The sequence below is a fragment of the Ensifer sp. Root278 genome, assembly GCF_001429285.1.
Taxonomy (GTDB): Bacteria; Pseudomonadota; Alphaproteobacteria; order Rhizobiales; family Rhizobiaceae; genus Ensifer.
Genome location: NZ_LMJJ01000040.1, coordinates 452950 through 562459 on the forward strand (window position 1 = coordinate 452950; position 109510 = coordinate 562459).

Below are 109510 nucleotides of genomic sequence, written 5' to 3' on the forward strand. Positions count from 1 at the left end.
CCGGCTGTTCATTAGTTCGGTCGAGCCGAGCATGATGGAAAATTCTTGGCCGCGCTGCTTCAGGCGCAACTCGTCGCCGTCTCCGGGAATGGTGGCGCGGTCTAGCTGGATCCAGGGAAGCATCGGGATATCTCACTCATGTCGTTTCAGCGCCTCGTAACATGAGCGCGGCGTCGAAGACATCCCATTGTCGACGATCCCGGGAGAATCGCCGGCAAACCGGCGGTATGGCCGGCTACCGGACAGGCTTTGGCCGTGCCGCCTCCAGACGCGCTGACACGTCTCCAGCCGAAGACGAAAACCGCCGTAAGGTGCTTCGGTTACTCCGCCGAGATCATTCCGGCGAGTACGGCCTTGGCGATTGCCTGGAAGCGGTTGTTGGCGCCGAACTTGCGGATGATGCCGGCTTCGAGCGTGAGCGCCGCGGCGACGTCCATCTCCATCAGGCCGGCGATGCGCGGGGCCGGATAACCGTCGGCCATGAAGGTCAGACACTCGCTCTCGATCGGGGAAAGGTGGACATGGTCATCTTCATCGGTCGCGGTACCGCTGCCATCGCTGCTTTCGAGCAGTTCGGTGATGCGCTGCATCTGGCGGCGCAGGTTCGCCTGCTGGGCGGCAAGTTCCCGGCGCCGCGCCAGTAGCGCCTCGCGAAACAACTGGTCGGCGTCTGCCTGTTCTTCGGTGCCGGCAAGGCCGGTCAAAAGCTCCAGGATGGCGGCGATCGGCATGTCGATCTCGCGGCAGGCGTTGATGACAGCCATGCGGCGGATGTGTTCTTCGTTGTAAACCCGCATCGGCCCCATGCGCGCGGCGGTCAGAAGGCCTTTCTCCTCGTAGAAATGCAGGGTGCGGTGGGTGACGCCGAAGGCATCGGCCATGTCGGCGATCGCCAGCGGGGCCGTCGGATCATGATGGGGAAGGGGAAGGATGGGCAGGAAGCCGACGCGTTCGGGCGCGGCGAGCATGCCTTCGTATTTCCAGTGGTCTCGCGGCATATCGATTGTCCCCGGTCTACAGGCCGCGCCTATCCGGCGCGTTGTCTCTGTAACGTTTGATTTTCCGCATATTTGACCTGAATCGAGGCCGACCCAGGGTGTAACAGTCCGCGTCCGGAAGCGGCGGCGATCACCGGGTCTCATAGGTGCGGACCGCGTCCGCGTGCTGAGGCACTCGTTGATCGACAACGACAATGCCTGCTGCTCGGCTGGGGCATCCCGCGTGGACCACGCGGTTCTACTCAGGACTTCGATGCTTGCCTGACGAGCAACCAGGCATCCATTCCCAACGCATGCGTGCACCGTATACGCGAATCAAATATATGACCAGTCCTTAATATTGGTAGGCTGACGCCCGTTTTCCCCGACTGGAGGGGCCGCTGCCACTGCATGGTTTCCTACTGCCTGTCTCCTTGAATCGACCTCGATTTAAGGACCAAGACATGCAGAAAATCAAAGGGCTACAGCGACCTTTGCGCGTCTGATAAGACGCGCGGCGCTGTGGGCCGATCCAGGAAAACATGCAGTGATTCAAAGCGTTACGGTGAGCTTGCCGCGTCCTCGAAGATGCGGCGCACGCGGTCAGTGGCCGATGACCTTGAGCGGGCTGTTGGAGCTCAGGATGAACAGTGGTTCGTCCCCGCGCAACGGCGACAGCTTCTGCTGGCAGGACCAGGCTTCCTCGAAGGCACCCCGGGTCAGGTGCTTGCGATAGCGCTGGGTAGCGGCCATGCAGCCCATGAGGGGGCTTTCGATCTGCTCCTGGCGGGCGTGCTCGTAGATCTCGCCGTCGAGCGAAAACAGTTCCGACGCCAGCGACATGCTCTCGTAAAGCAGGTCCGGCTCGGACGCGAGCCGCTTCCAGGTAATGAAGTCCTGGCGCAGCGGCACGTTCTCGCCATCATGCGAGAGGGTGACGCGGATGCCCTGCGCCGGCGCATCGTACCAGGTCACCTGCACGGTGAACGACAGGGCGGAATTGCGCGAAACGGGTCGACCGGTGTCGCCGTCGGTGGCGCGGGCCAGCGTCTTGTGGCGCTGGGCCGCAAGGCGAAGCGCCGTGGCAAACGCTTTTGCATCTTCGTTTTCGGCGCCGGCCATCTTCACCTGAACCGAGGGCAGTACCCGCTCGGTCGCGTGGCGCGCGTTGAAGAGTTTTGCCTGCGCGTCGATGTCCAGCGTCATTTCCTGCGAGGGCATCGGCGCGAAAAGGAGCAGCGGCAGCACGGTCAGCACCGAGAGCGGCGACGAGAAGGGCGCCGGCGGCCAGGCGGGCCGGTGCCCGGCAAAACGCCGCTTCGTCAGTTTCGGCTGGCGGGGCGAGCTTGCGGCCTGATGCTCTTCCTCGTTGCGGGCGCGCTGGTACTCCGGAACATAGGTTCCCTTGGGAATGGCGATCCGCCATTCGTCGTCGGCACCGTCGGCCTCGTAGAAAGCCTTGAGCAGCTTGCGCAATTTGCCGGCGTGCACCCGCACGAGCGGGTCACTGTCGGCGTTGAAAGCCTGGGGCCGGTCGAAGACGTCGATCGCGATCGAGTAGCCCTTGAGCTGATAGCCTTCGCCGGCCATCTCCTTCTCGACCACATAGGTGAGGAAGGCCCTGAGGCGCTCTGAACGTGCGAAAGCCTTGCTTTCGAGGATACGGCGGAGGGCCCGTCGAATCGTCTCGTCGCAGGGTCTTTCGACCGTCGTCATCCGTTCTTGCTCCAGTGTCATGTGAATTAAAATCTATGAAATGCGATCGCGGCGCGGGCTGGGCCATTCGATCTGATTCGGAAAGTTAAGCCCTAAAAAGGTGGTTGTCAGGGGTGTAGACGCCAAATTTGAGTTTTTTCTGAAATAAACGTAAAAATTGCGCCGGTTCTCCCTGTGGCAGATGGTAGCGGAAGTCCAGTCGGCCATTTTCGCCGTCCGTGATTGAGCCTTCCCGCATATTAGAGACGTCGATTGTCAAGACTTGGTCAAGACAAGGCGGGCAAACGAACCGCGCGCAAACGTCGCATCGCTCCCCTGCGACCTCCTTGGAATTGCTGCATAATCGGACCTCAAACTGTTTTCGGTTTCAGCAATTATGCAGTAGAACATTGCAACCACATTGCCTGCGTCTGGGCCCGCCTTGGGCCCGCTTTCTGGAAAGTTCAGACATGCCTGCAAAACTGTCCGTGAATCTGAATGCCGTCGCAATGCTCCGCAACCGGCGCGATCTGCCGTGGCCTTCCGTCACCGCGCTTGGCCGCATCGCGCTCGAAGCGGGGGCTGCCGGTCTCACTGTGCATCCGCGACCCGACCAGCGCCACGTCCGCTTCAGCGATCTGCAGCCGATCCGCGACCTGATCGACCAGGCGTTTCCGGAGACGGAATTCAACATGGAAGGCTATCCGAACGAGGAATTCCTCGGCCTCGTGGAGATGCATCGGCCGGAGCAGGTGACACTGGTGCCCGACGATCCGGCGCAGGCGACCTCGGACCACGGCTGGGATTTCCGCAAGAACCACAACCTGCTCGGCAATGTCGTCGGCCGGCTGAAGAAGAAGGGTTTTCGCGTTTCGCTGTTTGCCGATGGCGACGAGGATACGGAGGCCTTGCGGATTGCCAAGGAAACCGGCGCCGATCGCATCGAACTCTACACCGGCCCCTATGGCGGTTGCTATGACGACCCGGACAAGGCCGAGAAGATCGCCGCCGAACTTGGCCGCACGGCTGCGATTGCCGCAAGCCTCGGGCTCGACGTCAATGCGGGCCACGACCTGACGGTGGCCAACCTGCCGTTGCTCGCCCGGCACATCCCCGATCTTGCCGAAGTCTCGATCGGTCACGGCCTGACGGCCGATGCGCTGGAATACGGTATGGCCGAGACGGTGCGCCGCTTCCGTCGCGCCTGCGGGCAGGAGGTCTGAGGCGACATTTGCGCCCTAGTTCTTGCGCGGCAGCAGCGCCTTGCGGAAACCCGAGCGATGCCATGAAGGATCTCTTCGTCGTCACCCACACGGAATCCGTCCATCACCTGGAAGGCAAGGTGGGTGGCTGGTACGACACGGATCTGACCGCCCGCGGCAGAGAGGATGCGGAGTTAACGGCCGAACGGCTGGTGGCTTTGGTTGGCGGAAGGGACGTGGAAATCCATAGCTCCGATCTGCGCCGCGCCACCCAGACGGCCGATGCGATAGCAAGGCGCTTTCAACGGCCGGTGATGGAAACCGCCGATCTCCGGGAAATCAGCTATGGCGTTGCCGGTGGCAGGCCTCAGGCCTGGCTCGATGCGCGCTACACCCCGGCGCCGGATGACAATCGGCTCGATGATCCCTGCGGGATCGATGGCGCAGAAACCCGGCGCGAGGTGGCGCTGCGCGTCTTCCCTTGCGTCGACGCCATCGTCGCGCGGCCCTGCCAAACGCAGATCATCGTCACCCACGGCTTCACGCTGACGCTGGTGCTTGCCGCCTGGATGAAGATCCCGATCGGCGCCACGGGATTCCTGAGTTTTCCGGCAAAATCGGGAAGCATCACGCATCTGCGCCAGGACGATTTCTTCCGAAACCGGGCGGTCGTCAATCTTGCGGATGCTTCGCACCTGCGCTTTGCGCCATCGTAAGATCTCGCCGATCAGAACAGTGCATGGTGATCGGCAACGCTTCTGTAGCCTACAACTTTGCCGTGGGTCTGCTATAGGTAGAGTCCATTCCTTCCCTCGTAAGCGGCCAATGACATTCCCCACCAGTTTCCGTGAGCGCATCGTTCTCTATGCGCTTTTGACCTCGCTGACCTCGATCAGCATCGATGCGCTCTTGCCCGGCCTGCGCCAGATCGGGGCCGATCTCGGCGTTCGGCCGCCACTTTCCACCCAGCACATCATCTCGCTTTTCATCCTCGGCATGGCGTTTGGCGAGCTGCTGCTGGGGCCGCTCTCCGATGCGATGGGGCGGAAGAGGGCGCTTGTTCTCGGGCTTGGCGTCTATGCGCTCGGAACGATCATCGCCATGGCGGCCGGCTCGCTCGAGATGGTGATTCTCGGCCGCTTCCTTCAGGGCGTCGGGGTCTCGGGGCCGAAGATTGCGACGCGGGCGATGATCCGCGACCAGTTCGAAGGTGACGCCATGGCGCGTGTGATGTCGTTCATGTTCACGCTGTTCATTCTCGTGCCGATGCTGGCCCCGACGCTCGCGCAAGGGATCATCACCGTCGGTGGCTGGCGTAGCGTCTTTGCGGTCTATCTAGCGGCGGCGGGACTTCTCGGCATGTGGCTGGTGGTGCGCCAGCCGGAAACGTTGCCGCTAGAGAAGCGCATTCCCTTTCGCCCGCGGCTTCTCGTGTCGAACGGGCGGCGTATCCTCTCAAATCGCCGCGTGACGCTGCTGATCCTGGCGACCGGGCTCGTCTTCGGCGCGCAGCTTCTTTATCTGAGCACCGCGGCGGATCTGTTCTTCGACGCCTACGGGATCGGGCAGACCTTCCCCTTGTATTTCGCCATGCTGGCGACCGGCATCGGGCTTGCCTCGTTCCTCAATGCCAAGCTCGTGCAGCGCTTTGGTTCGGAGGCGATGGCGCGTTATGGCTTCATTGGCCTGGCGGTGGCGGGGCTCGCCATGCTGGCGGCATCCACCCTTTGGGCCGGCCGGCCGCCTCTTGCCGTGCTGCTGGTGCTCGGCTTTGCGGCCTTCTTTGCGATCGGGGTGCTCTTCGGCAACCTGAACGCCATGGCCATGCGCTCGCTGGGGCAGGTGGCGGGCCTCGGGGCGTCGTTGATCGCCTCCGGCTCGAGCCTGATCGCGACCCTGTTCGCGATCGCATTCGGCGCCTTCTACGACGGCACGACGCTCAATCTTTCCGCCGGGTTCTTTGTCGCCGGAACCAGCGCGCTCGTGCTTGCGGAGATCGCGCTGCGGGCAGATGCCTCGCCGGTGGAGGCCGTACGCTAAGCCAGGCAAGATCCGAGCGGACCGTGCGGCAGGCGCGGCCCTGCGCACGGCCCGTCCAGCCCCCAGGGAAACAAGCCCAGGGGAACCCGCAAAGCATGGTCGCGATCCGTCCGTGCACGTCGTTTTCGCAAAGCTTGTCCGCTACGGCAACCCTAGCCGTTGTAGACGACTGAAATCTTGTTTCCGGATGGATCGCGCATGTAGGCGGAGTACCAGTCGGGCCCATAGTGTGGACGCGGCCCGGGTGCGCCTTCGTCCGCCCCGCCATTGATCATGGCGGCCTGGTAGAAAGCATCCACCTCCGCGGGCGACTTGGCCATGAACCCGACCATGGAGCCGTTTCCGGCGGTCGCCGGCTCACCGTCAAAAGGTTTGCAGACCCACAGGACAAAGCCTTTGCCGGCTCCGCCTTCGGAATAGGCGCGCCAGTCCGGAAACTCTATGTGCTTGCTCCATCCGATGGTCGCGAGAATTGCGTCATAGAAGGCATTCGAGCGGGCGCAGTCCAAGGCACCCACGGTCAAATAAGCGCTCATAATGTCCCCCTTTCTCCGGTGGTGAAGGTGGGGGGAATGCATAGCGCATCATACTGAACATAACAAGAACAAAATGTGGCGACGGCGACTGACAAGATCCTGCTGCCGGGGCGGAAGACGCAATTGGGCATCTCCCTCGTCGCAATCTGGGAGCCCGGCACGGATGGCCGGGCTCGCGTCGTTTCGGACCGGATTCCTTCCTCAGCCGGCAAGTCTCGCCTTGCTCGCTTCCAGGAAAGCGCCGAGCTTTACCGGCGTTGCACCCGTCAGAGACGTCACGTCGTTCGTGACCATGTTGATATGGCCTTCGCGGGTGTTGGCGTCGAAGGAGACGACGATCGGGATGAGGAAGTCCGGCAGGCCGGCGCCCTTCAGGCCGCCTGCGAGCGCCTCGTCCGAGATGTGCACGACATCGAGCCGCTTGCCGGTCGCCTTGGCGACGAGGGCCGCGATCTCGTCGGTCGAGCGCAGCTCGCCGCCGGTCAACGTATAGGTGCGGCTCTCGTTCACAGCTGAGGCAAGCGCAGCGGCGGCTGCCCTGGCGGCATCGGCGCGGGCGATGTGGGCGAGGCGGCCTTCGCCGGACGAGGAATACCATTGCCCGGTCTCAAGCGCGTGCGGCAGGGCCATGAACAGGTTCTCCATGTACCAGCCGTTTCGCAGGATGGTGTAGGGGATGCCGGTCGCCTTGATGGCGTTTTCGGTGCCGAGATGATCGGGCGCGAAGGGGATCACCGATGTCTCGGGGCTGGGCATGGAGGTGTAGAGGATATGCTTGGCGCCGGCCTTCTTCGCAGCTGCCACGGCGGCGAGGTGCTGCTTCAGGCGCTTGCCCGGCTGATCCAGCGCGTCGGTCGAGATGATCAGGATCCGGTCGGCGCCGGCAAAGGCCTTGTCGAGCGAGGCCGGGTCGTCGAAATCGGCGACGCGGGCCTGAACGCCCTTGGCCGTGTAGTCGGCAAGCTTCGCCGTGTCACGGCTGGTGGCGATGATCCTCGCCGGCTCGACGCCGGAGCCAAGAAGCTGGTCGAGCACGAGCTTGCCGAGCTGGCCGGTCGCGCCGGTGACGAGCAATGTATCGGACATGGTCTTTCCTTTTCCTCTAAACCTGAGACGGGATGGCCGCGGGAGATCGCCCGCACTTTCCTCGCTCGTCGTTGATGCCGGCGGCCTGGGAGGTCGCCGGCACATGGTCTCTTTTTGAGACTTGCTCTTATCTCGTAATCTCGGTACAGCTGTAAAGGAGGCAGTTTTTTCTGCTGTGGTTACAGGAAGGGTACCGCCTATGAACAAGCTGACCGGGGAAGTGAAGGGCAAGCGCGTGGCGATCGTCTGCGGCGTTCCGATGGACATGGAGAACTGCCCCGTGCGCGACGTCATGGACAATATCGGCGGCAAGTGGAACTCGCTGATGATCCTGTCGCTGGCCGACGGTCCCTTGCGTTTCTCGCAGCTTCGCCGGCTGATCCCCGACATTTCCCAGCGCATGCTGACCCAGACGCTGCGCGACCTGCAGCGCGACGGCTACATTCACCGCACCGTCTTTCCGACCCAGCCGCCGAGCGTGGAATATGCGCTGACCGATCTCGGCCGCTCGCTGCTTGGCCTGCTCAAGCATTTCGTCGACTGGTCACTGGAAAACCACGGAGCGATCCGCGCGGCACGCGAGGTGTACGACGCGGAGGCGTAGTGCGTTTCCCTGCCGGTGCGAAATTCGCCGTGGGGGCCAATTCATTGGTGCATGCGGCGCTTTCTCTCTCGTTCCGGGCTTTCGCTAGCGAAGTTTGCCCCTCACCCTAACCCTCTCCCCGCGGGCGGGGAGAGGGGACGTGGACGATGGCCGCCTTCCAACCAGGACTGCTGTCAGAGCATGCCGCAGTGGTGTGAAGCGAGCGGGTGCCGCGAGTCTCCTTCGCCCCGCTTGCGGGGAGAAGGTGGCCGGCAGGCCGGATGAGGGGCGGTTGCGAGGCGCGACCTCGTGTCCCGTCGTGCAGACTTGCCCTAGCGCCTTGATTTTCCCTATAGTTTCGTCGACTTCCACGTCACCTCGGGGACCCATGAAGACACTTGATATCGGCATTGCGGGCGCTGGCCCGGCGGGGCTCGCGGCGGCGCTGATGTTGTCGCGGCAGGGGCATCGGGTGGAAATCCTCGAACGCTTCGACGTGGCCTCGCCGGTCGGTTCCGGCCTGATGCTGCAGCCGACGGGACTGACGGTGCTGAACGCGCTCGATCTGCTGCCGTCCATGCTTGCCCTCGGCAGCCGGATCGACCGACTCTATGGCGCCGACGCAAAATCCGGCCGCACTGTTCTCGACGTGCGCTACGACGCAATTGCCGGTGGCCGCTTCGGGCTGGCGGTGCAGCGGGCGGCGCTTTTCAACACGCTGCATGATGCCGTGATCGCCGCCGGTTTGCCGGTTCGCACCGGCGTCACGCTCGCTGATGTTCGAATGGCCGGTGGCAAGGCCGTGCTTCTGGATGCAGAGCGGCGGGAGACGGGCGCCTATGATCTGGTGATCGACGCGAGCGGTGCGGGCTCGACGCTATCGGCCGGCTCCGCTGTCGCGCCCAAAGTGCGCGAGCTCACCTATGGTGCCTTCTGGGCTACGCTCGACAGCGACGGGCTCGTCCATGATCCCCACGCCCTGGTGCAGCGCTACGACCGGGCGCGGGTGATGATCGGTATCCTGCCGGCGGGCAGGGCGCAGGTCGGCGAGAAGGAGCGTGTCGCCTTCTTCTGGAGCCTGAGGGTCGCGGATGCGGACAGGGTACGGGAGGCTGGGCTCGACCGATGGAAGGCGCGTATCCTCGACTACTGGCCGGATTGTGCGCCCTTGCTCGATCAGGTCGCCGACTGGGAGCAACTGACGCTGGCGCGCTATGCGCATCGCACCATGCGCCCGCTCGCCTCCGGCCGTATCGCCTTCCTCGGCGACAGTGCACATTCGACGAGCCCGCAGCTCGGGCAGGGGGCGAACATGGCGCTTCTCGACGTGGCGGCGCTGGCGCATGCGCTGGAGACCACGCCGGATCTTAATTGCGCCCTTGCCACCTATGCTGCCGCGCGGCGCAATCATGTCGCGCTGTTCCAGCTTCTGTCGCTGGCCTTTACGCCGTTCTACCAGTCGGACTCGGCACTTCTCGCCTGGCTGCGCGACCGGCTGGTCGCGACGATCGCCCGCACGCCGCCGATGCAGGCGCTGCTCGCCTCGATCGTCTCGGGCACGCTGATCGATCCCTTCGCGCCGGCCGGGCTTGCCGAATGCGATTGGCAGGCGTTCGGCGCGCGCCCGGACGGCCTGCTGCGATCCGCCTCGGACGCGATTTCCGCCTGAGCAGTCGACGAATCCTGTATCGAGGGCAACGGGATGGCGGATGGAGGGATGGAGAAATTGCGATGACCGAAAGCGTGGCGGCCATACTGGTGCATGTTCCCGACACGGAAGCGGGGCTCGCCTGGTATCAGCGTGCTTTCCCAACGGCACAACGCCGGTGGCTTCAGGCGTTCGACTTCGCCTATCTCAAGGTCGGCACGGTGGATCTCGAAATCGTTCAGGCGGACGAGAAGGTGGCGAGTGGTGCCGCAGGTTCCGTCGTCTACTGGGCGGTCGAGGACTTCGACCGGGCGCTTGCCCATTTCGAAGCGCTCGGCGCACCTCTCTATCGTGGACCGATGGCGATCCAGGAGGGGCTCTGGATGTGCCAGGTGCGCGATCCCTGGGGCAATTGCATCGGCCTTCGCGGTCCGAGAACCGGATATAAGAGAGAGGAAGCCTGATGCCGGATAGTCCCGTCACCTGTGAAATCCGCTACCGGCTCGCGCAGGGCCGGATGACGGAGTTCGATGCCTATGCCCAAACCTGGATGACGCTCATCGAGCGGCACGGCGGAACGCACCACGGCTATTTTGTCCCGCGCGAAAAGCCCGAGGGCATCGGCACGAGCTTTCCCGGCCTTGGTGAAGAGGGCGCTGGCGATGTCGCCATCGCGCTCTTTACCTTTCCGGACGAGGCGGCTTACCGCCGCTATCGCCGTGACGTTGCCAGCGATCCGGACGGCATCGCGGCCAATGCGCGTTACGCGGACGATCCGCCGTTCATCAGCTACGAGCGCATCTTCCTGCAGCCGCTTCCAAGAAAATGACTGGACGCACAGCGGAGGGCGGATTTCCCGCCCTGCGTTTGCACCCGTTTCTCGGTCCCGTTCAGGCAGCCCGTGCCAGCAACGCGCCCTCGAGCGCAAACTCGACGGCAGCGTCCGCGTGGATCGCGGTGGAATCGAAGCCCGGCAGCGGCAGGGCCCTGGGGTCGAGGGTCAGGCAGATCTCGGTGCAGCCGAGGATGACGGCGTCCGCGCCTTCCGCCTCGGCCTTGTCGATCAGGTCGATCAACGCCCTGCGGGAAGAGCGCAGCACCTTGCCGGCGCAGAGTTCGTCAAAGATGACGTTGTGGACGAGCGTCCGGCCATCCGCGTCCGGCACCATGATGTCGATGCCGTGGCTCCGCATGCGCTCTGCGTAGAAGCCGTGCTCCATGGTATAGCGGGTGGCGAGCAGCAGCGGCTTGCGGCTGCCGGCGGCCTTGAGGCGGAGCGCCGTCTCGTCGATGATGTTGATCAGCGGGATGTTCACCGCCGCCTGCACCGCGTCTGCGATCAGGTGCATGGTGTTGGTGCAGATCAGCACGCAATCGGCGCCGGCCGCTTCCAGGCCACGGGCGACATCGGCAAGCCGCTTGGCGGCATCATCCCAGCGGCCAGCCTTCTGCAGGTCGACGATCGACTGGAAGTCGACGGAATGCAGCAGCACCTCGGCCGAGTGCAGCGCGCCCAGGCGCTCGCGAACCGCCTCGTTGACCATGCGATAATAGACCACCGAGCTTTCGAAGCTCATACCGCCGATCAGACCAATCTTGCGCATCGCCATTCCTCTTTCCCTTTATGGCGCGCCGGGCACGCCGTTGTTCGATGGCCAGAACTATGCGGCCGAAGCCGCCGGAATGGTTCGCTTTGTTCGCGAGAGGAATGCCGTTCGGCGCGAAAAATTTGCGCATAGAGGTAAATTTGTGCAAATATATACGGCATTGAATCGCATTGGGTGGAGGGATCGGCGTGCTTGACGAGAGAGACAGGAAGCTGCTTGGGCTGTTGCAGCAGGATGCCAGCGTCGCGGTCGGCGAATTGGCAGAGCGGGTCAATCTTTCGCTTTCCGCCTGTTCGCGCCGCATCCAGCGGCTGGAGGAGGCGGGTTACATCGCCAGGCGGATCGTCGTGCTCGACCGCGAGCGCATGGGCGTGCCGACCACCGTCTTCGCGCTGATCAAGACGGCGCATCATTCGGACGAGTGGATCGAGACGTTCCGCCGCGCGATCAGCGATATCCCTGAAATCGTCGAGGCACATCGATTGACGGGAAACCATGACTATATCGTCAAGGTCGTGCTGCCGCGCGTCGAGCACTACGACGTGGTCTACAAGCAGATCGTGCGAAAGGTGGAGCTCTTCGACGTTTCCGCCTCGATCTCGATGGAAATCCTGAAGAGCGGCACGGCGGTGCCGGTCGATTATGCGGAGTAAGAATCAATGACGGATGAGGCAAACGAGGCGAGCACCGCGAACGAAGGCGACGTTGCCGATGCGCTTGTGGTCGTCGATGTCCAGCGCGCTTTCATCTCCGGGCCGGAGGCGGTGCCCGGCCATGTCGGCCTTCAGCGCGCCGTCGGGGTTCTGTTGCGGCAGGCTCGTGCGGCAGGCGTGCCGGTGATCTTCCTGCAGAATGACGGACCCGAGGGTGCCTCCGACGAGCCGGAGACCGACGGCTGGCAGCTCTTCTTTTCGGCGGAGGCGGAAGAGGCGGTGGTGCGCAAACTGAAGGACGACGGTTTCGATGGCACCGACCTTGAGGATCTGTTGCGGGAGCGAGAGATCGAAACGATCGCAATTTGCGGCATGCTCTCGGAGATGTGCCTGGCGGCGACGGCCCGCACGGCGATCGCCAAGGGCTTCACCGTGATCCTCGCCAACGACGCCCATGCCACCTATGACGTGCCGCCCGGTCCCGGCCGCTCGCCGATGGTGCCGGCGCGTCTGGCCGCGCGCGCGGCCGAATGGTCGCTCGGTGACGAGATCGTGCTGGTGGACGCGGCCGACGAGATCACCTTCGCGACAAGGCCTTGATCGCCGGCCGTTCTTGACTTTTTGCAAGGGTGACATGAGGTGGCTGCGCTTGTCCTTGCTGACCACAACCCCAATCTTGTGGCATGTCCAATAGAAGGCCGGCTGGGAGCCAGCTGGAAGCAAACATGCAGGACAGGCATCATGTGGTCGTCGTTGGCGGCGGGTTCGGCGGATTGCAGCTCGTCAAAGGGCTCGCCGGCGCGCCGGTTCGCATCACCCTCATCGACCGGCGTAACCACCATCTTTTCCAGCCCTTGCTCTATCAGGTGGCAACGACGCTGATCGCCACCTCGGAAATCGCCTGGCCGATCCGCAGCCTTTGGCGCGACCGGCCGGAGGTGACGACGCTGCTCGGCGAGGTGACGGATGTGGACGCGGCCGAAAAGGCGGTCGTTCTCAGGGACGGCAAGCGCATCGGCTACGATACGCTGGTGTTGGCGACCGGGGCGACGCATGCCTATTTCGGCCATGACGAATGGGAGCCCTTCGCCCCCGGCCTGAAGACGCTGGAGGACGCGACGACGATCCGCCGCCGCGTGCTGCTCGCCTTCGAGCGCGCCGAGCTGGAAGAGGATCCGGATGCCCGCGCAGCGCTCCTGACCTTCACCGTCATCGGTGCCGGCCCGACGGGCGTCGAGCTTGCCGGCATCATCGCCGAGATGGCGCATCGCACGCTTCCAGACGAATTTCGCCGCATCGATACGCGGCAAACGCGCGTGCTCCTGGTCGAGGCGGGTCCGCGCATTCTCGCTGCGTTCAGCGAGGATCTCTCGGCCTATGCGGTCAAGGAACTGGAGCGCCTCGGCGTCGAGGTTCGCACCGGCACGCCGGTGACATCCTGCACCGAAGAGGGCGTGATGATCGGCGCGGAATTCGTCGCCAGCCGCACGCTCGTCTGGGCTGCGGGCGTCCAGGCGTCACCCGCCGCCCGCTGGCTTGATATCGCCGCCGACCGCGCCGGTCGGGCGATCGTCGGCGCCGATCTGACTGCACCCGATCATCCCGATGTCTTCGTCATCGGCGACACGGCTTCGGTTACCTATGACGGCGGCAAGCCGGTGCCGGGCATTGCGCCCGCCGCCAAGCAGCAGGGCGCCTATGTGGCCGATGTCATCCGCGCGCGGCTTGCAGGCGACAATCCGCCCGCCGATTTCCGCTACCGCCACCAGGGCAGCCTCGCCACCATCGGCCGCCGCGCCGCGATCATCGATTTCGGCCGGTTCAAGCTGAAGGGCGCGCTTGCATGGTGGATCTGGGGCATCGCCCACATCTACTTCCTGATCGGCACGCGCAGCCGCTTCGCGGTCGCCTGGAGCTGGTTCTGGACCTATCTCAGCGGCCAGCACAGCGCCCGGCTGATCACCCAGAAGGAGACGTTGAAGGAGAAGGGCTGAGGGGTTCTTTGCCGCATGATTCCAGCCGACCGGAGGGCAAACATGCGGCAACTCCGAAAGGGCGACAGCGCTGCGCGTCGGCAAAGGCGTGCAGTGCTGCAGAATTGCACTTTCTGGATGGTGCTCTGATCTCTATGTTCCCGTCTCATTTCAGGGAGTCGGGGATCCAGATGACGAGACATCAGCGCTTGGGCTGCCTTTATGCCATGGCCTTCACGCTTGCCGGTTTCAGTGCTCCGGCTGCCGAAGCCGCGCCGTCCTGCCCCAAGATCAGCTACTCGGCGGAACGGGCCCGGCTGCAAAAGGTGCTCTCGGCGAATGCGTTCCCACGGGACGAAACCGCCTTCCTGCTGAGGGGTGTGGATCAACAGCTGAAGGAAATGCCCCAAATCCGCCTGAACGCACACGGCGCTGAATGCGGCATTCAGGCGGTACGTGCGCTCGTCCTGGGGTGCGTGAACAAAACACTCCCTGAGATGTTGGAGACGACGTCCAGGCCGAGCGCCAAATCCGGACAGGCCTATTGGGACAAAGCGAATGTTTCTCGTCGCGAAGCGGCCCTGATCGGGGTCACCCATGCGTGCCGCAGCGCGGCGATGGAAACATTCCTCTCAGGCTCGTGACGCGAGGGTGGGCCAAAGTGGCTACCTACTTCTCAACCTTCACGATCAGGATCATCGGGCGATCGACTTCTTCGGCAAGGGCAGGGATCTCCGCGATCTGCTCTTCCGTCGGGCGCCACTCCTCTACGTGGCGGATGGCAAAGCCCGTTGATATCAGCGTGTTGAGCGTCGTGCCTGTCGTGCGGTGGTGCTTGATCACGCCCTTTGCCAGCCAGTCGGTGGTGCGTGGTCCCTCGGCCGAATAGTGATCGACCGGCCAGGTGCGCTCGCCGTTCTCAAGCCGCCAGCCGGGATTGAGCGACGCCATATAGATCGGGTGCTCGACGGTGAAGACGAAGTGGGCGCCGGGCACGAGCGCCCGGTGGATGGTGGTGACGAGCCGGCCGAAATCCTCGACATAGTGGAAGGCGAGCGAGCTATAGGCGAAGTCGAAGCTCTCTTCGGGGAGGTCGAGCTGGTCGAGGTCGGCGATCCGGTAGTCGATCGCCGGATCGGACGTGTCGGCCCTGGCGCGGGCGATCATTTTTTCCGAGAGATCAAGTCCGAGCACCTGGGCCGCACCAGCCTCGCGGGCAAAACGCGAGAACCAGCCGAAGCCGCAACCGAGATCGACGACGCGTTTTCCCGACAAATCCGGCAATTGGGCGCGAATCGCCGGCCATTCGGCAGCACCTGCAAGGCCATGCACCGAGCGTCCGAGCTGGCTGTAGCCTTCGAAGAATTCCGGCTTGTCGTAAATGTTCTGGGCCATATCGGTCTCCTTCGGGGCAATGGGCAAGAGCGCGGTCGTCTGCCGCGCGCGATAGGGCGAGCGGGCATCGTTTGCCGTTACCTTGGGAACAGCATGCCGGCAAGGATCCTGCTCGAAACCTCCGGCATTTCAAAGTGCTAGCGCGTTGATCTGATAGGGCGCCGAGCGCCGCAAGGTCAAGTTGCGGCTGAGGTGCAAGGTTTTACTTGTGTTTTTTGGGGGTGTGTTAATGTACGATTCTCTTGGTCCAGTCCGTTTTGTGGAGGCGTAATGTCCGAGGCCATCCATCCCACTGCAATCCATCATTTGCCGGCATTCATCACGGCGCCGGGACAAAGCGACGTCCTGTTCAACGTCGTCGTCGTCTTCATGATCCTGGCGATCTTCGCCCTCGGCACCTTCTATCTCAGGCTGCATTCGCTGCCCGAAACCATGGCGCACAAGAGCCACAAGGTGCAATACGAGCTGGTGGCGGTGCTGGGGCTGATCTCGCTGCTCACGCACAACAACATCTTCTGGATCGCGGCGCTGATCCTGGCGCTGATCGACCTGCCGGATTTTTCGTCGCCGCTCTCGTCGATCTCCCGCTCTCTGGAGAGGATCGCCGGCAAGGTGGATGCATCAACTGAACCGGTGCCGCCCGAGCTCGAGCCGGTGGCGAGCCATCCGGCCGCACCTGCAGATCAGCCGTCGATGGAAGGGAAGGCCTGAGCCATGTTCGAATTCATGCTTTGCTCGATGCTGACGATCCTTCCTGACTATCTCTTCCGCCGCTATGTCCAGGGCAAAAGGTTCGGGCGGGAGATCACCATCTATTCGGTGTGGTTCGAACTGCGCTGGGGCATCACCGCCTGCATCATCCTGACGATCTCGCTGATCACGCTGATCTTCTACTTCCACCCGTCGACGAAGAATGTCACCGCGGCGTTCCGCACGGTCGCCATCCTGCCGGAAGCCGGCGGGCGCGTTTCGGAAATCTATGCGACGCGCTTCGAGAAGGTGAAGGCCGGCCAGCCGTTGTTCAAGCTCGACAGCTCCGAACAGGAAGCCGCCGCCGAGGTTGCCCGCCGCCAGATCGCCGAAGTGGAAGCGGAGCTCGCCGTCGCTCGCACCGAGCTGGTCGCCGCCGATGGCGCGATCGTGGAAGCCCAGGCGGCCGTGCAACAGGCTCAGGACGAGTACGACACCCAGGTCGAACTCAACAAGCTGAACCCCAACGTCGTCGCACGGCGCGAGATCGAGCGTCGGCAGGTCAACCTCGAAGGGCGCAAGGGCGCACTCACCGCTGTCCTTTCCAACAAGCAGACACTGGAGACCAAGCTCGTTTCACTGCTGCCTTCGCAAAAGGCGAGCGCCGAAGCGGCCCTGAAGGAGGCGGAGGTCGATATTAGCAAGACCACCGTGCGCGCCGGCGTGTCCGGCCGGGTGCAGCAGTTCGCACTCCGGGTCGGCGAGGTCGTCAATCCGCTTCTGCGGCCAGCGGGCGTTCTCGTCCCTGAAGATGCCGGCCGGGCGCAGCTGGTCGCTGGCTTCGGGCAGATCGAGGCGCAGGTGATGAAGGTCGGCATGATCGGCGAGGCCACCTGCATCGGCAAGCCCTTCACCATCATTCCCTTGGTCGTCACCGACGTGCAGGACGTGATCGCCTCCGGCCAGGTGAGGGCGAGCGACCAGCTGATCGACGTCGCCCAGATCTCGCAGCCCGGCACGCTCACCGTGGTCATGGAGCCGCTCTATCCCGGCGTGCTCGAGGACATTCCGCCCGGCAGCAGCTGCATCGCCAATGCCTATACCAACAGCCATGACGAGCTCGAGTCGCCCGATATCAGCACCGCCCGCTGGGCCTATCTGCACGTGGTCGACGCCGTGGGCCTCGTCCATGCGATGATCCTGCGCATGCAGGCCCTGATGCTGCCGGTGCAGACGCTGGTGCTCGGCGGGCATTGAGGGGGCGGTGTAGCCTCTGCAGTGCCCCTGCGGCAGTCAATATAAGGGCCCCGACCGGAACTGGTCGGGGCCCTTTCTCTTTGCCTGTTCCTCAAATGAACTGAGCCTCCGCGGGGAACGGAGGCTCAGGCGCGCAATAAAAACAAATAAAGCAACTGCACGGCAATAAAAACGCAACCATACTACTCTTCCGGGGATTGTATGTTTGCGGTGTGCAATTACAGGTGCAGTGTGACAAAAGCGGGGTCTGAAATCAATCAAATTTATGTGGCATTTGAGTAGTCAATTCGAGCTAGGCAGGGCCGCGCGGCGGCCTGCCCAAGCGGATTAGAAAGGCTTTGCCGGGGTTAGACGTCATTTTTGCGGCCCATGGCCAGGCTGATCGCTAGCTTTCGCCGCCATCCGCGGTGATCTCCACCGGCATCGTCCAGGGTTCCCAGATCGCATCGTGGCTGCCGCCTTCGCGTCGGTAAAAACGCTTGGCGGCGTCGTTGGTCGCAAGCACGGTCCAGTTGATGCGCGGCGCGCCGATCCTGGCGGCGTGGCGCTTCAAAGCTGCGATCAATGCGGCCCCTGCGCCCGAGGAACGTGCTGTTTCATCAACGAAAAGTTCCTTCAGCACCAGCGTCGGCTTCAGATCGTAGGTCCACGGGATGACATAGTGTACGGCGATGCCGACTGCACGACCGCCGAGATCCGCGACGAGCACGCCGAAGCGCGGGTTATCGCCAAGCCCGTGTTCGATGAGATCCGCTTCGGTCACGAAAAATTTGTCGATGTAACCTTCGAAGATTGCAAGGCCGCGCATCAGCTCCAGCACATCAGTCACGTCGTGGCGTTCGAAGGGGCGGACGGTGAGGGGTGATGCGTTCATCTCGACATCTCGTGCAAGGGGGGTACCCGTTAGGTGTGGGTTACTGAAGGCCGGCGGGGACGCCGGCCTTGCTGCAGATTCCTTGGATAGCAACCCATTTAGGGACAATTATCCAGCGGTTCGAAGTGCCGTAGCGATCTTGAACAAGGCGCACGCCGCAGTGGTGCGCGCTGACCGGCGCTCAGGCGGCGAGCAGGGCCTGCGCTTCACCCGGTGCTGCGCCGGTGGCGAAGGCGAAGCCTTCGTCTTCCCAGCCGGTGATGCCGCCGATCATGATCTTCACGGGGCGGCCGAGGCGGGCGAGCTTGAGGGCCGCCTGATCGGCGCCGTTGCAATGCGGGCCGGCGCAGTAGGCGACGAAGATGGTATCTTCAGGCCACTCGGCCATGCGCTCGGCACTGATCTCGCGGTGGGGCAGGTGGATCGCGCCCGGCACGTGGCGGCGGGCATAGGCAGCGTCCGAGCCGACCACATGCAAGAGCACGAAATCCTGCTCGCCGCTCTTCAGCGCATGGGCGACGTCGGCGCAATCGGTTTCGACGCTGAGGCGCCCGGCGAAATGGGCAATGGCAATCTCGGGGGAAGCAGCGGGGGTTTCGGTGACGTAGCTCATCGGGGCTCTCCTTGGCTCGGTGCGTGTTGACGAAGAGATATGTAGCAGCACCCGATGAGGGCTGGCAGTTGGCAACATTGCCATATATGCTCAAGATCATGCCAAAGTCGTTTTCCGCTACCCGATCGCTCCAAAATCCGCTCGTCGTGGCGCTCGCCTATGACGGGCTGTGCACCTTCGAGTTCGGCGTCGCCGTCGAGATGTTCGGCCTGCCACGGCCGGAAATGGGCGAGGACTGGTATCGCTTCGCCGTCGCCTCGGTCGATCCCGGCGAGCTGAGGGCAACCGGCGGCGTGCGCTTTGTGGCCGATGGCGGCATCGAGCTTCTGGCCGAGGCGGGCACGATCATCGTGCCCGGTTGGCGCGGCGCGGACCAGCCGGTGCCGGAGGCAGTCTGCCAGGCACTGCGGGATGCGCATCAGCGCGGCGCGCGCGTCCTTTCCATCTGTTCCGGCGTCTTCGTGCTGGCGGCGGCAGGCCTGCTTTCGGGCCGGAGGGCGACGACCCACTGGCGCTATACCGACAAGCTTGGGGCGTTTTATCCTGACATCGAGGTGGTGCCCGATGTGCTCTATGTCGATAGCGGGCAGGTGCTGACGTCTGCCGGCAGTGCCGCCGGCATCGACCTCTGCCTGCATCTGATCCGCCGCGATTTCGGCAGCGAGGCGGCCAACCGCGTGGCCCGCCGCCTGGTCGTGCCGCCGCACCGCGACGGCGGGCAGGCGCAGTTCATCGAGCGGGCGGTGCCTGATGTGCACGAGAGCGCCCGGCTCGGGCCCTTGCTCGACCGTATGCGCGAACGGCTGGGTGAAGACTTCTCGATCGCCGTGCTGGCAAAGGCGGCGGGCATGAGCGAGCGCACATTCCTTCGCCGCTTCGAGGCCGCGACCGGCACGACGCCGGCGCGCTGGCTCTTGACCGAGCGGCTTTCCCGCGCCCGGCAATTGCTGGAGGAAACCGCACTTGGCATGGAGCAGGTGGCCGAAGCCTCCGGCTTCGGCTCGACCCAGACGCTGCGACACCACTTCCGCCAGCAGCTTTCGACGACACCTGCCGCCTACCGCGCGGCGTTTGGGCGAATCTTAGCGGCTACGAACCTGGCTGCGGAATGACCTTGGCGGTATACGTTGCGTCGGCGTGCGCGCTCCTTGCGATCTCCGAAGTTGACAAAATAGGGACAAATGGTGTGACGAGCTCAAAGCCAAAGAGGGTCAGGCGCAAGGTCGGCGATATCCTGCGCATCGACCTGGGGTCTGGCCAGCACGCCTATGCGCAGGTTGCGAGCGAGCCGTTGATTGTCTTTTTCGACGGCGTGTTCACAAAAGACGTCGCAATCGAGGAAATTCCTACGCTGCCCGTCGTGTTTACGCTTGGTGTGTTCAGGTATGCAGTGACCAAGGGTGTATGGCCTGTAATCGCTTCGCAGCCGTTGACGCCAGAAAATGCGCAGGAGCCCTTCTTCTTCAGACAGGACATCATCAACGGCCGCCTCTTTCTCTATCATTCCACCTTCGCCGATCAGAATTTTGAGCGTCCTGCCTCCCTTGCTGAATGTACAGGCCTCGAATGCGTCGCGGTATGGGAACCGGAGCACGTCGTTGACCGGCTACGCGATCATGCAGCGGGGCGGCCGAACCGATGGGCCGAGGCGCTGAAAATCGACACGGCCCTCCTGACATCACCAAGCCGAGCTTAGCCGCTGGCCGCTACGCCTCCGACAGCGCAGGTTCGGTACCGTCCTTGCGAAAGAAGGACCGGAAGAACACGGCGTCCGGCGCCGAGGCGATGACCCGGGCGACGATGGCTGTTGCCGCAATGGCAAAGACGAGACGCCCGAAGAACACGCTGGTGAAATCCGCGCCCAGCGCGACGACCACCAATGTGTCTTCTATCAGGCTGTGGCCAAAGCCCATGAAGACGCAGGCGAGGAAGACCTGGCGCGGCTCGACCTTGGCTTCGCGGGCCTCGCGGATCAGCAGTGCACCACCGTAGGAGATACCGAGGAGCACGCCGACGGCGGCGAAGGGCACCGTTTGCGACTGGATGCCCGCAAGGCGGAAGAGTGGCGCCATGCCCCGGTTCAGCCAGCCGAGGATGCCGACGAGCTTCAGAATCTCGATCGTCCAACTCAAGGCGAGCAGCACCACGAGCATGGTGGCGAGCGTCTTCAGCGTGCTCAAGCCGAAGGCGAGCCAGCCGGAGCCCTCGTTGACCGGTATCCATGTGGGATTCAGCGGCGTGGTGAGCCATCCGGTTACCGCGAAGACTTGGTGTAGCAATGCCGCGAAGACGAGGCCGCCGCCAATCCTGAATGCTCCGGTGACGAGGAAGCTCGGCCCGGCCTTTTGGATGATGCGCTGCTCGATCGGGATGGCATGCGCCACCAGCATCAATGCCGAAAAGACGGTCATGTCGGCAGTCGTCAGCTCCGAGACCGGGACCAGCGCGAAGACGACGACGACCGCCCCCCAGATGCCGACAAGCAGGCCGGTCAGCCAGGCGAAGGCAAGCTCTGGCGGCAGGCCGACGAGTGTCATCAGCGGCTCGAAGGCGGGTGCGACCGCGCGGATGACGCCGAGTTCCTGCAGCACATGGGTAACGATCGTAACCGGCACGATGATGCGGACCAGGTCAAGGTAGACTTCGAGTGTGGCGAGCGTCTTGCGGTAGAAAATCATGTGAACGGCCATGACGGTGTCTCCTTGAATGTGTTGTCCAAGGACTAGCGCGAGGCCCTTCGCAGTTGTGGTCAAAATATGCACTTTCATGCAATAAAATTGCAAATGGCTACAACAGGGGGACGGAGATGGACAAGATCGACAGCAAGCTTCTGAGGCTGCTGCAGGAGGATGCGTCGCGCACCAATGCCGATCTCGCGGCTGAAGTCGGCCTGTCGCCGTCAAGCTGCCTGCGCCGCATAAGGCGCCTTCACCAGACCGGCGTCATCGACCGGATTGTCGCTGTCCTCAATCCGGCAAAGGCCGGGCGAACGATGAAGGCGATCATTACCGTGGAGCTCGAGCGTCACGGCGAACAATTCGTCCGCCGCTTCCTCGACATGGCCGCCAAGGAGCCGGCGGTGATCCAGGCCTATAGCGTCAGCGGCGAGACCGATGCGCTCTTGATGCTGCGACTGAAAGACATGGACGAGCTCGACGCGCTGACCGAGCGGCTTTTCAAGGAAGAGAGCAACGTTGCGCGCTATTACACGTCGTTCGTGATCCGCACCGGCAAGGAGACGACGGAGATTCCGCTGGGGTAGGGTCGCATCGGGACACTCGGTATCGCCGCGCGCTTGGTTCGCGCCGGGGCAACGTGCCCCGGCGCACAAGACTGTCGCGACCGTCACTTCACCGCAGCATTGCCGCCATCGGCAAAGAGCGCCGCACCGGAGACGAAGCTTGCCATCGGGCCGGAGAGGAAGAGGGCGGCCTGGGCAATTTCTTCCGGCTGGGCGATGCGCTTCATCGCGTGCAGGCCGGCGGCCCATTCCTTCTGCTCCTTGCTGCCGCCCGCCGGCGTATCGACTCCACCCGGGAGCAGGGCGTTGGCGCGGATGCCCTTTGCGCCATAGTCGGCGGTGATGCCCTTTACGAGGCCCATCAGTCCGGCCTTCGCTGCGCCATAGGCGGCCATGCCGGGAATGCCGACGCTGGTGCCGACGAAGGTGGAGGTGAAGACCAGCGATCCGCCATCACGCGCAAGCATCGCCGGGATCTGGTGGCGGGCGCCGAGAAAGGCGGAGGTGAGGTTGGTGGCAAGCGATTGCTGCCATTCCGAAGCGGTGATCTCGGCGACCGGCTTCATGACGTTGACGACGCCAGCATTGTTGACGGCGATGTCGAGACCGCCGAACTGTTTCAGCGCCGCCTCCACCAGCCGGATATGGGTGGCTTCGTCGGTAACGTCGCCGCTGACGGCGATCGCTTCGCCGCCATCCTCGCGGATCGCCTCGACAACGGCCGTAAGCTGCGCCTTGCCGCGGGCATTGGCGACGATCTTCGCACCCTCGGCGGCGAAGAGCTTGGCGACTGCGCGGCCGATGCCCGAGGAGGCACCGGTGACGATAACGATCTTGTCTTGCAGCATGGTCATGGACTTTCTCCTCTTTGGTTGAGGCGCCTTGACTAATGCTGGGAGGGGGGAGCGCCCACCCGATTTCCGCCCACTCAATTCGGAAGACGGTTGAGGGACGACGATTTTCAATCGGCGGGGCCGGTGGCATAGTCCGAGCCGACAAGAGGGGCAGGGAGGAACGGGATGCTGAGGACCTATCGGGGGAGCTGCCATTGCGGCGCGGTGCGCATCGAGGCGGACATGGACATCAGCGCCGGCACCGGGAAATGCAATTGCACGATCTGCGTGAAGATGCGGCTCTGGTCGGTGGTGGTGAAGCCCGAGGCTTTCCGCCTGATCGCCGGCGAAGAGGCGTTGACGGACTATCGCGGGCGCAACCCGGTCGCCCATCATTTCTTCTGCAGCCAGTGCGGCGTCAGGCCATTCGAGCGGATCGACGCGCCGAACATGACCGACGAGACCTACTACAACATCAACGTCGCCTGCCTCGATGGCGTCGATATCGACGAGTTAGTCTCAGCCCCCGTGACCTATTGCGATGGGCTCAACAACAACTGGGGTTCGATGCCGGCCGAGGTGCGGCATTTGTAGGGCTGGAATTGATTGATGGTGGAAAAGACGTTTCCTGAGGCTTTCCCGATCGCACTTCGCTGTCAGTCCGTGAATGCTGTTTCGGCACTCAGGTTGAATTCCGACTATGTATCCGGCCAGTTTTCGGTCAACATTCTCGGCGAGACCTTGCGCATACCCAACCGAGTTCATCTATCGGCAAGGCCGGAGTTCCCGGGACTGAGCCTGTTCGAGCGGCAGATGGCCCTTTGCTTGCTCACGCGCAGCACGGACGGCTTCCAACGCCAGGCCGCTCTGCAAGAAGTCCTTCGCATCAATCAGCCCTGGTCCATTCCCTTCGTAATCGCGCTGATCGGCGAATACGTCGTCGAAATCATCCGGGATATCCACGCGGCTCTACTCGACCTGGAGCGGGACGTCGTCTCGGCATTTATCAGGGCGAACCCGGTGTTTTATATGCTCACGTGTGATCGGGTGATGAGCTATTGGGACTGCTACTACCGTTGGCAGTTTTCGCGCAGTGATTACGTGGGCTTCAAACTCTTGCGGGAACTGGGTGCAATGCGTGATCTCGAACAGTGCCGTCCCCGAGAGGCGGCGTCGATAGGGACTGGCGGTCTCCGTGACCTGTCCAACTCCCACTAGTCCTCGTCCAGGTTCTCCAGCGTCCTCAGGGCATTGAGCGTTTCGCGCAGCGCCCGGTCGAGCCGCTTGTCGCGGCGAAGCACGAGGGCGGAGCGGCGTGAGAAGGGCGGCGTAACCTGCCGCACCTCCAGCCGTTCGCGATCCCCGGCGCGCAGCGCGATCTCCGGAACGAGGGCAGCACCCAGGCCGGCGGCGACCATTTCCTTGATCGCATCGACGCTGCCGAACGACATCAGCGGTTTGACGTCGGTGCCGCCCGACGCCAGCCATTCATCGGTAATCCGGCGGGTGTTGGCGCCCGGTTCGTAGAGGATCATCGGGTACTTCGCCAGGGTTTTTGCGGTCACGCTCTCGGGGAGATCGGTTCCCAGAGGGGCGATTGCGACGAAGCGTTCGTCGAAGAGCGGCGCGACATCGAAGATGCGGCCGGTGACGGGCAGGGTGACCAGTCCGATATCGAGCAGGTTTTCATCGACCGCCCGGACGATGTCGGCGCTGTTGCCGGTCGTTACCGTGATATCGAGGTCGGGGAAGCGGCGCTTCAGATCGGCGAGCAGCGGCGGCAGCAGGAAGGCGCAAGGGGTAGCACCGGTGCCGAGCCGCACCCGGCCAAGCACGCCCTTGGCATGGCGCGCCACCGCTTCGATGGCCTGGCTGGTTGCAGCCTCGATGCGGCCGGCATGGGCAAGCAGTTCCTCGCCTGCCGCACTCGGCCTTGCCGTGCGGCCGACGCGCTCGACCAGGCGCACGCCAAGCTGTTTTTCCAGCGCACGCACCTGCAGGCTGATTGCCGGCTGCGTCAGCCCCAGTCGCTCGGCGGCCGCCGAGAAGCTGCCGAGTTCGGCCACCAGCGCGAAGGTTTTGAGATAATCGAGATCGAGGGTGCTCATATCAAAGTTTCTCTTATGCGTTAGATATGAAAGCTAAGCTTCTTTTATGGAATGTCGAGGCGCAGACTGTGCCCATGGTGAGAAACAAAACATGGGTGTTCGACATGTTCCGGGAAATCGGCCTTTATCTCGTCGCCTCGCCGCAGTCGCGGTACTGGCAGTTGCAGCAGTTGCGCGAACTGGACGCGGAGCGCCTTGCCGACATCGGGATCACAGCGGGAGAAGCGCAGCTTGGAAGGCGCAAGGCAGCCCCGATGCGGGCGCGAGAGAGCGCAATGCCCCCACGGCATGCCGAAGCTGTGCGGGCAGGGGCGATGTAGGCGCTGCAGGTATGGGCGACGATTTCGCCTCTTGAGGCGGTGGGGCGAGGGGCGCCGGCCAAACGCGTGAAAGCCTTGGCTCAATCCGACGCTAATCCCAGCTTTCGATCGTGAGGCCCGGCCAAAGGGCGCGCCAGCGATTGACCTTCCACTCGTATATCTCGCGCGTGATCTGGCTCTTGTTGGCCCGCACGATGGGGGCCAGCAGATCGCCAAGGCCGAAGGGTGCGCAAATGTCGAGCCCGTCGTCGGCCGGGCGAATGCCGACAGCGGTGGCTGTGGTCGGGAATGTCGCGATGGCCTCTTCCATCGAACTATAGGGCTTGATCGGGCTGCCGAATTTCTCCCGGTACCAGAGATGGACACGCGCCTCGTTCTTGACATCGATCCGGACGGACCAGTCAGTGAACAGGTTTCCGATCCGGGTGGCGTGCGCGGCCTCCGCCTCTTCGGAAAGGTCGTCAGCGTCGAAATAGACGACGTCGATGTCGCTGATCCCATGTGCGGGAGGCAAATCGAAGGCATGGTTCCAGACGGTTTGTGCGATTGCCCCGGCCACCAGCCAGCCAGCCGGCAGGGCAATCTTCTCCCAGTTTCCGAGGATCGGAGAAAGTAGCGGGCTCTTGAGGACGATGGCCCGCAGCTCCTCGTGCCCGCGCATCGGAATTTGCCTTCGGTCTGAGAGGATCTCAGCATCTGCCATGTCACGCCCTGGATATCGAGAATCCGTCGAGCCTGATATCGCCCGCTGTCTGCACGGTTCCAGCGGCGATCCACACGGGATCTCCAAAACATTCGACCCGCCTGCCTGTGACGACGATGCCGTCGCCGTCGTTGCAGGCGACGATCGGCTGTGCCGTATGCGTGCTGTAGCGCAAGAGCGCGGGCAGGTAAGTGTCGTCGTCGCTGAGATGCGGAAAGAACGCGAACGGCACGAGATCGAGCGCGTCGCCGTCTGCCATGTCCTCGGGTATCAGGCCAATGAAGAGCGCGTCCGTCGTGATCGTCGGGGCCATGAGGATGGCGCCGGCGCTGACGCCGATCAGGATGCCGCCGGCGAGGGCCCAGTCTCGGATCGGACCGAGCATGCGGCTTTGCTTCAGCCGTTCGAGAAATCCGCCGGTATGTCCGCCCGAAAGGTGAATGGCATCTGAGGCGAAGAGTGCTGCGATGTCTTCTGCCGAATGGGGCTCGTCGAGATCGTAGAACAGCGCGAGATCGAGGCCGTATCGGCCGTAATAGGACCGGGCAGCAAGGAAGAAGCTGCGGTCCGGCTCCGGGCCGGATGCGACATAGGCGATGCGGCGTCCCGGCCCAAGCGCCTCAAGCATTTCCACGAGCCTTCGATCGATCGCCGAACATTTCGGGAAAAGCTGATCGCTGTAGAGGACGAGGTTGACCATCTTGACCTCCTGCTTTCCCGCGCCTGCGACCGCACGGGATTGTCCAGTCTTCACACCGTTCCCGAACGTTCCGTTTTCTAGCTTGCCCGTGCAGGCTGCTGCGATACACGCCGCCCATAGCGCCAGACGCCGAGCCAGCTGAAATAGTTGAGCAGAAGCAAGAGCAGCAAACCCAAGAAACCTGATATCAAGCCTTCGTCTCCGGGTTGGGGTGAGGTGATGAGTGAGACGAGGTCCCAAACCTTGGCCAGCGAGGTGTAGAGGCACCAGCCAGCGAGAAACCAACTGAACGGCCGCCACAGCGGAAAGGGCGGGATCTTCAGGTCGAAGGCGTAGGCAAACAGCCCTATCGTGACCGCAAATTCCACGACCAGACCTACATAGAACAGCGCTCGGTCGGCGGACGACAGCTGGCGTGCTATTTCAGGTGGCAACGTGACAAAAGCCAATGACAGGAGAAAAATGAAAATCAGCCCGTAAAGTACTGCAAACGCTTTCTACATCGCGAATCATCCCGGTTGCCCGGTTGCTATCTTCGGTGGTGGCACTCGATTTGTCCACGGCCCCGCCGAGGGCCGCGCGCCGCTTAATCCGCACTCAGCGCCACCGCCGGCTGCAGGCGTGAGGCGTTGCGGGCGGGCAGGAAGCCGAAGGCGAGGCCGGTGAGGAAGGCGCAGGTAAACGCGAGCGCCACGGGTCCGAGCGTGAAGGAAACGGGCATGCCGAACTGGCCGGCAAGCGCGCCGGTGCCGAGCCCGAGCAGCACGCCGAGCGCGCCGCCGATCGCCGAGACGACCAGGGCCTCGATGATGAACTGCAGCAGGATGTCGCGCTGGCGGGCGCCGGTCGCCATGCGCACGCCGATCTCGCGGGTGCGCTCGCTGACCGAGACGAGCATGATGTTCATGACGCCGATGCCTCCGACCAAGAGCGAGATCGCGGCGACGGAACCCAGGAACAGCTTCAGCGTGTTGGAGGTCTCGGTGAAGGCCTCGCGCACCGAGGACATGTTGGTGATCTGCGTGTCCTGGCGCTTGTGGCGCTGGTCGAGCAGCGCCTGGATCGTCTGCTGGGTTATGTCGATCGCCGAGCCGTCCTTCACCTGCACGGTGATGGTTCTGATGTTGCGCTGGCCGAAGAGGCGGATGCTGCCCGTCGTCAGCGGCACCAGCACCACGTCGTCCTGGTCGTTGCCGAAAGACGTCGCGCCCATTTCCGCCATCACGCCGATCACCTGGAAGGGGATCTTGTTGACGAGCACATATTGGCCGATCGGATTGTCGCCATCGGGGAAGAGGGTTTTCACCACCGTCTGGCCGAGGACGGCGACAGGTGCGTAAGTGTCCATGTCGTTCTGGTTGATGAACTCGCCGCTCGCCATTTTCCAGGATTTTGCCGTCGTGAACTGGGGCACGGTGCCGTTGGCGGTCGTCTGGTAGTCGATGTTACCGTGGCGAAGCGTGACGGAGCTCGTCATCTCGGGCACGGCGAAGGCGACGTTCGGCACTTCGAGGATCGCATCGGCATCGGCCGGGACCAGCGTCACGTTGCTGCCGCCGGCGCTGCCGCGAAAATTCGCCATGCTGGGGCGTACCACCAGCAGGTCCGAGCCCATGGAAGAGATGCGGCTCAGCACCGAATCCTGCGCGCCGGTGCCGATCGCCAGCATTGCGACGACAGAACCGACGCCGATGACGATGCCGAGCAGCGTCAGGATGGTGCGGAAGAGATTGGCCTTCAGCGCCCGGAACGCCATCTTCACCGCTTCGGTGACATCGGCGATCGCCGCCGAACCCTCGCTGACATGGTGGGCAAGGGCTGCTGCGCCTTCGGCATTGCTGCGGCTCTTCTTGGCGCGGTCGGCGACGATGCGGCCGTCATGGATCTCGATCAGCCGGTCGGCCTGTTCAGCGACCTCGCGCGAGTGGGTGATGACGATGATCGTGTGGCCCTGGTTGTTCATGTCGCGCAAGAGCGCCATCACGTCCGAGCCGCTCTGGCTGTCGAGCGCGCCGGTCGGCTCGTCGGCGAGGATCACCCGGCCGCCGTTCATCAGGGCGCGGGCAATGGAGACGCGCTGCTGCTGGCCGCCGGAGAGCTGGTTCGGCCGATGGTCGAGCCGCTCGCCGAGCTTCAGCGCTTCGAGCAGCGCCTCGGCGCGGTCGTGCCGGTCGCGCGCCGACATGCCGGCATAGACGGCCGGCACCTGGACATTCTCCTTCGCGCTTGCCGTCGGGATGAGGTTGTAGCTCTGGAAGACGAAGCCGAAGGTGCGGCGGCGCAGGGCGGCCAACTCATCGGTATCGAGGTCGGCGACGCTCTCGCCGTCGATCAGATAGTCGCCGCCGGTCGGCTGATCGAGGCAGCCGAGAATGTTCATCAGCGTCGACTTGCCGGAGCCGGACTGGCCGACGATCGCCACGAACTCGCCCGCCTCGATATCGAGGGAGAGGCCGTGCAGGACCTCGACGGCGAGATCGCCGTTGAAATAGGTCTTGCTGACGTGCCTGAGCGAGATGAGCGGGGACATGGCCAACCTCAGAACATCGGCGGCATGCGCATGCCGCGCTGGCTGCGGCCGTCCCGGGCGTTGCCGCTACTGCCGGAGCCGGTGGTGACCACGATCTTCTCGCCCTCTTTAAGGCCGCTCCTGATCTCGGCGCTGACGCGGTTGCGGATACCCACTTCGACGTCTCGCGTTTCGAGCGCGCCGGAGGCGGCGACGACGGTGACCTGATCCTTGCGGCCTTCACCCCGTGCGCCGCCCGCCTGGCCATTGCCCTGGCCGTCGCGTCGGCCGTTGCCCTGGCCGGCCGCTTCGCCGGTACCCTTGGCGGGGTGGCTCAGCGCGGCACTCGGCACGATCAGCACGTCCTTGGCGGCGGCCTGCACGAAGAACACCTGCGCGCTCATCGACATCATCAACTCGCCGTCGGGATTGGGGACGTCGAAGAGGGCGTAATAGAGCACGACGTTGTTGGTGGTGTCGGGCATCGGCTGGATCTGCCGGAGCTTGCCGACGAAGCGTTTGCCCGGCTGGCCGAGCAGCGTGAAATAGGCATCCATGCCGACCTTCAGCCTGGTAACGTCGGCTTCCGAAACCTGTGCCTTCACCGTCATGGTCGAGAGGTCGGCAATGGTGACGATGGTCGGCGTCGTCTGGTTGGCGTTCAGCGTCTGGCCTTCTTTCGCCGGGTTGGCGACGATGGTGCCGGTCATCGGCGCATAGATCTTGGTGTAGCCGAGATCGACCTTGTCGCCGGCAAGCGTCGCCTGCTGCTTGCGGATCTGCGCCTCGATGGCGTTGACGTCGGCTTCAGCGGCAGCGAGATCGGCGATCGCCTGGTCGAGCGTCGATTGCGCCACGCTTTTGGTTTCGACGAGATTGCGCTGACGGTCGATATTGGCCTGTTTCAGCACCAGCTGCGCCTTCTTGGAAATCAGCTGCGCCTGGAGATTGGCGAGCTCCGCCTGGTCGATCTCGATGCGATTCTCGATCGTTGCCGGGTCGATTTCGGCGACCAGTTGATCTTGAGTGACCTTGTCGCCGATCTCGACATGCAGCGCCTTCAACTGGCCGGAGACCTGCGCGCCGGCATCGACGGATTTGACCGCATCGAGCGTGCCGACGGCTGTGACGCTGTTTTCGATGTCGCCGCGCGTCACCAAATCGGTCACCATGGCAGCCGTTGCCGGTTCCTCGCCGTAGCGCACCCAGCCGTAATAGCCGGCACCGGCAACGGCGAGCACGACCGGCAGCCACAGCCAGCGGCGCGTGCGGCGCTTGCGCTTCACCTTCTGCACCGCACCGGGAATGAAGGTGACGTTGGGGGTCGCGTCGTCGCGGGGCGTGGCGTCGGCTCGCGCCGTCTTGGCTGTCTTGTTCATCGCATGCGCCTAACCGGCATCGTCGATGCCAAAATGGATAGGTCAAAAATAGAAGCGAATGGACGCGGCGAAAAGCATTGAGATCATTATATTTTCGTAATCTTCGTCATCGGCCGTGCGGCAAAGGCGCCCATGACAGGTGGACGCCCTCGGGTTTCGATTGCGAAGGGCGGGTTTGTCAGCCGCACGGGCCAATCAATGCGGCGACATCCACGACGGCGCCGTGGTGATCGGCAAGGCCGGCGAGCTCGGCATCATGCAAGGCGCGCGCCGGGACGGTTCCGTTCGGCGAGGGCAGGTCGCGGGTGGTGCAGGCGTCGGCTGCAATGGTGATGCCGTAGCCCAGGTCCTTGGCGGCGCGGGCTGTCGAGGACACGCAATTGTGCGTCATGAAACCGGCGATGATAACAGGCGTGCCGGCCGGACCGACGATCTCGGCAAGGTCGGTACCCGAAAAGGCGTTGGGCCGCGGCTTCTCGACGACGGTTTCACCTGCAAGCGGCGCCAGCGCATCGACGATCGCGCCGCGATGCTGCGCCCGGTCGAACACGCCGCCGGCCGAACCCCGATGGGCGACATGGATGATCTTGGCGCCCGCGGCACGGGCTGCGAGCAAGAGCTCGCGCGCCTTCTCGACGGCGGCTTCCGGTTCGAAAAGCCGCAAGGGGCCGGCCAGGTATTCGTTCTGATAGTCGATCAGGATCAGCGTCGCATCACCCAGCGGCGGCGGGGTGAGCGTGACGCCGGCGAGCGTGAAGAGGGTTGCCGGGGCGGCGGGCGAAGAGGTGGCGGAATCGGACATGGGAAGGCTCCTTGGTTTGGTCGAAGTGGCCGTTGTGAACCGGGTCGTCAAAGCGGTCTGTCGATGGGCTTGATCTTAGCGACTGCATTGATGCAGAGTGACCCGAAGTTTTCGGAGGATGATCTGCATGAATGCAGGGACGTGGGCAGATCTCGAGCTGCTGGATCATCTGGTGCGCGGCGCGACGCTCAGCCAGGCCGCCCGTTCGCTCGGCGTCGACCAGACGACGGTTTCGCGCAGGCTCGCAGCGCTGGAGCGGCGGGTGGGGGCAGCACTCTTCGACCGCATCGACGGCCGGCTGACGCCGACGCCGGTGCTTGCCCCTGTTGTCGAGCGGTTGCGGACGATCTCCGAAGAAGCGTCGCTGGCGCTCGCGACGCTTTTGCGGCGGACGGCGGAATTGAAGGGCCAGGTACGGGTGACAAGCATCGGCTTCGTGCTGAGCGCCATCCTGGCGCCGTCGCTTGCGCGCCTTGAGCAGCGGCATCCGGGCCTCACCCTTGATCTCGTTGCCGACAACCAGATGCTGAGCATTGAGCGGCGCGAGGCCGATATCGCCATCCGCATGGCGCGCACGGGCGAGGATTCGGTGCGGGTGAAAAGCCTCGGCACGCTTCGCTTCCGGCTTTTCCGGCCAAAGGGGCTGGGGACGGGGCCTTGCCCGGTCGTGCGCTACGGTCCGGGGCTCGCCCACGTGCCGGAGATGCAGGCGCTTAACCGGCTGCGGCCGGATGCGCGCGTGGCGCTGACCGCCGACAAGCTGGAAATCCTGATGGAGGCGGCGCTTTCGCTCGGCGCCGAACTGATGCTGCCGGAGGTTTCGGCCATGCGCGACCCGCGCTTCGAGGCGGTGGACGAACCGGAGACGACAGCCGAGCGTCCGGTCTTCCTGATGATGCATCCGGAGAGGGCGCGCGTGCCGAGCGTGGCGGCGGTGGCGGCTTTCATCGAGGAGGCGGTGCGCGGGTGGAGGTAGTCGGGTTCGTTCACACGGATCCAAGCTGCGTTCGGTTCTGCCCCTCACCCTAGCCCTCTCCCCGCAGGCGGGGAGAGGGGACGCGGGCGACGGCTGCCCACCACTGAGGAGCAGCTGTCGGAGAAACGTCGACGTAGAACGGAGCCTTAGCGGGGAATCGGGGGCGCTTATTGTTGGGGCGAGCGGGCGCCGCACGCTTCCTTCGCCCCGCTTGCGGGGAGAAGGTGCCGGCAGGCGGATGAGGGGCAATTCCCTCACCGCGCGGATGAGGGGCGCCGTCGTTGAACCAGGAGAGCACCAAAACCACGCATGACAGGCGATCGTCGGCGGTGATCGATCAATCCGCCGAAAACTCCCGTACCAGAGCGTCGAGCGCCCCCGGAGCCGCGACGTCGACACAGCGGATGTTGGCGGCCCGGGCGGCCTCCAGCATGTCTCTGTTCTCGCGGATCGAGCGCTCGATGAATTTATCGATTATTGCGGCCTCCGGCTTGTCCGCATTACCGCGGCGGGGTTCTTCCAACATGCGCCGACGCAGGAAATCGTTATCCGCGTAGAGGAAAAGAGGGAGGACTTCACCGTGTTCGAGTTGAGCCACATATTCCGGTCTAAGCGCGGCGCCCTCCAGCACGAACGGCTTTGCCAGTTGCCGATGGCTTTCGATGATCTGGCGGATGCGCGGCCACATATTCTCATGGTGAACCTTCAGGAACCAATGAATGGTCTCGTCGGACAGGCTGGCATAATATTCGGCGACTTGCGGGCGGACCGATGGCCACGGCCTGCCGGGATGGCGGCCCAGATTGTCCGTCGAGATCAGCTCGCGACCGAGAGAGCTTGCCAGAGCGCTAGCCAATGTCGACTTGCCGACGTGCGAACTTCCTCCAATCAGAAGACCCAGGGGCGGTTGCTGCATGCGTTGAACTCCATCGATATCGAGTGATCGATCTTGCCGTGATCAGCCCATTTGGGCGGTGGCAGGTCGATCTCGTTCAGTCGGCTCGAAACCTATGGGCTCCGCCTTTCGCCGTCACCGCCGAAATTTCGCCCCGTTGTGAGAATCGTCTTGACGCCTCCGGGGCGCTTCACTAGAAGAGTGCGAACCGTACCGTACGGTACTGATCGGGAGCGAGGCGACGTGCAGATGACTGCGGCGATAAGGGAGGCGAATGCCGGGGAGGGGCTGACGGAACGTCAGGGCGCCGTTCTCGAACAGGCATTGCGTCTTCTGGTCGATGGCGGCGAAAAGGCGCTGACGACGGCCGGCATCGCGCGCGCTGCCAATTGCTCCAAGGAAAGCCTCTACAAGTGGTTCGGCGATCGCGACGGGCTGATCTCGGCGATGATCGGTTTCCAGGCGAGTAAGGTGCGCACCCAGGACGTCGCCGCCAGGGCGCTCGATGCCGAGAGCCTTGAGCGTCATCTGATCGTGTTTGCCAAGGACCTGCTCGAGGTGCTCGCGGGCGACGTGTCGCTGGCGCTGAACCGGCTGGCGATCGGCCAGGCGAGCCGCGACGGCTCCAAGCTCGGCCATATGCTGCAGGAGCGCGGGCGCCGGCAGATCGGCCGCCGTGCGGCCGCACTGCTCGAAGCCGGGCGCAAGGCGGGGCTGCTGACCTTCGACGACGCCGACGAGGCCTATGGTGCGCTCTACGGGCTTGTTGTCTCCGACTGGCATCTGAAGATGCTGCTCGGCGAAGAGGCCGGCGAGATGAAGAAGAGTTTCAGCCGCAAGGCGGAGCAGGCGGTTTCAGCCTTCCTCGCGCTTTACGGCACGAAAAGGTAACTGCAGCGCCGCGCTTCGTGAGAAGCGCAAAGGTCGCTGCAGCACAAGGAATGGCAGCGCCGCGCTTCGCAAGAAGCGCAAAGGTCGCTGCAGCACAAGGAATTGCTGCATGGTTCCTGAGCCATGTAGCGGAGACAACTGACAACAACGGGAAGGACCACTAAAATGCGCGTCTATTACGATCGTGATGCCGATATCAACCTGATCAAGTCGAAGAAGGTCGCCATCGTCGGCTACGGCAGCCAGGGCCGCGCCCATGCGCTGAACCTGAAAGATTCCGGCGCCAAGGAAATCCGCATCGCGCTGAAGCCGGGTTCGGCAACGGCTGCCAAGGTCGAGGCCGACGGTCTCTCGGTTCTGTCGGTTGCGGAAGCCGCCAAGTGGGCCGACCTCATCATGATGGCAACCCCGGACGAACTGCAGGCCGAAATCTACAAGGCCGACATCGCCGGCAACATCCGTGACGGCGCTGCGATCGCGTTCGCCCACGGCCTTAACGTTCACTTCGGCCTGATCGAGCCGAAGGCTTCGCTCGATGTCGTCATGATCGCGCCGAAGGGCCCGGGCCACACGGTTCGCGGCGAATACCAGAAGGGCGGCGGCGTTCCCTGCCTCGTTGCCGTTCACCAGGACGCTTCGGGCAACGCTCTCGACCTCGCGCTCTCCTACGCCTGCGGCGTCGGCGGCGGCCGTTCGGGCATCATCGAAACCAACTTCAAGGAAGAGTGCGAAACCGACCTCTTCGGCGAACAGGTCGTTCTCTGCGGCGGTCTCGTCGAACTCATCCGCGCCGGTTTCGAAACGCTGGTTGAAGCCGGTTACGCTCCGGAAATGGCCTATTTCGAGTGCCTGCACGAAGTGAAGCTGATCGTCGACCTGATCTATGAAGGCGGCATCGCCAACATGAACTACTCGATCTCGAACACGGCCGAGTGGGGCGAATACGTCACCGGCCCGCGCATCATCACGGCAGAAACCAAGGCCGAAATGAAGCGCGTCCTCACCGACATCCAGACCGGCAAGTTCACCTCGGAGTGGATGCAGGAATACAAGTCGGGTGCGGCCCGCTTCAAGGGCATCCGCCGCGTCAACGACAGCCACCAGATCGAGGAAGTCGGCGCCAAGCTGCGCGGCATGATGCCCTGGATCGGCAAGAACAAGCTGGTCGACAAGGCGAAGAACTAAGCCTTATCGAACGATTGAATGAAGGAAGCCGGGGCAGTGCCCCGGCTTTTTTCGTGACGTGGGCAGGCCATTTGCAAAACCGCGTCATTGCTGCCGGATCGGCGCGAGATTGGTCGAGGCAGACGGGTGGCAGCCTGACGGCGTGCGGCGGCAAGATGCAAGCAGTCGGCCTGGAGCATCCTGCCTGAAGTGAAACCAGTTGAGACAGAAAGATGGGCTACTGCATGTTTCCTTTAATCGTGGCCGGTTAAAGGACAAAAACATGCAGCACTTCAAAGTGCTACAGCGACCTTTGCGCGTCTGATAAGACGCGCGGCGCTGTAGAACCAAAGCACTCGAGCGTGATTGGTGCGATCATCTGAACGCACGGCGCCCTAGACGACTTCCCAGAGAAACCGAAGTAGATCCAAACAGAGACTCCCAAGCAGGTCCAGCCAAAAGCCAGGGAAGGCGACAAAGGCCGAACCGGCGCCGAAGCCGACCACGCCGAAACCGAGCGCTCCGTCCCAGCCGTGACCTTGCCAGCCGAGCAGGGCCCCGAAGGCGGTCGCCGCACAGACGACTGTGACCCGAACGATAAACAGGAACGTCTCGCGCATGCTTGCCTTCCTGGCTGAGAGCAGAACAATCTATGGTTCACTTCAGCATATAAGTTCGCGTATGCGTAATCGCCAGGGGCCAGGAGCGAGGAGGTCCGAAGAGAGGGCCGTTCCGTTTCGGCTACCGCATGTCTCCTTTAATCGGCTTCGATTAAGGGACAAAGACATGCAGCAAATCAAAGTGCTGCAGCGACCTTTGCGCGTCTGATAAGACGCGCGGCGCTGTACCTCGGGTGTCAGTCCCGCTGCGCCGCCAGGATGAGATCGCAGGCGGCCGTAATGTCGTCGACAACCGCCGAAGGCGCCGGCTGGAAACGCTGCTCATCGCCATCGCGATATTTGCCGCTGCGCACGAGGATCGCGGTGCCGATCCCGGCGGCAAGCGCACCGGCGGTATCGCTTTCGGCATCGTCGCCGATCATGGCCAAATCGGCCGGGTCAAGGCCCATGCTCGCTGCTGCTGCCAGGAAGAAATCGGCAGAGGGTTTGCCGAAGAGCTTCGCCTTGATACCGCTCGCATGTTCCAGCGCCTCGACAAAGGGGCCGGCATCGAGGCTCAGCTCGCCGTCGCGATCACGGAAGAACCGGTTGCGGGCGAGCGCCAGCAGCGGCGAGCCAGCCATCAGGGCGCGAAACGCGGCGTTGAGGCCCTCATAGCTGAAGCGCTCCGCGGCATCGCCAAGCACGACGGCGACGGGGCCGTCCATGCGGCAATCGGCGAAGTCTTCCTCAAGCGCGGGATGAATGAGCAGGTGCGGCTGGTGGCTGTTCGCCTTGAGCCAGGCGCGCGCGGCGGCAACCGGCGTGAACACCTCGTCGGCAGCGCAATCGAAGCCAAGGCGCTGCAGGTGAGCGACGATCTGGCGTTTCGACTGGCGGGTGGTGTTGGTCAGGAAGCGGACGGGGAGGCGAGCTGCGCGCAGCCGCAGCACCGCCGCGATGGCACCCGGCAACACCGTGTCGCCGTCATAGAGCACGCCGGAGAGATCGAGCAGCACGCCTCTTGCCATGGCAAGAGACTGCCTGAGCGCCAGACCATGGTCAACGTTGGGCGGCGGACGCCTCCCAATCGGTCCGCGCCTATCGCGCCGGCACCTTGGGGACTGGCTGCTGTCTTCCCACTGCACGCGGGAAGGGGCGGCGGTGCCGCCCAAAGGTCAGACTGCCTGCCAGGCCTGCAGCCGTTCCACCGTCGTCGTCGCCCCGCCGCAGACGATCATCAGCACGCGCTCGAAGCGCAGGAGTTGATCGGCGTGCTCGTAGGCGATGGCCAGGGCGGCGCCGCAGGCGGGTTCCACCAGCACGCGGTGGTCGTCGAGGAAGCGGGTGCAGGCGTCGACCGCCGACTGGTCGCTGACGACGACGCATTCGACCGGCCGGATCTGGCTGATCTCGAAGGCACGCTTGCAGACCTTTCGGGCGCCGAGCGAAGTGGCGACGCCGCTGATCGAGGGAAGCTCCACCAGCTCTCCCGCCTTGACGGAGGCGAGGTAGGACGCGGTGCCTTCGGTCTCCGCGGTGACAATAGGAATTTCCCGGAGCCCGTTGCGCTCCAGTCCCTCGGCGACGCCCGACAGCAGCCCGCCGCCGCCGACAGAGAGCACGACAGCATCGAAGGCGAGGCCGGCCTTGACGACCTCGTCGATCATCGTCGCGTGCCCGGCCCACAGCAGCGGATCGTCGAAGGGATGGATGAAAGCGGTCTCGGCATCGGCGGATGCGAGCGCGCGGGCATTCGCTTCATCCCAAGCGGCGCCGTGGACGATCACCTCGGCGCCTTCCTGGCGGATAAGCGCCTTTGCCCGTTCGGTGGTCGTTTCGGGAACGAAGACGGAGACGGGGATTGAGAGCTGGCGGCCGGCATAGGCAACCGCCATGCCGGCATTGCCGCCGGAGGAGGAGACGAAACGCCGCTTGCCGTTTCGCGCATGGTGCTCGCAGGCAGCACCAACGCCGCGGATCTTGAACGAACCGGGCGGCTGCAGCGCCTCCATCTTCAGCCAGATGGAGCAATCGGACGCGAGGCTTAGCGGGCGGGATTCAAGGAGGGGAGTTTCGAGGTGAAGTGCCATGGGATGTTCCGTTGAGCGCGCGGTGCTGGAGGCCGGTTTGTTGCAATGGCTCCTGCGGGAGAATCTTGAAGCAATTCTCCCCTGATCGCTAGTTCAACGCAACACGGGGAGGTGTGCAGTCGCGGATGGCCGTGTCCTGTCGTGGGATACGATGGGTCTACCGCGCCCGTCACCAGAGAAGGCCGCTCAATGTCATGAGCGTGATGAAGAGCAGGGACAGGACGAGCGATGCCTTGATGGCTGCCAGAGTATAGTCGTATCGGCGAAGTCTGTGTGTGAGCGTCTGGAACATGTGTTCGTCCAATCGTAAGGGATCTGCGGCTCCTCGCCGTTCGTTCAAGCGCAATGCGGCGCCCGTAAAATGTAGCGCCCGTAAATTGGCTGTGGCGAGAATGTCTGCTCAGCCCCCGAACACACCCGGTACACACCCGTTCGGCTCACGGTTGCCTCTCGCCTCCGCGCAACGTCGCGGACGTACTGCTGTCGATAAAGGAGGAAATTGGCGGTCGGGAGCCCCCCACCGCGATATGCCAAGTCGGCCAGTGTCGATCGTCGAACCATGCGCCTCAAATGTGTCCAGCACAAGGGAGATCCCCTTCGAAGGGCATCCCTTCGACGTTCCGGCACTCATGGCCTGTCCGGGTTACGGGCCTGTCCGGATTTCGGGCCTATCAGGATTTCGGGACCTTGCCGGATTTCGGGCGCTTGCCGGGACGGGGTGTCGGGTTCAGGGGCGATATCGCGCCCGGCCAGGGGAGGCGTCGGGCACCGGTGTAGCGGGTAATCGCGCTGGGTCTTTGCGGCGCGCCGCCGTCGTTTTCCCACTGTTCGAGATTTGCGGTTTCAATCTGCCGCGGGGTGCGCAGCCCATCCCGGTTCTGCAGTTCAGCAAGCAGGATATCCGCGGTGGTAACGCCCGCCTGGAACCTTCTGACAAGGAAGACGGCGGCAAGGCGAAGGCTGTCTTGATCGTCAAGGTCGACGCGCTGATGAAAGCCCGCGCGCCGCAACACGCCATCGAGCATTGCCAGGTCGGAGGGAGCCAATGGATGCCGCTGAGCGGGTGACATGAAGCCACCTCCTGTTGACGGGAAACGTCGTTTTCGGCGCGTCCAGGGCGCCGTACGTTCATCTGAACGCACAAAGGACTCTCCGACAATTCTCTCCTACTGCATGTCTCCTTCAATCGATCTCGATTTAAGGACGAAGACTTGCAGCAAGTCAAAGTCTACGGCGACCTTTGCGCGTCTGATAAGACGCGCGGCGCTGTCGGTGCTTGCGCAAGTCCTTATTCCCATGTCCGGGCTTGCGCGTTCGGTTTCAGTCGATATTACGGCCGGCGCGATTTTCGGGATGGTTTGCTTGCGGGCACCTCCGCAGGCGGTTCGGCGGCGGCGCGCTCAAGGCGCTGGGCCTTGAGCTTCTCGGTCTTCTTGTCGCGGGCGATCTTTTCGGCAGCAACGATTGCTCTCGCCGTGTGATCGGTGGCGGAGGCCTTCTCGCTCGCGGAGGTCTTGGCCGGTTTAAATGCCGTGTTGGGGTGTGGCGTCATGACCTGTCTCCTGAAACGGGCGGATTTTTGCCGACCCCAAGCCTCAGCGCGAAGGTCGCGCTGCCTTCTTGGGTCCCGGCAGCAGGCCTTCGCGCTGGAGCTTCTTGCGCTGCAGCTTGCGCTGGCGCCGTACCGCTTCTGCCTTTTCGCGGACGCGCTTTTCCGAAGGTTTCTCGTAGCTGCTGCGCGCCTTGAATTCACGGAACAGACCCTCGCGCTGCATCTTCTTCTTCAAGATGCGCAAGGCCTGGTCGATGTTATTGTCCCTAACGAGTACCTGCAAAAGATGTTCTCCTGTTGTCGGTCGCGGCTTTCCCTGTAGCCGCGGTTATCTGCCGGGTTTGGTGCTCAATTTTTTGAGCCAGGGCCCGGTGATGGCCGCCTGGGGGGCGTCCTCTTTCGAAGTCTCGGCATGCTCGATGTCAGTCTCCAGCACGCAGCGTTCGAACGTCTCGCCTTCGACCCTTACGCGAAAGCGCGCCTCGCCACGATCATTGGGCAAAAGGCCGACGATCAGACCAAGACGGCTGTTCAAGGTCGACTGAGCGGCACTCGCCCTCAGCGTGACCTTGTCGCCAATCTCATAGGTTTTGCGGCTCATGGTGGTCTCCTGAAAAGGGCCCTGAGACGCAAAAAGGCCGGGTTGTTCCCCGACCTCTTCCCGTCATTCAAGCGCCTCCCTGCCAGTACATCCGTGGTCAGAGGAGGGCGAATGACAAATTATTCGGCCCTGAGATTGTCGGCCGAGCTCTTGCCCGTTCTGCGGTCGGCAACAACGTCAAAGGTCACTTTCTGACCTTCGTTGAGCGAGCGCATGCCAGCCCGTTCGACCGCGGAGATGTGTACAAACACGTCCGTGCTGCCGTCGTCGGGCTGAATGAAGCCGAAGCCCTTGGTGCCGTTGAACCATTTTACCGTGCCTGAAGCCATGACGATTTCCTTTCAATCGCTGAATTTACCAGAAATATTTCTCTGGCGGTGATCGATATTTGAGAGGAGATCTGGCCGCGCGGAAGCGCCGTGTCAAAGGTCACAAGCAATATTCGATGAGGTGATATATAGACGATACTTTTTGAAACTCAATGAAAATATTAAATTATTTGATTTTGAGCGATCGCGAAAACATCTGCAAAGGCCTGAAATGGCGGGTTTTTCGTCCATTTATTTTTCTTGTTATTCAAGCTGATACGGCTTCTCGAGAGCCAGACGCTGTGCGCGTGAGCCACGCCGCGACCCGGCGTTGCGCGGTGCTCCGGACGCATAGCTGCTGAATGAAAAGGCAGGCGCTGCTTTGAGGGCGGGCAAGCGGATTCTTGGATCGGCAAGCGGGCTGTCGCTGGCCATTTCGACCAAAGCGGCCGGTCGCGACAGGAGGCGCGAAGGTAGAAGGCGGCGGCGCGCTGTCTTCGGCGCACCGCCCCCGCTTGTCAGGCGCTTGTAAAGGTCTGCGGCGAGACCTGCAATGCGGCGGCGATGCGCTGCAGCTTGGCGGGATCGGTATCGGCGCCAAGCTCGATCTTTGAGATTTCAACTTCCGTCAGGCCAGTCGTGACCGAGAGATCGTCGACCGTATAGCCGGCGGTTTCACGCGAATGCTTGATGGCGGCTCCGATATTGACGCGGGACAGAGATGCGCCGGGGGCCTTGGTTAGGTCTTTCTTAAAGGACATGAAGTGTCTCCTTCGTTGGTCCACCGACAAAGAACATTGTCGGTTGAAGGGGGCCCAAAACTGAAATGCGACTCGGACAGATGAGCGCGAACCTAGGGCGCCGCTAATATAAGCGAGAAGTTTCCGGGCGCAAGTTTGCGGTCGAATTTTTGTGAAATGCCTATTTAAATCAATTGTTTATCCTGTGATTTCCGCGCCCGGAGGCCGGTAAATCCCATCGGTCAGGAGCATCATCTCTACGACGCGCCGGTGCTCGACGCAGTGCAAAAACGGCAGGGAATTTCACACAAGGCGAGCCTCGATCAGAAAGGGTCCACGCCGCGACAGCGCGGCATCGAAGAGCGCGGCGAAGGCTTCGCAGGAGGTCGCGACGGCCGCCTCGACGCCGAAGCCGCGGGCGAGCGAAACCCAGTCGAGCGCGGGGTTGTCGAGGTTCAGCATGCGGCGCGCGTTCGTCCCGATCTCTTCGACGCCGACATTGCGCATTTCGGCATGCAAGATGGCGTAGGTACGGTTGGAAAAGATGACGGTGACGATGTCGAGGTTTTCGCGCGCCTGCGTCCACAGGCCCTGAATATTGTACATGGCGCAGCCATCGGCCTGCAGGCAGATCACCTTGCGGTCGGGACAGGCGATCGCGGCACCGGTGGAAAGCGGGATGCCTTCGCCGATCGCGCCGCCGGTCTGCATGAGGAAGTCGTGCGGCGCAGAGAAGGCCGAAAGTGCGAAGTAACGCCGGGCCGAAGTGGCCGCCTCGTCGCAGACGATCGCATTTTCGGGCACCTTATGGGCGACGATGACGGCGATTGCGTCTTCCGTCAGCGCGCCCGAAGGTTCGCCTTCGTCTGTGGGGACGCTCGGTGTCGGCAGAGGGTGGGACGGGCTGATGCCGAGTTCGTCGCGCAGCGCTTCGAGCGTTCCCTTCAGGTCTTCACCATGGCGGGCAAGCGTGACCACCGCGCAGCCTTCCGGCACCAGTCGGCCGGGCTTTCCGGGATAGGCGAAGAAAGCCACCGGCTCCGGTCCGCCGACGAGGATCAGAACCTTGACGTCGCGGAGCGTTTCGAGCGCCATGTCGATCGGGTAGGGGATGCGCCGCGGCGCCACCCGCCCGCGGCCGCGCTGGGTGTGGGCGACAAGCACTTCGTTGAAAAGCTGGACGTTGCAGGCTGCCGCGATCCGCCCGGCGATGGCGAGGCTCTCGGCCCTTGCGGCGGCGCCGCTTAAGACCATGGCGACCCCTTCCGGGTTTGCTCGGACGAGGCGGGCCACCTCGCGGACCGTCTCCGCACTTGCCGGCCGCGGGGCTTCGACAAGCACCTTTTGCGCAGGCGCGTCGGTGGAAAGCGCGCCCCAGGACGCGTCTGCCGGCAGGATCATGGTGGCAACGCCCGGTGGCGTCAACGACGCGCGATAGGCGGCCGCCGCCGTCGGCCTCACGTCGGAGGGATCTTGCACCCGCCGCACCCAGTTCGACATCGGGCGGGCCAGGCCCTCGATATCGCTGGTCAGCGGGGCATCGAGCGCAAGATGGTAGGAGGCATGGTCGCCGACGACGTTGATGACAGGCGTGCGGGCGCGCCGCGCATTGTGCAGGTTGGCAAGGCTGTTGGCGAGGCCGGGACCGGTGTGGAGCAGGGTCGACGCCGGGCGACCCGTCATGCGCGCATAGCCATCGGCCGCACCGGTGACGACGCCTTCGGAGAGGCCGAGAATACAGCGCATCTCCGGCTTGCGATCAAGGGCGGCGACGAAGTGCATTTCCGACGTGCCGGGATTGGCAAAACAGACATTCACATCGTTTGCCAGAAGTGTATCGACGAGGATGTCCGCACCTGTGGTGCGAATAGGTTGGCCGCCTTCTCCCATGCGCGTGTCCCCCGATGGCGTTCACGCATGATAGCTGCAAGTGATGCGGGTGCAAGGTAGGCTTGCGGCGGCGCTCGATGCGCCGCCCAAGTGGGGTTACGTCCGCTGCCAGGCGAGATGGGCGCCGAGCCCGATCAGCACCGTGCCGCCGGCGCGCTGCAGCAGGCGCTGTGCCCGGGTGGAGCGGCGCATCTTGACGACGACGGCATCGGCGAGAAACACGCAGACGAGATCGGCGGAGGAGAACATCAGGTTGACGACGGTGCCGAGCAGCAGAAACTGCACCCACACCGGGAAGGCGGCGGAGGCATCGGTGAACTGCGGCAGGAAGGCGACGAAGAAGATCGCGGTCTTCGGGTTCAGAACCTCGACGGTGATGCTTTCGAAGAAGGCGCGGCGGGCCGATTTCGCCTCGACCGCGGGCAGGTGGCCATCGCCGCTCGCCTTGGCACGCATCAGCGTGAAGCCCAGCCAGACGAGATAGGCGGCACCGGCTAGCTTCACCGCGAGATAGAGCGTCGGCACCGCATGGAACAGGATCGAGAGACCGGCGGCGGCCGCAAGGACATGCACGTAACCACCGAGATGGATGCCGAGCGAGGCCATCAGCCCGGCAAAGCGGCCGCGCGCCATCGTCTGCGCAGCGGCGTAGAGCATCGCCGGTCCCGGAATATAGGCGAAGATCGCCGTGGTGACGAAGAAGGTGAGGAGAATGTCGAGCGACGGCATGGGATACCTCGTCTGCTGATGCGCGGAGTCGTTCTAAGGTCTTGCGCGGGAAAGTTGACGGAAAATCGGAACGTCTCATCCATCGGGTGAGATGCTAGACGAGGCGCCCGTTGAGCGTCAGACCGGTATCTCCCCGGAGACGAGGCGATCCTCGGGCCGCGCGCTGGCTGCGAGCCCTGCGGCCACGCCCTGACGATCTTCAATGCTGCGGTTCTGACTGAACTTGCGCTTGCCGTCGAGGCGGTCGATCGGCAGCCGCAGACCGATGATGCCGCGAAGCTGGGCCTTGACGAAGGCGGGTGGCGCGTCGCTCACCTGCCAGGGTTCGGCACGCGCCGCCTCGTGACGATTGGTCAGGCGGGTGACGACATCGAGAAGCCGGTCCTCGTCGGTAAAGAACTCGACCTCGCCATAGGCATGCACGGCCGAATAGTTCCAGGTCGGCACGACCTTTCCGTGCTCGCGCTTGGAGGCGTACCAGGAGGGGGTGACATAGGCGTCCGGCCCCATGAAGGTCGCCATGGCCGCGCCGATCGGCGCGGTCGTCCCTTGCGGGTTGGCGCGGGCGAGGTGGCCGTAGAGCGTGCCATGGGGGCCTTCGTCGCGATCAAGCAGCAGCGGCAGCGGCGTGGCCAGCAGGCCATCGGCCGTGGCGGTGACGAAAGTGGAAAGCGATGCGGCCTCGATGATCGCGTGCAGCACGCTCAGTGTTTCCTTCTTGAAGGCTGCGGGTGTGTACATGATCTCGCTCCTTGTGCTTGCCACTTCATAGAGGCAAACTGGACCAGAACGAATATCCAGTTTCCGTATAAATGAGTGGGCCAGTTGGTGACGGAGAGCAACGAGGCGAGGGGCGGGACCACCCGGCGTATCTACGAAGCGCTGAAGGCGCAGATCCTCGGCGGCACCTATGGTCCTGAGGATCGGCTGCCATCGACGCGGGCGCTGGCGGCCGAGCTCGGCGTCTCGCGCACCACCGTGACTGCGGCCTATGAGCAGCTTCTTTCCGAGGGGTTTCTGGAGAGCCGGCAGGGCGCGCCTTCAAGGGTGGCGCTGCTGCATGCGCATGAGGGTGTCAAGCCACGCCCCGCAGGGACGACTTTCCGGCCTGCGCCGAGACCGGCAGCCCCTGTTCGCCTGTCGCGCTTTGGAGCGGCCCTTGGCGACGGGCCGACCTGGGTGCCGCCGCAGTCCGGTGGGTTGATCGCCGATTTTCGCTACGGCGACCTGTCGGCCGCCGATTTCCCGGCGGAAGCCTGGCGCCGGTCGGTCAACGCCGCACTTCGGCGGCGCCAGCCGCGGCTCGCCTATGACGACCCCGGCGGCTCGGCGGAGCTGCGGGCAGCCCTTCAGGCCTATCTCTGGCGGGCACGCGGGCTCAGATGTGCGCCGGACCAGATCATCATCGTCAACGGTTCGCAGCAGGGACTGGATCTTGCCGCCCGCGTGCTCGTCGACCCCGGCGACCGCGTTGCGATCGAGGATCCCGGCTACGTCATGGCGCGCCGGGTGTTTGCGGCCGCCGGTGCTGAGGTGGTTCCGATTGCCGTCGACGGGGAGGGGCTGCGGACCGAGGCGCTCGCGGGGCTTGACGCCGTCAGGCTCGCCTATGTCACGCCCTCGCATCAGTTTCCGCTCGGCGGCGTGCTATCGGCCCGGCGCCGGCAGGAGCTTCTCGCCTGGTCGCAACGCAGCGGCGCCTACGTGATCGAAGACGATTACGATGGCGAGTATCGCTACGATATCCGCCCGATCCCGCCGCTGCAGACGATGGGCCATGCGGAGAACGTCCTCTATCTCGGCACGATCTCGAAGAGCCTGTCGCCGATGCTCCGGCTCGGTTATCTCGTCGTGCCGCCGCCGCTTCGCGCCGTCTTCGCCGCCGCCAAGCAACTCGTCGACCGGCATTCGCCCAGCCTCGAGCAGGAAGCGCTGGCGACGATGATTGCAAGCGGGGCCTATGAACGCCACATCCGCAGGAGCCGGCGCAGCAATGGCCGCCGCCGCGAGGCGCTGCTCGCGGCGCTCAAGGCGGAACTCGGCGACGAGGTGACGATATCGGGCGCCGATGCCGGATTGCACGTCGTCGTCTGGTTCGAGCGGCTGGACCGGACGCAGGAAGGCGAACTGATCGCGCGGGCGCGGGCAGCGGGCATCGGCCTTTATCCGATCTCGCCCCTCTACGGCGCCGATGAAGCCGGTCACCGGCCGGACCGCGCCGGCATCGTCATGGGCTACGCAAGCCTCGAAGTGCCGCAGATCGGTCAGGGTGTCGCGGCGCTCGCGAAGCTGCTGGGTGATTGGCTCGATTAGCACCGGCGGCACAAAACGCCATGCAGATCACCATTCGGCGTGGGCCGTGCGTCCACCTGTGATAGGGTGGGGCTATCTTCCGCCATGGCCCGGCCTCGGGGCGGGCGGCAATGGGAGCGAAAATCACGGGCAGGGACGGAGCGGCGCAGGGGCGTCGACTGGGGGAGCAGATGGCAGACCGGAGAGTGCAGCCGTTGCAGCCGGGACAACCCGCACCCGCCTTCGAGCTTGCAAGCGCCAATCGGGACGATCCGGTTTCGCTTGCGAGCCTTCGCGGCCGGCCGTTTCTGATTGGCCTGTTCCGCGGCCTGCACTGCCCGTTCTGCCGGCGCCAGATGCGGCAGTTTTCCTCCGTCGAGCCGGCATTGCGCGCCGTCGGCGTGGAAACGCTGGCGGTGGTCAATACTCCTGTCGAACGGGCGCGCCTCTATTTCCGCTTCCAGCCGACGCCGGTCACGGTCCTTGCGGATCCGGACTGCCAGACGCACAGGGATTTCGGCGCGCCACAGGCCGCGCTGCTTCCGCCCGAAAGTACGGAGACGCCGCAATGGCCCCATCGCACGCGGCCTGCCGATTTCGCCGCAGCGCGCATCAACCCGACAGGCGAGCTCGCCGAACCGATGCATCCGATGCAGGCCAATAAGCTGCTCAATGCACGCGAAGGCTTCGAGCCGGACGAGACCGATCTGCGCATCTTTGCCGAACACGGCACGCAACTGGTCGGCCACTTCCTGGTCGATGCAGCCGGCATCATCAGCTGGAGCGAGATCGAGGCGCGCTTCGGCCCCGACGAACTGGGCGTGTTCCCGAGCGCCGCGGAGATCATGACGGCCGTCAAGAGGGTCGCAACCTAGTACGGGCAACCGGCTTGCAAGCCGGGGCCTGCAAACAGGGTGCAGGCCAAGGTCGCAACCGGCCGCGCGTTACGGTTAGCTGCTTGCGCCCTGGCCGGGTCTGCTCACAGTGGCCAACTCTTCAGTGTGGCGGTGTGGCCTTCATGAGATCTCTTCGCATACATCCCCAGCTTCACGACATGTTCGGTGAATAGCAGCCGCCGGCCTATCTGCTGGCGATCCTCCTGTTCGGTGTCGGTGTTGCGGCCACCTTTGCCCTGTCGGCGGGCCAGATGCTGGCAGGCCTTGCCTGGTGGCGGGCGGCACTGGCGCTTGTCCTCGTCCTCGATATCGCCGCCGGCTGCATCGCCAACTTCACGCCCTCGACTTCTACGCGGCGCGGCCGCGCAATCGCTGGATCTTCATCGCGATCCACTTCCATGTGGTCATCGTCGCGCTGCTCGTCGGCACCGGGCTCGGTGCTGCGGTCGCCGTCTGGGCCTATACGATCGCTGTGGCCGCGGTCGTCAATCTGCTTGCGGGACGCGCCGCACAGACCTTTGTCGGCGGGCTGCTGCTGGCGGTCGGCCTCACTGGCTTGCCGCTGTTGCCGGGCTTGACGCCGGCGATGGCGGCGGTGTCGGCCCTGTTCATGCTGAAGGTGCTTTTCAGCTTCGCGGTCGATCACTACCGCACCGTCGTTTCCAGCAGTGGGTAGCCGCGCTGGCATCCTTGCCTTGCAGGACCGCATTCAATAGCCTCGGAAGTGGCAAGCTCAGGGAGAGGCTCATGGCAGTTTCAGCGGCAGAGGCGGCATTGCGCCTTCCAACTTTCGACGACGTGCAGGCGGCACGGGACCGCATCGCCGGCATGGCGCATCGAACGCCGGTGCTGACCTCGCGTACAGCCGATGCCGCCACCGGCGCGCGGCTTTTCTTCAAGGCGGAAAATTTCCAGCGCGCCGGCGCCTTCAAATTCCGCGGTGCCTACAATGCGATCGCCGCCTTGCAGGAAGGCGGCCAGAAGCGCGGCGTCGTCGCCTTCTCCTCCGGCAATCATGCGCAGGCGATCGCCTATGCCGCACGGCTGCAGGGTGTTGCCGCGACGATCGTGATGCCGAAGGATGCGCCCGAAATGAAGGTGGCGGCGACCCGCGGCTATGGCGCCGATGTCGTGTTCTATGACCGCTACACCGAGGACCGGTCGGCGATCAGCGCGAAGCTGGCGGCCGAGCGCGATGCCGTCCTCATCCCGCCCTTCGACCATCCTGATGTGATCGCCGGGCAGGGCACGGCGGTGCTGGAACTGATCGAGGAGGTGGGCGAACTCGACCTGATCGTCACGCCGCTCGGCGGCGGGGGCCTGCTCGCCGGCACGGCACTCAGCGCCCAGGAGCGTTCGCCGGGCGCGGTCGTCGTCGGCGTCGAGCCGGAGGCTGGCAATGACGGCCAGCAGTCGCTCAGGAAGGGCGAGATCGTCCATATCCCGGTGCCGAAATCGATCGCCGACGGGGCGCTCACCAATCATATCGGCGAACACAATTTCCCGATCCTCAAGCGCGGTGTCCGCGAGATCGTCACGGTGAGCGACGCCCAACTCGTGGAGACCATGCGCTTCTTCGCCGAGCGCATGAAGATGATCGTGGAGCCGACCGGATGCCTGGCGGCGGCCGCCGTGCTGCAGGGCGTGCTTCCCTGCGCCGGGCAAAGAGTGGGCATCGTGATCAGTGGCGGCAATGTCGATCTCGCGACGTTCTGTGCGCTGCTGCAGTAGAGAGCGGCGGTCCCAGAGTATCCGTGTTGGTCAAGTACGGGTTGGTTCCCATATGCGGCCATCCCTGAGCAATGCGTTTGCGATGATGATGAGCTTTCGCATGACGGCGGTAATGGCGAGAGTTTTGAGGCTTTTCCGGCGGCCTTGAGCCGGTCGTACTTGGCCTTGAGGTCGGGATTGAAGCGGATGGCGACGAGCGCGGGCATGTAGAGTGCTCGTCGGACATTGGCCCGGCCGCCGCGGATGAAGGCGCGGCCGNAGAGTATCCGTGTTGGTCAAGTACGGGTTGGTTCCCATATGCGGCCATCCCTGAGCAATGCGTTTGCGATGATGATGAGCTTTCGCATGACGGCGGTAATGGCGAGTTTTGAGGCTTTTCCGGCGGCCTTGAGCCGGTCGTATTTGGCCTTGAGGTCGGGATTGAAGCGGATGGCGACGAGCGCGGGCATGTAGAGTGCTCGTCGGACATTGGCCCGGCCGCCGCGGATGAAGGCGCGGCCGATCCACTGTCCGGACTGGCGAGCGACCGGAGCGAGGCCGGCGAGGGAAGCGWCCTGGGCCTGGTCGAGTGTACCGAGTTCGGGCATGTCGATGAGAAGCGCGAAGGCGGTGATTGCTGACACGCCCGGGATCGAGACGAGRATGTCGAAGCGTCGTGCGAGGTCGGGATCGACCTTGATGAGCGCCATGATCTCGTTTTCGAGGGCCGCGATCTGGCGCTCGATCTGCCTGAGCTGTTCGGCGTTGTGGCGCTTGAGGATCGGCAAGGTCAGGTTTTTCGCCCTGTTCCTGGCSGCCGTTCGGTTCTTCACCAATGCCTCGCGGGCCATGYGCAGGTCCTTGAGATCGTTGAGGGTCGGGCCTCGCGCCGGCCGCGCCTGAAGTTCGAGCAACGCCCCCATGCGGGCGAGCATCGCAGCATCCARCCGGTCGGTCTTGGCGAGCCTGCCGGTGGCCTCGGCAAATCGCCGCGCCTGACGCGGATTGACCTTGACCMGCGCGAAGCCCGCCTCTGCCAGCCTGTGCTCAAGGKCCCGATGATAGGGGCCTGTCGGCTCGCAGACGATACGCAGCCCAGGCCGCTCCAACCAGCCGATCAATGTCCTATGGCCACGGCTGTCGTTGGCGAAGCGCCGGCTCACACCGTCGCTCAGCCTGTGGACGTCGAGATGGTCTTTCGAGATGTNCTATGGTGAGCGCGAATATGAGCTTTTCGGCTTCCTCACCACATCCCCTCCAGCCAGCCGATCAATGTCCTATGGCCACGGCTGTCGTTGGCGAAGCGCCGGCTCACACCGTCGCTCAGCCTGTGGACGTCGAGATGGTCTTTCGAGATGTCGACCCCGATGCTATCGTTCATCATCTTTCGCTTGTCCTGTGCTTGTCATCCGGAGCCGAACTCCGGGTATCCGTTCAGGCCTCAAGGGAAAGACGAGGGCGATCCGACTCTAGCTCGACCCATCAAAAGGTCCGCAATTCCAACGATCCGACCCTCGCCGCTGCGGGAGGGCGGCGACCCTCCCGCAGCGGTTCCNGGCGATCCGACTCTAGCTCGACCCATCAAAAGGTCCGCAATTCCAACGATCCGACCCTCGCCGCTGCGGGAGGGCGGCGACCCTCCCGCAGCGGTTCCKTTCTGACCTGTTCGGCAGCCAATGTCATAAGACAAGCAATTCCAGGGAAAGTTTGCAGCGGTTTTCCTTCCGGAATTGCGAAATTCCAAACCAGAACAACACGAAAGCGTGAATTGGGGGGGTGAATTTTTTGCGTGTATTTTGGTTGGGTTTCGTCATGCCGCTCAACCGCAATCTAGAGGGTTTGCTCATGAGAACGCTCATTCTTGCCATCGCCGCACTCGCGCTTACGGGCTCCAGCGCCTTCGCTGATCCAATTGCAGATCGCAAGGCTATCATGAAGGAGCGCGGTAGACTGGTCGGCACCGTCGCTCCCATGGTCAAGGGAGAAAAGCCGTTTGACGCTGCCGTTGCCATGACCGCCCTCAAGGGCCTTAGCGAGAACGCAGAAAAATTCGACGTGGACGTCTTGTTTCCCGCCGGCAGCGAAACCGGAGACACGGCCGCCTTGCCGGCAATTTGGCAAGATATGACCGCGTTCAAGGCGGCTGCCGAGAAATTCCGGGTGGATGCGGCCGCTGCCGTCGCTGCCAATCCGCAGGATCTCGAAGCATTTAAGACGCAGTTCAACGCGGTAACCACGAATTGCGGCAGCTGTCACGAGAAATTCCGAATGAAGAAAGAGTAGCAGCGACAGGCATACGAGCCTGCTCAAGTCGCCCGTCGGATGCGAACCTTCCGGCATTGGCGGATGAAACCGGCGAGCGATGTCCGCATTGTCGAATAGCCAAGGATAAGATCAATGGCGCTTGGCGCGTCTGCACACGCGTGCAGCGGCGAGGCTGACGTTGCGACAACATTTCGACGCGTGGCTGGCTTGCCGCGGCGACCGACGATCGATGATGCAAGCCTCGATCCGGCCGGTTGCAATGGCTGCGTCTTTCCGGTTGCCTTAAGCGGCAAAAGTGGCACACTGGGCATCGCGCCTTGGCGCCGGGCTTCCCGGTGTGCTCCAAGGCTGCCGTAATGATTTGATTTTCTAAAGGAATTTTTCCTCCGGACGGTTGTCGCCGGAGCGTAAACAATGGACGAAAGCAGAGGATTGCAGCGGCCGTTGGGCGCCTTGCCGGACGCGGCGCTGTCAAGAAAATAGAGTGCTCCCATCGCGCCCGGCGGGCGCGGCGCACACACACATTGGAGGGTATCGTGACGCTTGCAATCAATGACCTCGCACCGGACTTCGAGGTCGGAACGACCGATGGCACCATCCGGTTTCACGACTGGATCGGCGACTCCTGGGCGGTCCTGTTCTCGCACCCCAAGGACTACACGCCCGTCTGCACCACCGAGCTCGGCTACATGGCGCGCATCAAGCCGGAATTCGACCGGCGCGGCGTCAAGATCATCGGCCTCTCCGTCGATCCGCTCGACCGGCATGCCGGCTGGGCCGCCGACATCGAGGAAACGCAGGGCCATGCGCCGAACTTCCCGATGATCGCCGACGTCGACTACACCGTCTCGAAGCTCTACGGCATGCTGCCGGCGCCTGTTTCCGGCGACCCGACCAAGCGCACGCCAGCCGACAACCAGACGGTGCGCAACGTCTTCGTCATCGGTCCGGACAAGAAGATCAAACTCGTCCTCATCTATCCGATGACCACCGGCCGCAACTTCGACGAGGTGCTGCGCGTCATCGACTCGCTGCAGCTGACCGCCAAGCACAAGGTGGCGACGCCAGTGAACTGGAAGCAGGGCGACGACGTCATCATCGCCGGTTCGGTCAGCGACGAGGACGCCCGCAAGGTCTATCCGGAAGGCTGGAAGGCTCCGAAGCCCTATATCCGCATCGTGCCGCAGCCGAAGGGCTGAGGCGTCGCATCGGCAAAGGGTGAGGGAAGTGCCCCTCATCCGCGCAGTGAGGGAATTGCCCCTCATCCGCGCGGTGAGGGAAATGCCCCTCATCCGCCTGCCGGCACCTTCTCCCCGCAGGCGGGGAGAAGGAGACATGCGGTACCCGCTCGGCTCTTCGCCTCCTCCAACGTTTGGAGGTTGCGGCTGGCGCGGTCGTGGGTGCAAGCTTAGCTCCCCCCGCACGGGGAGAGGGCAAACTCGGGCGTCCGGCAACGTCCCTTCGCCCCGCTTGCGGGGAGAAGGTGCCGGCAGGCGGATGAGGGGCGCATCCCCTCACCGTGCGGATGAGGGGCGGGCCGCCGTCTGTTGCATGACGCCTCGATGCAAGGAGCCGCCGATGATCTTCCGTCAATTGTTCGACAGCGTGTCCGGCACCTACACCTACCTGATCGCCAGCCGCCAGGGCGGCGAGGCGCTGATCATCGATCCGGTGCTGGAAAAGGTCGAGCGCTACCTGCAGCTCGTCCGCGAACTCGACCTCCGGCTGGTCAAGGCCGTGGACACCCATCTCCATGCCGATCACATCACCGGCCTCGGGGCGCTGCGCGACCAGACCCATTGCATCACCGTGATGGGCGAGCAGACGGCGGCCGACGTCGTTTCCATGCGGGTTGCGGAGGGCGACCGGGTGTCGATCGAGGGTCTAAGCCTCGACGTGCTCTATACGCCCGGCCATACCGACGATTCCTATTCCTTCCTGATGGGCGGTGACATGGGGCGGCGGGTCTTTACCGGCGACACGCTCTTGATCCGCGGCACCGGGCGCACGGATTTCCAGAACGGCGACCCGCGCCAGCAATATGACTCGATCTTCAACAAGCTCCTGAAGCTGCCGGACGAGACGCTCGTCTACCCGGCGCACGACTACAAGGGCGACACGGTTTCGACCATCGGCGAAGAGAAGCACTTCAATCCACGTCTCAGGGTGAAATCCGTCGACGAATATGTCGACCTGATGAACAACCTCAAGCTGCCGAACCCGAAGATGATGGATGTGGCGGTGCCGGCCAACGTCCATATCGGCCTGCACCAGGACGAGATCGCGCGGCGTGGCTGGGCGCTTTCGGCCAAGGAGGCGCTGGCGCTCTGCGGCCGGGCGAAGATCGCGCTGGTCGATCTCCGGGAGAAGGCCGAGCGGGAAAAGCACGGGGTCATTCCCGGCTCGCTGCACGCGCCCTATCCGGATCTCGAGCAGAACATCGCGACCGGCGGCGTGCTGCATGAACTGGCGGAGGCGACCGGCAAACGCATCGTCTTCTACTGCGCCTATGGCGAGCGTTCGGCGATGGCTGTCGAGGCGGCACAGCAAGCCGGCATCGCGAGCGCCTGCCATATCGAGGGCGGCATCGCCGCCTGGAAGAAGGCGGATGGGCCCGTGACGCATTGACGCCGGGCGCGGGCGCGCCATCTCATAGGTGCGTTCAAAGAGCAGGGGCCGGCCATGCACAAGTTTTCCGTCAGCGTTGTCAGAGAGTTCGAGGCCGATAGCGCCGAGGAAGCAGCACTTCTGATGTACCAGTATCTGACGCGCGAGCCGGCGCCGCTCACCTACGCCGTCACCGATGCGGCGAAGAAAGCCACCAGCCTGACGCTCGACCGGGAAAAGGCCGACGAATTCGCCAGCATCGATCACAGTGCTGATCCGGGCAACTGGTAGCACCCGCTGGCAGCGGCGGCTGTGGGCAACAGCCACGAATCCGACATTTTCGGTTGCAAATCCTCAAGCATTCACGTCTCGACTGCGGGTGTGAAAGACGCGGTTCCGCGGGATTGCGCTTCAGGAGGAAACCTGCCTTGTTCATTGCCCATCTGCCGGCAGGCTATCTGCTGAGCCGCCCCTTTGCGCGTCGCAATCCCTCGCAGGCCCGCGCCATCTTCGGCATCGGGCTGCTCTGTTCCGTTCTGCCGGATTTCGATCTCGCCTATTTCTACCTGATCGACCAGCGCCGCACGCCGCATCACGACTACTGGGTGCATACGCCGGTCTTCTGGCTGGTGCTGGCGGCGGCGATCGCGCTTCTCCTCATCGCCACCGGGCGACGCAATCAGCTCGTCCTCGTCAGTGTCGGGCTCATCAGCGTGCTCCTGCATCTGGTGATGGATTCGATCGCGGCAGATATCCGCTGGCTCTTTCCCTTCGCCGATCTCCGGGTGAACCTGGTGCATGTGCAGGCGGTCTATAAGCCCTGGTATCTGAACTTCCTGCTGCACTGGACCTTTGCGCTTGAGCTGGCGATTTGGTTGGTTGCAGGCCAGTTCGCCCTGCGCGATTTCAGGGCGCGGCGCGCCATCGGGAAAGAGGCTGCCCGTGCGGCAGAGCCGTAGGCTCCACGAACTCCGGCATGCAATGCTTGCGGTCTCGCGCGGTGCTGCGGCGTGAACGCCGATGAAGAGGCCCTCCCCATGCAACGTGCGGTGTAGCCGGATCGTTGACGAAGGCCGTCGTTCTATGCATCCTGCCGGCCAAGAAACGAAGATGCCGGCAGACGGCACAGGGAACACTGCAGCGCCGCGGTCTTACCGGACCCGCAAAGGTCGCTGTATCACTTTGATAGCATTCGCATAGCCGTGGCGCGCGCCTCGTGTTGCCCCGGAACTTGGACGCATTCCTGATACGCATTCACGACGTCATTCGCATCGATTAATCGAGGCCGGAGGGGACTGTGAAGGGAAAGTCGAGGTATCTGCCAGCGGCGCTGGCTGTCATGCTTGCCGCATCCGTGACCGTGCCGGCCACTGCCGCCGACCTGGTGATCGCCATGCCGAACTGGCCGTCGGGCCAGGCGACGGCCAATATCCTGAAGGTCGGCATCGCCAAGAAGTTCGGCCTCGATGCCGAGGTCAAGGAGCTCGGCACGCTCAATGCCTTCGTCGGCTTCGAGACGGGCACGGTCGATATCCAGCCCGAAGTCTGGCGGCCGAATTTCGAGGATGTCGTGCGCAAATACGTGACCGACAAGGGTGTCGGTCAGCTGACGGAACGCAGCGTGCCGGCCTGGCAGGGGCTTTGCGCCACGCCGGAAGCCGCCGCGACGATCAAGACGGTCGCCGATCTCAGCGACCCCGAGAAAACCAAGATCCTCGACACTGACGGCGACGGCAAGGGCGAGATGTGGATCGGTGCTGCGACCTGGCTTTCGACCGGTATCGAACGGGCGCGGGCGGCGGGCTACGGCTATGGCGAAACCCTGACGCTGTTCGAGGCGGAAGAGGAAGTGGCGATGGCGGCGGTGGACGCGGCGGTCGCGACCGGGCGGCCGATGGTGTTTTACTGCTACGCGCCGCACCATGTGTTCGAGCTGCACCAGATTGCCAGGCTCGAAGAGCCGCCGCACGATGCCGCCAAGTGGAAGATCGTGCCGCCGAGCGACCCGCTCTGGGTGTCGAAATCCAGCGCCTCGACCGCCTGGGAGGCGGCGCATTTCCAGATCGCCTATGCCACCGCCTTCGGCAAGAAGCACCCTGACATTGCGAAGTTCCTGGAGAAGGTGGATTTCTCGCCGGAGGAAGTGACGAAGATGAGCTACGCGCTGGAGGTCGAGCGGCAGGCGCCGGCCGACTATGCGAAGAAATGGGCCGAGGACAACGCAGCGCGCATCGACGGGTGGGCCAAGCCATGACCGCGACATCCGACCATAACCGTCCTGTCAGCAAGGATCAGCCGGCATGGACGCGGCGCAAGCTCGGTGCTGCCGTTCTTGCCGCTGCGCTCTGCCTCGGTCCGCTGGCCGCACTGGCACAGACGCAGATCTATGATGCCCGCACCAAGAAGTGGGTGAATTACGACAAGAAGAAAGCGCGGCAATACTTCGCCCGCAACAACCAGCTGCCGGAAGCCTTCCGCCGCCAGGTGGTGCCGTTCCGCACGGCGGAGCAACCCGGCACCATCATCATCGACGGCAACCAGCATTTCCTCTACCTGGTGCAGCCGGGCGGCCAGGCGATCCGCTACGGCATCGGCGTCGGCCGCGAGGGCTTCGGCTGGGCCGGAATCGTGCGCGTCGGACGCACGGCGGAATGGCCGACCTGGACACCGCCGGCCGAGATGGTGGCCCGCGACCCGAACGCCGCCAAATGGGCGGCCGGCATGCCCGGCGGGCCGGACAATCCGCTCGGCGCCCGCGCGCTTTATCTCTACGAGGGCGACCAGGACACGATCTACCGCATCCACGGCACGGTCGAGCCCTGGACGATCGGGCTCGACGTTTCGTCCGGCTGCATCCGCATGAACAATGACGACGTCACCGACCTGCATTCCCGCATCGAGATCGGCGCCAAGGTGATCGTGCTGATGCAGGGGGCAGCACTCTACAAGGGGGTATGACGTCGCTCGAACAGGGGTGGCGAGTGCTTTTAATTGGCCGCAGGGTCAGGCGTGGCCAATCCGTCCCGCAGGACCCAGTGACAGGCAAATACTCAAAGGGGAGAACAGATAGTGAGCGAGGGGATGTTGCGTTCGAAGGGGTTTGTTCCCGTGGCTTTGGCGCTGGCCATAATCGGTGGCTGCCAGTCAGCGCCCAAACCTGAGGATATGGCGCGCACGAGCCTGCAGACGGCGCCGGCCGACCTGCAGCTGATCTGCGCCAACGCGGTCGCGGGCACGGCGAAGCTCGAAAGCACCAAGGTGCTACCGACGAGCTCCCGGGCGCTCGACGCGACAAGCTACAGCGTCGATCTCGACGCAGGCGGCCGCAAATACAACTGCGTCGTCGATAGTACCGGCAGCGTGAAATCCGTGACGCCGGTTTAGGCGGGCAAGCGCCCGCGCTTGCGCGACCTTCGCTGATAATCAATCTCCAAGGCTGAACAGCGTCGCAGGGTCGGCGACGACCGGCGGTGCATAGAAGGTCAGCCGCGCGGCATCCATGAGAAGAAGCGGCTGGACCATTTCGCCGGCGAGCCTGGTGATCCAGTCCTGAAGTTCGCGCAGCTTGTCGCCGTTCTCTGCCGAGAGATCCTTCGTCTCGGACGGGTCGGCGGCGATGTCGAAAAGCTCCAGCCTGGAGGGCAGGGCTGCCTTCCAGACGAGCTTCCAATTGTCCTTGCGCACAGCACCAGCGGATCGACATTGTAGACGAGCTCCCCGCGCGGCGAAGGTTTGCCTTCACTCAAGGCCGGCCAGAGGTTCATGCCGTCGAGCGGCTTGTTCTTGCCGAGCGGCGCACCGGCGATGGCTGCGAGCGTCGGGTACATGTCGACGACATGGACCATGCCGCCGACCTTGCCCGGCTTGATCCTTCCCGGCCAGTTGGCAAGCGCTGCGACGCGGGTGCCGCCTTCGTAGAGCGTGCCCTTGCCGTCGCGGTAGGGGCCGTTGTTCGCCGGCAATCCGCCGCTGACCTTGTTGTCGCCGGCAAAGAGCGAGCTTGTCACGCCGCCATTGTCGCTGTGAAAGACAATCAGCGTGTTGTCGCGCATGCCGCGTTTTTCGAGCGCTGCCACCAGTTTGCCGATGCCATCGTCAAGCACGGAAATCATCGCCGCGTAGGCGCGGCGGTTTTCATCCGCGATGTGCTTGTAGCGGTCGAGATAATCCTCAGGCGCCTGGAACGGCGTGTGCGGCGCGGTAAAGGCGAGGTAGAGGAACAGGGGAGCGGCGGCATCATGCCCTTCCACGACCCGCGCCGCCTCATCGCCGAAGAGCGTGTTGTCGAAACCGCTTTCCTCGAGCGGCTTGTTGTCCCGGTACCAGTCCTTCACCCCGTGGGAGGAATGCTTGAAGTGATCGATTTCGCCGACCAGCGCACCGTAGAACGTATCGAAGCCGCGCTGCTTCGGCCAGTATTCCACCTTGGCGTGGCCGAGATGCCACTTGCCGACAAGCGCGGTTTTATAGCCGGCATCCTTCATCACCTGAGGCAGCAGATATTCGTCGAGCGCCAGCCCGTAGGAGCCGGGCGAGGGGATGACCCCGGTCTGCAGTCCGTAGCGCAAGGGGTAGCGGCCGGTGAGGAAGGCGGCGCGCGTCGGCGTGCACATGGGCTGGGTGTAGAATTCGTCGACGGTCACGCCGGTTTCGGCGAGCTTGTCGAGATTGGGCGTCCTGATGTCGGAGCCATGGAAGCCGACATCGGCCCAGCCGAGATCGTCGGCGATGATGTAGACGATGTTCGGCGGTGTCGTGCCATTGGCGAGGGCCGGGTTTGGGGAGAAGGCGGCAAGGCCAGCCGGCATGCCGGCGGCAACGGCAAACGCCGCGCCGCTCATGAGCGCCTCGCGCCGCGTCAAGCCGCTTTTGTCCTTGTCGGCGACAGCCGTTTCGCCGCCCGCGCGGGCGTTGTTCGCTTGCAGTTCAGACATGCGCACCCCCTGGAAAATAGACCCGCCGGCCGGTGGATCTTTTTATTCGATATTACTAATGTCTACATCTTCCGGTAGCGCCGTCAATCGGTTTGCCGCGACGCCGGCGCTGGGCTTTTTCCTCAGAGCCGTTCGTCGACGAAGGCGACTGAAGGCCGCCACGGGCAGGACTGGCGTCACCTCCAAGCGGGCCGGCGCGTCCCGGGCGGTTGAAGGAAATCAAGTCGTTCGGCATTCCGATCGAGAGCCGAATCTTCAAGTTGTGCCGGGTCTCGATGTTGAAGTCGTATTGTGCGGTGCCGAAATAAATTTGCTGCAGAGCAATAATAATGCCGAGTAATATCGATTGAACGTCAGTATAGCCCGGTATTCTTCTTCCAAACCGTGGAAATATGTGCTCTCATAGGTTTAGTTGGAAGGAGGAAATGCCATGCTCTCGTTCTTCGAGCATTTTGCACTTTTCGACGCCTTGATCGTTGCAGCGATCTGCACGCTTTTGATCCTGAGTTACTTTAGCAGCGAGGCCTGAGGCGAAGCGGATCGGATACCGGGTTCGGCCGATGCGCGGTGCCGGCTGCTGCCGCTTCGGCGCGCCAGAGCTGTTGTTGTGGCGACGGCGCGGCGACAACTCCTGGAATGTTCATTTTGATTTCCGCAACTTTACCGCTGCGATGGCTTTTGCTACTCGTGCCGCAAGGCAAGGGGCAACAGCATGGCAGCTTGGTACTACTCAGCAGGACCAGAACAACATGGGCCTGTCGGTGACGACGAGGTTCGTACCCTCATTCGAGACGGCAAGATTGCGGACGAGACCGTCGTCTGGCGGGAAGGGGCGGAAGAACGGCGGGTGGCCGCAAGCCATCCCGAACTTGCCGAGGTCTTCGCAACGCTGCCGGAGCAACCGGGCGCGCTGGAACCTGTCGCCGAACCGGTCGCGGTCCTGCCAAGGCCGGCCGTCAGCTACCGGCCCTGGCCGCGGTTTTGGGCGCGCTTCATCGACAATTTCCTGTTTATCCCGCTGCTTGGCGCGGGCATCGGTCTGTGGGCTGTCTTCTACGCGCCGAGCACCTACCTGCGAATGGTTTCCATGCCCAGCGTGCTGCTGGGCTTGATGTTGTTGCCCCTCGTCGCGGTGGTGCTTGCCATCAGCATGGCCGTCACGGGGACCACGCCCGGCAAGGCAATCGTCGGTGTGCGAGTTCCCGTGCCGCCCGGTCGCGACCGCTTCGCGTTCTTCCTGGTCAGGGAGTTCATGGTCTGGGTGGCGGGCCTGGGGTTCGGCATTCCCTTCGTTTCCCTGTTCACGCAAATCCGGCAGCACCGGCGCGTTGCCCTGGGGCAGCCCGCGAGCTACGACGATGGCAATCCGGCAGTTCTTGCCGATCCCTCAGAGGTTCGTTTCGGGGTCGCGCTCGCCGTTTCGGCCGCTCTGTTTGTCGGCACCTCCGTGCTCGGGATGGAGGATCGGCAGATGGAGAGGAACCTCCGCACAACCCAATCCTGGTCCAATCCGGTGACGCAGAGGGCGGCAACTATCGGAGCGTCCTGGCAGCCCGAGGAACTCGAAGTCGAGGATGGTCGCGCCTTCTATTTCTTTTCCGCCGAACTTCTGTCGGAGGCGGTGTTCGGTCACGAACAGCTCCCGTCCGAAGGCGTCGAAACCGCCGTTTATGCGGAGGCGCTTGCGTTCGCCTTGGCCTCGGATATCAAGATCACCTCTGCGTGGCAGCCAGTCACGGTCCTCGACATGACAGCCTTGCAGGCAACGGGGAAGGCTTTGGGTGTCGAGGATACGCGTGTTGAAGTGACGGTGGCCGTCAGCGGACGCGACGCGTGGAGAACGTTGGTCTACACCCGCGGAAGTTCTGGGGAGCAGCAGGCGGAGGCGAAGCGGTTTGTCGACGCCATGTTCGCAACGGCGCCGAAGTAGGCGTCGCTTGCATCGGTGGGGGATCGAATGCCTGTCGGGCAGAAGTGTGCAGCGGTTTTGCGGCGACGACGTTCATGAAAACAAGAGCTTAAAGCCTGGCGTGTGACACCTTTTCATGCGACAGGCCTTGGGGACACGCAGGTTGGCGAGACTCGGGCGCTGAGCGGGCGTCAGGCCGATCGGATTGCCGCGACATGCAGCCAGCGGGTCGGCTCGCCGTCGTAGCCGCCGCCATCGGCCTCGCTGATCTCGATGTTCGACCAGCGGCTGTGCTGGAGGCAAGTGCGAAGCCATTCTGCCGAAGGATAGTTGTAGTAGCGCCCCAGGCGGTCGTACCCCTCCGCCTCGCCGGCCTTGAAGCTCGCGTGGAGAACACCGCCCGGCCTCAGCGACCGATGAACGCGCTCGAGGACGTCGGCGAGCTCGGCGCGCGGCACGTGCAGGAGCGACGCTTCGGCCCAGATCCCATGGAAGCGGTCGTGCCAGTCGATCTCCTGAAACTTCATCACCTTGACCTTGCGACCGATGCGCTTTTCCGCCTCGCGGGCCAGTTCCGCCGAGCCGTCGCAGGCGGTGACGTCGAGAGCGGCTTCGAGCATGACGAGGCTGTCGTCCCCGCCGCCGCAACCAAGGTCGAGGACGGCGGCGCCCGGCGGCAACGCGCGCATGAAGGCGGCGAGCCGCGCCGTCGGCGGCTTGCGGTCGCGTGCGGCATAGGTGGCGGCGTTGTCGCGGTAAAAGGCGAGGGTGTCGTCGGGTTCGGCCATGCGTTCGTCTTGGCTGCGGTCCATGAGAGAGCGAGCGTAGCGGATGGTAGTCGCCTGCCACTGTCAAGGCCTGCGCGGCGCAGGCCGCTCGACGACCGGTTCGTCGGTGCCGATCACTATTGCAAACACTGGAATTTCTCTTCGGAAGGCTTGAAGCCATCCGATCCGATCGATCCGCGACTGACGTCCGTGGCGAACGTCGGCCTCGCCGCCAATGTCACCTGATCAGGTGTCACGCCCTGAACTCATGTCAAACAGCCGGCGAGACCGGCTTCTTAACGTCTCACTTGGCGGCCTGGGTGGCGCCGAGGACGTAGCCTCCGTCCCAGTGCCAGATCTGCTTGTCGTCGACCGTGACCTTCACGATCGCCTGGAAACCGGCGAGCGTGCCGCTGCCCGCATGAAACGCACAGGTTCCAAGCGGCGGGCTGGCCGATTCGTAGACGATGCAGTATCCGAGCGCCGAGTCGCCGTTTCCGACGGCGATGACCGCATTGCTGCTGGAGAAGAGCGGATTGGTGATCACCGGTCCGTAGTAGAGGATCTTGGTGCCCGCCGGGATCGCCTCAAGGTTCGATTCCGTGATGGTGCAGAAGCTCGGCGTGTCGCCGGTGAACTGGCTGCACTCCTTGGAGATCTTCAGGGGTTGCGTCGCGGGCGCCGTGGGTGCCGCAAAGGCTGCGGATGCCAGCGCCAGGGTGGCGCCAGCCGACAGGATAAACAGTCTCATGGCCTAGTCCCTCCGGTCGAATGAAGGGCGAAATTCTACTCTTCAGCTCCTCTGTCCGCAATTTCGTTCCTTTGAACTCTCCGGCAACGGGTGCGGCTTCTTCCGCCGCCGCCATCCCGCAGAGGCTGCCCTGCGAGATGGAAGCGGCGAGGGGCATCATGCCTATTGTTTGCCGCCGGTCGAGAGCTTGTCCATCACCTCGTCGAGATTGAAGCTTGCCGGCTTCTGGCGGATCGGGAACTCCCTGAAGCTTTCCAGCCACTTGGCGACCAGCGCCTGCGAGGGCACGAGGATGAAGGCGCGCTCTGCCATCCAGCGGTCGTATTCGAAGGATTCCGGGCCGCGCTCGAAGGGGTCGGCGCGGATGTTGATGATCCAGGGGACGCGAAGGCTGGTGAATTCGCGCTGCCAGACGCCGATGCCGGTGTGTTCCTGGATCTTGAAGTTGACCTTCCAGTCCTGCACCCGGATCGCCACCAGTTCGCCGTCATCGTTCCAGTAGAGGAATTCGCGCCGGGGCGAATCCATCACTTCGCCGCGGAAGAAGGGCATCAGGTTGAAGCCGTCGAGGTGGACCTTGAACGTCTTGCTGCCGGCCTCATAGCCGGTGAGGCACTTCGCCACGATATCCGGCTCGCCCGCGGCGGCGCAGAAGGTCGGGATCAGGTCGTAATGCGAGAACATGTCATTATAGACCGTGTTCGGCTTGATGACGCCCGGCCAGCGGATCAGCATCGGAACGCGATATCCCCCTTCCCAGTTGGTGGCCTTCTCGCCGCGGAACGGTGTCGTACCGCCATCCGGCCAGCTCATCACTTCGGCGCCGTTGTCGGTCGTGTAGATGACGATGGTGTTTTCGAGAACGCCAAGATCCTCGAGCTTCTTGAGCAGCTCGCCGACATGGCCGTCATGCTCCACCATACCGTCGGGGTAGAGACCCTTGCCGGTCTTGCCTTGAGACTCTGCCTTCAGGTGCGTGAAGATATGCATGCGGGTCGAGTTGAAATAGCAGAACCACGGCTTCTGGGCATTGTGCTGGCGGTCGATGAAATCGAGGGCGGCCGCCAGGAACTCGCTGTCGACCGTTTCCATGCGCTTCTTCGTCAGCGCGCCGGTATCCTCGATCCGGCCATCGGCATAGGAGTGGATGACGCCGCGCGGGCCGAAGCGCTTGGCAAATTCCGGGCTCTTCGGATAATCGGGATTTTCCGGCTCCTCCTCGGCATTGAGGTGGTAAAGGTTGCCGAAGAACTCGTCGAAGCCGTGGGCGGTCGGCAGGAACTCGTCCTTGTCGCCCAGGTGGTTCTTGCCGAACTGGCCGGTGGCATAGCCCTGCGCCTTGAGCAGTTCGGCAACGGTCGGGTCTTCCGGCTGCAGGCCGAGATCGGCGCCGGGCAGGCCGACTTTCGTCAGGCCGGTGCGGATCGGCGACTGGCCGGTGATGAAGGCGGCGCGCCCGGCGGTGCAGCTCTGCTCGCCATACCAATCGGTGAAGAGAGCACCCTCATTGCCGATGCGGTCGATGTTGGGCGTGCGATAGCCCATCATGCCGCGGTGATAGATGCTCGGATTGAGCCAGCCGATATCGTCGCCCATGATCATCAGGATGTTCGGCTTGCCGCCGCCGGCGGCAGGCGCTGCTGATTGCTGCGCGTGCGCCGCGGGGGCGGAGACGGTCAGCGCCGCTGCGGCCAATGCACTGCCACCAAGCAGCAGGTCGCGGCGGCTGACACTCAAAAGCGGTTCGTTCTGAGGCTGTCCGTTCTGTTCGGGTTGATCGGATATTGGATGCTTGCTCATGGCATGTCGCTCCATATCGCCAGTGGATCGGGACCTTTGTGCCGCGTCATTGCTGCGATCGGGCCTGCGATCGGATCGAGCCGAGGGCAAATCATGCGGCACGTGAAAGCGCTGCAGCGGCCGTTGACGTCCGTCCGGACAGACGGCGCTGCCATGAAACACAATCGGTGGACGCATGACTGTGCGCCCGGCAGAGGCAGGCGGCAAGAGCGTAACAGTTACGCAGTGGCTTGCTTTGCCCGGGGCCGCGTGGCATTCGGCTTGGACTGACGTAACGTCAGGCCCCGGACGCAACGTGCGAAGAGCCCAAAAAGCCCGAAAAACGCACGGATTTAGGTCAATAATATTGACATAAATTAGCCATCGTGGTCCTGTCGCTTCGCCGTCCAGAGCGTCGCGCTCTCAAGTGGGATCGCTTGAAGTGGAAAGATGCTCTAGAACGAAAATGCCCGAGCGTCCTTTGTGCGTTCACCTGAAAGCACGGCGCTCTACAACGACGCGGGAGAAAGCGGAGAACCGCTTTCCGCACCAATAATCTCTGAGGAAACACCCCATGCTGGATTGGGAACACATCTTCGCGACGCGCTCGAGCCGGATGCGCGCCTCGGAAATCCGCGAACTTTTGAAGCTGCTCGATCGTCCTGACATCATCTCGTTTGCCGGCGGCATTCCCGACCCCGCGCTGTTTCCGGATGCGGAATTCAAGGACGCCTATGCGGAGATCTTCGCAGGCCCGGCCGTTGGCGCGGCGCTGCAGTATTCGGTCAGCGAAGGCTACAAGCCACTGCGCGAATGGCTCGCCAAGCAGATGGAAAAAATCGGCATTCCCGCAGGCGCCGACAACATCTTCATCACTTCGGGTTCGCAGCAAGGCCTCGATTATCTCGGCAAGCTGTTCCTGTCGCCGAACGATACCGCACTCGTCACCTGGCCGACCTATCTCGGTGCGCTGCAGGCCTTCAACGCCTATGAGCCGACCTACGACCAGCTGAACCCGAACGGCAACCGCACGCCGGAAGCCTACCGCCAGGCGGCAGGCGAAGCGGGCGGCCGCGTCAAGTTCGCCTATCTGTCGGCCGATTTCGCCAACCCGACCGGCGAGACCGTCGACCGGGCCGGCCGCGAGCGCGTGCTGGCGCTTGCCGAAGACCTCGACATCGCCGTCATCGAAGACGCGGCCTACCAGTCGCTGCGCTACGACGGCGAGCCGGTGCCGCCGATCCTGGCGCTCGAAATCGCGCGCAAGGGCGACATCAACAACACCCGCACGATCTATTGCGGCTCGTTCTCGAAGACGCTGGCCCCGGGCCTTCGCGTCGGCTGGGTCTGCGCCTCGGAAAAGGTGATCCGCAAACTGGTGCTTCTGAAGCAGGCGGCCGATCTCCATTCCTCGACGATCAACCAGATGGCGATCTGCACGGTTGCCGAGCGCGGCTTCGACCAGCAGGTGGCCAAGATCCACCGGGTCTACAAGCAGCGCCGCAACGCCATGCTGGCGGCGCTCGAAAAGTACATGCCCGAGGGTGTTTCCTGGACGAAGCCGGAAGGCGGCATGTTCGTCTGGGTGACGCTGCCGAAGGGCATGGATGGTGCGGCACTGCTGGCGAAATCGATCGAGACGGTGAAGGTCGCCTTCGTGCCCGGCCGCGCCTTCTTTGCCGACGGCTCGGGCGAAAATACGCTGCGCGTCTCCTTCTCCTGCGCCAACGACCAGATGATCGACGAGGGCATTCGGCGCCTCGGCGATCTCGTCCGCGGCGAAGCGGCGGCGCTGGCTGCCTGAGACGCCAAGCTTCCGGTTCAGAAAAAGAACGCGTCCGCTACGGCGGGCGCGTTTTTCTTTTGGCTGGCGCCACCACGAAGATGTGATCAGGATGACGCATTGATCGGTGCAGGCCCTTCCGGTAGACAGAAGGCGTGACATGACCGGGCGTATCCCGGCCACGTAAGCGTTAACGTCACTCAACGCGTATGATCGAACGGCTTGAAGCGGCTTCGATCTGCGCGACTGTGTCCTGCGGATCGAGGTTTTCGAGCCCCCTAAGGGATGCAAATGGACAATCCTCTCAACTATTCCAACCTTGCTGCGCCGCGCATCGAGCGTGTTCGCCATGAGCTCAGGCGGCGGTCTCTCGTCGTCTCCGGCATCGAGCGTATTACGCCCGGCATGCTGAGGATCACGCTTTCCGGTGAAGATCTCGCGGACTTCGTCAGCCTCGGGGCGGACGACCACATCAAGATCTTCGTGCCCGGCGCCGATGGCACCGTGGAGCACCGGGACTATACGCCCCGGCGCTACGACAACGACGCACGCATCCTGGCGCTCGATTTCGCGCTGCATGAGGCAGGACCCGTGACCGCCTGGGCGATGAACGCTGCGGTCGGCGATCACCTCGAAATCGGCGGCCCGCGCGGTTCGGCGGTCGTCTCTGGAGATTTCCGGCGCTGGCTGCTGATCGGCGACGAAACGGCGCTGCCGGCCATCGGGCGGCGGATCGAAGAGACGCCTGATGGCCACGAGATCACCAGCATCGCCGCTGTCACCGGGCCGGACGAACGGCAGGTCTTCCGCACCGAAGCGGCGCTCACGACCCATTGGGCCTATCGCCCGCTCGATAGGGCGAGCGACCCTTCGGCGTTGCTCTCGGTCGTGCGTTCGCTGAAGCTCGAGCCCGGCACCTTCGTCTGGATCGCAGCCGAGGCCGCGGTGACACGGGCGATCCGCACCCACTTCGTCGAGGAGCGTGGCCTGCCGCTCACCTGGCTCAAGGCCTCCGGCTACTGGGTGAAGGGTAAGGCGGACAGCACCGAGAAGTTCGACTAGCGACCGCGAGAACGGAGGGCCACCGGTTCGAAAGATCCGCGCGGCCCTTCCGTCGCCGCGCCCCTCATGCCCGCGCCCGCCTTTCGGTGCGCTCGCCACCATTCCAACGGAACAACGCCCGCGAAAACTGTGAGCCGGGTTGGCGGCGCAATTGCCTTGTCCGGGAGAGTCAGGTCATTTCGCATTTCAATGCGGCACTGATCCGATCCGTCGGATTGCGATCGGCTGTTGCTGACTGTGGTCACTACCAGGGTAGGGCAGGCTTGGACCTCAACGACGAGACAGAGCAATCGGATCAGCCGACGCCACGCATGTATGCCTGGGCGCGCAATTCCGCGGCCTATCGGCTTCACCGCCAGATGCTGACGGAGAAGCAGCTTTTCGATGCGATCGCGCGCAAGGCGCGGGAGAAGTTCGAGGATATCGGCACCACCCAGGTGGAACTTCTGGCCGCTGCCGCCGTGACCTTCGCCTATGACAATGGCGCGCTCGACGATCAGGCCTATGCCGAGATCAAGACTCGCTCGGGCATGCGCGGCGGCAAGTCGAAGCGGGCGATCGCGCAGAAACTGTCGCAGAAGGGCATCGCGAAAACCGATGTTGCCGCGGCCGTTGCGGAGGCCGACGACCTTTATGCCGCCGTCGTTCTGGCGCGAAAGCGCGCCTTCGGCCCGTTCCGCAAGATCGATCTCGACGAGAAGCGCACGACGAAGGAGCTTTCCGCCTTTGCCCGGGCCGGTTTCAGCTTCGAGCTGGGCAAAAGGGTTTTCGCAATGTCCTTTGACGAGGCCGAGGAAATCCTGATCGCGGGCCGTTTGCTCTGACGGCAGGGCAAGGCCCGGTCGTCACCCGCGCTTCAGCGCGGGGTCGTCGAGGGTGGGATTGTAGAACAGTGAGAGCGTCAGGCTGCGGGCAATGCGCTCGGCCGTTGCCATGAACCAGGCCTTGGCTTCATGGTTGGGCGCGATGTCATCGAGGGTGGTGGAGAAAAGTTCCAGCCATTTCGGGAAGAGATCCGGCGTCATGTTGGCGACGCCGACATGGGCCTGCACCGGCTTGCCGCCATAGGCGCCGTTGCGGAAGGCGACGGCCGACCAGAAGCTCTTCATCTTTTCCATATGCTCCGGCCAGCGGCCCGAAAGCCTGGCGTCGAAGACGGGCCCAAGCTCCGGATGGGCGAGCACGCGCGCGTAGAACGTATCGACCAGATGACCGATGAAAGTCTCGTCGACGCCGATCGCCTTCATCTCGGTTTCCGCCCGTTCGCGGATCGCCGCGACATGGACGGCGCGGCCCTGCAGTTCATCGTTCATCTTATTACCCCGGCTTCGGCCCTCGGCTTTGCCGGCCTCATATAGGCGCTGTTGGCGCCGGCGCCAAAGGCCGAACCGCCGATTGCGGCAATCTGTCGTCAATGTGGGGGCGAGTGTTTGCGGTTTGGGCGTGGCCGCAGGAAGCCATCGTTCAGCGCGGCACGAATTCGACCAGCAGTGACTTCAGTTCGATTTCGCGCACACGGCGCGCTGCTTCGTCGGGACTGACCCAGGCAAGAACGCGCTCGCCGCGTTCCTTGAAATCATCCGCCACTTCATCGACTTCGATCTGAAAGATATCGACCACGCAGGGCACGACGTCGCCGTCATCGAGCGATTTCAGGTAGGTGTAGCTGCCGACCGGCTTTTTCCTGACCTTGCCGCGCACGCCGGCTTCTTGCCAGGCCTCGATTTCCGCCGCCTCGTATGGCTTCTTGCGCTTCATCGGCCATCCCTTGGGAATGACCCAGCGACCGCTCTCACGCGAAGTGACCACCAGGATTTCGATGCCGCTGCCATTTTTCGTTGGGCGGAAGCAAAGTGCGGCGATTTGCTGGCGAAACGACCCTGAAAACAGCTTCTCGGGCGATCTTGCAAGTTGTTGCAAGAGCGTTCCGGCCTTGCCGGTCTTTTGCCCGCTGTCCTTCTTGGTCGATTTCATGCGTCCCTTTTCTGTCGCGCCCTTGTTGCGAGCGCCGGCAGTTTCGCGGCGAGATACTAATGGCAACCGCTTGTTACGCGGAAGCGGTGGCGGATGGCAATCCGATGATCGGGCGTGCTTCATCCACCGAATATTTGCCGCCGCGAGGCGCGCAACTGCGCGCGCCAAGCGTCCCACTTCGTAACCGTTACGTACAACTGTCGCCGCGCTAAGGCGCCATCCCCGCCGCCGGCGACCGCTGGCGGCGGGGATGGCGCCCTTTTGGGGCCCGCATTCCATCGTCATTGCGTGGATCGCTCAATCGCCGTAGGTTCCCGCGAAAATTGCGGAACCGGGCCATGCGAATTCGACCTGCGGTCAAGGATGACCATCCGGCGCTCTGTGCGATCGACACCGTTGCGGCGGGCGACCCAACACGATGCGCTGATATCGCCGGCTGGCTGGAAAATGGCTGCTGCCATCTGGTCCAGATCGATGGCGAGGTTGCGGCCTATGGCGTGCTGACCCGCCACTTCTTTGGTCACGCCTTCATCGAGATGCTGATGGTCGGAGCCTCCCATCGCCGGCGTGGTCTCGGCGCGGCGTTGATCGGGCATTTCCAGGCGATGTGCGCCGGCTCAAAACTCTTTACCTCGACCAACATGTCCAACCGCGTCATGCAGGATCTGCTGATCAGGGCCGGTTTTCGGCCGAGTGGCTATATCGACAATCCGGACGAGAACGACCCGGAGATCGTTTTCTACAGCCCTCTCAAGCCGATCTCGAGTTAAGGAAGCGGGACACAGGCAGGACCTATGCGGCTTCGCCGAGCTGCGTAAGGTGGCCGGCAAAATCGATGCCTTTGCCGCCGGCGTTGATCGTGTCGAAATACTCATGCCAGCCGGATTGCGCGATACCCGAAACGAGCGCTTCCAGCGCCGTCGCATCCGGACAGCGCCACACCGCGAAGAAGGTCTGCGAGGCCGCGTGCAGCTTGGACTGGTCGACCTTGCCGAAGGTGATCAGCTCCACGCCGAGCGCCGTCAGCGCCGGCATGGCGGAGCCGATCGCGGTGAAGAACTGCTGGCGTCCCTGCCTTGAAAGGGCAAGCCACGCCGGCTTGGCGCTGTAAAGTTCGGTCAGGTAGTGAGGCATAGTCTGCTTTCGTGTCTGCTTGTCAGTCTGAAATCGGAGTGTTCGGTCGGAGAGCCGTTTCATGCTCCTGCAATTTCAGAGTCAACACGTTGCCTGTTGTTGGCTGTGGATGGAGATCCCGGTCGTTGACTGAAGCGGCGCGCCTGCAACCGCGCTGATGGCGCATAGCGCCGCGTGCCTTAGCTGGCGCACCTGGCCCTCCGTCATGCTCGGGCTTGACCCGAGCATCCAGAACTGTGGCCTGAGTGTTTTACGTTGCGCGCATGGATCCTCGGGTCGAGCCCGAGGATGACGGGTGGGGATGTGGCGGACTAGAGCATCCTGCCTCCAAGCCGCATCACTTGAGGGCAGAAGGACGCTCCACGGCAACAGGGCAGCAAGATTGTGTCTACCGTCCGATCATCCGCTCCTGCATCTCCTCGCCGATGAAGCAATTGTAGCCGCTGCCGGCCTGAACCGGCCGCACGGTGGCCGGCTCCATGCGACTTACCTCCAGGCCGGAGATCTCGGTGATCAGCTTGCGCAGGATGGCGCTGGCGAACTCGCCGCTATCGGACACCTTCACCAGAAACGCACCGTCGCCGCCGATCACGCATTCGCGGTAATAGGCGTCGAGGTCGGGGATGGAGGCTGAGTCCGAGGCTGCGTGTGTTTTCAGCATGATCGGCAGGCCATCGATGACGATGCCGCGGGCGACGGTGGAATTGCGGGCGACCGGCGCCGGGACGCCGGAATTGTTGGGGCCGTCGCCGGAGATATCGATGACGCGGCGGCTGCCCTCGAAGGGGCTGAAATCGAACAGCCGTCGCGTGAACGCAAGGGTGTTGGAGATCGAGGTGAAGGCGATCCGCCGGATCGGTTGCCGACGCAGGAGCTCGGAATATTGCGCCGCCGTGCCGCGACCGTCGATCAGCGTCCAGGGGGTGACCTGCACCGCCGAGCCGCCCCACTCGACATAGGTGACGGCGATGCGGCCGAGCGGGCCGTTCTCGATGGCCTCGATTAGCTCGGGCTCGAGAAAGGCGGCGACATAACCCTGCCGCTGCAGCCGCTGCTCGTCGAGGTCCATGGAGTAGGAGACGTCGACGGCGAGCACCAGTTCGAGATCGACCGATAGCGGCTTGGCGGAGGCGCTTCCGCCGAGCAGACAGGCGCAGGCAAGAAGGACCGATCTGAGCGTCATTGCAGCCGATACCGAACGCAAGCAGGAGGATCATGCTACGCCCAAACCGGCTGTCCGCAATGAGGAGCGTTGGCAGCCTGCCGAGGGCGAGGTCAGCGGCGCAGCTTTTGCAGAAGCGGTTCCAGTGCCTCGATCAACGGTTCAGGCGTCACCGGTTCGCCGCCCTCCGACCAGGCGTTCTGAAACTCTGCGATCTCCAAGCCGACGACTTTGCTCTTGGCAAGGACTTCGCAGGCCGCGCGCAAGTCGTCGAGCGACAGCCCGTCGTCATGCTGATAATCGGTCGGGACGATGCCAGGGTTCAGCACGTCGCAGTCGAGATGGATATAGACAGGCCTGCCGGCGACGGCCTCGGCAAGCTTCTGCGCAAGGTCGGCGCCGGGGCGGATATGCGGGATGTGCCCCACAGCGATGAGGCTAACTTCGAACAGATCGAGGTCGCGCTGCCCGACCAGGACGACATTGCGAACGGAGACACCGTGCCCAAGGCCGGATTTCCAGAGGCCGCACGGCCCCGAAAGCGCCAGCCCGCCGAGATAGCCGGTGCTGCTGGTATCAGGTGTGTTCAGATCGCCATGCGCGTCGAACCAGACGACGACGGCATCGTCATGGTGCCTGGCGACGGCAGGCAGGGTTGCTAGCGACACCGCGCAACGGCTCGTCGCCGCCAGCGAGAACGATCCTTCGGCGTAAACCGCGTCGAAGCGATCCTGCATGCGCCGGAGTGCCGGCATCGCGGCTTCGAGCTCGACCGTCCAATGGCCGTTCAGCGCCGGTTCCGGCTCTCCGATCACGACGGTTTCAAGACCGAGCCTTCGAGCGAGATGGGAGGCGATCGATCGGGCGCCCGGAATGGCCAGGTCATTGTGGTCGCCGGCGCGACCCTGGAAGCAGGTGAGGGCTATTGCCATCGATCACTCCAACTTACGTTCGGACCGAACGAAGCACAGGGGCAGTCGATTTGACAAGGCTGGAAGCCGAACGACGCAGGGCGGATGCGTCCGTTCGGCTTCCACCGCAGGCCCTGCGGTGGCTGCTCTCTATCCGAAAACCAGCGAGCGGTGCAGTTGCGCCCCGGCCCAGGCGCCGTCGCCGACGGCGAGCGAGACGGAGTGGGGAACGCGGCCGACGTCGCCGCAGGCATAGGCGCCGGGAATGGTCGTTTCCTTGGCGGCCGTGGCCCGGATTTGCAGCCCCATCGGTGTTTCCTCGATCTCGCAGCCGAAGCGTTCGGCGATGTCGCTGGCGGGCGTCGTGCGGGTGGCGACGAAGAGGCCGGAGAAGGGCAGGCGGCGGCCGTCTGTCAGCACCACTTCCGCGAGGCCTTCGAGCCTGACGATCGGGGTTTCGTCGATGGTGACACCGCGTTTGACGAGGTCGGCGCGGCCCTCCTTGTCGAGCGCGATGGCGCCATTGGTGAAGAAGGTCACCTTGCCCCATTCGGGAATGAGCTGCGCCTGGTGGATCGACATCGGGCTTGCCGCGATGACCGCGATCTCGCCCTCGTTGAGCTCGTAGCCGTGGCAATAGGGGCAATGGAAGGCGCTTCTGCCCCAGCGCTCGGCCAGCCCCTCGATGTCAGGCAGGCCGTCCTTGACGCCGGTTGCAAAGAGCAGGCGTCGGCCCTCGAAGGACGCACCGTCGGCGGTGGTGACGACGAAGGCGTCCTGCTTGCCGCTGGCGGTCACGGCGCGGCCCTCGATCCAGGTGAGCGTCGGATAGGCGGAGAGCTGCGCCCGCGCGGTTGCGGCGATCTCGCCGGGCGCGATGCCGTCCTGGCCGAGGAAGCCATGGGAGTGGCTGGCAAACCGGTTGCGGCGAATGCCCTCGTCGATGATAGCCACGCGCCGGCGGGCGCGCAGAAGCTGGAGGGCGGCGGCCATGCCGGCATAGCTGCCGCCTATGATGATGACGTCCTGTTGCATCGTTCAAGTCCTTTCGGTTGCGCGCGGACCAGCCCACCGGTTCACGGAACCAGCGCCTCGACCCGAGCCTTTGGGCAATAGAATTCCGGCCGGAAAACCGCGTTTTAAGCGGTTCCGGGAGCCGCTAAATGCGGTTCCGGGAATGCCGGATGTATCGGGATCGATCACGTCATAACGTGGATCGATCGGCTGCTGTCATTGCGATCGAAGCCGGTGCCGCCTTGCGAAATCCTCGGCGAGATCGGCGAGTGTCACATGCGCGAAGCGCTCGAGCAGCAGTGCCTCGGCCTCGGCAAAGGCAGTGTCGAGGGCGGCATTGACCGCCTGCTCGACGAGACATTCCGGCATTTCCTGCCGGTTGCCGATGGCAAAGATCGCGGGTTCGCCGAGCGTCTCATGCAGTTGCCGGAGCGTCACGGTCTTGAGATCGGCGGTGATCGCCCAGCCGCCCGCATGGCCGCGGGCGGAGGAAACGATGCCGGCGTCACGCAGGAAGCCCATGGTGCGGCGGACGACCACCGGATTGGTGCGCATGCAGAGCGCAAGCTCGTCCGAGGTCAAAGGTTCGCCGCGCTCGGCCATGTGGAGAAGCGCGTGCAGAACGGAGGAAAGGCGGCTGTCTTTTTTCATGTAACTTCAATTATTACGAATCGAAGCGTGATGCAAGGGGGGTGTGACGGGCAGCGGGCCTGACGGTGTGGCAAGGCGTTTCTCCAGTCCTCATTCCTGTGCTTGTCACAGGAATCCAGCCGCGCCGCGTCCGCGACGCGAGGGACTTCTTCCCACAAAGCTAGAAGGCATCGCGCCGGGACCGCCTATTACGCCGCGCCGACGCACGGCTGCTGGATCTCTGTGACGAGCACAGAGATGAGGGTGGGTGGGGCTCCCTCACTCCAAACAGCCAGAGAAACTTTGGACGCAACTGACGCCAACAACACCTCCCTCATTCCTGTGCTTGTCACAGGAATCCAGTAGCGCCGCGTCCGCGGCGCTTGGGGCTTCTCCACAAATGTGGGAGTCAGCGCCGGGGTCACATCTCGCGCCGTGCCGACGCACGGCTGCTGGATCTCTGTGACGAGCACCGAGATGAGGGTGGGTGGGGGTCTCTCGTGGCAAGCAGACAGGGCAGCGATGGGGACCATGCTGACCCCAGGCTAGGCCTAAGGCGCCAGATGGATGGCGCCATAGGGGTTGTATTTGAACTCGTCCTCGTCATAGGCATCCACGGGCAGCAGTTTGGCGCCACGGCGCGCCACGACCTTTTCGACACCCTCGGCGAAAACCTCCTCGGCAACGCTGTCGATGATCGCGCTCAGCGCCAGTTCGTCGTCGGACAGGCTTCTTGGCGCGTAGACGTCGGGGATGCCGACCAGATGGAAGCCGATGCTGTAGAGGTATTCGGCGGTGCCGACCGGCCGCTTGCCGAAGGCGAGGCGGCAGGGGCGGGCGAGGGCGGCACCCGTCCAGCCTTCCGCGTCGCGGGCAAGCTGCTGCCATCTGGCAACACCGTGCGCGACGCCGGCGCTCTCGCCCTTGGCGGCCACGATGCCGTTTTCGAGCGTATGAACGACCAGCCGAAGCGCCACGGCCGAAGTCTTGACCGTATCCTCCGCCGTCATCGGCGGGCCGAGCACATAGATGACAGAGCGATGGTCGCCGACAGCCTCTTCGTCGTCTTTAGTCCACGCACCCTTCTGCACGCGATCCCAGCAGACCTCGAAGGACATCGGCATGCGGTCATCCGGCGCGTCCTCGGAAAACGTATAGTCGATCTCGAAGCCGCGGGCGAAACTGTCGATCGCCGACTGGATCATGCCGCACAGCTCGGAGAAGGGCCGCTCTCCGCCGAGCAGGCAGAGCACGTGACGTGGTTTGACTTCGGAAAAGCTCATGGACGTGACCGCTGCCCTGATTGTTTGGTGGAGAGCTTTCGCAAGGACCACCGCAAGATGCAAGCCGTCCTGTCAGCCGAGAACCGGCCGTTGTGCCCGTGCGACGATGATGATGCCGAGAAGCGAGACGGTGAGCCCGGCGGCCATGGCCCAGGAGAGAGGCTCGGCGAACATGACGAAGGCCCAGATCATCGTCACGGGTGGGCTCAGATAGAGGATCGCGGTGACGCGGGCGGGCGAGGACTTCTTGAGCGCCAGGTAATAGAGGCTCCAGGCGCCGAAGGTGGCGATGAAGACCAGCCAGAGGATGCCGCCGACGAAACCCGGATCGAGAACAGGCAGCACGCCGCCTTCGTGCCAGGCGAAAAGGGCAAAGATCGCGGCAGCCGACAGGCACTGGATGCAAAGGCTCTGGTGCACCGGCATGGCGCCTGCCGGGCTGCGTTTCTGCAGAAGTGTGGCCAGCGCCAGCGACAGGGTGCCGAGAACAGGCAGGCCATAGGCCCAGAGCGGAACTTTGCCGAGATCGAGCGACCAGCCGGAGGCGATGAGCACGCCGGTCAGGCCGATGAGGGAGCCGAGCCATTGGCGGGCGTTGAGCGCCTGGCCGAGAATGGGCCAGGAGAGGATCGCGACCGCCAGCGGCAGCATGTCGGCGATCAGCGCCACGAGGCCGGTCGGCACGCCGTAGGAGATGGCGAGCGCAAAGCCGGCGAGATAGCCGGACATGGCGAGTGCGCCGAAGAGCATCTGCGGCGCCGCATTCTTCAGCCGGATTTTCGGCCCGATCGTCAGCGCGAAGGGCAGCAGCAACAGGCCGGAGACGAGGCTGCGCCAGAGCAGGATCAGGAAGATCGGCGCATGGTCGATGGCAAATCGGATGCCGACGAAGCCGGCGCTCCAGGAGACCACCAGCGCCGCTTCGAGCAAGATCAGAATGACGATCGCGGAGAACCGGTTTGCCTGGCGTTGGGGCAGCGCAGCAACGTCGCTCATCTCAAGGCTTCCGGCTTCAGCGGGTGTGGAGCGCCGCGTCGATCGCGGCATCGGATCGCTCAGGCTTGGCGCGGCGATGCCGCCCCGGCACCGGAACGGTCAGGACGAAGAGCGAGCCGACGATCAGGCCGATACCCACCCAGCCCTCGGCCGGCAGGCGCTCGCCGACGATGACGACCGCAAGCACGGCGGCAATGACCGGTTCGAGCAGCGACAGCGTGGTCGCCATGGTGGCCGACACGCGGGCGAGACCATAGGCGAAGAGCACATAGGCGACGAGCACCGGCACGAGCGCCATGTAGACGCCGACGGCGATGTTCGTCCACGACGCGAGCAGCGGCGCGCCGGTGAAGGCGAGCACCGGCAGGAGAGCCACGCCGCCGACGCCGAAGATCGAGCCCATGGCGGCGCGCGGCGGGATGCCCGCCTGCATCAGCCGGCGCGCTACCCAGGAATAGAGCGCATAGAGCAGGCCGGAGACGAGGCCGAGCAGAACGCCGTAAAGGACCGCCGCCGCGTCCTGAGCGTTTCCGCCGCCGTGGCCGGCGCTTTCGGAAAAAGTGAGAAGCACGGCGCCAGCAAGGCCGGCGGCAGCGCCCAGTAGCCAGCGGGTCGTGAGCTTCTGGCCGTCGAAGATGCGCTCGATCAGCGAGGCTGCCAGCGGCGCCGAGCCGATGGAGATGACGGTGCCGATGGCGACGCCGGCGAGGTGCATGGAACTGTAGAAGGCGAGTGGATAGATCGCGACCGAGAGCGAACCGAGGACCAGCATCGGCCATTGTGCAGCGATCCGGCTGCTGCTCTTGACGATCGAGTGCAGCGCCGTCAGCGCCAGGAGCAGGCCGCCGAAACCCATGGCGACGGCGCCGATGCCGAGCGGGCTGACACCTGCGGCAAAGGTGGCAGTGGTGCCGGTCGTGCCCCAGAGGGCGGAGGCGATCAGCACGCAGGCAAAGCCGACGAAAGAAACGGAATTCTGGGAGGTCATAGCTGGTCCATGATGGAGATGGCGATCCTGCGCGCGGATTTCAGCCTGATGTCGTTGCCGTCAAGGCCGGCGCGGGACATCGCGCCTTCGAGCAAGAAGGAGAGATGCTCTGCGGTTTCGTCGATCGCGGCCCCGGCGTCGGGCCGCATCTCGCTGAGATACTGCTTGAACAGCGTTTCGACCTCGTCCTTCTGCAGGGCGACGATGGCGCGGGCGGGGTCACCGACGGAAAGCTCGGCTGCGGCATTCAGCAGCCCGCAGCCGCGGAAGCCCCAGGAGTAAGCCATCTCGGCGTGGTCGACATAGCTATCGAAGATCGCCAGCACCCGGTCTCGCGGCGTTGCCGCGTGTGCCAGGCGCTCACGGTAAAGCTCCTGCCATTCCTTGTGCCGGGCCTCGATATAGGCATTCACCAGATCGGTCTTGGACGAGAAGTTGTTGTAGAGGCTCATCTTGGCGACGCCCGCATGCGCGGTGATTGCATCGATGCCGGTGGCACCGACCCCATCTCGATAGAACAATTCGGCCGCGGCCTTCAGCAGGCGCTCGCGCGCCGGCGCTTTCTCGTTCATCGCTTTCTCCAAAACGTTAGGTAGACCGATCTACCTAATTTGTCCTGATGTCAAGGGCCGGATGTAAGGGGCCGGATGCCAAGGGCGCTATGCCAAGGGCTCAATGCCAAGGCAGTGTCCGGTCTGAGGAGGAGCCGGCGATCACGGGCCTGGTTTTCTGATTTAGGTAACTGTTACGTACTTCCGCGGCGAAAAGGCGGGAGGTCTACTTCCCAGCGGTTCATCGCGGTGGAAAGATGCGGCCTGGCGTCACGCCGCATTGCGTTTCGCGCTTCAGATGGACATTGCCGAAAGTGAGGATCCACATGCTTCGGGTTGCCTTTACAGCGCTTGCGCTCCTTGCCGGAACGGCGAGTGTCGTCGCACAGGACGTTTCGCCGGAAAGTCTTCAGCGCCGCGCCGTCGAGCGCCGGGCGACGGAGGCGGTCATCTGGGGCATGCCGGCGGTCAACGCCGACCTGATGCTGCAGGAGGCGCTTTCGAAGACCAAGGCCAAGGTCAACGAGATCGTCTACTGGTCGCGGCCGGTCAACTGGAAGAACCAGACGCTGACGCCGAACCCGGACGCGATCTACTTCATGTCGTTCTGGAACGTGAAGGACGGACCCATCGTCATCGAAATCCCGCCGGCAGAAGGCGGATCGATCGCCGGCAACATCGTCAATGCCTGGCAGATGCCGCTTGAGGATGCCGGGCCGGAGGGAGCGGACAAGGGCAAGGGCGGCAAGTACCTGATCCTGCCGCCGGACTACATGGGCGAGGTGCCGGAGGGCTTCATTCCGCTTCGCTCGGACACCTTCACAGGTTTTGCGCTGCTGCGCTCTAACCTGAAGAGCCATGCCGACGCCGATATCGAAAAATCGGTCGCCTATGGCAAGAAGATCAAGATCTACCCGATGCCGGTGACCGACAAGCCGCCGGAAACGGTCTTTACAGACGCCTATGATGTGCTGTTCGACAGCACCATCCGCTACGATGCGAGATTCTTCGACAACCTGAACCGCGTCGTGCAGACGGAGCCCTGGCTCGAACGCGACCGGGTGATGATCGATCATCTGAAAACGCTCGGGATCGAGAAGGGCAAGCCCTACCAGCCAAGCGACGAGACGAAGAAGCTTCTCGACGCGGCGGCCGCCGAGGCCAAGGCCGAGCTTTCCGCACGCTATGACGCTGGCTTCCCTGTGATCAACGAGGGCATCCGCTGGTTTCCGGCCGGCCTGCCGGACATGGTGGCGGCCGCCACGGACGCCTATGCCGACCCGAACAGCTATCCGGTCGACGCCCGCGGCGTGACCTACACGCTCGGCTTCACCGGCATCAAGCATATCGGCACGGCGCAGTTCTACCTGACGGCCAACAAGGACAAGGACGGCAACGCCTTCGACGGCAGCGCCAATTATCGCCTCGTCGTGCCGAAGGATGCGCCGGTCAAGCAATACTGGTCGGTGACGGCCTATGACCGCGAGACCCATGCTCTGATCCGCAACATGGACAAGGCAAGTGTCGCCTCGATCGGGTCAGGCGTTCAGAAGAACGCCGACGGCTCGGTCGAGGTCTTCTTCGGCGCCAAGGCGCCAGCGGGCAAGGAGGCCAACTGGGTGCCGGTCGATCCGAGCCGCAAGTTCGAGCTGCTCTTCAGGCTCTACGGCCCGGAAAAGCCGCTGTTCGAAAAGAGCTGGAAGCTGCCCGATGTCGAGAAGATGAAGTGACGCGCTAGAAGAGGGCGCTGGCGCCAAACTTCTTGGAGCCCGGAGAGGGCCATGGGCTACGGCCGTTGACCCGGAGCGGCCGGGCTATACCTTTTGCCTGCGGCTCCGGCGCCTGTTGAATGCGCAAAGCCGATGCTGCCGTTCGTTTTGCCGCCGGTTCCAGAGGAGCGATCATGTGCGGACGCGTCTATCTGAAGACCAATCTCGAGGGATTGCTGCGCGCCTTCGGCTTTGCGACGCGCGGCGGCGTCGAAGCGCTCGCCAACCAGTTTCCGCGCTATAACGGCGCGCCGACGCTGATCTATCCAATCATCATCCGCGACGTGATCCGCGATCCCGATCTCTTCGGCCCGGTCTTCGTTTCGGCGCGCTGGGGGCTGATCCCGAGCTGGACGAAGGATCCGAAGGCAGGGCGGCCGCTCGTCAACGTGCGCAGCGACACGATCGCGACGAAGTTCCGTTCGTCCTATCAGCGGCGCCGCTGCCTGGTGCCGATCGACGGCTTCTTCGAGTGGAAGGACATTCACGGCACCGGCAAGGACAAGCAGCCCTATGCCATCGCCATGAAATCGGGCGAACCCTTCTGCCTTGCCGGCATCTGGGAGACATGGCGCGACCCGGCAACCGACGAAGATATCCGCACCTTCGCGATCGTCACCACCGATGCCAACGCCATGATCGCCGATATCCACGACCGCATGCCGGTGATCCTTCACCCTGAGGACTACGAGCGCTGGCTTTCGCCAGAGCCGGAAGCCCCTGACCTGATGAAACCGTTTCCGCCTGATCTGATGACCATGTGGAAGATCGGCAGCAAGGTGGGCTCGCCGAAGAACGATACGCCGGATATTCTCGATCCGGTGGAGTGAGAGAATCATCTTGCTGAAGAACGAAGACCCCGTTTACGTACTGTACTTGGTCGTACCTGTACTCGCCGCATTTCTGATCCGGGAAACCTATTGGTTCATCTGGTCATTGCGCTTTTACAAAGGCAATGGCTGGGATTTTACCGTCGATTTCGGGCCGAAGATGTACAAGGGAGATTCGACCGATCCTGACTTTGAGATGTCGCCTCGGGAAAAATTACTCTATGGCTATCCTATGGGCATACTTATTTGGGCTACCTTGTTAGCCGGTTTCTCCATCCCTTTGTTCTGAGCGAAACTCCGGTGGACCGAACCAACGCTTCCCTTTCAAAGTCGGCTGTGCCGACCGTGATCTACCTTCTGCGCCACGGCGAGACCGTCTGGAACACCCTTGGCCGCTTCCAGGGGCAGCAGGATTCGCCACTAACCGGACGCGGGCTTGAGCAGGCGGATTTCGTTGCGCGGCTGCTATTGGAGGAAATGACGGACGATCCGCATACTGTCGAGTTGCACGTCAGTCCCCTCGGCAGAACACGGGAAACAGCGGAGCGGGTGCAGCGCGTGCTGCCGCTGGCGCGTCGCGAGGACGCACGCCTGATGGAGGTTTCCGTCGGTTCCTGGGACGGTCTGACGATGTTCGAGATCGACAACGAGTTTCCGGGCGTGCTCGACGGTTCCGACGCCTTCGACTGGTACTTTCGATCGCCGGATGGAGAGAGCTTCGACGCAGCCTGCGCCCGGGCAAAGAGCTGGCTCGCCGATATCAAGGGGCCGACGGTCGCGATATCCCACGGGCTCTTTGGCCGGCTGGTGCGCGGCGTCTATGCCGGCCTCTCGCGGCGGGAAATGCTGGAACTGCCGGTTCCGCAGAACGGATTCTACCGCCTCTGTGACGGGACGTTCAGCCTCGTCAGCGGCTCGCCGGTGCGTGCCCCATCACTGCAAACGCAGTAAACGGGTGCGCCCGGCGGGACGACATGGCCTTCGGCCTTCTGTCGCGTGCAAGCCGCCGGCAAGATCCTCACAGATCGCGTGCCCACGTCTGGCCGGTAAGATCCTTGCCGAAACTGTGGTGCTGCTCTTCCTCGATCAGCGCGAAACCGGCCTTCTCATAGATGTGGCGGGCAGCGTCGAGGCCGGCATTGGTCCACAGCACCATGCGCCTGTAGCCCTGAAGGCGGGCGTGTCGCATGCATTCCTCGACCAGGCGGCGGCCGATACCGAGGCCCCGCGCGCTCGGCTCGACATAGAGTAGCCGGAGCTTTGCCGTCGTTGCGTCGTGCCGGACGAGAAACACCGAGCCGACCACCTTGCCATCCTTTTCAGCGATCCAGCACCGGTCCGAAGCGGGGTCGTAGTCGCGCATGTATTTGACGATGATTTCCGCGACCAGGGCCTCGAACTCGGTGCTCCAGCCGTATTCCTGCGCATAGAGCGCGCCCTGGCGATGGATGATCCAGCCCATGTCGCCCGGTTGCGGATCGCGCAGGATATAGCCTGGCGTCCGCTCGTCCCGCAGCAGGCTCTCGATCTCGCCCATCGCGGCGACCAGTTGCCGCTGTTCCGGCACCGAGAGCTTTTCCAGCATGGCGACGACTTCGCGCTGGGAGGCATCCTCCAGCGGCTGGAACGTCGCGCGCCCCGCTTCCGTCAGTTCCAGCTGTGCGACCCGGCCGTCCGCCGGCGAGCGTGTCTTTTCGACCAGTCCCTTCTTCTCGAAGCCGGCGATGACCCGGCTCAGATAGCCGGCATCGAGGCCAAGTTCGCGGCAGAGGTCGGTTGCCGTCAGCGCCGGCCGGTGCGCCAGTTCATAGAGAATGCGAACCTCCGTCAGCGAGAAGGCGCTGGCGAGCAGGTGCTCGTGCAGCAGGCCGATCAGGCGGGTGTAAAACCGGTTGAAGCGCCGCACCGTCTGGGCGCGGTCGTCGATTTGTTGCGGAGACATGCGGTGACGCCTTCATAAAGTTGCCGTGAGCATATAAATAGTTGCCTAAGTCAATTAATGTCAAGTGGAGACGGCACCGTAGGCCCCAAGGCTCGACGACCTGAACGGGAATCTGCTCTGACCCAGGCTTGCTTCGCGAGCAGCTTTCGAGAAGCCTCGACCGCCTGGTTCGTCGCTCGATGCCGCAATCGAATGATGCGCAGCGCCGGGTTGCTTCCGGACACTTGCTCCCTCTTGATTTGGTGAGTGCTAATTTAGGTAGGCGATCGCGTCGCCGTACGATAGTATTCTGCGGTGATCTCCTTGGTCCGGAAGCCCGGAACGGGCCGCTTTTCAAAGTGTTTGGCAAGCCCATGGAGCAGAGACTCGCCGCAGTGCTGGCGGCCGACATGGCCGGCTACAGTCGGTTGATGGAGGCCGACGAAGCGGGCACGCTTGCGCGGCTCAGAACCCACCGCATCGAGCTCATCGATCCGGCGATCGCCAAGAACAAGGGCCGGCTGATCAAGACCACCGGCGACGGAATGCTGGTCGAGTTCCAGAGCGTGACCGATGCGGTCAAATGCGCGGTCGAGATCCAGCAGCGCATGAAGCGGCGCAACAGCGACGTGCCGGAGGACCGGCGGATCGAATTCCGCATCGGCATCAATCTCGGCGACATCATCTTCGAGGACGACGACATCTTCGGTGACGGCGTCAACATCGCCGCGCGCATCGAGCAACTGGCCGATGTCGGCGGCATCTGCGTGACCGCCGCGGTGGCGACACAGGTGGCCGACCGCCTCGAACTGCCGATCGAAGACCTTGGCGAGAAGATACTGAAGAACATCAGCCGCCCCGTGCATCTCTATCGCATCGGGCCCGAAGGCGTGATCCTGCCGGCTTCGCCCGACGAGGCCGATGCGAAAAGGGCCGTCTGCAAGCCGACGATCGTGGTGCTGCCGTTCGACAACATGAGCGGCGACCCGGATCAGGAGTTCTTCGCCGATGGCCTGACCGAAGACATCATCACTGCGCTGTCGCGCCGCCATGAGCTCTTCGTCATCTCGCGCAATTCGAGCTTCGTCTACAAGAACCAGCCGGTCAACGCGCGCGAGGTGGCCGCACGGCTCGGGGCGCAATACCTGGTGGAAGGCAGCGTTCGCAAGATCGGCGAGAGGGTGCGCGTCACCGTCCAGCTCATCGACGCGCTCAACGACGCCCATATCTGGGCCGACAAATACGACCGGCAGCTGGACGACATCTTCGCCATTCAGGACGAGGTGACGGCGGCGATCGCCGCCACCTTGCCGGGCCGCGTCGAGGCCGCCCAGCGCGACCAGCTCTCCCGCACGAAGCCGGCCAACATGGCGGCCTATGAATGCGCGCTCGCCGCCAAGGTGCTGCACCATCGCAGCACCGTCGCCGACAACAGCCAAGCCCAATCGCTGATCGACCGGGCGGTGGCACTCGACCCCGGCTATGCCCATGCCCATGCCTGGCGGGCCTGCATCCTCGGGCAGGCCTGGGTCTACGGATGGTGCGCCGACAAGGACGCGACCTGGGTGGAGGTCAACGCCGAACTGGAACGGGCGCTGGCGCTCGACGACAACGACGCCGACGTGCACCGCATCCTTGCGGCCGTCAACGTCAACAACAACGAGCTGACGATGGCGCGCTATCACCAGGAGCGGGCGCTCTTCCTCAACCCCAACTACGACCTTGTCGTGGTGCAGCAGGGCGAACTCCTGACCTGGCTCGGACGGCCCGAAGAGGGGGTGGAATGGATCCTGAAGGCCATGCGCCTCAACCCGCATCATCCGGAGCGGTTCTGGAGCCACCTCGGCAAGGCCCATTTCGCCGCCCGCCAATATGGCGAGGCGATCGAGGCCTTCATGCATCTTACGAGCATGGACGAGACGCAACACGCCTTCGTCGCCGCCTGCCACGGCTGGCTCGGCGACAACATTGCGGCGAACGCGCATATGGAGAAGGTTCGGACGCTGGCGCCGACGTTTGGGATCGAGACGTTTCTTTCGACGCTGCATTATGCGCAGGAGAGCGATGCGCAGCATTTGCGTGAGGGGCTCACCAAGGCTGGGGCGGGGTGAGCTGTCTCGACGCCAGGCGACGGGCATTGCGCGATGACGGTCGCCCTGGTGGCGCCCGGAAAAACGACTGTAGCTCGCCACGATTTTCTGGAATTTTGACCGCCAAAGCCGGAAAAACTGCAATTCCAGTTAGCGACGCTGGTCGCGTTTCTAGCGACCAGCCCCAGTTTCAGAGGCCGCTCAAATGGGCAGCCTTGAGAATTCGCCACGCATCAGCCTGCGTTGCTCGGTATCGGCGTGTTGAGCAGTTGTTGCTCCCACAGGAACGCGATGCCGCTACCAGCGGCATGATGCTTGAGCACGTCCGTCAGCTCGGCGGCATGCTGGGTGCGGGCCCAGTCGCGCTGCCATTCGGACGCCAGCGCCAGCCAGGTCATCATGTTCGCACCGGCCGCGATCATCCGTTGGATAGCGACCTCGTGAGCCTCGACCGAAGTCCCTCCCGAAGCGTCGGTGATGACCGTCACGTCCCAGCCTTCGCCGAGGGCCTGGATCACCGGCATCGCGACGCAGATCTCGGTCCACAGGCCGGCGATGATCAACTGCTTGCGGCCCGTCGCCTTGACCGCATCCACCACCTTCCGGTCCTCCCAGGTGTTGATGAACGTCCGGTCGATCACTTCCTGGCCCGGGAACACATTGGTGATTTGCGGGAAGATGAGACCGCCACGCTCAGCGATCACGCTGGTCAGGATGGTCGGTACGCCGAAGGCCTTGGCGGCCTTCGCCAGAGCCGTCGAATTGTTGACCACCATCTGCGGATCGTGGCTGTTTAGGTTTGCGAGCTGGTAGGGCTGATGGTCAATCAGAACGAGTACGGAATCCTCCGGGCGAAGAAGCGAAGCAAGGCCGTTACGAAAGGTCATGAATACATCCTCTGCTGCCGTTTTGTGTGAGGTCGGCTTACCGGCAGACATGCGCTGACAGCGGCGCTGCCTACGAAACGGACACTGCCATTCCCATTTTTGATACGGTAGCCTTCGTTTGTGCCAAGCTGTGTCGCGAAATGGGGAACGCCAAAGTGGATATCGAAGATCTGCGGACATTCGTGGAAGTGGCTGATGCTGGGGGCGTTTCGCCCGCCGCGCGGCGGCTGGGCGTCTCCAAGTCAATGGTCAGCCGGCGGCTCGTCCGACTTGAAGCGGAACTTGGCGTGCAACTTCTTGCACGAACAACCCGCGGCGCAGCTCTCACAGAAGCCGGGATCACGTTTCGGGACCATGCAGCCAGAGTCTGTGCCGAGATCGACATGGCAAGGGAAACGATCCTACCCGCCGGTGACCTTTGCGGCCGCTTGAGAGTTGCTGTGCCGCTTTCTTTCGGCCCGACCCACTTCGCGCCCGTACTCGCGCAAATGGCGCAACGCCACCCGCAGCTCCATATCCATGCCGCCTACAGTGATCGCTTCGTCGATCTCATCGCGGAGGGCTTTGATTGCGCGATCCGGGTTGGGTATCTCCAGGACTCTAACCTGGTCGCAAGACGCGTCGGGCCGATCTACGGGAAGTTGGTCGCGAGCCCGGACTATGTCAAAACGCATGGTTCCCCCGAGACGCTGGAGGAACTCGTCGCCCATCAGGCCCTCATGCAAGGAACGGAGGGCTGGCAATTTATGGATGGCGACAAGATCATTACGGTTTATCCGCGGGGGCGCTTCAAGGCCGACAACGCCCTAGCTCTCGCCGCCGCTGCATTGACAGGACTCGGCATCGCGTGGCTCCCCGATGGCGTCACCCATGAATATATAGCCTCCGGCGCGCTGGTTCCGGTCATGACACGCCATCCGCCACCTCCGGCAGGTGTATATGTTATCCGTCCGCCGGGGCAGCATCCCGCAAGGAAGGTACGTGTCCTCACCGAAATGCTGATCGAGTGTTTCGAACAAACTCCGGACCCTGCGGGCGTCGGTCTCTAAGACACGACCGGTGCGCAGCCCCGGCCGATCTCAATCGATGTCAGGATGCGGGGATGATCGGTCGTGGCGAATGTCCACGTTGGTTTGGGGGCACTACGGCGCCGCGTTTTTTATCAGACGCCCAAAGGTCGCTGTAGCGCTTTGATTTGCTGCACGTCTTTGTCCTTAGATCGAGGTCGATTTAAGGAGACATGCAGTAGGGATAGCGCGGGATCTTCCGCTGACGATTCATCATCGCTGGCTCGACCTATTCCGCATCCGTTAGTCTGACGTGACCTAATTCCTCGAACATGCAAGTGATACGTCCATTGGTCAGGTGAGATCAGCCGCGGATCCCTCCAGCTCCACCCCCACACACCTCCCGCACACACAACCTTAACCACCGGTGCGCTGGATCCGCGTCGAGGCGGGGGTGCCAGATCAGCGAGATGGTGATCTCGGGCAGGGTGACCGGCAGGGGGAAGGTGAAGAGGTTTTCGCGGAGTGTTCCGGTGTAGCGTTCGGGGACGCTGGCGATGAGGTCGGTGGCGCGGGCGAGCGCTAAGGCCTCGGAGAAGCTGCCGACGGATGTGGCGATCTCGCGTTTGAGGCCGAGGGGCTGAAGGGCGGCGTCGATCGGGCCGGTGTCGTTGCCGCGTCGGGAGACGTGGACGTGGCGGCCTCTGGCGTAGCGGGCGGCGGTGATCTCGCCGCTCGAAAACGAGTGGCCTGATCGCACCACGCCGACGAAGCGGTCGTGGAAGAGGGCCTGCGCCCGAAGCTCCGGGCCTGTCGCTTCCCCAATCACGCCGGTTTCGAGGTCGACGCTGCCTTCGCGCAACGGGCTGCTTTCCCGGTCGAGTTTCTGCACGAAGCGAAGGCGCACGCCGGGGGCTTGCCTGGCTACGCGGGCAATCAGCGCCGGGCCGAAATTCTCGACGAAACCCTCGCGGTTCCTGAGCGTGAAGGTGCGGGTAAGCGTCTTCAGGTCCAGGCTTTCGGCGGGGCGGAGGCAGGCTTCGGCCGCTTCGACCAGCGGGCCGACGCGGGCTGCGAGTTCGAGGGCCCTTGGCGTGGGCACGAGGCCACGGCCGGCGCGCACCAGCAGCGGATCGCCGGTCGCCTCGCGCAGCCGGGCCAGCGCCCGGCTCATGGCGGATGGGCTGAGCTGCAGGCGCCTGGCGGCGCGGGCGACGCTGCCTTCCGAAAGCAGCACATCAAGGGTCACGAGCAGGTTGAGGTCGGGTCTGGTCATGGCCTTTCATAGCATGAGTTCGACCATGATGTGGCGTCAAACGCACGAATGAAGTGCAAATGCTGCGCCTTCCGCCCTATGTTTCAGGAGATTAGGTTCTCGGGGAACCGAATTTGGAGGGTTTCCCGATGCTTACACGCCGACTGGCGCCCATGGCCCTTGGCCGTTTTCCGATGTCCCCGATGCCCCGGTCCAATCGCATGGGATTGCCGCATAAACAGAGTCACGAAGTTGCTCTAACTCTTTATTTTCAAGGGATTTTCTGTGCGAGAACTGCGCGTCGCGAAGCCTTGTGCGCGGGAGGTGGCCGATGACCTCGACAGACACCACCATGCCCCCGGCCGCTCTAGCGCCTTCCGTTCGCTGGGTGCTCGCCAGCCTCTCGCTTTCCATGCTGCTCTCCTCGCTTGGCACCAGCAGCGCCAATGTCGCCCTGCCGGCGCTGGCGGACGCTTTCGGCGCGTCCTTTCAGGCGGTGCAATGGGTGGTGCTTACCTATCTGCTGGCGATCACCACGCTGATCGTCAGCGTCGGGCGGCTTGGCGATATCGTCGGCCGGCGGCGGCTGCTTATTGCCGGTATCGCGCTCTTTACCGCGGCTTCCGTCCTTTGCGGCCTCACGCCAGGCTTTGCACTACTGATTGCGGCGCGGGGGGTGCAGGGGATCGGCGCCGCTATCATGATGGCGCTGACCATGGCCTTTGTCGGCGAGGCGGTGCCGAAGGCGAGGACCGGCAGCGCCATGGGCCTGCTCGGCACCATGTCGGCGGTCGGCACAGCACTCGGGCCCTCGCTTGGCGGTGCGCTGATTGCCGGTCCGGGCTGGCGGGCGATCTTTCTCGTCAACGTGTCGCTTGGTCTCGTGGCGCTCTTTCTCGTCCGTCGGCATCTGCCGGCCGACCGGAAGACTGAGGGCGGGCAGCGCCCGCGCTTCGATGTGCCGGGCACGCTGCTGCTGGCGTTTTCGCTCGGCGCCTATGCGCTGGCGATGACGCTGGGGCGCGGCAGTTTCGGCGTGCTCAATGTCGTGCTGCTCTCGGCCGCGGCTCTCGGGCTTGGGCTGTTCCTGCTGGTCGAAACGAAGGTCGCCTCGCCGCTCGTCCGGCCGTCGATGTTTCGCGACCCCGCTTTAAGCGTCGGGCTTTCGACCAACGTGCTGGTCTCGACGGTGATGATGGCGACGCTGGTGGTCGGGCCGTTCTATCTCTCCCGCGGGCTCGGGCTCGATGCGGCGACGGTCGGGCTCGTCATGTCGGTCGGGCCGGTCATCTCGGCCTTCGGCGGCGTGGTCGCCGGCCGGATTGTCGATCGGCTGGGGGCGCGATCGGTGGTGACGGCCGGTCTCGTGGCAATGGTCGCGGGGTGTGCTGCTCTTGCGCTGCTACCGGATCTCCTTGGCGTCGCCGGCTATATCGCGGCGATCGCGATGCTGACGCCCGGCTACCAGCTGTTCCAGGCGGCCAACAACACGGCCGTCATGGCCGACGTCGGCCCGGACCAGCGCGGCGTCGTTTCCGGCCTGCTCAACCTTTCGCGCAATCTCGGTCTGGTCACCGGTGCATCGGTCATGGGCGCGGTCTTCGCCTTGGCCGTGGCCGCAAGCGATATCGCCAAAGCCGCGCCGGAGGCGGTCGCGGGTGGCATGCGGGTGACCTTTGTGGTCGCGGGTGTGCTGACCGTGATCGCACTGGCGATCGCGGCCGGGAGCCGGGTGTTGGGCGGAGCGATCATGGGCTCTCGTAACGCCTCGTGACAAGGGACGGATGCGGGATCACGATGGTTTGGTCGTGCCAAACCACGTGCTCGTTCTCCTATCCCTTGCCGGCCCGGGATCAGGCGACCGGCGCGCTCGCAAGCCTGGCGCTGAGCGTCTCGAAATCCGGGACGAACCAGATGGAATTTCCCTTGTTCGTCTCGCGCACGAAATCGGTCAGCGCCTTGCTGCCTTCGAGCCTGGCGCTGATATCGCCGACGATGGCGAGCCGCATGCGGTAGTTGACGAACTTCTGGAACACGTCGCCGGCAATACGGGTCGAAAGATCGAGGAAATCGGCCCCAAGCCGTTCCACAGGGATCGCCACCAGGGTGGCCTCATGCGCCCAGGCGTCGCCGAGAAAATCATTGGCGTCGCCCGGCACCTTGAGAAGGGGGCCATCATTTGCGCATTTCAGCACGCGCGCGGTTCCGATTTCGAGAAGCTGTGTCATGCGTTCGGGATAGGGGATAAAGCCCTGGGTTGCAAGAGGGGTCGTGTCAGGCGCTGCGGCCGAGCAAGCGCCGCGTTCACCGTCCGTGAAATTCGCCCGACGTTTGCGCTGTTTGACTGGCTCGGGCGATCGGTCCTGAATCGATGTATTCTTTTAAACATAACGAATCTCGTAAAATTGTTTGTTCTTCGCGAGTTATTTCGGCGCGCGATCCGAGAGTTTCGGACGATTTTCCCGTTGGAATCCTGTTGTTTTGACCCAGATCAATGACCCGCTCAGTTCGCTATCTATTCTGCAACAGGATACATTCTTGTCATCTGCCGGTTACGGGATTGATTTTTATTTCGGGTGGCGCATCTTACCTTAGATTGTGTTGGGGGACGCAGAAATGCCAGAACTCGTTCAGCCACAGCCGATCGAAAGGCCGCCGCGCTCGCGGCGTGCGGAGCTGCTCACCTTCCTGGTGCTCGCCTTCGGCATCTGGCCGATCGTCGCCGTCGGCATCGTCGGCGGCTATGGCTTCCTCGTCTGGATGCTGCAGATCATCTTCGGGCCGCCTGGTCCTCCGGGACATTGAGGTTGGCCATGGGCATCGAACCTCTTTCCCGCCGTGAACTCTTTACCGGCCGCGCCGCCGCAAAGCCCGCCCGCATCCGGCCGCCCGGTGTTTCGGAGGCAAGCCTTGCGGCCTGCACCGGCTGCGGCGCCTGCGGGGAACGATGTCCCACCGGCATAATCCGTCTCGCAGACGGTCTCCCCTTCGTCGACTTTTCGCGCGGCGAATGCACCTTTTGCGGCGCCTGCGAGGAAGCCTGTCCTCAGCCGGTGTTCGAGGCAAAGGACGTGCGGCGCTTCCCCCATGTCGCCGCGATCACCGATACGTGCCTGGCGCGCCGCAACGTCGCCTGCCAGTCCTGCGGCGAAAGCTGTTCGGAGCAGGCGATCCGCTTTCGCCCGCGCATCGGCGGGCCGTTCCTGCCTGAGATCAACGAGGCCAAATGCACCGGTTGCGGCGCCTGCCTCTCGGGCTGCCCGGTCAGCGCGATCGCGGTCAAGGCAATGGAAGCGGAGGTGGCTCATGTCTGAGGCCGCAACGGCAAAGGCGGGCACGCCCTATCACATTTCGAGCGCCGTGGTCGCCACGATGCCTGACAGCACCGAGAGCATCCTTCAGACGCTGCAAGGAATGGAAAACGTCGAAATCCACGGCCACGGCGGCGGCAAGATCGTCGTCGTCATCGAAGGCAGAAGCACGGGCCAGCTCGGCGAGTGCCTGACGAAGATCTCGCTGCTTGATGGGGTGATCTCGGCCAACATGGTTTTCGAGCATGTCGAAATGGAAGAGGAAAGGCAGGAGCCATGAGCGGACAACTGACGCGGCGTGACATTCTGAAAGCCCACGCAGCCGGCATCGCCGCCGCCACGGCCGGCATAACGCTGCCTGCCGCCGCACAGCCGGTGCCGGGCGGTGTAAACGCGCTGGAGATCAAATGGTCCAAGGCGCCGTGCCGCTTCTGCGGCACGGGCTGCGGCGTGATGGTGGGGGTGAAGGAGGGCCAGGTCGTCGCCACCCACGGCGACATGCAGGCGGAGGTCAACCGCGGCCTCAACTGCATCAAGGGCTATTTCCTCTCCAAGATCATGTATGGCAACGACCGGCTGACGACGCCGCTCCTGCGCAAGCGCGGCGGCGCCTACGCCAAGGACGGCGAGTTCGAGCAGGTGAGCTGGGACGAGGCCTTCAACGTGATGGCCGAGCAGGCGAAGAAGGTGCTGAAGGAGAAGGGGCCGACGGCGGTCGGCATGTTCGGCTCCGGCCAGTGGACGATCTTCGAGGGCTATGCCGCGACGAAGCTGATGCGGGCGGGCTTCCGCTCCAACAACCTCGACCCCAATGCCCGCCACTGCATGGCCTCTGCCGCCGTCGCCTTCATGCGCACCTTCGGCATGGACGAGCCGATGGGCTGCTACGACGATTTCGAGAACGCCGATGCCTTCGTGCTCTGGGGCTCGAACATGGCGGAGATGCACCCGATCCTCTGGACGCGCGTCGCCGATCGTCGCCTCGGACAGCCGCATGTGCGGGTCGCCGTGCTTTCGACCTTCACCCATCGCAGCATGGACCTGGCCGACATCCCGATCGTCTTCAAGCCAGGCACGGATCTGGCGATCCTCAACTATATCGCCAACCACATCATCGAGACTGGCCGCGTCAACGAGGACTTCGTCAGCAAGCACACCAAGTTTGCCCGCGGCGTCACCGACATTGGCTATGGCCTGAGGCCCGACAATCCGGTCGAGGTCAATGCCGCCAACTCCAAGGACCCGGGCAAGACCGAGCCGATGGATTTCGAGGCGTTCAAGGAATTCGTTTCGGAATACACGCTGGAAAAGACCGTCGAACTGACCGGCGTCGAGCCGGAATTCCTGAAGCAGCTTGCCGAGCTCTATGCCGACCCCAGCCGCAAGGTCATGTCGCTCTGGACCATGGGCTTCAACCAGCATGTGCGCGGCGTCTGGGCCAACCAGATGGTCTATAACCTGCACCTTCTGACCGGCAAGATCTCCGAGCCCGGCAACAGCCCGTTCTCGCTGACCGGCCAGCCTTCGGCCTGCGGCACGGCGCGCGAGGTCGGCACCTTCGCGCACCGCCTGCCGGCGGACATGGTGGTGACCAATCCCGAGCACCGCAAGCATGCGGAGGAGATCTGGCGCATCCCGCACGGCATCATCCCGGAAAAGCCCGGCTATCACGCCGTGCAGCAGGACCGGATGCTGAAGGACGGCAAGCTCAACTTCTACTGGGTGCAGGTCAACAACAACGTCCAGGCGGGACCCAATACCGCCAACGAGACCTGGCAGGGCTATCGCAATCCGGACAACTTCATCGTCGTTTCCGATGCCTATCCGACGATCACGGCGATGAGCGCCGACCTGATCCTGCCCGCGGCCATGTGGGTGGAGAAGGAAGGGGCCTACGGCAATGCCGAGCGGCGCACTCATGTCTGGCACCAGCTCGTCCAGGCGCCCGGCGAGGCGCGCTCGGATCTCTGGCAGATGGTGGAATTCTCCAAGCGCTTCGTAACCGACGAGGTGTGGCCGAAGGAAATCCTCGACGCCAGCCCCGAATATCGCGGCAAGACGCTGTTCGAAGTCCTGTTCAAGAACGGCGAGGTCGACCGCTATCCGATCACCGACGTCAGCGCCGAGTACGACAACAACGAGGCGAAGGACTTCGGCTTCTACATCCAGAAGGGCCTGTTCGAGGAATATGCCACCTTCGGCCGCGGCCACGGCCATGACCTGGCGCCCTACGACACCTATCACGAGGTGCGTGGGCTTCGCTGGCCCGTCGTCAACGGCCAGGAGACGAAGTGGCGCTACCGCGAGGGCTTCGACCCTTACGTGAAGGCGGGCGAGGGCGTGAAGTTTTATGGCAACAAGGACGGCAAGGCGATCATCCTCGCCGTGCCCTACGAGCCGCCGGCCGAATCCCCCGACGAGGAGTACGACACCTGGCTGGTGACCGGCCGGGTGCTCGAACACTGGCACTCGGGCTCGATGACCATGCGGGTGCCGGAACTCTACAAGGCGTTTCCGGGCGCGCGCGTCTTCATGAATGCCGAGGACGCGCGCAAGCGCGGCATCAACCAGGGCATGGAAGTGCGCATCGTCTCGCGGCGCGGCGAAATCCGCTCGCGCGTCGATATCCGCGGCCGCAACCGCATGCCGCCTGGCGTCATCTTCGTTCCCTGGTTCGACGCGAGCCAGCTCATCAACAAGGTCACTCTCGACGCCACCGATCCCATCTCCAAACAGACGGATTTCAAAAAATGCGCGGTCAAGATCGTTCCCGTCACCCTCTAGGGTTTTCTCGGCTGAAGCGGATTTGCGGAAACGTCCTGTCTCTTTGTTTCGGGGCAGTTCCTCAGGCAAGTCCGCTTCGCACCTTTGCTGGCCCGAAGCGGCCCGTCTGGATGGCGATGGCCGCCGGGCTGATGGTGTTCGTCACCACCGCCGCCGTGGCTCAAGTTGCGGAAAAGCTGGTGCCGCAGCTCGAAGGCCCGACGCCGCAGATGGCCACCGAAGCCGCGGCACCGCTGCCGAAATGGGTGGTCGACGACAAGCGCAAGATGCGCGCCTATCCCGACCAGCCGCCGGTCATCCCGCATTCGATCGAGGGCTACGAGCTTTCGGTCAATGCCAACCGCTGCCTTTCCTGCCACAAGCGCGAATTCACCCAGGATTCGGGCGCGCCGATGATCAGCGTCACCCATTACATGACGCGCGACGGGCAGATGATCGCCGACGTTTCGCCGCGGCGCTATTTCTGCACGGCCTGCCATGTGCCGCAGGCGGACACCAGCCCGCTGGTGCCGAGCACTTTCAAGGATATGAGCGAGTTGGGTTTCAAGCCGGCCGGAAGCGAGTGACATCATGATCGCATGGATCAGGAAACTTATCCTCTGGGCCTGGCACATCATGGCGACGCCGGCCGGCACGCTGGGCTTGGGCTTCCTCACGCTCGGCGGCTTCATCGGCGGCGTGATGTTCTGGGGCGCCTTCAATACCGCGCTGGAGATCACCAACACCGAGAAGTTCTGCACCTCCTGTCACGAGATGCACGACAACGTCTACCAGGAGCTGACGCGCACCATCCACTTCTCCAACCGCTCCGGCGTGCGCGCCACCTGTCCGGATTGCCACGTGCCGCACCAGTGGACCGACAAGATCGCCCGCAAGATGCAGGCGTCGAAGGAGGTCTGGGGCAAGATCTTCGGCACCATCAACACAAGGTCGAAATTCCTCGAAAAACGGCTGGAGCTGGCGCAGCACGAATGGGCGCGCATGAAGGCCAACGACAGCCTGGAATGCCGCAACTGCCATTCCTCCGTCGCCATGGACCTGCAGAAGCAGACGCAGCGGGCGGCCGAGATCCATACCCGCTATCTGCTCTCGGGCAAGGCCACCTGCATCGACTGCCACAAGGGCATCGCGCATGAGCTGCCCAATATGGAAGGCATCGACCCCGGCTGGAAGATGCCGCCGGAGCTGGAAGGCAAGAAGATGGCGAACCAGACGCCGATCGACGATCTGAGGCAGGCGCTGGCGGAGCTGCATCAGCAGGTGCAGTAGGGTGCTGTGGCCGAGGTTTTCGGTCGGAGAGAACGCACGATGACAGGGGCCATGCTGGCGCGGCGTGGCCCTTGTTCGTTCATTGGGCAGTGGGACGCCCATCAAGGCCTCCTCATTCCTGTGCCTGTCACAGGAATCCAGCCGCGCCGCGTCGGCGGCGCGAGAGATCTTCCAAATGTCGAGTGTTGGCACTCCATCTCCCGCCGTGCCGACGCACGGCGGCTGGATCTCTGTGACGAGCACAGAGATGAGGGTGGAGGGTGCTGCGACCGCCGAGCCTACGGAGCCTACGAGGACGGGCGGCAATGGACAGGCTGGCCTTGGCTTTCCGTTCGCCTCCCTCCACATCATCATTTTTCCTGAAAAATTTCGCCAGCGATGTCGGACCCATCGTTGCCCGTTCGTCATTTAGCCAGGGAGGCCAATCTGGCTTCCTCCACCGGAGCGGGATAGGAAAAAAATCCGCGCGGGCCTTTCGCCCGCAAACCGCTCTCACTATCTGGGTTTCACCGCGCCGATACCCCCAGGGGTCGCAACGACCGGGACCGGCGTGACAGAGGAGATTGGACGATGCGCGTAGTGGTTTTTGTAAAGGCGACCGAGGACAGCGAAGCGGGCAAGATGCCGACGACCGAGCTTCTCGAAGCCATGGGCAAGTACAATGAGGAACTGGTCAATGCCGGCATCATGCAGGCGGGCGAAGGCTTGCATCCTTCCTCCAAGGGCGCCCGCGTCGCCTTCGACGGGCCCAATCGACTGGTCATCGACGGCCCCTTCGCCGAGACCAAGGAACTGGTCGCCGGCTTCTGGATCTGGACGGTCAAGGACATGGACGAGGCGATCGCCTGGGTGAAGCGCTGCCCGAACCCGATGCCGGGCCCGAGCGAAATCGAAATCCGCCCGGTCTTCGAGGCCGCCGATTTCGGCGACGCACTGACGCCCGAGATCGCCGCACAGGACGAGCGCCTGCGCGAGAAGATCGCCAAGCAGTAGGGACGTCACTCTGCTGACGGTTAAGGGTGGGCTTGCCCCTCTCCTCGGGTTTAACCCGAGGACTAACCCTCTCCCTGCCAAGCGGGGAGAGGGGACGAGCCCGGTTCGCGGCGTTTTCGAACGCGGCCGCAGTCAGGGTCAAACGGGGTTTAGTCGGGGGCAAACCAATTAGCCCGGAGTGAAACTGTGGCGCTTGTTGTCGAGGCGAGCGGGCGCCACGCGTGCCCTTCTCCCCGCGCGGGGAGAAGGTGGCCGGCAGGCCGGATGAGGGGCAAGCCCTCACCGGGCGGATGAGGGGCAGCCGCAAGTGTTGGGCGGTGAGCGGGAAGAAAGCAGCCCGCATGCCGGATGAGCGGCTACCACAGTGTCCGAACCGTGGCGCCGTTAGCGGTCCCCGCTCGGTCGGTTTCCCGTAGAGATTGTATTAACCATATTTGCTTACCTGTTCTCAGGGGTTTTAACCGGAGTGGGGCAATGGTCAGGGCGAGCGGTTTCGTCATTTTTCTTCTTTCAAGCGTTCAGCTCGCGGCGGCTGCCGATATCGACGGTCCGCTGGTCGGGACGCAGGACGCCTATGAAGTGCCGGTGGAGCAAGCATCCGGCGGCATCGTCGGCTACATCGAGGGCTCCTATGGAGCCGGCGTCGATACACCCGGTGATATCGATACGGATGCATGGGACCTGCGCGGCGCCGTGAACTTCGATGCCGGTGCCGGCCTGAACCTGCAGGTCGATCTCGGCTACACGCGCGCGTCCTATGAAGACGTCGATACCAACAGCTATGACGGCGCGCTGCACGGCTACTACCGCAACGATCTCTATGCGGCCGGCGTCTTCGTGCAAGGCGCACGCCTCGACCCGGGCATTGGCGTCGATCTCAACGATTACATGGGTGGCGTCGAAGGGGCCTATTTCCTCGATACCTGGACGCTGCATGGCGCGGTCGGCTACGGCCAGGCGAGCGTGGAAGACTTCGACGACATCGACGCCGATCATTATATGGGCTCGCTCGGTGCCCGCATTTACGCGACCGACAACCTGCGCTTCGACGTCGACGGCTCGCTTCATCGCATGAGCGAAAACGACCTGGATTACGATCTGCGCAGCCTGAAGCTGACGGCCAACTACCGGCTGGACGCTTTCCCGGTCACGCTCTTTGCCGGCTACAAATACACCAACGAGGAGCTGTCGGGGCTGAGCGCATCGGTCTCCGGTGACACCAGCACCATCTTCGGGGGCCTGCGCTTCTCCTACGGTTCCGCGACGCTTAAGGAAGAAGAGCGCCTCGGCCCGGTCTGGTCCAACAACCGCCTGTCGTTCTGATCGGCTGTTTCGCAGTCTTGGGTATCCATTGCTGCTACGGCATCCGGGGCAGCCGCCGCTCGGATAAAACGACCTTCATCCGAGCGAGCTTGTGGGCGCAGCGACAAAGGGGGCCCTCGAAGCCATGCCTTTGAAGTCATGTTCAGGGTGGCCTTGCCGCTCAACCCCAACGCTTCCCCGCGCCAAGCGGGGAAAGCGAAACCTCCGCATTATTCGCCGGGCAAACGGGTCCTTCGAGCCTCACCGCAAGCTCCTCAGATAATCGGCCCGATCGAAGGGGTTGCTGCCCAATCGGGGGTGGGACGGCTGCGCGCCTGAGATCGGCGCGTAGTGATCGAACGTGCTTTCAAGCACGCCGGCTCCGCTCGTGAGCCCCGGCAATTGTCGCTGGACGCTCTGGACGATTACCGATGGCACGATCCCCGTCAGCCTGGCGATACCGCCATCGATCACCGCATCCGTCGTCGATGCGCCAGACTTTGCGAGGAGCGCATGGATGGCCGTCAAGGTCGATGCGGGCGCTTCGAGGTGGAAGCGGTCGATCGGCTCGCAGACGACCGTGCCGGCGGATGATAGCGCCGCGGCGAGGACCAGGGGCGTCAACCTGCGAAAATCGACGGCGGTGCTGGCGGGCGATGTCTGGCGCGCAGCCGTCATGGCGACGTGGCAATCGATCACCTGCCAGCCGAAGAGGCCTGCCTTCAGCGTCTCTGTAACGGCCTCCTCGACGGCCCTGTAAAAGCTCGCCGGCATCTGGCCCACGTCGACTTCCAGCGCGAAGCTGTTGCCCGCTGCTGCCGGCCGCGGTTCGATCCTGAGCCCGACCGTGGCAAGGAAAGGGTTCGGCTCCCGGAAGATGATCTCGATGCCGCTTCCGGTTCCGACTGGTCTTTCGACGCGGATGACGGTGCTTTCCTCAAAGATGACGCCGAGGCCGAAATCGACGGACAGGGTGGCCTCAATCACCTCTTTCTGCACCTCACCATAGAGCGAGACAAACATTTCGCTGGCATCGTCGTTGGTGCGCAGGTTGATGAACGGGTCCTGTTCGGCCAGCTGCTGCAGGGCAAGCCACAGCGCCGTGTTGTCAGAGGGGCGCGTCGGCCGCACGAGGGTTTCGAGCGTCGGCGGCGCGAAGTGAAACCCGCCGGAGGTGCTTGTGCCGGTCCCGACCTGATCGCCGATGCGGGGCTGGGCGAGCCCACCGATCTTGGCAATGCGGCCGGCCGTGAACTGATCGACCTTTTGCAAGCGGCCCTGATCGAAGAGCTGGATGCTCGTGACCTTCGCCGCACCGGCGGGAAGGGCGAGATAGTCGCGCGCAACCACCGTGCCCGACGTCAGGTTGAGGAAGGCGAGTTTTTCACCGCCCCAGCCGCGCTCGATCTTGAAGATCCTGCCCGCGACCGGCGCATCCGACGCCGGCTGCTTGCTCGGCAGAAGCGTCTCGATCGCGGCGATCAGGTCCTTCACACCGACGCCGGTCATGGCGATGCCGCAATAGACCGGATGCAGAAGGCCGGCGGCAAGCTGCGCGGCGAGCGCCGTCCTCAGCCGCTCGACGGTCAGGCGCTCGGGCGCCAGCACATAGTCGTCGAGCAAGGTCTCGTCGTTGGCGGCAAGCGCTTCTGAGAGCGCGGAGAAATATGGCTCCTCTTCAAAGTCGATTGCCTCCGCTCTCGCGTTCCGGCTGCCGGCGTCGATCGCCACCGACATCGCGACAGGGCGGACCGCGAGCTGGCTAGCGATCTCGTCGATGACCTCGGCGGGACGCGCCCCGAGGCGGTCGATCTTGTTGACGAAGAACAGGAAAGGGACGCCAAGCCGACGCAAGGCGCGCACCAGCACGCGCGTCTGCGCCTGCACGCCTTCCACCGCCGAGACGACCACCACGGCGGCATCGAGTGTTTGCAGCACCCGCTCGACTTCGGCGATGAAATCCGGGTGTCCGGGGGTGTCGATAAGGTTGACGACCAGGTCGCCAAGGTTGAACGACACGACGGAGGCGGCAATCGTTATGCCGCGCTGTCGTTCCAGTTCAAGGCTGTCGGTCTGGGTGTTGCCGCTATCGACGCTGCCGAGCTTGTCGATCGCGCCGGTATCAAAAAGCAGTCGTTCCGGTAAGGCTAGTCTTTCCTGCATCTACATGGGCGAGGATGCCCAGATTCAATGTGCGCATAATCCATCAGCTTCTCAAAAATTCGGATCTGGGTTTCTTGAGAAGTGACTCGGTGCATTGGGACCTCCAGCTTCGGCTTCTTTCCGGTACCGCGCCCTTTAATCGGCGAGGAGTACGCGTCGAATCTAATGACGCGCGGCTGCAGGCGTCAAGCGCTGCCGGCCAACTCTGAATTGGTGTTGCAGATTTGCGAGGGGGCGTGGAGGACGGAGGCACCAGGCATGACGTCGGGCTCGGACGCGGCCTGTACACTTGAAAGCGGTAGCCCCCAACGAAGGCTTCGCTTCAGCTCATCGAGCACTCTGCGCACCGCAAACCCGGTGCACATGTCGCGAAATACAATGCCTAGTAGCATTATTTAGTATGTGCTAACCTCTCGTCGCCATGAGGGCAAGAGGGAGGCGAATATGGACATGACACGCCGTGCCGTCGCTTTGGGAGGCGCTGGCCTGCTCGCAACGGTTTCAACTTTACCTGCGAATGCTCTGGAATCTCCGCTGATCGATCCGGTCGAGGCGGCTGACGAATTCTGGTTGGCGGTGGAAGCCTATATCTACGGCTATCCGCTGGTGACGACGGAAATGACCCGCCGCGTCGTCACCAATGTGGCACAGCCTGAGGGCAGCAAGGGGCCGATGGGGCATATCATCAAGCTTAGGGAGTATCCGAACGCTTCCTTCAAGGACGTGACCGCGCCGAACGCCGATACGCTTTATACGACGGCCTTCGTCGACGTCAGCAAGGAGCCCTGGGTGCTGTCGATCCCGGACATGAAGGATCGCTACTTCCTGTTCCCGATGCTCGACGGCTGGACGACGGTGTTTCAGGTGCCGGGCAAGCGGACGACCGGCAACGGGGCGCAGTCCTACGCGATCACCGGGCCCGGCTGGCAGGGCACCATTCCCGACGGCGTGACCGAATACAAGTCGGCAACGAGCGTCGTCTGGATCCTCGGTCGCATCTATTGCGATGGCTCGCCCGAGGACTATGCGGCGGTTCACGCGCTGCAGGATCAGTGCAAGCTCTCGCCGCTCAGCGCCTATGGCAAGGACTGGACGCCACCGGCGGGCAAGATCGACCCGACCATCGACATGAAGACGGCGGTGCGCGAACAGGTCAACCGCATGGACGCGGTCGAGTACTTCACATTGCTCTGCGAACTGATGAAGACCAATCCGCCGACGGCTGCGGATGCGGAAGCGGTCGCCAAGTTCGCCGAGATCGGCATCGTGCCCGGCAAGGATTTCGACAAGAGCAAGCTGGATGCCGCTTTCATCTCGCGCATTCCCGCCATGGCGTTCCATCGCATCATGCTGCATTTCAAGTTCAGCGATGGCGACGTCCAGGACATCAATGGCTGGGGCTTTACCACCAAGACCGGCATTTACGGCACGGGCTACCTGCAGCGTGCACTGATCACGGCGATCGGTCTCGGCGCCAATCGTCCTCAGGATGCGATCTATCCGACGTCGCTGAAATCCAAGGACGGCCTTTTCTCCCGCGCCTACCATGGCGCCAACAAATACGTCATCACCTTCCCGAAGGGGCAATTGCCGCCGGTGCGCGGTTTCTGGTCGATCACCATGTATGACGAGGACTATTTCTTCGTCGACAATCCGCTCAATCGCTATTCGATCAGCGCACGCGTCAGCCCCAAGGCCAATGCCGACGGGTCGACGGAGATCTACATCCAGAACGAAACGCCCGGAGCTGACAAGGAGAACAACTGGCTGCCCGCGCCGAAGGGCAAGTTCATCCTGATGATGCGGCTCTACTGGCCCGACGACAGCCCGCCGTCCATTCTCGATGGCTCATGGGTCATCCCGCCGGTGAAGAAGGCGGGATGATAGAGGCGCTATAGCACTTTGAATTGCTGCATGTTTTTGTCCTTTAATCGGGTACGATTAAAGGAAACATGCAGTAGCGCCGCGCGTCTTGTCAGACGCGCAAAGGTCGCTGTAGCACTTTGAATTGCTGCATGTTTTTGTCCTTTAACCGGGTACGGCTAAGGGAAACATGCAGCAGCGATCAGGCCACGGATACGCGCTTCGGCAGGACGAGATCGCCGACCGAGTAGGTGTGAAACTCGCTCCGGGAGACCTCGTCCAGCTTCCGGAACTTCTCCACGAACACCGGGTCGGAGAAGAACTCACCGACATTTCCGGTTCCCTGGATTGCCTCGACATTGACGACCGTCTGTCCGTCCGTGCTCTTCGCCAAGGTGCTCCACAAAAAGCCTTCCTTCCGTTCGGCGACGTAGTGCACGACGTCCTGGATGATCGCGAAGGCTTCCTCCTGCTTGCCGGGGTGAGCGTGGATGACGTTGACGACAAAGGTCGTCGGAGCGGGGGAAGCTGAGAAAGTGGGGGTAAGGCTCGTATTCATGGGGCTCTCCATTTGAACGTCGCAGCGCATCGACCGCGACGACATCTGGATATCGACGGAGAAATAGCGGATAAACGAGCGGGTATTCTCATCACTTCGGAAATTAATTCCGCAATCGGCAGACGATGGACAAGCTCGGAACGCTCAGCATTTTCATTCAGGTCGCAGAGGCAGGCAGCTTCGTGGCCGCCGGCCATCGGCTCGGCCTTTCGGGTTCTGCGGTCGGCAAGGCCATCGCGCGGCTCGAAGACGAGATGGGCGTGCGTCTCTTCAATCGGTCGACGAGAAGCATGGCGCTGACCGAGGACGGGAGCTTCTTTCTCGATACCTGTCGCCGCATCCAATCCGAATTCGAGGCAGCCCAGGCGCAGCTGTCGCGGTCGCACGCGACACCGCGCGGCCAGCTTCGTGTCAGCCTGCCCTTGGCCGGCATGCTCCTGATGCCGACCATATCGGATTTCATGCGAGCCTACCCATTGATCAACCTCGACCTCGATTTCACCGATCGGCTGGTCGACGTCATCGAGGAGGGCTTCGATGCCGTCATCCGAACAGGCGAGGTCAAGGATACGCGGCTCATGAGCCGCAAGCTCGGGACGTTCCGGCACAGGATCGTCGCGGCTCCGGAGTATCTCGCCGCGCACGGTCGGCCGAAGGTGCCGGAAGACCTGCTCGGGCATCGCTGCCTCCATCACCGGTACGCGAACTCCGGCCGCCTCGAACCCTGGCCGCTCTTTCGTCACGGGCACGAGGTCAAGCTCGATCTGCCCGTGACCACGGTTGCGAGCACACTCGAGCCCCTGATCTTCCTGGCGGAGCGATCCTTCGGCATCACCTGTCTGCCCCCGTTCGCCGTGTCGTCGGAACTGGCGGAAGGCAAGCTGGTATCGCTGCTGGAGGATTGCCTTCGCGAAACGGGCACATTCCGCGTGCTGTGGCCGACCAATCGATATCTCTCGCCAAAGGTCCGTGCCTTCGTCGACTTCATGGCCGCGAACCTGTTTGCCGAGTGACGGCCGGGCCGCACGGCAGGCGCCTCGTGTTATTCCAGCCGTTGCTAAAGCGCGACAAATGGCAGAAGCTCCGTCTACGCCCCTTTGGCCATGTGAGCCGGAGATGCAGACCATGACCGAAGCCTCTACCATGCAGCCGGCCAATCGCGGCGACGCCAGGATCTGCCGCGGATGCTGGGACCAGATGCACATGCCGATCCCCATTCGCGGGCCGCTGGCGCTGCCGTTTCGTGCCTTCGGCATCACCCGCAGCAAGATGAACCCGAACATCTGCACGATCTGCGAACGCTCCTTCCGTTACGTCAAGAAGCAGAGTCACGTTGCGGCAAGCGCGACCATTCTTTTTGCCGACATCCGCGGCTTCACCCATTTGTCCGAGCGCATCGAGCGCATCCGGCTCAGCGAAATCGTCAGCCTGTTTCAGGACCGCTGCGCCCAGGCGATCTGGGCGCATGACGGCATCGTCAACAAGCAGATGGGCGACGGGCTGATGGCGATCTTCAATTTTCCCATTATCAGGAAGGATCACGCGGAAGCCGCGATCCGGGCCGGGAGGGACATCCAGCGGCTCTGCGCGGCGGCACTTGGCAGCCTGCAGTTCGACGACCTCAAGGGAGAGACGCTCGGCGTCGGTGTCGGCATCCACTCGGGCGAGGTCGAGATCGGCGAGTTCTCGAGCTTCCGCAGCGATTTCACCGCGATCGGCGGCACGGTCAACCTGGCCTCAAGGCTCGAATCCCAGGCCGAGGCGGGCGAGATCCTGATCTCACCCGAGACCGCCGCCGAGGCGGCAGCGCTCACGATGGGCGCCGGAACCCGGCTGCTTGTCCTCAAGGGCATCGACCAACCGGTGGAGGCGCGGGTGCTGGCGGCGCACTGATCCGGCGCACCGTTGCAACTGGAGGGAGCCCACTCGCCGAAATGGTGTGTAGAGGGAGATTACACTGAGGCGATAGGGGTGGGCCCGGAGCAAGCTGCCAGCAGTTGGCGCGGATTTGCGCGACAACGTCCTTTGTGCCGCTGCCGCTGCGCCCTTGGGTGTCTCGTCGGGAAGGGAGCGCCTCGATGACCATTGCACACCATCAAGGCCCGGAACAGATGAAGGCCGAGCTGGAAGACAGCGAGCGGCTGCAGGCCATCAGCCTCGAACTGATCAAGGACGGGCGACCGCAGGCCGTCTACGAGACCATTTTGGATGGTGCGGCCGCCATCATGCGCTCGCAATTCGCCAGCCTGCAGATGCTGGATGCCGACCGGGGCGCCGCTGGAGAGCTACGCCTGCTTTCCCATCGCGGCTTCAGCGACGAGGCCGCGCAATTCTGGCATTGGGTCAGCATGGACCGGGCTTCCACCTGCGCGCTCGCCCTGCGCACCGGGCGGCGCGTCGTCGTTTCGGATGTCGAAACCGCTGCGTTCATGCAGGGTACGGCGGATCTGGCCCATTACCGGCAGAGCGGGATACGCGCCGTGCAGACCACGCCGCTCCATTCCCGCGTCGGAACGCTCATCGGGATGTTGTCGACCCATTGGGCGCATGTGCACCGACCGAAGGAGCGGGAACTGCGTCTCCTCGACGTGCTGGCACGACAGGCGGCCGACCTGATCGAGCGCGAGAAGACGGAGACGGCGCTTCGGGCGAGCGAGGAACGGTTGCGGACGGCGGTGGAGGTCGGCGGTCTGGGGCTCTGGGACTGGAATGTCCTAACCGGAGAGGTGCATTGGAGCGACGAGTATTTTCGCATGCTGGGTTACGGGGTGGACGAGGTGACGCCCAGCTATGAAAACTGGTCCGCGCGCATCCACCCGGATGACCGGGCGGAGACCGAGGCCTTGCTGCAGCACGCGCGGGAGGCCCGCACAGAGTTCGTCACGGAGTTTCGCACCCTGCATCCGAATGGCGCCGTTCGCTGGCTGCACGGCCGCGGCCGTTTCTTCTACGATCAAGGCGGGCAGGCGATCCGCATGGTGGGCGCGATGACCGACACCACCGAGCGGCGGCAATGGGAAGACCGCCAGAAGGCGCTGGTTGCCGAGCTGCAGCATCGCACCCGAAACCTCATGGCGGTTGTCCGGGCCGTTGCCGAAACCACCGCCCGCAGAGCCAAGGACCTGCCGGATTTCAGCGCGCATTTTCGCAGCCGCCTGTCGGCGCTGGCCAGGGTCCAGGGCCTGTTGTCGCGCCTGGCCAACCAGCAGCGGGTCACCTTCGATGAGCTGCTCCGGGCAGAACTGGCGGCGGTGGATGCGGATATGGGGCGTGTGCGGCTGGACGGTCCCAGCGGCGTGAAGCTGCGTTCGTCGACGGTGCAAACGCTGACCATGGCCCTTCATGAACTGGCCAACAATGCCGTCAAGTACGGTGCCTTGGGTCAGGCCGGTGCAGCACTTTCCGTTCGCTGGCATGTCGAGGCCGGGCAGGATCAAAAGCTCTGGCTTCACATCGACTGGCACGAAAGCGGCGTGCGCATGCCGCCGGCAACCGGTGCCGGCGAGGGCATCGGGCACGGGCGCGAACTGATCGAGCGGGCGCTGCCCTACCAGCTTGAGGCGAGAACGAGCTTCGCCCTTGGGCCGAATGGCCTGCGCTGCACCATCTCCATGCCGGTCTCCGAGCTCAACATGGCTCGATGAGGCAGGCTTCGACACTGTTCTGCAACCTTGCTCTGCCACTGCGAAGACACATCGCGAGGGGGGACGCGACTACCCGGCCAGAGGGGCTTCCATGAAGATGAGATGGTTGCGCAGTTCGGGAGGTGCTTTGTAGTAGGGTGCGATCTCCTGGAATCCCAGGGAGCGGTAGAGGCTCAACGCCTCATCGTGGTTGCGGCCGGTATCCAGCCGCATGGCGGCATAGCCCCGCTCGGCAGCCACGCGCACGAGGGCCTCGGCGAGACGGCGGCCCAGCCCCAAGCCTCGGCCCTCCGGGCTGATGAACATTCGCTTCATCTCGCATGTACGTTCGTCGATCCGCTGCATCATCACACAGCCGACCACCTTTCCGTTCAGGCGGGCAACAAGAATCTCCCCATCTGGAGCCGAATGGATTTTCGGCAGGCTGTCCAGGAGTGCGGCCCATTGTTCCGGCGTGTAGTACCGGTCGACGAACCAGGCGTTTTCGCCATAGCGCGATCGGCACCAGTCGAGGAAGCCGTTGCACAAGGATCGAATGGCAGGAAAGTCGTCAGCTTCGGCCGGGCCGATCTCGGAGTTCTGTTCCATCGCTGCGCTCCACTCACGAATTCTGCATCGGAAAGCGGGCGCTCCGTCCCGAGTTCCGCGGCCACCGAAAGGGAGGCCACAGTCGGGCCGGGCTCAAGGACTTGTCCGCTCTGACGAATGTCGTGGTTTCTGCCGCAACTGTAGTCGAAAAAGGCCCTGTTGACCATTTGCCGGTGCTGAGCGCGGCGCGCTTCTGCTTCCGCAAAAACGTGGGGCTTGCCGCGTCCCGCCATCCGGTGTTAATTGCATGCCATCGCGAAAAGCGACTGCTTCCCTTGATCCGCTCAGTGGCGGAGTAAACAGGTGGACGAATCCACGTCCAGGCAGTCAAGCACACGCCATCCCTGCCGTTTGAGCACGGATCGGCCAGCGTTTCCCAAAACCTATCGCCTGCATCGTCAGGTCACCCAATCGCAAGGCATCGGCGCCTCTTGGCGTGGGCGTGCTTGCGTTGATCGGAACGCATCATGAAGAAATCCCTCATCGTCATTTTTACTGCCATTGTGCTCGATGCCGTGGGCATCGGCCTCATCTTTCCCATCCTGCCTTCGCTGCTGAAGGACGTGATCCATGCCGACAACGTGGCGCCCTATATCGGCACGATGACCGCGCTCTACGCGGTCATGCAGTTCATCTGCGCGCCGGTGCTGGGTGCGCTCAGCGATCGGCTGGGCCGCCGGCCCGTGCTCTTGATCTCGCTCGCGGGTGCTGCGGTCAACTATCTGTTCCTCGCCTTTGCGCCCAATCTCTGGATGCTCTTTGCGGGCCGTGCGATCGCCGGGCTGACGAGCGCCAACATGTCGGTCGCAACCGCCTACCTCACCGACATCACGCCCGAGGACAAGCGTGCGCAGCGCTTCGGCCTGTTCAACGCCATGTTCGGCATCGGCTTCATCATCGGCCCGGTTCTCGGCGGCGTGCTCGGCGACCACTGGCTGCGTTTGCCCTTCGTCGCCGCGGCGGTCCTGAACGGCTGCAATTTGGCTCTGGCGTACTTCGTGCTGCCGGAGTCGCGCGCACCGAGCCGCGAGAGGATCGACCTTGCCGCGCTCAACCCGCTTCGGCCGCTGCGCTGGGTGTTCTCGGTGAAGAGCGTGCTGCCGATCGTCTTTCTCTTCCTGATCTTCAGCGCCACGGGCGAGGCCTATGGCACCTGCTGGGCGCTCTGGGGCAGCGAGACGTTCCAGTGGAACGGGCTCTGGATCGGCCTATCGCTCGGCGCCTTTGGCGTCTGCCAGACGTTTGCCCAGGCGGTTCTCCCGGGACCGGCCGTAAAACGCTTCGGCGAGCGCGGCGCCATTCTGGTGGGCGTCGCCGGCGTCTGCGTTGCCCTGACCGTCATGGCCTTTGCGACCGAGGGCTGGATGATCTTCGCGATCATGCCGGTCTTTGCGCTCGGCGGCATCGGCGTGCCGGCGCTGCAATCGCTCGCGACCCGGCAGGTCGACGAGAACCAGCAGGGCCAGTTCCAGGGCGTGCTGGCCTCGGCCGTGAGCCTGGCATCGATCATCAGTCCGCTCGCGTTCTCGAGCATCTACTTCGTCGTTCGCGCGCAATGGCCGGGCGCGATCTGGCTTTCGGTCGTCGTCGTTTATGCGCTGGGCGGGCTGCTGGTTCTCGGCCTGCGCCTGACGAAACCGGTGGCGGCCTCAGTCGCGTCATAACGCCCCGCGGGGCATGTGGATGGGATCGCAATGATCCCATCCGCTGCCGAGCGGGACGATGCTCCGAGGGGCTATTTCGATGGGCGATCCAGCCGCATCACCTTCTCCTCGCCGAGCATCATGCCGGTCTCGCGGAAACCGAAGCGGTGATAAAGGGCGTGGGCGCGGGTGTTTTCAGGGTAGACGCCGAGATAGATGTCGCCGCATTCGGGGATGCCGGCCATATGTTCCAGCAGGGCGGCAAGCGCCTTGACACCGTAGCCCTTGCCCTGGTGGCGGGCGTCGATCATCAGGCGGTAGATCCAGTGGTTGCCGTCATCCGGATCGAGCGCATACATGGCGAAGCCGACGGGGGCGCCTTCGGCTATCACAGCAAAGCCGACGCATTCGGGGCGTTCGGCGAGTTCTTGCAGCGACTCCTCGTTGCTGGCGATGAAGTCCATCTGGTTTTCATGCACGTCCAGTTTTCGGATGGTGTCGGGATCGACGGCATCGACTGGCAAAAGTGTGATCGTCATTCGTTTCCTCGTGTTTGACGCTCGGTGCCGGTATCCGGCGCGGCGTTTGCAGCACGCCCCTCATCCGCACGGTGAGGATTGCCCCTCATCCGCACGGTGAGGATTGCTCCTCATCCGCCTGCCGGCACCTTCTCCCCGCCTGCGGGGAGAAGGGACGCTGTGGCGCCTGCCTGTGTCCATCTCTAGCGTTCGCAGGTCGGGCCAATACGGTCTGGTCGCAGCCTTCAACCGGCTACGGCGAGGCGGGACGCTTACCGTTTCCCTCTCCCCACAGGCGGGGAAAAGGGGAGGGTGAGGGGCAGATTTGCGCGACGCGTGGCGCGTGTTCCGCCGGGAAAAGGCGTCAATAACAATTTGATTTATAAGTTGTTTCTGTTCAGGCCGAATCCGGCCCCCGGCAAGTCTAGCGCGGGAATCCGGAAAGGCGAGTCCTTGTCGTTAGGCTGCATTGCGGGAACATTGCGGGGCCGCTCTCGGCACTTCCGCCGGCTCCTGAGGATCAGTCTTCGTCCAGGATGCGCGGCTCGGGCGCGCCCGACCATTGAAAGGTGATGGTGCGGCCCTGGCGGATGTTCTGGATGACGGCGGGGCGGAAGACGGCGAGGCATTCGCCCTCGGGGTCGCGGGCGGAAGGGTAGATCAGGCCGTTGCCGCCTTCCGCCAGAATGGTGGCGGCGAGCGCCTGGCCGGCGGGGTAGGCGACCGTGGTATCGGGATCGAGATAGGCGGCTCCCTTTTCTCCGCGCGCATCATGAAAGCGGCAGGTGAAGCCGGCGATCAGTTCGCGGTAGCGGCCGATGTCGTGAAAGCTGCCGGCTTCGCTGAGCGCCCGGGTGCGGTGATAGACGATTTCCGCCTGGCAGGTTTGAAGCGCGCGCGGGCCGAAGGCGCAATACCAGGCGCCGCGCTCCTCGCCGTTGAAGCGGTTGCCCGGCGGGCGCGCATGGCAGAAGGCGGCATTGATCAGCGACCAGCCGTAGCCGAAGGTCTCGTTCAGCAGTTCGGCCGGATCGACGCCGACAGGCAGGGCGAGGGGGCTGAGGCGCGCCGAGGTGATCGCCTCCAGCCGGTTGAGGATATCGATCTCGTCGTCATCGTCGGCCAGCGGCTTGACGGCGGGCTCGTCAATATAGGCGGTCGAGATCAGCCGGACGGTCGCCGGCTCGTTGAAGTCGTTCTCTGATATCATAGGCCGCCGCGCAGGCCATCGAGATAGCGTCGCACCTTCAGCATCACCGGAATGCCGCCCTCGATCATGAGATCGACGGGCGAGTGGCCATTGAACAGCGGACCGGTATTGACCGCCTTCGGCCATTGATAGGTGAGCGGGCCGTTGAAGAAGAGCCGCAGCCCCTTGAAGATGCCGACGATCAGGCTCGCGCGCATGCGCTTGTCCTGGTCGAGCCTGCCCTTGAAGTCACCGGCCTTCATGCGGTTCCAGGTGGCGATCGGCACGTCGAAGAGCTGGGCGGCCTCCCTGTTGGTGAGGTTCCAGAAGTCGCAGGCTTTGACCACGGCCTTGACGATAACCGCCTCTTCCTGCCGGGCCGCTTGCCGATCGGGGGCGAAAGCCGGTTGAGCGCTGGCCATTTTTGTCTCCTATGCCGCGACTTCGTGTATCATATGATATGAAATGGCGATGCTGGGCGAGAAGTCAAGGGGCGATGGCGACGTTTGCTGTGCGGGGTGCTGCCGGAGAGACATCACCGCCGTGGCTCCGGCTGGATCGGAATTTTCCTGCGTGCGTGCCTCTGATGGGGAGCGATCGGTTCTCGAGGTCGATCCAACCCGTCAATTCAGGCCGGCACGGGCAAGTCCCTCGATGAGACGCGC

118 protein-coding genes and 2 pseudogenes (2 of these 120 running past the window's edge) are annotated in these 109510 nt (G+C 63.5%); 59 read left to right on the top strand and 61 right to left on the bottom strand.

Features of this window, described 5'->3' with window-relative positions:
* From ASE60_RS23940 to ASE60_RS23950, 3 genes are all read right to left on the bottom strand, one after another.
* On the bottom strand, nt 1–123 hold the 5' end (the start) of the coding sequence (locus ASE60_RS23940) for an MnmC family methyltransferase (RefSeq protein ID WP_057253641.1). It extends 552 nt beyond the left edge of the window; only the first 123 of its 675 coding nucleotides appear in the window; the start codon lies at nt 121–123; its stop codon lies off the left edge, out of view.
* A 197-nt stretch (nt 124–320) separates the two neighbouring features.
* On the bottom strand, nt 321–998 hold the full coding sequence (locus ASE60_RS23945; RefSeq protein WP_057253643.1) for a MerR family transcriptional regulator: 678 nt from the start codon (nt 996–998) through the stop codon (nt 321–323).
* Nucleotides 999–1580: 582 nt separating this feature from the next.
* On the bottom strand, nt 1581–2693 hold the full coding sequence (locus tag ASE60_RS23950; protein WP_057253645.1) for a hypothetical protein: 1113 nt from the start codon (nt 2691–2693) through the stop codon (nt 1581–1583).
* Between the two features lie 449 nt (nt 2694–3142).
* Between ASE60_RS23950 and ASE60_RS23955 the strand changes: the two genes are divergently transcribed.
* The 3 genes from ASE60_RS23955 to ASE60_RS23965 all read left to right on the top strand — a co-directional run bounded on the left by ASE60_RS23955 (nt 3143) and on the right by ASE60_RS23965 (nt 5914).
* Nucleotides 3143–3895: a pyridoxine 5'-phosphate synthase gene (locus tag ASE60_RS23955; RefSeq protein WP_057253646.1), complete on the top strand. Its 753-nt coding sequence runs from the start codon at nt 3143–3145 to the stop codon at nt 3893–3895.
* A 62-nt stretch (nt 3896–3957) separates the two neighbouring features.
* On the top strand, nt 3958–4590 hold the full coding sequence (locus ASE60_RS23960) for a histidine phosphatase family protein (RefSeq protein ID WP_057253648.1): 633 nt from the start codon (nt 3958–3960) through the stop codon (nt 4588–4590).
* Nucleotides 4591–4699: 109 nt separating this feature from the next.
* Nucleotides 4700–5914 (top strand): multidrug effflux MFS transporter, encoded by a 1215-nt coding sequence (locus ASE60_RS23965; RefSeq protein ID WP_057253650.1) that lies wholly within the window; start codon nt 4700–4702, stop codon nt 5912–5914.
* Between the two features lie 152 nt (nt 5915–6066).
* Here ASE60_RS23965 and ASE60_RS23970 read toward each other — a convergent pair whose 3' ends face one another.
* Together ASE60_RS23970 and ASE60_RS23975 are read right to left on the bottom strand one after the other, a co-directional pair.
* Nucleotides 6067–6450 carry a VOC family protein gene (locus ASE60_RS23970; RefSeq protein WP_057253652.1) on the bottom strand — a complete coding sequence of 128 codons (384 nt, stop codon included), beginning with the start codon at nt 6448–6450 and terminating at the stop codon, nt 6067–6069.
* 201 nt (nt 6451–6651) lie between these two features.
* Nucleotides 6652–7536 carry an NmrA family NAD(P)-binding protein gene (locus ASE60_RS23975; protein ID WP_057253656.1) on the bottom strand — a complete coding sequence of 295 codons (885 nt, stop codon included), beginning with the start codon at nt 7534–7536 and terminating at the stop codon, nt 6652–6654.
* Between the two features lie 199 nt (nt 7537–7735).
* Between ASE60_RS23975 and ASE60_RS23980 the strand changes: the two genes are divergently transcribed.
* The 4 genes from ASE60_RS23980 (at nt 7736) to ASE60_RS23995 (ending at nt 10596) form a co-directional block, all read left to right on the top strand.
* The gene (locus ASE60_RS23980; protein ID WP_057253658.1) at nt 7736–8140 is read left to right on the top strand and encodes a helix-turn-helix domain-containing protein; all 405 of its coding nucleotides are present in this window, start codon (nt 7736–7738) and stop codon (nt 8138–8140) included.
* 367 nt (nt 8141–8507) lie between these two features.
* A complete protein-coding gene (locus ASE60_RS23985; protein ID WP_057253660.1) occupies nt 8508–9788 on the top strand; it encodes an NAD(P)/FAD-dependent oxidoreductase in 1281 nt (426 codons plus the stop codon).
* A 62-nt stretch (nt 9789–9850) separates the two neighbouring features.
* Complete coding sequence (locus ASE60_RS23990) at nt 9851–10231, top strand: VOC family protein (protein WP_057253662.1); 381 nt, start codon at nt 9851–9853, stop codon at nt 10229–10231.
* Nucleotides 10231–10596, top strand: a complete 366-nt coding sequence (locus ASE60_RS23995; RefSeq protein ID WP_057253664.1) for an NIPSNAP family protein — start codon at nt 10231–10233, stop codon at nt 10594–10596. Before ASE60_RS23990 ends, ASE60_RS23995 begins: the two co-directional genes overlap by 1 nt.
* Nucleotides 10597–10657: 61 nt before the next feature.
* Here the strand turns inward: ASE60_RS23995 and ASE60_RS24000 are convergent, their stop codons facing one another.
* Nucleotides 10658–11377 carry an aspartate/glutamate racemase family protein gene (locus tag ASE60_RS24000; RefSeq protein WP_082616040.1) on the bottom strand — a complete coding sequence of 240 codons (720 nt, stop codon included), beginning with the start codon at nt 11375–11377 and terminating at the stop codon, nt 10658–10660.
* 185 nt (nt 11378–11562) lie between these two features.
* Between ASE60_RS24000 and ASE60_RS24005 the strand changes: the two genes are divergently transcribed.
* From ASE60_RS24005 to ASE60_RS24020, 4 genes are all read left to right on the top strand, one after another.
* Nucleotides 11563–12027, top strand: coding sequence for an Lrp/AsnC family transcriptional regulator (locus ASE60_RS24005; protein ID WP_057253667.1), 465 nt, complete (start codon nt 11563–11565; stop codon nt 12025–12027).
* A gap of 6 nt (nt 12028–12033) precedes the next feature.
* The gene (locus tag ASE60_RS24010; protein WP_057253669.1) at nt 12034–12627 is read left to right on the top strand and encodes an isochorismatase family protein; all 594 of its coding nucleotides are present in this window, start codon (nt 12034–12036) and stop codon (nt 12625–12627) included.
* Between the two features lie 125 nt (nt 12628–12752).
* On the top strand, nt 12753–14021 hold the full coding sequence (locus ASE60_RS24015; protein ID WP_057253670.1) for an NAD(P)/FAD-dependent oxidoreductase: 1269 nt from the start codon (nt 12753–12755) through the stop codon (nt 14019–14021).
* 170 nt (nt 14022–14191) lie between these two features.
* A complete protein-coding gene (locus ASE60_RS24020; RefSeq protein ID WP_156414710.1) occupies nt 14192–14644 on the top strand; it encodes a hypothetical protein in 453 nt (150 codons plus the stop codon).
* Nucleotides 14645–14669: 25 nt separating this feature from the next.
* Here the strand turns inward: ASE60_RS24020 and ASE60_RS24025 are convergent, their stop codons facing one another.
* Nucleotides 14670–15395 carry a class I SAM-dependent methyltransferase gene (locus ASE60_RS24025; RefSeq protein ID WP_057253674.1) on the bottom strand — a complete coding sequence of 242 codons (726 nt, stop codon included), beginning with the start codon at nt 15393–15395 and terminating at the stop codon, nt 14670–14672.
* Nucleotides 15396–15665: 270 nt separating this feature from the next.
* Between ASE60_RS24025 and ASE60_RS24030 the strand changes: the two genes are divergently transcribed.
* Entirely contained in the window at nt 15666–16106 is a 441-nt protein-coding gene (locus tag ASE60_RS24030) for a hypothetical protein (RefSeq protein ID WP_199536405.1), read from the top strand.
* Between the two features lie 3 nt (nt 16107–16109).
* Nucleotides 16110–17342: a biotin/lipoyl-binding protein gene (locus ASE60_RS24035; protein ID WP_057253677.1), complete on the top strand. Its 1233-nt coding sequence runs from the start codon at nt 16110–16112 to the stop codon at nt 17340–17342.
* A gap of 385 nt (nt 17343–17727) precedes the next feature.
* On the opposite strand, the gene ASE60_RS24040 is transcribed toward ASE60_RS24035, so the two are convergent.
* Together ASE60_RS24040 and ASE60_RS24045 are read right to left on the bottom strand one after the other, a co-directional pair.
* On the bottom strand, nt 17728–18216 hold the full coding sequence (locus ASE60_RS24040) for a GNAT family N-acetyltransferase (protein ID WP_057253679.1): 489 nt from the start codon (nt 18214–18216) through the stop codon (nt 17728–17730).
* A gap of 181 nt (nt 18217–18397) precedes the next feature.
* Nucleotides 18398–18829 (bottom strand): rhodanese-like domain-containing protein, encoded by a 432-nt coding sequence (locus ASE60_RS24045; protein ID WP_057253681.1) that lies wholly within the window; start codon nt 18827–18829, stop codon nt 18398–18400.
* Between the two features lie 77 nt (nt 18830–18906).
* Between ASE60_RS24045 and ftrA the strand changes: the two genes are divergently transcribed.
* A complete protein-coding gene (ftrA, locus tag ASE60_RS24050) occupies nt 18907–19941 on the top strand; it encodes a transcriptional regulator FtrA (protein ID WP_200964210.1) in 1035 nt (344 codons plus the stop codon).
* Between the two features lie 2 nt (nt 19942–19943).
* On the top strand, nt 19944–20525 hold the full coding sequence (locus ASE60_RS24055) for an immunity 26/phosphotriesterase HocA family protein (RefSeq protein WP_162261322.1): 582 nt from the start codon (nt 19944–19946) through the stop codon (nt 20523–20525).
* A gap of 10 nt (nt 20526–20535) precedes the next feature.
* Here the strand turns inward: ASE60_RS24055 and ASE60_RS24060 are convergent, their stop codons facing one another.
* Nucleotides 20536–21519, bottom strand: coding sequence for a nucleoside recognition domain-containing protein (locus ASE60_RS24060; RefSeq protein ID WP_057253685.1), 984 nt, complete (start codon nt 21517–21519; stop codon nt 20536–20538).
* 116 nt (nt 21520–21635) lie between these two features.
* Here ASE60_RS24060 and ASE60_RS24065 point away from each other — a divergent pair, with 116 nt between their 5' ends.
* Nucleotides 21636–22091 (top strand): Lrp/AsnC family transcriptional regulator, encoded by a 456-nt coding sequence (locus tag ASE60_RS24065; protein WP_057253687.1) that lies wholly within the window; start codon nt 21636–21638, stop codon nt 22089–22091.
* 83 nt (nt 22092–22174) lie between these two features.
* On the opposite strand, the gene ASE60_RS24070 is transcribed toward ASE60_RS24065, so the two are convergent.
* Entirely contained in the window at nt 22175–22924 is a 750-nt protein-coding gene (locus ASE60_RS24070) for an SDR family oxidoreductase (protein WP_057253689.1), read from the bottom strand.
* Nucleotides 22925–23089: 165 nt separating this feature from the next.
* Between ASE60_RS24070 and ASE60_RS24075 the strand changes: the two genes are divergently transcribed.
* Both ASE60_RS24075 and ASE60_RS24080 read left to right on the top strand, forming a co-directional pair.
* Nucleotides 23090–23497 carry a GFA family protein gene (locus tag ASE60_RS24075; RefSeq protein ID WP_057253691.1) on the top strand — a complete coding sequence of 136 codons (408 nt, stop codon included), beginning with the start codon at nt 23090–23092 and terminating at the stop codon, nt 23495–23497.
* 15 nt (nt 23498–23512) lie between these two features.
* Entirely contained in the window at nt 23513–24121 is a 609-nt protein-coding gene (locus ASE60_RS24080) for a hypothetical protein (protein ID WP_057253693.1), read from the top strand.
* Here the strand turns inward: ASE60_RS24080 and ASE60_RS24085 are convergent.
* Nucleotides 24118–25011, bottom strand: a complete 894-nt coding sequence (locus ASE60_RS24085) for a LysR family transcriptional regulator (RefSeq protein ID WP_057253695.1) — start codon at nt 25009–25011, stop codon at nt 24118–24120. The genes ASE60_RS24080 and ASE60_RS24085 overlap by 4 nt on opposite strands.
* Nucleotides 25012–25085: 74 nt before the next feature.
* Between ASE60_RS24085 and ASE60_RS24090 the strand changes: the two genes are divergently transcribed.
* Complete coding sequence (locus tag ASE60_RS24090) at nt 25086–25331, top strand: hypothetical protein (RefSeq protein WP_162261323.1); 246 nt, start codon at nt 25086–25088, stop codon at nt 25329–25331.
* 91 nt (nt 25332–25422) lie between these two features.
* Here ASE60_RS24090 and ASE60_RS24095 read toward each other — a convergent pair whose 3' ends face one another.
* The 6 genes from ASE60_RS24095 to ASE60_RS24120 all read right to left on the bottom strand — a co-directional run bounded on the left by ASE60_RS24095 (nt 25423) and on the right by ASE60_RS24120 (nt 31424).
* Nucleotides 25423–25992 (bottom strand): nucleotidyltransferase family protein, encoded by a 570-nt coding sequence (locus ASE60_RS24095; protein ID WP_057253699.1) that lies wholly within the window; start codon nt 25990–25992, stop codon nt 25423–25425.
* A 43-nt stretch (nt 25993–26035) separates the two neighbouring features.
* Complete coding sequence (locus tag ASE60_RS24100) at nt 26036–26734, bottom strand: Type 1 glutamine amidotransferase-like domain-containing protein (protein WP_057253701.1); 699 nt, start codon at nt 26732–26734, stop codon at nt 26036–26038.
* Nucleotides 26735–26811: 77 nt separating this feature from the next.
* The gene (locus ASE60_RS24105; protein ID WP_057253703.1) at nt 26812–27102 is read right to left on the bottom strand and encodes a hypothetical protein; all 291 of its coding nucleotides are present in this window, start codon (nt 27100–27102) and stop codon (nt 26812–26814) included.
* A gap of 218 nt (nt 27103–27320) precedes the next feature.
* Nucleotides 27321–29264: a MacB family efflux pump subunit gene (locus tag ASE60_RS24110; RefSeq protein WP_057253705.1), complete on the bottom strand. Its 1944-nt coding sequence runs from the start codon at nt 29262–29264 to the stop codon at nt 27321–27323.
* Between the two features lie 8 nt (nt 29265–29272).
* Nucleotides 29273–30622 (bottom strand): efflux RND transporter periplasmic adaptor subunit, encoded by a 1350-nt coding sequence (locus ASE60_RS24115; protein WP_057253707.1) that lies wholly within the window; start codon nt 30620–30622, stop codon nt 29273–29275.
* Between the two features lie 178 nt (nt 30623–30800).
* The gene (locus ASE60_RS24120) at nt 30801–31424 is read right to left on the bottom strand and encodes a cysteine hydrolase family protein (RefSeq protein WP_057253709.1); all 624 of its coding nucleotides are present in this window, start codon (nt 31422–31424) and stop codon (nt 30801–30803) included.
* 127 nt (nt 31425–31551) lie between these two features.
* On the opposite strand from ASE60_RS24120, the gene ASE60_RS24125 reads away from it, so the two are divergent.
* The gene (locus ASE60_RS24125) at nt 31552–32400 is read left to right on the top strand and encodes a LysR family transcriptional regulator (protein WP_057253710.1); all 849 of its coding nucleotides are present in this window, start codon (nt 31552–31554) and stop codon (nt 32398–32400) included.
* Between the two features lie 337 nt (nt 32401–32737).
* On the opposite strand, the gene ASE60_RS24130 is transcribed toward ASE60_RS24125, so the two are convergent.
* On the bottom strand, nt 32738–33316 hold the full coding sequence (locus ASE60_RS24130; protein WP_057253712.1) for a hypothetical protein: 579 nt from the start codon (nt 33314–33316) through the stop codon (nt 32738–32740).
* Between the two features lie 222 nt (nt 33317–33538).
* Between ASE60_RS24130 and ASE60_RS24135 the strand changes: the two genes are divergently transcribed.
* Both ASE60_RS24135 and ilvC read left to right on the top strand, forming a co-directional pair.
* Nucleotides 33539–34186, top strand: coding sequence for a TetR/AcrR family transcriptional regulator C-terminal domain-containing protein (locus ASE60_RS24135; protein WP_057253715.1), 648 nt, complete (start codon nt 33539–33541; stop codon nt 34184–34186).
* A 165-nt stretch (nt 34187–34351) separates the two neighbouring features.
* Nucleotides 34352–35371, top strand: coding sequence for a ketol-acid reductoisomerase (ilvC, locus tag ASE60_RS24140; RefSeq protein ID WP_057253717.1), 1020 nt, complete (start codon nt 34352–34354; stop codon nt 35369–35371).
* A gap of 374 nt (nt 35372–35745) precedes the next feature.
* On the opposite strand, the gene ASE60_RS24145 is transcribed toward ilvC, so the two are convergent.
* The 13 genes from ASE60_RS24145 to ASE60_RS24200 form a co-directional block, all read right to left on the bottom strand.
* The gene (locus ASE60_RS24145) at nt 35746–35970 is read right to left on the bottom strand and encodes a hypothetical protein (protein WP_057253719.1); all 225 of its coding nucleotides are present in this window, start codon (nt 35968–35970) and stop codon (nt 35746–35748) included.
* Between the two features lie 236 nt (nt 35971–36206).
* Nucleotides 36207–36980 carry a TIGR01458 family HAD-type hydrolase gene (locus ASE60_RS24150; protein WP_057253721.1) on the bottom strand — a complete coding sequence of 258 codons (774 nt, stop codon included), beginning with the start codon at nt 36978–36980 and terminating at the stop codon, nt 36207–36209.
* Nucleotides 36981–37127: 147 nt separating this feature from the next.
* Entirely contained in the window at nt 37128–38042 is a 915-nt protein-coding gene (locus ASE60_RS24155) for a pyridoxal-phosphate dependent enzyme (RefSeq protein WP_057253723.1), read from the bottom strand.
* A 169-nt stretch (nt 38043–38211) separates the two neighbouring features.
* Nucleotides 38212–38334, bottom strand: a complete 123-nt coding sequence (locus ASE60_RS36070) for a hypothetical protein (RefSeq protein ID WP_255571031.1) — start codon at nt 38332–38334, stop codon at nt 38212–38214.
* A gap of 379 nt (nt 38335–38713) precedes the next feature.
* Nucleotides 38714–39112, bottom strand: coding sequence for a hypothetical protein (locus tag ASE60_RS34810; RefSeq protein ID WP_156414711.1), 399 nt, complete (start codon nt 39110–39112; stop codon nt 38714–38716).
* Nucleotides 39113–39372: 260 nt separating this feature from the next.
* Entirely contained in the window at nt 39373–39594 is a 222-nt protein-coding gene (locus tag ASE60_RS24165) for a hypothetical protein (RefSeq protein WP_057253726.1), read from the bottom strand.
* A gap of 43 nt (nt 39595–39637) precedes the next feature.
* A complete protein-coding gene (rpsU, locus tag ASE60_RS24170; protein ID WP_057253728.1) occupies nt 39638–39877 on the bottom strand; it encodes a 30S ribosomal protein S21 in 240 nt (79 codons plus the stop codon).
* A 45-nt stretch (nt 39878–39922) separates the two neighbouring features.
* Nucleotides 39923–40195, bottom strand: coding sequence for a hypothetical protein (locus tag ASE60_RS24175; protein ID WP_057253730.1), 273 nt, complete (start codon nt 40193–40195; stop codon nt 39923–39925).
* Between the two features lie 119 nt (nt 40196–40314).
* Nucleotides 40315–40524, bottom strand: coding sequence for a cold-shock protein (locus tag ASE60_RS24180; protein WP_057253733.1), 210 nt, complete (start codon nt 40522–40524; stop codon nt 40315–40317).
* A 497-nt stretch (nt 40525–41021) separates the two neighbouring features.
* A complete protein-coding gene (locus tag ASE60_RS24185) occupies nt 41022–41264 on the bottom strand; it encodes a helix-turn-helix domain-containing protein (RefSeq protein ID WP_057253735.1) in 243 nt (80 codons plus the stop codon).
* Nucleotides 41265–41546: 282 nt separating this feature from the next.
* Nucleotides 41547–43133, bottom strand: coding sequence for an acetolactate synthase large subunit (locus ASE60_RS24190; protein ID WP_057253737.1), 1587 nt, complete (start codon nt 43131–43133; stop codon nt 41547–41549).
* A gap of 96 nt (nt 43134–43229) precedes the next feature.
* Nucleotides 43230–43862: a LysE family translocator gene (locus ASE60_RS24195; protein ID WP_057253739.1), complete on the bottom strand. Its 633-nt coding sequence runs from the start codon at nt 43860–43862 to the stop codon at nt 43230–43232.
* Nucleotides 43863–43979: 117 nt separating this feature from the next.
* Complete coding sequence (locus ASE60_RS24200; RefSeq protein ID WP_057253740.1) at nt 43980–44603, bottom strand: FMN-binding negative transcriptional regulator; 624 nt, start codon at nt 44601–44603, stop codon at nt 43980–43982.
* A gap of 87 nt (nt 44604–44690) precedes the next feature.
* On the opposite strand from ASE60_RS24200, the gene ASE60_RS24205 reads away from it, so the two are divergent.
* From ASE60_RS24205 to ASE60_RS24220, 4 genes are all read left to right on the top strand, one after another.
* The gene (locus tag ASE60_RS24205) at nt 44691–46175 is read left to right on the top strand and encodes a PLP-dependent aminotransferase family protein (protein ID WP_244495690.1); all 1485 of its coding nucleotides are present in this window, start codon (nt 44691–44693) and stop codon (nt 46173–46175) included.
* 170 nt (nt 46176–46345) lie between these two features.
* On the top strand, nt 46346–47029 hold the full coding sequence (locus tag ASE60_RS24210; RefSeq protein ID WP_057253744.1) for a redoxin domain-containing protein: 684 nt from the start codon (nt 46346–46348) through the stop codon (nt 47027–47029).
* 292 nt (nt 47030–47321) lie between these two features.
* Nucleotides 47322–47726 (top strand): hypothetical protein, encoded by a 405-nt coding sequence (locus ASE60_RS24215; RefSeq protein ID WP_200964200.1) that lies wholly within the window; start codon nt 47322–47324, stop codon nt 47724–47726.
* Nucleotides 47727–47797: 71 nt separating this feature from the next.
* Nucleotides 47798–48781, top strand: a complete 984-nt coding sequence (locus tag ASE60_RS24220; protein WP_057253746.1) for a threo-3-hydroxy-L-aspartate ammonia-lyase — start codon at nt 47798–47800, stop codon at nt 48779–48781.
* Nucleotides 48782–48811: 30 nt separating this feature from the next.
* Here ASE60_RS24220 and ASE60_RS34815 read toward each other — a convergent pair.
* The 3 genes and pseudogenes from ASE60_RS34815 to ASE60_RS34820 all read right to left on the bottom strand — a co-directional run.
* Nucleotides 48812–49039, bottom strand: a pseudogene (locus ASE60_RS34815) (transposase); the annotation flags it as partial.
* Between the two features lie 17 nt (nt 49040–49056).
* On the bottom strand, nt 49057–49965 hold the full coding sequence (locus ASE60_RS24225) for an IS110 family transposase (protein ID WP_057253748.1): 909 nt from the start codon (nt 49963–49965) through the stop codon (nt 49057–49059).
* A gap of 38 nt (nt 49966–50003) precedes the next feature.
* Nucleotides 50004–50144: a hypothetical protein gene (locus tag ASE60_RS34820; RefSeq protein WP_156414712.1), complete on the bottom strand. Its 141-nt coding sequence runs from the start codon at nt 50142–50144 to the stop codon at nt 50004–50006.
* A 461-nt stretch (nt 50145–50605) separates the two neighbouring features.
* Here ASE60_RS34820 and ASE60_RS24230 point away from each other — a divergent pair, with 461 nt between their 5' ends.
* From ASE60_RS24230 to ASE60_RS24265, 8 genes are all read left to right on the top strand, one after another.
* Nucleotides 50606–51043 carry a cytochrome c gene (locus ASE60_RS24230; protein WP_057254405.1) on the top strand — a complete coding sequence of 146 codons (438 nt, stop codon included), beginning with the start codon at nt 50606–50608 and terminating at the stop codon, nt 51041–51043.
* 518 nt (nt 51044–51561) lie between these two features.
* On the top strand, nt 51562–52224 hold the full coding sequence (locus ASE60_RS24235) for a peroxiredoxin (protein WP_057253750.1): 663 nt from the start codon (nt 51562–51564) through the stop codon (nt 52222–52224).
* 379 nt (nt 52225–52603) lie between these two features.
* Complete coding sequence (locus ASE60_RS24240) at nt 52604–53653, top strand: MBL fold metallo-hydrolase (protein WP_057253752.1); 1050 nt, start codon at nt 52604–52606, stop codon at nt 53651–53653.
* 54 nt (nt 53654–53707) lie between these two features.
* The gene (locus ASE60_RS24245) at nt 53708–53923 is read left to right on the top strand and encodes a hypothetical protein (RefSeq protein WP_057253754.1); all 216 of its coding nucleotides are present in this window, start codon (nt 53708–53710) and stop codon (nt 53921–53923) included.
* Between the two features lie 137 nt (nt 53924–54060).
* Entirely contained in the window at nt 54061–54591 is a 531-nt protein-coding gene (locus ASE60_RS24250; RefSeq protein ID WP_057253755.1) for a metal-dependent hydrolase, read from the top strand.
* A gap of 380 nt (nt 54592–54971) precedes the next feature.
* The gene (locus ASE60_RS24255) at nt 54972–55886 is read left to right on the top strand and encodes a glycine betaine ABC transporter substrate-binding protein (RefSeq protein WP_057253758.1); all 915 of its coding nucleotides are present in this window, start codon (nt 54972–54974) and stop codon (nt 55884–55886) included.
* A complete protein-coding gene (locus ASE60_RS24260) occupies nt 55883–56590 on the top strand; it encodes a L,D-transpeptidase (protein ID WP_057253759.1) in 708 nt (235 codons plus the stop codon). The genes ASE60_RS24255 and ASE60_RS24260 overlap by 4 nt, the downstream gene beginning before the upstream one ends.
* Nucleotides 56591–56713: 123 nt before the next feature.
* Nucleotides 56714–57016, top strand: coding sequence for a hypothetical protein (locus tag ASE60_RS24265; RefSeq protein WP_244495711.1), 303 nt, complete (start codon nt 56714–56716; stop codon nt 57014–57016).
* Nucleotides 57017–57114: 98 nt separating this feature from the next.
* Here ASE60_RS24265 and ASE60_RS24270 read toward each other — a convergent pair whose 3' ends face one another.
* Nucleotides 57115–58566 carry an arylsulfatase gene (locus ASE60_RS24270; protein ID WP_244495691.1) on the bottom strand — a complete coding sequence of 484 codons (1452 nt, stop codon included), beginning with the start codon at nt 58564–58566 and terminating at the stop codon, nt 57115–57117.
* A 712-nt stretch (nt 58567–59278) separates the two neighbouring features.
* Between ASE60_RS24270 and ASE60_RS24275 the strand changes: the two genes are divergently transcribed.
* Nucleotides 59279–60496 carry an RDD family protein gene (locus tag ASE60_RS24275; protein ID WP_057253763.1) on the top strand — a complete coding sequence of 406 codons (1218 nt, stop codon included), beginning with the start codon at nt 59279–59281 and terminating at the stop codon, nt 60494–60496.
* Nucleotides 60497–60666: 170 nt separating this feature from the next.
* Here the strand turns inward: ASE60_RS24275 and ASE60_RS24280 are convergent, their stop codons facing one another.
* From ASE60_RS24280 to ASE60_RS24290, 3 genes are all read right to left on the bottom strand, one after another.
* Nucleotides 60667–61263 carry a class I SAM-dependent methyltransferase gene (locus tag ASE60_RS24280; RefSeq protein WP_057254407.1) on the bottom strand — a complete coding sequence of 199 codons (597 nt, stop codon included), beginning with the start codon at nt 61261–61263 and terminating at the stop codon, nt 60667–60669.
* Nucleotides 61264–61546: 283 nt separating this feature from the next.
* On the bottom strand, nt 61547–61993 hold the full coding sequence (locus tag ASE60_RS24285; protein WP_057253765.1) for a hypothetical protein: 447 nt from the start codon (nt 61991–61993) through the stop codon (nt 61547–61549).
* A gap of 162 nt (nt 61994–62155) precedes the next feature.
* Nucleotides 62156–63793, bottom strand: coding sequence for an arylsulfatase (locus tag ASE60_RS24290; RefSeq protein WP_082616045.1), 1638 nt, complete (start codon nt 63791–63793; stop codon nt 62156–62158).
* A gap of 553 nt (nt 63794–64346) precedes the next feature.
* Here ASE60_RS24290 and ASE60_RS24295 point away from each other — a divergent pair.
* The 3 genes from ASE60_RS24295 (at nt 64347) to recX (ending at nt 67441) form a co-directional block, all read left to right on the top strand.
* Nucleotides 64347–65576, top strand: a complete 1230-nt coding sequence (locus ASE60_RS24295; protein WP_057253767.1) for a PLP-dependent aminotransferase family protein — start codon at nt 64347–64349, stop codon at nt 65574–65576.
* 270 nt (nt 65577–65846) lie between these two features.
* Complete coding sequence (locus ASE60_RS24300; RefSeq protein ID WP_057253769.1) at nt 65847–66617, top strand: siderophore-interacting protein; 771 nt, start codon at nt 65847–65849, stop codon at nt 66615–66617.
* Nucleotides 66618–66880: 263 nt separating this feature from the next.
* Nucleotides 66881–67441, top strand: a complete 561-nt coding sequence (gene recX, locus ASE60_RS24305) for a recombination regulator RecX (RefSeq protein WP_256436637.1) — start codon at nt 66881–66883, stop codon at nt 67439–67441.
* Nucleotides 67442–67462: 21 nt separating this feature from the next.
* Here the strand turns inward: recX and ASE60_RS24310 are convergent, their stop codons facing one another.
* Complete coding sequence (locus ASE60_RS24310) at nt 67463–67930, bottom strand: truncated hemoglobin (RefSeq protein WP_057253772.1); 468 nt, start codon at nt 67928–67930, stop codon at nt 67463–67465.
* A 151-nt stretch (nt 67931–68081) separates the two neighbouring features.
* A complete protein-coding gene (locus ASE60_RS24315; RefSeq protein ID WP_057253774.1) occupies nt 68082–68591 on the bottom strand; it encodes an NUDIX hydrolase in 510 nt (169 codons plus the stop codon).
* A 338-nt stretch (nt 68592–68929) separates the two neighbouring features.
* Between ASE60_RS24315 and ASE60_RS24320 the strand changes: the two genes are divergently transcribed.
* Nucleotides 68930–69361 (top strand): GNAT family N-acetyltransferase, encoded by a 432-nt coding sequence (locus ASE60_RS24320; RefSeq protein ID WP_057253777.1) that lies wholly within the window; start codon nt 68930–68932, stop codon nt 69359–69361.
* Nucleotides 69362–69383: 22 nt separating this feature from the next.
* On the opposite strand, the gene ASE60_RS24325 is transcribed toward ASE60_RS24320, so the two are convergent.
* From ASE60_RS24325 to ASE60_RS24370, 9 genes are all read right to left on the bottom strand, one after another.
* A complete protein-coding gene (locus ASE60_RS24325) occupies nt 69384–69725 on the bottom strand; it encodes a DUF6616 family protein (protein WP_057253779.1) in 342 nt (113 codons plus the stop codon).
* Nucleotides 69726–70113: 388 nt separating this feature from the next.
* Nucleotides 70114–70908 carry a DUF1194 domain-containing protein gene (locus ASE60_RS24330; protein WP_057253782.1) on the bottom strand — a complete coding sequence of 265 codons (795 nt, stop codon included), beginning with the start codon at nt 70906–70908 and terminating at the stop codon, nt 70114–70116.
* Between the two features lie 92 nt (nt 70909–71000).
* The gene (locus tag ASE60_RS24335) at nt 71001–71819 is read right to left on the bottom strand and encodes an arginase family protein (protein WP_057253784.1); all 819 of its coding nucleotides are present in this window, start codon (nt 71817–71819) and stop codon (nt 71001–71003) included.
* 129 nt (nt 71820–71948) lie between these two features.
* The gene (locus ASE60_RS24340) at nt 71949–72833 is read right to left on the bottom strand and encodes an NAD(P)/FAD-dependent oxidoreductase (RefSeq protein ID WP_057253786.1); all 885 of its coding nucleotides are present in this window, start codon (nt 72831–72833) and stop codon (nt 71949–71951) included.
* A gap of 195 nt (nt 72834–73028) precedes the next feature.
* Nucleotides 73029–73463: an Rrf2 family transcriptional regulator gene (locus ASE60_RS24345; protein WP_057253788.1), complete on the bottom strand. Its 435-nt coding sequence runs from the start codon at nt 73461–73463 to the stop codon at nt 73029–73031.
* 530 nt (nt 73464–73993) lie between these two features.
* The gene (locus tag ASE60_RS24355) at nt 73994–74725 is read right to left on the bottom strand and encodes a hypothetical protein (RefSeq protein WP_057253792.1); all 732 of its coding nucleotides are present in this window, start codon (nt 74723–74725) and stop codon (nt 73994–73996) included.
* Between the two features lie 72 nt (nt 74726–74797).
* Entirely contained in the window at nt 74798–75721 is a 924-nt protein-coding gene (locus tag ASE60_RS24360; protein ID WP_057253794.1) for a DMT family transporter, read from the bottom strand.
* 16 nt (nt 75722–75737) lie between these two features.
* Nucleotides 75738–76709: a DMT family transporter gene (locus ASE60_RS24365; RefSeq protein ID WP_057253796.1), complete on the bottom strand. Its 972-nt coding sequence runs from the start codon at nt 76707–76709 to the stop codon at nt 75738–75740.
* Complete coding sequence (locus tag ASE60_RS24370; RefSeq protein ID WP_057253798.1) at nt 76706–77281, bottom strand: TetR/AcrR family transcriptional regulator; 576 nt, start codon at nt 77279–77281, stop codon at nt 76706–76708. Before ASE60_RS24370 ends, ASE60_RS24365 begins: the two co-directional genes overlap by 4 nt.
* 305 nt (nt 77282–77586) lie before the next feature.
* Between ASE60_RS24370 and ASE60_RS24375 the strand changes: the two genes are divergently transcribed.
* The 4 genes from ASE60_RS24375 (at nt 77587) to ASE60_RS24390 (ending at nt 80810) form a co-directional block, all read left to right on the top strand.
* Nucleotides 77587–78990, top strand: a complete 1404-nt coding sequence (locus ASE60_RS24375; protein ID WP_057253800.1) for a DUF1254 domain-containing protein — start codon at nt 77587–77589, stop codon at nt 78988–78990.
* Nucleotides 78991–79163: 173 nt separating this feature from the next.
* Nucleotides 79164–79859: an SOS response-associated peptidase gene (locus ASE60_RS24380; protein WP_057254411.1), complete on the top strand. Its 696-nt coding sequence runs from the start codon at nt 79164–79166 to the stop codon at nt 79857–79859.
* A 10-nt stretch (nt 79860–79869) separates the two neighbouring features.
* A complete protein-coding gene (locus ASE60_RS24385) occupies nt 79870–80148 on the top strand; it encodes a hypothetical protein (protein WP_057253802.1) in 279 nt (92 codons plus the stop codon).
* 56 nt (nt 80149–80204) lie between these two features.
* On the top strand, nt 80205–80810 hold the full coding sequence (locus ASE60_RS24390; RefSeq protein ID WP_057254414.1) for a histidine phosphatase family protein: 606 nt from the start codon (nt 80205–80207) through the stop codon (nt 80808–80810).
* Between the two features lie 67 nt (nt 80811–80877).
* Here the strand turns inward: ASE60_RS24390 and ASE60_RS24395 are convergent, their stop codons facing one another.
* The gene (locus tag ASE60_RS24395; protein WP_057253804.1) at nt 80878–81801 is read right to left on the bottom strand and encodes a bifunctional helix-turn-helix transcriptional regulator/GNAT family N-acetyltransferase; all 924 of its coding nucleotides are present in this window, start codon (nt 81799–81801) and stop codon (nt 80878–80880) included.
* Nucleotides 81802–82154: 353 nt separating this feature from the next.
* On the opposite strand from ASE60_RS24395, the gene ASE60_RS24400 reads away from it, so the two are divergent.
* Nucleotides 82155–83891, top strand: coding sequence for an adenylate/guanylate cyclase domain-containing protein (locus ASE60_RS24400; RefSeq protein WP_057253806.1), 1737 nt, complete (start codon nt 82155–82157; stop codon nt 83889–83891).
* Nucleotides 83892–84103: 212 nt separating this feature from the next.
* Here ASE60_RS24400 and ASE60_RS24405 read toward each other — a convergent pair whose 3' ends face one another.
* The gene (locus ASE60_RS24405) at nt 84104–84757 is read right to left on the bottom strand and encodes a hydrolase (protein ID WP_057253807.1); all 654 of its coding nucleotides are present in this window, start codon (nt 84755–84757) and stop codon (nt 84104–84106) included.
* Nucleotides 84758–84912: 155 nt separating this feature from the next.
* Here ASE60_RS24405 and ASE60_RS24410 point away from each other — a divergent pair, with 155 nt between their 5' ends.
* Nucleotides 84913–85806, top strand: a complete 894-nt coding sequence (locus tag ASE60_RS24410; protein WP_057254416.1) for a LysR family transcriptional regulator — start codon at nt 84913–84915, stop codon at nt 85804–85806.
* 322 nt (nt 85807–86128) lie between these two features.
* Here the strand turns inward: ASE60_RS24410 and ASE60_RS24415 are convergent, their stop codons facing one another.
* A complete protein-coding gene (locus tag ASE60_RS24415) occupies nt 86129–87040 on the bottom strand; it encodes a LysR family transcriptional regulator (protein WP_057253809.1) in 912 nt (303 codons plus the stop codon).
* A gap of 310 nt (nt 87041–87350) precedes the next feature.
* Between ASE60_RS24415 and ASE60_RS24420 the strand changes: the two genes are divergently transcribed.
* Nucleotides 87351–88793, top strand: a complete 1443-nt coding sequence (locus ASE60_RS24420; protein ID WP_057253812.1) for an MFS transporter — start codon at nt 87351–87353, stop codon at nt 88791–88793.
* A gap of 79 nt (nt 88794–88872) precedes the next feature.
* Here the strand turns inward: ASE60_RS24420 and ASE60_RS24425 are convergent, their stop codons facing one another.
* Complete coding sequence (locus tag ASE60_RS24425) at nt 88873–89247, bottom strand: DUF4180 domain-containing protein (RefSeq protein WP_057253813.1); 375 nt, start codon at nt 89245–89247, stop codon at nt 88873–88875.
* Nucleotides 89248–89635: 388 nt separating this feature from the next.
* Between ASE60_RS24425 and napE the strand changes: the two genes are divergently transcribed.
* From napE to ASE60_RS24465, 8 genes are all read left to right on the top strand, one after another.
* Entirely contained in the window at nt 89636–89824 is a 189-nt protein-coding gene (gene napE / locus ASE60_RS24430) for a periplasmic nitrate reductase, NapE protein (RefSeq protein ID WP_057253815.1), read from the top strand.
* A gap of 8 nt (nt 89825–89832) precedes the next feature.
* On the top strand, nt 89833–90333 hold the full coding sequence (gene napF / locus ASE60_RS24435) for a ferredoxin-type protein NapF (protein ID WP_057253817.1): 501 nt from the start codon (nt 89833–89835) through the stop codon (nt 90331–90333).
* A complete protein-coding gene (locus tag ASE60_RS24440) occupies nt 90326–90610 on the top strand; it encodes a chaperone NapD (protein ID WP_057253819.1) in 285 nt (94 codons plus the stop codon). Before napF ends, ASE60_RS24440 begins: the two co-directional genes overlap by 8 nt.
* On the top strand, nt 90607–93114 hold the full coding sequence (gene napA / locus ASE60_RS24445; protein WP_057253821.1) for a periplasmic nitrate reductase subunit alpha: 2508 nt from the start codon (nt 90607–90609) through the stop codon (nt 93112–93114). Before ASE60_RS24440 ends, napA begins: the two co-directional genes overlap by 4 nt.
* A gap of 110 nt (nt 93115–93224) precedes the next feature.
* Nucleotides 93225–93680 carry a nitrate reductase cytochrome c-type subunit gene (locus ASE60_RS24450; RefSeq protein ID WP_057253823.1) on the top strand — a complete coding sequence of 152 codons (456 nt, stop codon included), beginning with the start codon at nt 93225–93227 and terminating at the stop codon, nt 93678–93680.
* A 4-nt stretch (nt 93681–93684) separates the two neighbouring features.
* Nucleotides 93685–94383 carry a NapC/NirT family cytochrome c gene (locus ASE60_RS24455; protein ID WP_057253825.1) on the top strand — a complete coding sequence of 233 codons (699 nt, stop codon included), beginning with the start codon at nt 93685–93687 and terminating at the stop codon, nt 94381–94383.
* Nucleotides 94384–94953: 570 nt separating this feature from the next.
* A complete protein-coding gene (locus ASE60_RS24460; protein ID WP_057253827.1) occupies nt 94954–95376 on the top strand; it encodes a YciI family protein in 423 nt (140 codons plus the stop codon).
* A gap of 474 nt (nt 95377–95850) precedes the next feature.
* Nucleotides 95851–96699 (top strand): hypothetical protein, encoded by an 849-nt coding sequence (locus ASE60_RS24465; protein WP_057253830.1) that lies wholly within the window; start codon nt 95851–95853, stop codon nt 96697–96699.
* Nucleotides 96700–96939: 240 nt separating this feature from the next.
* Here the strand turns inward: ASE60_RS24465 and ASE60_RS24470 are convergent.
* A pseudogene (locus ASE60_RS24470) lies at nt 96940–98878 on the bottom strand (translation factor GTPase family protein).
* Between the two features lie 407 nt (nt 98879–99285).
* Between ASE60_RS24470 and ASE60_RS24475 the strand changes: the two are divergent.
* Nucleotides 99286–100725 (top strand): DUF1254 domain-containing protein, encoded by a 1440-nt coding sequence (locus ASE60_RS24475; RefSeq protein ID WP_057253831.1) that lies wholly within the window; start codon nt 99286–99288, stop codon nt 100723–100725.
* 181 nt (nt 100726–100906) lie between these two features.
* Here ASE60_RS24475 and ASE60_RS24480 read toward each other — a convergent pair whose 3' ends face one another.
* On the bottom strand, nt 100907–101263 hold the full coding sequence (locus ASE60_RS24480; RefSeq protein WP_057253833.1) for an antibiotic biosynthesis monooxygenase: 357 nt from the start codon (nt 101261–101263) through the stop codon (nt 100907–100909).
* Between the two features lie 125 nt (nt 101264–101388).
* Between ASE60_RS24480 and ASE60_RS24485 the strand changes: the two genes are divergently transcribed.
* From ASE60_RS24485 to ASE60_RS24495, 3 genes are all read left to right on the top strand, one after another.
* Nucleotides 101389–102276: a LysR family transcriptional regulator gene (locus tag ASE60_RS24485; protein WP_057253834.1), complete on the top strand. Its 888-nt coding sequence runs from the start codon at nt 101389–101391 to the stop codon at nt 102274–102276.
* Nucleotides 102277–102388: 112 nt separating this feature from the next.
* Nucleotides 102389–103156, top strand: coding sequence for an adenylate/guanylate cyclase domain-containing protein (locus ASE60_RS24490; RefSeq protein WP_057253836.1), 768 nt, complete (start codon nt 102389–102391; stop codon nt 103154–103156).
* A 218-nt stretch (nt 103157–103374) separates the two neighbouring features.
* Complete coding sequence (locus ASE60_RS24495) at nt 103375–104907, top strand: PAS domain-containing protein (RefSeq protein WP_162261324.1); 1533 nt, start codon at nt 103375–103377, stop codon at nt 104905–104907.
* Between the two features lie 69 nt (nt 104908–104976).
* Here ASE60_RS24495 and ASE60_RS24500 read toward each other — a convergent pair whose 3' ends face one another.
* On the bottom strand, nt 104977–105495 hold the full coding sequence (locus ASE60_RS24500; RefSeq protein WP_057253840.1) for a GNAT family N-acetyltransferase: 519 nt from the start codon (nt 105493–105495) through the stop codon (nt 104977–104979).
* A gap of 467 nt (nt 105496–105962) precedes the next feature.
* Here ASE60_RS24500 and ASE60_RS24505 point away from each other — a divergent pair, with 467 nt between their 5' ends.
* A complete protein-coding gene (locus ASE60_RS24505; RefSeq protein ID WP_057253842.1) occupies nt 105963–107159 on the top strand; it encodes a TCR/Tet family MFS transporter in 1197 nt (398 codons plus the stop codon).
* Between the two features lie 71 nt (nt 107160–107230).
* Here the strand turns inward: ASE60_RS24505 and ASE60_RS24510 are convergent, their stop codons facing one another.
* The 4 genes from ASE60_RS24510 to ASE60_RS24525 form a co-directional block, all read right to left on the bottom strand.
* Complete coding sequence (locus tag ASE60_RS24510; protein ID WP_057253844.1) at nt 107231–107677, bottom strand: GNAT family N-acetyltransferase; 447 nt, start codon at nt 107675–107677, stop codon at nt 107231–107233.
* Between the two features lie 499 nt (nt 107678–108176).
* Nucleotides 108177–108866 (bottom strand): RES family NAD+ phosphorylase, encoded by a 690-nt coding sequence (locus tag ASE60_RS24515; RefSeq protein WP_057253846.1) that lies wholly within the window; start codon nt 108864–108866, stop codon nt 108177–108179.
* Nucleotides 108863–109267 carry an antitoxin Xre-like helix-turn-helix domain-containing protein gene (locus ASE60_RS35835; protein ID WP_057253848.1) on the bottom strand — a complete coding sequence of 135 codons (405 nt, stop codon included), beginning with the start codon at nt 109265–109267 and terminating at the stop codon, nt 108863–108865. The genes ASE60_RS24515 and ASE60_RS35835 overlap by 4 nt, the downstream gene beginning before the upstream one ends.
* Before the next feature lie 201 nt (nt 109268–109468).
* On the bottom strand, nt 109469–109510 hold the final stretch of the coding sequence (locus ASE60_RS24525) for an adenylate/guanylate cyclase domain-containing protein (RefSeq protein WP_057253850.1). It continues 1716 nt past the right edge of the window; the window shows 42 of its 1758 coding nt (coding positions 1717–1758); its start codon lies off the right edge, out of view — the gene reads right to left on this strand; it ends in the stop codon at nt 109469–109471.

What these genes read in the sequence shown, in the direction of transcription:
- ASE60_RS23945 (WP_057253643.1), bottom strand. Translation starts at nt 998, where the DNA reads ATGCCGCGAGACCACTGGAAATACGAAGGCATGCTCGCCGCGCCCGAA.
- ASE60_RS23950 (WP_057253645.1), bottom strand. Translation starts at nt 2,693, where the DNA reads ATGACGACGGTCGAAAGACCCTGCGACGAGACGATTCGACGGGCCCTC.
- ASE60_RS23955 (WP_057253646.1), top strand. Translation starts at nt 3,143, where the DNA reads ATGCCTGCAAAACTGTCCGTGAATCTGAATGCCGTCGCAATGCTCCGC.
- ASE60_RS23960 (WP_057253648.1), top strand. Translation starts at nt 3,958, where the DNA reads ATGAAGGATCTCTTCGTCGTCACCCACACGGAATCCGTCCATCACCTG.
- ASE60_RS23965 (WP_057253650.1), top strand. Translation starts at nt 4,700, where the DNA reads ATGACATTCCCCACCAGTTTCCGTGAGCGCATCGTTCTCTATGCGCTT.
- ASE60_RS23970 (WP_057253652.1), bottom strand. Translation starts at nt 6,450, where the DNA reads ATGAGCGCTTATTTGACCGTGGGTGCCTTGGACTGCGCCCGCTCGAAT.
- ASE60_RS23975 (WP_057253656.1), bottom strand. Translation starts at nt 7,536, where the DNA reads ATGTCCGATACATTGCTCGTCACCGGCGCGACCGGCCAGCTCGGCAAG.
- ASE60_RS23980 (WP_057253658.1), top strand. Translation starts at nt 7,736, where the DNA reads ATGAACAAGCTGACCGGGGAAGTGAAGGGCAAGCGCGTGGCGATCGTC.
- ASE60_RS23985 (WP_057253660.1), top strand. Translation starts at nt 8,508, where the DNA reads ATGAAGACACTTGATATCGGCATTGCGGGCGCTGGCCCGGCGGGGCTC.
- ASE60_RS23990 (WP_057253662.1), top strand. Translation starts at nt 9,851, where the DNA reads ATGACCGAAAGCGTGGCGGCCATACTGGTGCATGTTCCCGACACGGAA.
- ASE60_RS23995 (WP_057253664.1), top strand. Translation starts at nt 10,231, where the DNA reads ATGCCGGATAGTCCCGTCACCTGTGAAATCCGCTACCGGCTCGCGCAG.
- ASE60_RS24000 (WP_082616040.1), bottom strand. Translation starts at nt 11,377, where the DNA reads ATGGCGATGCGCAAGATTGGTCTGATCGGCGGTATGAGCTTCGAAAGC.
- ASE60_RS24010 (WP_057253669.1), top strand. Translation starts at nt 12,034, where the DNA reads ATGACGGATGAGGCAAACGAGGCGAGCACCGCGAACGAAGGCGACGTT.
- ASE60_RS24015 (WP_057253670.1), top strand. Translation starts at nt 12,753, where the DNA reads ATGCAGGACAGGCATCATGTGGTCGTCGTTGGCGGCGGGTTCGGCGGA.
- ASE60_RS24020 (WP_156414710.1), top strand. Translation starts at nt 14,192, where the DNA reads ATGACGAGACATCAGCGCTTGGGCTGCCTTTATGCCATGGCCTTCACG.
- ASE60_RS24025 (WP_057253674.1), bottom strand. Translation starts at nt 15,395, where the DNA reads ATGGCCCAGAACATTTACGACAAGCCGGAATTCTTCGAAGGCTACAGC.
- ASE60_RS24030 (WP_199536405.1), top strand. Translation starts at nt 15,666, where the DNA reads ATGTCCGAGGCCATCCATCCCACTGCAATCCATCATTTGCCGGCATTC.
- ASE60_RS24035 (WP_057253677.1), top strand. Translation starts at nt 16,110, where the DNA reads ATGTTCGAATTCATGCTTTGCTCGATGCTGACGATCCTTCCTGACTAT.
- ASE60_RS24040 (WP_057253679.1), bottom strand. Translation starts at nt 18,216, where the DNA reads ATGAACGCATCACCCCTCACCGTCCGCCCCTTCGAACGCCACGACGTG.
- ASE60_RS24045 (WP_057253681.1), bottom strand. Translation starts at nt 18,829, where the DNA reads ATGAGCTACGTCACCGAAACCCCCGCTGCTTCCCCCGAGATTGCCATT.
- ASE60_RS24060 (WP_057253685.1), bottom strand. Translation starts at nt 21,519, where the DNA reads ATGGCCGTTCACATGATTTTCTACCGCAAGACGCTCGCCACACTCGAA.
- ASE60_RS24065 (WP_057253687.1), top strand. Translation starts at nt 21,636, where the DNA reads ATGGACAAGATCGACAGCAAGCTTCTGAGGCTGCTGCAGGAGGATGCG.
- ASE60_RS24070 (WP_057253689.1), bottom strand. Translation starts at nt 22,924, where the DNA reads ATGACCATGCTGCAAGACAAGATCGTTATCGTCACCGGTGCCTCCTCG.
- ASE60_RS24075 (WP_057253691.1), top strand. Translation starts at nt 23,090, where the DNA reads ATGCTGAGGACCTATCGGGGGAGCTGCCATTGCGGCGCGGTGCGCATC.
- ASE60_RS24080 (WP_057253693.1), top strand. Translation starts at nt 23,513, where the DNA reads ATGGTGGAAAAGACGTTTCCTGAGGCTTTCCCGATCGCACTTCGCTGT.
- ASE60_RS24085 (WP_057253695.1), bottom strand. Translation starts at nt 25,011, where the DNA reads ATGAGCACCCTCGATCTCGATTATCTCAAAACCTTCGCGCTGGTGGCC.
- ASE60_RS24090 (WP_162261323.1), top strand. Translation starts at nt 25,086, where the DNA reads ATGGTGAGAAACAAAACATGGGTGTTCGACATGTTCCGGGAAATCGGC.
- ASE60_RS24095 (WP_057253699.1), bottom strand. Translation starts at nt 25,992, where the DNA reads ATGCGCGGGCACGAGGAGCTGCGGGCCATCGTCCTCAAGAGCCCGCTA.
- ASE60_RS24100 (WP_057253701.1), bottom strand. Translation starts at nt 26,734, where the DNA reads ATGGTCAACCTCGTCCTCTACAGCGATCAGCTTTTCCCGAAATGTTCG.
- ASE60_RS24110 (WP_057253705.1), bottom strand. Translation starts at nt 29,264, where the DNA reads ATGTCCCCGCTCATCTCGCTCAGGCACGTCAGCAAGACCTATTTCAAC.
- ASE60_RS24115 (WP_057253707.1), bottom strand. Translation starts at nt 30,622, where the DNA reads ATGAACAAGACAGCCAAGACGGCGCGAGCCGACGCCACGCCCCGCGAC.
- ASE60_RS24120 (WP_057253709.1), bottom strand. Translation starts at nt 31,424, where the DNA reads ATGTCCGATTCCGCCACCTCTTCGCCCGCCGCCCCGGCAACCCTCTTC.
- ASE60_RS24125 (WP_057253710.1), top strand. Translation starts at nt 31,552, where the DNA reads ATGAATGCAGGGACGTGGGCAGATCTCGAGCTGCTGGATCATCTGGTG.
- ASE60_RS24130 (WP_057253712.1), bottom strand. Translation starts at nt 33,316, where the DNA reads ATGCAGCAACCGCCCCTGGGTCTTCTGATTGGAGGAAGTTCGCACGTC.
- ilvC (WP_057253717.1), top strand. Translation starts at nt 34,352, where the DNA reads ATGCGCGTCTATTACGATCGTGATGCCGATATCAACCTGATCAAGTCG.
- ASE60_RS24145 (WP_057253719.1), bottom strand. Translation starts at nt 35,970, where the DNA reads ATGCGCGAGACGTTCCTGTTTATCGTTCGGGTCACAGTCGTCTGTGCG.
- ASE60_RS24150 (WP_057253721.1), bottom strand. Translation starts at nt 36,980, where the DNA reads ATGGCAAGAGGCGTGCTGCTCGATCTCTCCGGCGTGCTCTATGACGGC.
- ASE60_RS24155 (WP_057253723.1), bottom strand. Translation starts at nt 38,042, where the DNA reads ATGGCACTTCACCTCGAAACTCCCCTCCTTGAATCCCGCCCGCTAAGC.
- ASE60_RS36070 (WP_255571031.1), bottom strand. Translation starts at nt 38,334, where the DNA reads ATGTTCCAGACGCTCACACACAGACTTCGCCGATACGACTATACTCTG.
- ASE60_RS34810 (WP_156414711.1), bottom strand. Translation starts at nt 39,112, where the DNA reads ATGTCACCCGCTCAGCGGCATCCATTGGCTCCCTCCGACCTGGCAATG.
- ASE60_RS24165 (WP_057253726.1), bottom strand. Translation starts at nt 39,594, where the DNA reads ATGACGCCACACCCCAACACGGCATTTAAACCGGCCAAGACCTCCGCG.
- ASE60_RS24175 (WP_057253730.1), bottom strand. Translation starts at nt 40,195, where the DNA reads ATGAGCCGCAAAACCTATGAGATTGGCGACAAGGTCACGCTGAGGGCG.
- ASE60_RS24180 (WP_057253733.1), bottom strand. Translation starts at nt 40,524, where the DNA reads ATGGCTTCAGGCACGGTAAAATGGTTCAACGGCACCAAGGGCTTCGGC.
- ASE60_RS24185 (WP_057253735.1), bottom strand. Translation starts at nt 41,264, where the DNA reads ATGTCCTTTAAGAAAGACCTAACCAAGGCCCCCGGCGCATCTCTGTCC.
- ASE60_RS24190 (WP_057253737.1), bottom strand. Translation starts at nt 43,133, where the DNA reads ATGGGAGAAGGCGGCCAACCTATTCGCACCACAGGTGCGGACATCCTC.
- ASE60_RS24195 (WP_057253739.1), bottom strand. Translation starts at nt 43,862, where the DNA reads ATGCCGTCGCTCGACATTCTCCTCACCTTCTTCGTCACCACGGCGATC.
- ASE60_RS24200 (WP_057253740.1), bottom strand. Translation starts at nt 44,603, where the DNA reads ATGTACACACCCGCAGCCTTCAAGAAGGAAACACTGAGCGTGCTGCAC.
- ASE60_RS24210 (WP_057253744.1), top strand. Translation starts at nt 46,346, where the DNA reads ATGGCAGACCGGAGAGTGCAGCCGTTGCAGCCGGGACAACCCGCACCC.
- ASE60_RS24220 (WP_057253746.1), top strand. Translation starts at nt 47,798, where the DNA reads ATGGCAGTTTCAGCGGCAGAGGCGGCATTGCGCCTTCCAACTTTCGAC.
- ASE60_RS34820 (WP_156414712.1), bottom strand. Translation starts at nt 50,144, where the DNA reads ATGATGAACGATAGCATCGGGGTCGACATCTCGAAAGACCATCTCGAC.
- ASE60_RS24230 (WP_057254405.1), top strand. Translation starts at nt 50,606, where the DNA reads ATGAGAACGCTCATTCTTGCCATCGCCGCACTCGCGCTTACGGGCTCC.
- ASE60_RS24240 (WP_057253752.1), top strand. Translation starts at nt 52,604, where the DNA reads ATGATCTTCCGTCAATTGTTCGACAGCGTGTCCGGCACCTACACCTAC.
- ASE60_RS24245 (WP_057253754.1), top strand. Translation starts at nt 53,708, where the DNA reads ATGCACAAGTTTTCCGTCAGCGTTGTCAGAGAGTTCGAGGCCGATAGC.
- ASE60_RS24255 (WP_057253758.1), top strand. Translation starts at nt 54,972, where the DNA reads ATGCTTGCCGCATCCGTGACCGTGCCGGCCACTGCCGCCGACCTGGTG.
- ASE60_RS24260 (WP_057253759.1), top strand. Translation starts at nt 55,883, where the DNA reads ATGACCGCGACATCCGACCATAACCGTCCTGTCAGCAAGGATCAGCCG.
- ASE60_RS24265 (WP_244495711.1), top strand. Translation starts at nt 56,714, where the DNA reads ATGTTGCGTTCGAAGGGGTTTGTTCCCGTGGCTTTGGCGCTGGCCATA.
- ASE60_RS24270 (WP_244495691.1), bottom strand. Translation starts at nt 58,566, where the DNA reads ATGTCTGAACTGCAAGCGAACAACGCCCGCGCGGGCGGCGAAACGGCT.
- ASE60_RS24275 (WP_057253763.1), top strand. Translation starts at nt 59,279, where the DNA reads ATGGCAGCTTGGTACTACTCAGCAGGACCAGAACAACATGGGCCTGTC.
- ASE60_RS24280 (WP_057254407.1), bottom strand. Translation starts at nt 61,263, where the DNA reads ATGGCCGAACCCGACGACACCCTCGCCTTTTACCGCGACAACGCCGCC.
- ASE60_RS24285 (WP_057253765.1), bottom strand. Translation starts at nt 61,993, where the DNA reads ATGAGACTGTTTATCCTGTCGGCTGGCGCCACCCTGGCGCTGGCATCC.
- ASE60_RS24290 (WP_082616045.1), bottom strand. Translation starts at nt 63,793, where the DNA reads ATGAGCAAGCATCCAATATCCGATCAACCCGAACAGAACGGACAGCCT.
- ASE60_RS24295 (WP_057253767.1), top strand. Translation starts at nt 64,347, where the DNA reads ATGCTGGATTGGGAACACATCTTCGCGACGCGCTCGAGCCGGATGCGC.
- ASE60_RS24300 (WP_057253769.1), top strand. Translation starts at nt 65,847, where the DNA reads ATGGACAATCCTCTCAACTATTCCAACCTTGCTGCGCCGCGCATCGAG.
- ASE60_RS24310 (WP_057253772.1), bottom strand. Translation starts at nt 67,930, where the DNA reads ATGAACGATGAACTGCAGGGCCGCGCCGTCCATGTCGCGGCGATCCGC.
- ASE60_RS24315 (WP_057253774.1), bottom strand. Translation starts at nt 68,591, where the DNA reads ATGAAATCGACCAAGAAGGACAGCGGGCAAAAGACCGGCAAGGCCGGA.
- ASE60_RS24320 (WP_057253777.1), top strand. Translation starts at nt 68,930, where the DNA reads ATGCGAATTCGACCTGCGGTCAAGGATGACCATCCGGCGCTCTGTGCG.
- ASE60_RS24325 (WP_057253779.1), bottom strand. Translation starts at nt 69,725, where the DNA reads ATGCCTCACTACCTGACCGAACTTTACAGCGCCAAGCCGGCGTGGCTT.
- ASE60_RS24330 (WP_057253782.1), bottom strand. Translation starts at nt 70,908, where the DNA reads ATGACGCTCAGATCGGTCCTTCTTGCCTGCGCCTGTCTGCTCGGCGGA.
- ASE60_RS24335 (WP_057253784.1), bottom strand. Translation starts at nt 71,819, where the DNA reads ATGGCAATAGCCCTCACCTGCTTCCAGGGTCGCGCCGGCGACCACAAT.
- ASE60_RS24340 (WP_057253786.1), bottom strand. Translation starts at nt 72,833, where the DNA reads ATGCAACAGGACGTCATCATCATAGGCGGCAGCTATGCCGGCATGGCC.
- ASE60_RS24345 (WP_057253788.1), bottom strand. Translation starts at nt 73,463, where the DNA reads ATGAAAAAAGACAGCCGCCTTTCCTCCGTTCTGCACGCGCTTCTCCAC.
- ASE60_RS24355 (WP_057253792.1), bottom strand. Translation starts at nt 74,725, where the DNA reads ATGAGCTTTTCCGAAGTCAAACCACGTCACGTGCTCTGCCTGCTCGGC.
- ASE60_RS24360 (WP_057253794.1), bottom strand. Translation starts at nt 75,721, where the DNA reads ATGAGCGACGTTGCTGCGCTGCCCCAACGCCAGGCAAACCGGTTCTCC.
- ASE60_RS24365 (WP_057253796.1), bottom strand. Translation starts at nt 76,709, where the DNA reads ATGACCTCCCAGAATTCCGTTTCTTTCGTCGGCTTTGCCTGCGTGCTG.
- ASE60_RS24370 (WP_057253798.1), bottom strand. Translation starts at nt 77,281, where the DNA reads ATGAACGAGAAAGCGCCGGCGCGCGAGCGCCTGCTGAAGGCCGCGGCC.
- ASE60_RS24375 (WP_057253800.1), top strand. Translation starts at nt 77,587, where the DNA reads ATGCTTCGGGTTGCCTTTACAGCGCTTGCGCTCCTTGCCGGAACGGCG.
- ASE60_RS24380 (WP_057254411.1), top strand. Translation starts at nt 79,164, where the DNA reads ATGTGCGGACGCGTCTATCTGAAGACCAATCTCGAGGGATTGCTGCGC.
- ASE60_RS24395 (WP_057253804.1), bottom strand. Translation starts at nt 81,801, where the DNA reads ATGTCTCCGCAACAAATCGACGACCGCGCCCAGACGGTGCGGCGCTTC.
- ASE60_RS24400 (WP_057253806.1), top strand. Translation starts at nt 82,155, where the DNA reads ATGGAGCAGAGACTCGCCGCAGTGCTGGCGGCCGACATGGCCGGCTAC.
- ASE60_RS24405 (WP_057253807.1), bottom strand. Translation starts at nt 84,757, where the DNA reads ATGACCTTTCGTAACGGCCTTGCTTCGCTTCTTCGCCCGGAGGATTCC.
- ASE60_RS24415 (WP_057253809.1), bottom strand. Translation starts at nt 87,040, where the DNA reads ATGACCAGACCCGACCTCAACCTGCTCGTGACCCTTGATGTGCTGCTT.
- ASE60_RS24420 (WP_057253812.1), top strand. Translation starts at nt 87,351, where the DNA reads ATGACCTCGACAGACACCACCATGCCCCCGGCCGCTCTAGCGCCTTCC.
- ASE60_RS24425 (WP_057253813.1), bottom strand. Translation starts at nt 89,247, where the DNA reads ATGACACAGCTTCTCGAAATCGGAACCGCGCGCGTGCTGAAATGCGCA.
- napE (WP_057253815.1), top strand. Translation starts at nt 89,636, where the DNA reads ATGCCAGAACTCGTTCAGCCACAGCCGATCGAAAGGCCGCCGCGCTCG.
- napF (WP_057253817.1), top strand. Translation starts at nt 89,833, where the DNA reads ATGGGCATCGAACCTCTTTCCCGCCGTGAACTCTTTACCGGCCGCGCC.
- ASE60_RS24440 (WP_057253819.1), top strand. Translation starts at nt 90,326, where the DNA reads ATGTCTGAGGCCGCAACGGCAAAGGCGGGCACGCCCTATCACATTTCG.
- napA (WP_057253821.1), top strand. Translation starts at nt 90,607, where the DNA reads ATGAGCGGACAACTGACGCGGCGTGACATTCTGAAAGCCCACGCAGCC.
- ASE60_RS24450 (WP_057253823.1), top strand. Translation starts at nt 93,225, where the DNA reads ATGGCGATGGCCGCCGGGCTGATGGTGTTCGTCACCACCGCCGCCGTG.
- ASE60_RS24455 (WP_057253825.1), top strand. Translation starts at nt 93,685, where the DNA reads ATGATCGCATGGATCAGGAAACTTATCCTCTGGGCCTGGCACATCATG.
- ASE60_RS24460 (WP_057253827.1), top strand. Translation starts at nt 94,954, where the DNA reads ATGCGCGTAGTGGTTTTTGTAAAGGCGACCGAGGACAGCGAAGCGGGC.
- ASE60_RS24465 (WP_057253830.1), top strand. Translation starts at nt 95,851, where the DNA reads ATGGTCAGGGCGAGCGGTTTCGTCATTTTTCTTCTTTCAAGCGTTCAG.
- ASE60_RS24475 (WP_057253831.1), top strand. Translation starts at nt 99,286, where the DNA reads ATGGACATGACACGCCGTGCCGTCGCTTTGGGAGGCGCTGGCCTGCTC.
- ASE60_RS24480 (WP_057253833.1), bottom strand. Translation starts at nt 101,263, where the DNA reads ATGAATACGAGCCTTACCCCCACTTTCTCAGCTTCCCCCGCTCCGACG.
- ASE60_RS24485 (WP_057253834.1), top strand. Translation starts at nt 101,389, where the DNA reads ATGGACAAGCTCGGAACGCTCAGCATTTTCATTCAGGTCGCAGAGGCA.
- ASE60_RS24490 (WP_057253836.1), top strand. Translation starts at nt 102,389, where the DNA reads ATGACCGAAGCCTCTACCATGCAGCCGGCCAATCGCGGCGACGCCAGG.
- ASE60_RS24495 (WP_162261324.1), top strand. Translation starts at nt 103,375, where the DNA reads ATGAAGGCCGAGCTGGAAGACAGCGAGCGGCTGCAGGCCATCAGCCTC.
- ASE60_RS24500 (WP_057253840.1), bottom strand. Translation starts at nt 105,495, where the DNA reads ATGGAACAGAACTCCGAGATCGGCCCGGCCGAAGCTGACGACTTTCCT.
- ASE60_RS24505 (WP_057253842.1), top strand. Translation starts at nt 105,963, where the DNA reads ATGAAGAAATCCCTCATCGTCATTTTTACTGCCATTGTGCTCGATGCC.
- ASE60_RS24510 (WP_057253844.1), bottom strand. Translation starts at nt 107,677, where the DNA reads ATGACGATCACACTTTTGCCAGTCGATGCCGTCGATCCCGACACCATC.
- ASE60_RS24515 (WP_057253846.1), bottom strand. Translation starts at nt 108,866, where the DNA reads ATGATATCAGAGAACGACTTCAACGAGCCGGCGACCGTCCGGCTGATC.
- ASE60_RS35835 (WP_057253848.1), bottom strand. Translation starts at nt 109,267, where the DNA reads ATGGCCAGCGCTCAACCGGCTTTCGCCCCCGATCGGCAAGCGGCCCGG.